This is a genomic window from Allobosea sp. BE125 (assembly GCF_031456075.1).
GTDB lineage: Bacteria > Pseudomonadota > Alphaproteobacteria > Rhizobiales > Beijerinckiaceae > Allobosea.
Genome location: NZ_JAVDTY010000005.1, coordinates 1 through 110,505, shown reverse-complemented (window position 1 = coordinate 110,505; position 110,505 = coordinate 1). Strand labels below are relative to the sequence as shown.

Below are 110,505 nucleotides of genomic sequence, written 5' to 3'. Positions count from 1 at the left end.
GGTCGACGAGGACGGCAACTTCCTCATCGAGGAATTCGAGAAGCTGATCACGCCGCGCACCAAGGTGGTCTCGCTGACGCATATCTCGAACGCTATCGGCACGATCGTGCCGATCGCGGAGGTCGCGGCGATCTGCCGGGCCTACAAGATCCCGCTGGTCGTCGACGGCAGCCAGGGTGCGGTGCATCTGCCGGTCGACGTGCAGGCGCTGGGCTGCGATTTCTACTGCTTCACCGGGCACAAGACCTATGGGCCGACCGGCTCCGGCGTGCTCTGGGGCAAGCGTGAATGGCTGGAGAAGCTGCCGCCCTATGAAGGCGGCGGCGAGATGATCGTCACCGTCAGCGAGGACGCGATCACCTATAACGATCCGCCGCATCGCTTCGAATCCGGCACGCCGGCGATCATCGAGGCGGTCGGGCTGGGCGCGGCGCTTGACTACATGATGGCGCTTGGCCGGGAGAACATCGCGGCGCATGAGGCGAGCCTGAACGACTACGCCATGCAGCGGCTCGGCGAGATGAACTCGATCCGCATCTTCGGCAAGGCTCGGCAGAAGGGGGCGATCATCGCCTTCGAGATGAAGGGCGCCCATGCCCATGACGTCGCGACCGTGATCGACCGGGCCGGTGTCGCGGTTCGGGCCGGCACCCATTGCGCCATGCCGCTTCTGGCCCGATATGGAGTGACATCGACCTGCCGCGCTTCATTTGGGCTCTACAACACGCTCGAGGAAGTCGATAAACTGGTTGAAGCCCTGCGGAAGGCCGAAGCGCTGTTTGCGTGACGGCCGCTCGCCTGAACTGGAATGAGCGATGACCGATACCGCCGAGGAACTGAAGCCGAATGCGCCGACCATGGGCGCGAGCTCCGGCCTGCCGCCCGAGGAGATCGATCGGCTCACCGACGACATCGTCGCCGCGCTGAAGACGGTCTACGATCCCGAAATCCCGTCCGACATCTACGAGCTTGGCCTGATCTACCGCGTCGACATCGCCGATGATCGCCAGGTCGCGATCGACATGACGCTGACTGCGCCGGGCTGTCCTGTCGCCGGCGAGATGCCGGGTTGGGTCGAGAACGCCGTCAGCACCGTGCCGGGCGTCTCGGGCGTGACCGTCAACATGACCTTCGATCCGCCCTGGGACCAGTCGCGCATGTCCGACGAGGCGAGAGTAGCACTCGATATGTGGTGATCTGGACGCTCTCCCACAGCGCATGCATGATGGCAGCATGCGCATGACGAAGTGGGATTACGTCGCTTTTCCGATCCTGGCGGCGCTGCTGCTTGGCGTTACCTATGGCGCCTTGCGGCTCGTCGGTTTTTTCGGCCTCGGCGTTCTGGGTCTGGTCATCGGCTTCATTGCGGTGCGGATGGATCTGGAGCGCGATGGGGCAAGCAGCGTCCTTGCCGAGCAGTTCAAGGCACGCGAGCGTATGTCCCGCGCTGAGCGCGCCGGCTTGCAGGCGGAGCAAGCCTTCCGGTTGAAGCCGCTTTTCGTGGCGCAGATCGTCGCGACCGGCTTCATCATTCTCGGTTTTGGGCTCCATTTCCTGCTCTGATCGATCGCATTCGCTTTGTTCATTTCTGCAAGCCGCGAAACGGTGGCATCTGAAGCCGGGGCGTGATCCTGCCCCCGCCGGAGCCAGCCATGCGCAAATTCGCCTATGAGACCGTCGACGTCTTCACCGAGACCCGTTTCGGAGGGAACCAGCTCGCCGTCTTCACCGATGCGCGCGGCCTCTCGGACGCCGAGATGCAGTCGCTTGCGGCGGAGATGAACTATAGCGAGACGACCTTCGTCCTGCCGCCGAGTGACCCCGCCAACGATGCCCGCGTGCGCATCTTCACGCGCAAGCATGAGATGCCCTTCGCTGGGCATCCTAATGTCGGCACCGCCTTCGTCCTGGCCCGTCATGGGCGGGATCGCGACGGCGTGCTGCGCTTCGAAGAGCTGGCCGGGCTGGTCGAGGTCAGGATCGCCAGCAACGCGCAAGGCGAGGTTCAGGGCGCCACCATCGCCGCCCCCCAGGCTCTCTCCACGGGGATCGAGCTGCCGGTCGCGGGCATCGCGGCGTGTGCCGGGCTCCAGCCCTCCGATGTCGTGGTCGCCAACCATCGCCCGATCCGCGCTTCAGTCGGAGTGCACTTCGTCCTTGCCGAGGTAGCGGCGGACGCCTTGTCGAAGGCTCTGCCGGACATCGCGGCCTTCCGGGCCCTGCGTGACGCGACGCCCGCGCTGGAGGGCCGGCTCTCGCTGTTCATCTATGCCCGTGACGGCGCCACGATCCGGGCGCGGATGTTCGCGCCGCTCAGCGATACCTGGGAGGATCCCGCAACCGGCAGCGCCAGCGCCACCACGGCTGCGCTCCTGCTATCCCTTCAGGGCGGCGAGTTGGCGGAGTTCACGCTGACGCAGGGCGTCGAGATGGGGCGGCCGAGCCTGCTCAAGCTCAAGGCCTGGCGCGCGCCCGACGGCATCCGCGCCACGGTCGGCGGTTCCTGCGTGCCGGTGCTGCGCGGCGAGGCGCTGCTTTAGGGGCTGTCTGGCGCGGATCAAGCCTCGAGGCCCAGCTCCGCGCGGACGCGTTTGCTCAGCTTGCTGGCGATCAGCCGGTGGCTCTCGCGTAGATAATCCAGCAAGACCTCATCGGGCATGCCCTCATCGGTTTGACGCTGGATCCAGCTCATGCCGCGTGAGGCGAGGTAAGGGGCAGGCCGCAGGCCCGGCTGCTCCTTCAGGATATCATAGCTCGCCCAGGAGCATTTGAAGGTCACGGCGAAAGCCTCGTCCGCGCTCTCCCTGGCGATGGCGAAGACCTTGCCACCGACTTGGCCGCCGACCTTCCAGACATGGGCGTCGCCCCATTGCACGACATGGCTCGTGGCGGGGAGGGTGGCGCAGAAGGCGTCGTATTCGGCGAGCATCATCGTCGTTGCGCCGCTCTGTTCAGTAGCTCTCGGCGTCGATGCCGAAGCGCTTCGCCGCCGCGCCGATCTGCGACCAGGTCTCGTCATCGAGCGGAATACCGGCCTTGGCCCGTTCGATCCGCGTCGCGCGCTCCTTGTCGCCTGGCGCGAGGACGGGATTGGCCTCGTCCTGCGGTTTGGCGGCGCGCACGAAGGCGAGATAGCTCTCGATACGGCTCTTGCGGAGCGAGGCGTCCGGCTCCAGCCGGGCAGGGTCGATCAGCACGCCGAAAAGCGAATTGATGATCCAGCTCTTCTGCGGTTTCTCGTCGATGCGGGCGGCGCCCATCAAACCGGCCGAGAGCAGTTCCGCGATCAGGGAGAGGCCTGCGCCCTTATGGTCGCCGAAAGGCAGCAGCGCGCCCAGCGGCAGGTCCGGGATGGCGTGCTGGAAGACGTGCTTGGGGTCGGTGGTCGGCCGGCCCTCGCCGTCGATGATGTAGCCCGGCGGCACCGGCACGCCTTTGTTCAGCGCGACACGGGCCTTGCCATGGGCCATGCGGCTGGTGGCGAAATCCAGGATGATCGGATCGCTCTCCGGCACCGGAATGCCGATTGCGTGCGGGTTGGTGCCGAAGCGCGCCTCCTTGGCGGCGAAGGGGGCGACGATCGGTGCGCGCCCGGCGACATTGACCCAGAACAGCGAGATCAGCCCAGCCTCGGCGGCGATCTCGGCATAATGGCCGATGCGGCCGATATGGTGGGAATCGAGCAGGTTCAGGATCGCGACACCGCCGGCCTTCGCCATTGCGCCGGCCTGCTCGACTGCGTTGCGGGCGGCGGGCTGGCCGAGTGCGACCTGCGCATCGACGATCAGGAAGGGAGCGGCGTCGAGCCGAGCATGAGGCTTGGATTGCGGCTTCAGGTTGCCGTCGGCCAGTGACTGGAAATAGAGCGGAATCATGCCGACGCCATGGCTGTCATGGCCGCTCAGATTGGCGAGGACGAGATGGTCGGCGGTCTCGCGCGCCTCGGCTGCCGTCCAGCCGGCCTTGGTGACCATGTCACGGACGAGGGCGCGAAGCGCTTCGGGGCGGTGCGTGCGGTAGGTCATCGTCTGTCGTCTTCGTCCCTTTGTCGAGGCGGCCACAGTGCATGAGCGGGCGCTCCACGCAATGCGCGCAGTGAAAGGGCGGCCGTGCGCTCCGGCATCTCGACGTTGCGCTCACCAATCCTTATGTTGTGGACTGCAATCTTGCTTCATCGGGCCTTGAACCCGATCGAGGAGGGACGACGAATGTTTTCGATTCCAGGCCTGAAGGTGGTCTCCCTGACAGATGCCGCCGCCTCGCGCATCCGCGAGATCATGGCGCAGTCGGCGCTCGACAATCCCGACGCTCCGGCGCTCGGCCTGCGGGTCGGCGTCAAGAAGGGCGGCTGCGCCGGCATGGAATACACTTTTGAAGTTGCCAGCGTGCTCGACAAAGGCGACGAGGTCGTTTCCGAGAAGGACGCGACCGTGATCGTCGACGCCAAGGCGGTGCTGTTCCTGCTCGGCACCGAGCTCGACTTCAAGACCGACCGCTTCTCCTCGACCTTCGTATTCAACAACCCGAACCAGGTCTCGGCCTGCGGCTGCGGCGAATCGGTCGAGATCAAGCCGCGCGCTGAGAGCGCGCTCGCGGCCCACTGAGCCTGCGCGATGGATGCCGAAGGCATCCGCGAACTCTTCGCAGATATCCTGCCGGTGCGGGTGCGCAGACTGTTCGGCGGTCTCGGCATCTATGACGGTGAGATGATCTTCGCTCTGGTCTTCAAGGGCGACATCTATCTCAAGACCTCGCCCGCGACGCTGGAGCGCTTCATTGCCGCCGGCTGCCGGCCCTTTACCTATGAAGCGCGCAGCCGGGAGCGCGCGCTCGGCTATTGGAGCCTGCCAGATGCCGCGCTGGATGACTTGGATACGTTGAGAATCTGGACGGATCTGGCGCGCGAGGCGGCGCGGCAGAAGGCTTCCCGCCTCAAGCCACGCGGCTCAAGGCTTCGAGCGCCTCTTCCGTGACGGTGCGGTTGCGGCCGTCGCGCTTGGCCTGCATCAGAGCCTGGTCGGCGCGGTCGACCAACGAGCCGGCGGTGTCGCCGCGACGATAGCCTGCGACGCCGAGCGAGATGGTGATGCGGCCGAGATTCTCGTTGGTCGAACGCTTCACCAATTCACGCGTCAGCAGGGCCTGCCGTACGGTCTCGGCACCGAACTTGCCGGCTACGAGATCGGACTCCGGCAGGATGATCGCGAATTCCTCGCCGCCGAAGCGGGTGATCACCGCCTTTTCCTTGAACTTGTCCTTCATGGTGCGGGCGACGAGGCGCAGCACCTGGTCGCCGGTGAGATGGCCGTGGGCGTCGTTGAACTTCTTGAAATAGTCGATGTCGGCCATGACCAGCGCGAAGGGCTCGCGGCGCAAAGTCGCTTGATCGATCGATTTCTGCAGCATTTCCTCGAAATGGCGGCGGTTGGCGAGGCCGGTCAGCGGATCGGTCAGAGCCTCAGCGCGGGTCATCTCCAGCGCCTCGCGGAGATTGCGGATCTCGTTGGAGCTGTTGCGAAGCTGGGCTTCGAGCTGGGTCTTGCGAGTGACCTCCTCGCGTGTCGACAGCACGAGCGCCTCGACCCATTCGCGCAGCCTCTGCCGGTCCGCCGCCGGCGGTACGTCCTCGGACATCGCGGAGAGGCGGCCATGATAGCGCTCACTGGACACCAGCGTCTTGTCGACCAGCGACATCAGCCCGTCGATCTCGCCCAGGACCTGGAGGCTCGTGCGCTCCGCCTGTTTGGCGAGCCGGTCATTGCCGATGAAGCGATCATAGAGATTGTCGATATCGGCGACGCCGACCTTGCCCTCGCTGCTGGCGAGGATCGCGTTCATCGCCATGCTCACAGCCGGCATCTCTCCGCTGAGATGGGCGTACCAAACCTCGAAAGCGCGCGGATAACCCGGGGAACCATGTTCGCGCATCGCCGCGACGACCTGATCGGCCAGATCACAGGATTGAGCGGAAATCTGCGCGTGGTCGCTCATCGCCAATAGCCCGGACATGAAGCCGGTTCATGGTTTTCAACCATGACAGCTTCGATTGCACATCGAAGCGGGACATCCTGTCCGTCACAACGGCGGCATGCGCCCGTTCATGGCCGCTGCGCTAGCAGCAGCCATTCAGGAAACATGACGCCTCTGAGTTAATGCCAGGTTATGCCCTAAGGTCAGATCCTAGAATTCAGCCGACCTTGACGGGACGCATCAAGAAGGCCGGCACGTGATCGCCGAGCCCCTTGACCTTCGGACCATCATCATCGTCGCGCCGACGCGGCTCGGCGGTACGCTCAGGCCTGGCAGCGCGCGGCTCGGGGCCGCGCTCCGGCTTGGCTGAACGAGGTTCCGGCGCCCGCTCCGGCTTGGCGGCCTGAGGAGCGGGGCTCTCGCCACGGATCTTGGTCTTCGTCGGCCCGTCCGCCTCGGGGCGACGACGGCGCGGCGCTGCCTCGTCGTCGGACGCGGGGCGCTCCACCCGGATCGGGCGCGGCGTCGTTTCTGGTTCGGCGCGGGGGCCGCGCTCGGGGCGGCCACGGCCACCGCCGCGCGCTGGGCGGCGATCATCGCCACGTCCGCCGCGACCGCCATGGCGCTCCTCGCGCGGAGCGCCGGGCGGCAAGGTATCGACGCCACCGCCTTCCCAGGCGATGGGCTGGCCCATCAACTTCTCGATCGCGGTGACGAGCTTTTCGTCATGACGCGTCACGATGGTGAAAGAGGCACCCTCGCGGCCGGCACGGCCGGTGCGGCCGATGCGGTGGACGTAGTCCTCGGCATGGGTCGGCACGTCGTAATTGAAGACATGGCTGACCGCGGGGATGTCGAGCCCGCGGGCCGCGACGTCGCTGGCGACCAGGATCGGGTTCTCGCCGATGCGGAAGGATTCCAGCGCCGCCATGCGGGCGTACTGATCCATGTCGCCATGAAGCGAGACGGCCGGGAAACCGTGCTTCTGCAAGGATTTATGCAGCGTTGCTACATCGCGCTTGCGGTTGCAGAACACGATCGCGTTCTGCAAGTCCTTGGCTTCCTTGATCAGCTTGCGCAAAGTTTCGCGCTTCTCGAAATCCTGCCCGTTCGAGGCGATCAGGCGTTGCGTGATCGTGGTGGCCGCGGTTGCGGGGCGCGAGGCCTCGATGCGCACCGGATTGTGCAGGAACTGCTCGCTGATGCGCGTGATCTCGGGCGGCATCGTCGCGGTGAAGAACAGCGTCTGGCGCGTGAAGGGCACAAGCTTGCAGACACGCTCGATGTCGGGAATGAACCCCATGTCGAGCATGCGGTCGGCCTCGTCGATGACGAGGAGCTCGACGCCGGTGAGCAGCAGCTTGCCACGCTCGACATGATCGAGCAGGCGGCCGGGCGTCGCAATCAGCACGTCGACGCCGCGGGTGATCTTGGCGTCCTGGTCGCCGAAGGAGACGCCGCCGATCAGCAGCGCGACCGACAGCTTTTGATTCACACCGTAGCGGGAGAAATTCTCCTCGACCTGGGCGGCGAGCTCGCGCGTCGGTTCCAGGATCAGGGTGCGCGGCATCCGGGCCCGGGCGCGGCCGGTTTCCAGGATGGTCAGCATCGGCAGTGTGAAGGCTGCCGTCTTGCCCGTGCCGGTCTGGGCGATGCCGAGAACGTCGCGGCGGGCGAGGACGTGGGGGATGGCCTGGGCTTGGATCGGGGTCGGCGTGGTGTAGCCTGCAGTTGTGACCGCAGTCAGAACCTTTTCACTCAGGCCGAGTTCGGCAAATGACATCGAATGTTGCGCTTCTTCAGGGTCGGTTACTCGAGGCGGGATGACCTATCAACCGCGACGGTGGCGCGACATCTCTTTCCAGCGCGCCTTCGGACTTCCGTGCAATGCAGAAAAAGTGCGGCGAAGTCAATAAACTAGAGAGCGATGTCCATAAATGCGACACGGCTTTAGGCCGACATCGCGCTTTGAATTTGGAAGGAGGCCAACACGGACATGATCGACGCCATGCAGGAACCGCTTGTTCTGATCCCGGGGCTGAGCTGCGACGCCTCCCTCTATGCGCCGCAATGGCCGGCTCTGGCCACTGGGGGCAGGCCTATCCTCGTCGCCGAGCATGCGCAGGACGAAACCCTGGACGCCATCGCGCGACGGTTGCTCGCTGCCGCCCCGCCGCGCTTCGCGCTCTGCGGCCTGTCCATGGGCGGCTATATCGCTTTCGAAGTGATGCGGCAGGCGCCGGGGCGCGTCACGCGCTTGGCGCTTCTCGACACCAGCGCCAAGCCGGCGACGCCGGAGACGAACACACCGCGCGAACAGATGATCGCTCTGGCGCAGAAGGGGGCCTTCGATAATGTCACGACCTTGCTCTGGCAGCGCTTGGTCGCGCCGGCGCGCCTTGTCGACGAGCCCTTGCGGTTGCTCGTCAGGCGGATGGCGGACGAGGTCGGCGCGGAAGGTTTTATCCGGCAGCAGCGCGCCATCATGACCCGGCCCGACTCGCGGCTCGGACTGGCGGCGATTGGCGTGCCGACGCTCGCATTGGTCGGCGAGGAGGATTTGATCACGCCACCGAGCGAGGCACAGGAGATCGCGGCCGGGATAGGTACCAATGCCAGGTTGGTTGTCGTGCCGGGCTGCGGTCACCTCTCGACGCTCGAGGCGCCGGATGCCGTGACCGGCGAGCTTCTGGCCTGGCTCGGCTAAAGCGTTTTCGAGCGAAGCGGATATCGGATCGCGTGAAGAAAACCCGTCAAAACAAAGGCTTGGAGCAGTTATCCGATCCAATCAGACCGGAATTGCTCTAAAGTCTCAGCGCGGGACCACGCAAGGGTCGAGACGGGTCTGGTTCGCCGTCTTCTGAAGCGAACCCGTGATCATCGGATCCACCGGCTTGCCTTTCGAGGCGGCTGAGGCGACCTGCGTCAGGCGTTCGGTGTCGAGCTTGGCGGTCTGAGTCGAGACGAAATTCACCGCGACGACCGACAGGAAGCCGATCGCGGCGGCGGCCTTGGCGACGTCGGCGACCATGGTGCCGCGGTCGTTCTTCCAGAAGAGTTCGATCAGCCGCATCTGGCCTGCTCCGCCCATTCGAGCGCCAAGGCACCCCTCGCCATGACGTTGCGCCATCAGCGGTAAAAAGACGGTTAGCAAATCCTTGCCGCGATCCGGCGTTATTCATGAAATCGCTAGAGCCGGATCAACGCGAAAAACCGGTTCCCACTTTTTCGCATCCTGCTCTATGGAAGCCGCGCGGTATCGAGATCCGGGGCAGGCTGGCCATTGAGCCTGGAGCGGTTGTTGCGAAACAGCTCCCGCAGAGCGCCTAGCACGGCAAGGACTGCGGGCCGCTGCCGCGAGACCTCATGCGAGACCAGGAATATCTCGTCGGACGTCTTGTCCGGCGGCGGCTGCAGCCGGACGAGAGTCTCATCGGCATCGCCCATGAAACAAGGGACCATGGAGACCGCGCCGGCTGAACGGACGCTTTCGTAGCGCGCCGCCGAATCGCCGACACGCGCCGCGACAGGGCGGCCCGCAGCCCATTCGAGGATGTGCTCCTCGATCCGCGACGACACGTCCCGGCTGACCGAGATGATCGGCGCCGTCGCAGGGTCGATATCCCGCCGGACGTAGAGCGCCTGCACGAGCCGCCCGATTTTCTGGGCAAAATAGCCTTGCTGTTCCGGCACCTTGCTCATGCGCAACGCGATGTCGGCATCGCCCCGCGCGAGGTCGAGCTTGTCGCGGGTGCTGATGATGACGATTTCGATCCCTCCGGCGGCGGCGGAAATCGTCGTCGCATGCATGGTCAGGAACAGGCTGATCGAGGTCGTGGCCGTGATCCTGACCGGGGCGCTATCCGAGGCGCGCGCTGCCCGCGCCCGGCTGGCGAAACGCTCAGTGGCGGCGGCGACCTCGCTTGCATCCTGCGCCAGGGACTGGCCGATCTCGGTCAGGATCAGGCGATTGGCGGCGCGCCGGAACAGTTGCAGCCCGAGCCTTGCCTCGAAAGCCTTCAGCCTCCGGGCGACGGTCGCTTCGCTCAGTCCAAGTCGCGCCGCCGCCACGGCCAGCGCCCCGCTCGTGGCGATGGTGTGGAAGATTCCGATATCGTCCCAGCCGGGGGAAACCAGATCGCCGTGGCGTCGAGCTTGAGAGGGAGGAGGCTGCCCCATGCGGTCACTGGCCAGGCTTGCGGGGAACGAGCGACATGGCTCGCGAAGACGTGACGGGGATCGCGGGAGGGCTTGTTCGACATGCCGGCAAGGTGCCGGCTCCGATCCGTCTTGGCAGCCCCGTAACCGTGACGGGCAGGCCTCCAAAAACGACGGGGTGCCAATGGCCTGGCCATGCTTGCCAGGCCCGACGCCTCACAGGTCGATCAGCTCGCCGGCGAAGGCCGCTCGCTCCTGGATGAAGATGAAGCGGGCTTCCGGCTTGTTGCCCATCAAGCGCTCGACGGTCTCCGAGGTCTCGTCGCGGGCCTCGTGCTCGACCATGACCTTGAGCAGGATGCGCTTGGCCGGGTCCATGGTGGTTTCCTTGAGCTGGGCCGGCATCATTTCGCCCAGGCCCTTGAAGCGGCTGATCTCCGGCTTCTTGCCCTTGAAGACGCTCTCGATCAGCTCGTCCTTATGGGCGTCATTGCGGGCATAGACCGACTTGCCACCATGCTGGAGCCGGTAGAGCGGCGGCACGGCGAGATAGAGATGGCCCTTTTCGATCAGGCGCGGCATCTGCCGCCAGAAGAAGGTCACCAGCAGCGAGGCGATATGGGCGCCGTCGACATCGGCGTCGGTCATCACGATGACCTTCTCATAGCGCAGGTCGTCCTCGCGGAACTGGAGGCCGATGCCGCAGCCCAGAGCCAGGATCAGATCGGCGAGCTGCTGATTGGCGTTGAGCTTGTCGCGCGTGGCATTCGCGACGTTCAGGATCTTGCCTCGCAACGGCAGAATGGCCTGCGTCGCACGGTTGCGCGCTTGCTTGGCCGAGCCGCCGGCGGAATCGCCCTCGACGATGAAGAGCTCCGAGCCGGCGGCGCCGGCACTCGAACAATCTGCAAGCTTGCCGGGCAGGCGCAGCTTACGGGTCGCGGTCTTGCGCGAGACTTCCTTTTCGAGACGACGGCGCAGGCGCTCCTCGGCGCGGTCGACCGACCAGTCGAGCAGGCGCAAGGCCTGCTGCGGCGCGGCGGCAAGCCAATGGTCGAAGGCGTCGCGCACCGCGTTCTCGACGATGCGGGCAGCCTCCAGCGTCGCCAGCTTGTCCTTGGTCTGGCCCTGGAACTCCGGCTCGCGAATGAAGACCGAAAGCATGGCGGCGCAGGTCGCCATCACGTCGTCGGAGGTGACCTGGGCCATGCGCTTGGACTGGCCGATGCGCTCGGCATGGTCACGCAGGCCGCGCAGCAACGCGACGCGCAGGCCTTGCTCATGCGTGCCGCCCTCCGGCGTCGGGATCGTGTTGCAATAGGAGGAGGAGAAGCCGTCCTCGCCGGTTGCGAGCCAGGCGATCGCCCATTCGAGCGAACCATGGCCACCATCTTTGGTGATCTTGCCGGAGAAGATCGGCTCGGCGACGAGATCCTTGCCCTCGATCTCGCGGCCAAGATAGTCGCGCAAGCCACCGGGGAAACGAAAGACGGCTTCTGCAGCGACATCGCCTTCCGGCTGCAACAGCGAGGGCGCGCAGCGCCAGCGGATCTCGACGCCGCCGAAGAGATAGGCCTTCGAGCGGGCCATGCGGAACAGGCGCGCGGGCACGAAATGCGCGCCCTCGCCAAAGATCTGCGCATCGGGGTGGAAGCGCACGCGGGTGCCGCGCCGGTTGGCGACCGGGCCGACCGTCTCCAACGGGCCCTGCGGCAAGCCGCGCGAGAAGTGCTGGCGGTAGAGCGTCTTGCCGCGCGCGACCTCGACCTCAAGCCGGTCGGACAGCGCATTGACCACGGAGACGCCGACGCCGTGCAGGCCGCCGGAGGTCTCATAGGCCTTGGAGTCGAATTTTCCGCCGGCATGCAGCGTCGTCATGATGACTTCGAGCGCCGACTTGCCCGGGAATTTCGGATGCGGATCGACGGGAATGCCGCGGCCGTTGTCGGTCACGGCGATCGAGCCGTCCTCCAGCACCTCGACATCGATGAAGCTGGCGTGTCCCGCCACGGCTTCGTCCATGGCGTTGTCGATCACCTCGGCGAAGAGGTGGTGCAGGGCGCGCTCATCCGTGCCGCCGATATACATGCCGGGCCGGCGCCGCACAGGCTCCAGCCCCTCGAGCACCTCGATCGCCGAGGCGTCATAGCCGGCTTCGGACAAGGTGCCGTTGCGCGGCGGCGCTGGGGCGGGAGAGGGTTTTACGGGATTGGCGGGTGCGGAAGCCACGGCGCGCGGCTCCGGCTTTGGCTGCGCCGGTGGCTGCCGGTCGCCATCCCCGCCAAAAAGATCGCCGTTCTCCGTCATGGTCGTGGTCGATTCCCTGATTCGCAACTGCGAATGATAGCGCAGGCGGATGTAAACCGCGCTGCGACACTGCCTATAGGCGCAAATGGTTTGAGGAAAAATGCGACAGGGCGCACCATACGACGTGGCGCTGTGGACAGAGTGTCGCGCACTCGTCACGAGGCTCGGTAAATGAGCCTGGAACCGGCCCTGTTCAGCCTGCGTTAACCACACCAGGGCGAGGATCATCAAATGGCTACCGGGGCTATGCGGATCGCCGCGAGGCGATAGGGTTCCGGATAGGGGAGGTTATCGTGACGTTGCGTCAGTCCGTACCGAACATCAGAGTCGTGGGTCTCGAACGGGCGGCCCGTATGGCCGGCGAGGCCTTCGGCCACGAGGATCTCGCCCCGCTTCCCCGATTTTCCTCCCAGGCGCCGCAGACCTCGCATCTTGTCTGGCTGCTTGCCGCGCTCGCGGCGGTCGCCGGTTTCGCGGCTCTCATCCTGCGCTGAGGCGGCGCGCCCGGCTTCCTCCGACGAAATATCAACCTTTCGCCGCGTAGGGTGCTCTTCGATCCCTTGGTTTCGGGAAGCCTTCAGGCTTTTCGTTTCGACGCGTTGTCGCACCGGCGGGGTCCGCTTCTCCCGGAGGATCATTCGGGCGAAGGTCGCGGGGGTGTCGGCATGCGCAGCGTGATCATCAGCGATTTCGGTTCGGTCAATGGCGGCGCCGCCAAGGTCGCGATCGAGAGCGCCCGAGGGCTGGCCGAGGCCGGCGTCGAGATCGTCTTCGCCTGCGCGATCGGCCCTGTCTCCGACCGGCTCGATCATCCGCGCATCCACGTCGAGATGTTCCGGGGCGAAGAGATCTGGAAGGTCGGCAGCAAGCTTGCCGCCGCGCGTCAGGGCATCTGGAATGCGCCGGCCCATGCCTTCCTGAGGGCGCTTTTGTCGCGCCAGCCGGCCGGGACGCTGGTGCATCTGCATCAATGGACCAAAGCCTTCAGCCCGGCCGCAATTGCGGCGGCAGGCGAGAGCGGGCTGCCGGTCGCAATCACCATGCACGACTATTTCTCGTTTTGCCCTGTTGGCGGCTATTTCGACTTCAAGGCCGGCACGCCCTGTACGCGCGAGCCGATGTCGGTCAGCTGCATCGCCAGCAATTGCGACCGCGCCTCTTACGTCCACAAGCTGGTGCGCGTCGCCCGGCAATGGCGCTCGGACGAGGCGATGCGCAGCCTCCGGGCGCCGCTTTTCATCCATGTCAGCGATTTCGCCCGGCGCTTCGCCGAGCCGTTCCTGCCGAAGACCGCGCGCCATGCAGTGGTCGAAAACATGATGGAAGCCGAGAGGCGCCCGCCGGCGGACGTCGCGAGCAACCGGCATGCGCTGTTTCTCGGGCGCTTCACGCAGGAGAAGGCCGGCGACATACTGGCGCGTGCGGCGCTGATCGCCGGCATGCCTGTGCGTTTCGTCGGCGAGGGGCCGCTGGCTCAGGAGATCGGGCGGGTCAATCCCGACGCCGAGATTCGCGGCTGGGTACCAGCCGAGCGCGTCTTCGACGAGATCGCCCAGGCGCGCTGCCTCGTTTTGCCCTCACTTTGGTACGAGCCGGGGCCTCTGGTGATCGCCGAGGCGCGCTCGCTTGGCGTGCCGGTCGTGCTGGCACGCACCACCGGGCCGGCGAGCTGGATCGTCGATGGCGAGGATGGGGTCCTGGTCGATGGTGGCGATGTCGAAGGGCTGGCGGGGGCGCTCGGCCGAATGAAAGACGACGCCCTGGCAGCCGCGATGGGGAAGGCTGCCTATCGCCGCTACTGGGCCGACCCGCTGACGACCGAGCGCCATGTGGCGCGCACGATCGACGCCTATCGCAGCCTCATCGGCGGACACGGCGCACGCGTGACCGCGGCCCGAGGTCAGCGTGGTTTGCCGAACCACGCTCCCGACCGAACCGCGGCCAAAAGCATTATGCCGTAGACCACGAGCGCCAGGCCCAGCGCTGCAAACAGCGCCTGAAGCGAACCGCTCAGGCGCAGCATGAGCCAACCACCGCCGAGCGCAATAGCGAAGCGGACGAAGCCCGCCGTCACGGGCCATAACAACCGGCCAGCGCCCTGCGACGCGAAATAGAGAACGAGACCCAACCCGAAGAAGCCGTAGGTCGGGCCGACATAGCGCAGATACTGGCTGCCCGTCTCGATCGCGGCCGGAGCCGTCGTGAACAGGCCGAGCCAGGCAGCGGGCCAGAGCGCCGCCGCCAGGCCGACCGCCTCGGTCATGGCGAAGGCGATGCCGCCGCCGATCATCGCGACCCGCATCGCCCGCCCGGGTTGGTCGGCGCCGATATTGGTGCCGACGAGGGCGACCAGCGGCGCGCCGAGGCCGAAGACGAGCGGGATCAGGAGATATTCCAGCCGCGCCGCGGTGCCGAAGCCTGCCACCGCATCGACCCCGGCATGGGCCGCGACCATCGCCGTGGACAGCGCAATGGTGACGTTTGTGAAGAGCGATGTGATGGAGCCGACGGCACCGATGCGCAGGATGTCGGCGAAGATCGCCCAGCGCAGGCGAATCCAGGCGAAGCGCACGACATTGCGGCCCGACAGGATATACCAGCCCAGTACAAGCGCGCCGCCGAGATAGAACAACACCAGCGCAGCCCCGCCGCCGGCGATGCCGAGCGCGGGAACCGGCCCATAGCCGAAGATCAGCAGTGGCGAGAGAGGCACCAGCAGCGCGACGCCGACGCAGATCACCAGCGCCGGAACCAGCATGTTGCCGGTGCCACGGATGACGCTGGCGAGGCCATTCATGATCCAGAGCAGGGCGGTGCCGGCAAAGACCACGTCGGAATAGGCTAGGGCCGCCTCGAGTTCGCCGCCCGTGCCGCCCAGCGCCTGATAGATCGGCCGGCCGAAGGCCAGCATCACGACCGAGAAGAACAGGCCGAGCGCGAGATTGATCAGGATCGCATGCAGAACGATGGCGTCAGCCTCGATGCGGCGGCCGGCGCCGAGCGCGCGCGCCACGGCGGATGAGATACCGCCCCCCATCGCGCCGGCGGAGATCATCTGCATCAGCATGACCGGAGGAAAGACCAGCGCCATGCCGGCGAGTGCATCGGTCCCGAGCCGCGAGATCCACCAGGTCTCGATCAGCCCGGTTGCCGATTGCGCCAGCATGATCAGGATATTCGGCCAGGCCATGCGCAGCAGCATCGGCAGGATCGGATCCTGGAGCAGCCGCAAGGTGCGCGCGCTATGGGCCGGTGGCATGACAGTCGTCGGAGCGTGAACCGAGCTCATGCGGTCGACTCCGCCGTGGCGGCGTAGCGCTGCTTGATTGCTGCCGTCGCGGCCGGACCGGGCGCGTTGCGGAAGACCGGGTCCGAGAGCCGCCGGCCGCTGACGCGATCAACCAGGATCGGCTCGGCCGCAGTGCCGGTTTCGCCGTTCAGAATGATGACGCTCGCACCTTCCGGCGCGAAATGACGGTTGCCCCAGCTCAGCAGCACCTGCAGCACGGGGCGGAAATCACGTCCTCGCTCGGTCAACACGTAGTCGAAGCGCTTCGGACGATCGCTATAGGGACGCTTTTCCAGCAGGCCGCTCTCGACGAGACCATTGAGCCGCCGCGTCAGCATGTTCGGCGCGATGCCGAGGCTGGCCTGGAAGCCGTCGAAGCGCGTGATGCCGGCGAGGGCGTCCCTCAGGATCAGGATGCTCCACCATTCCCCGACGCGCTCCAGGCTGCGCGCGACCGGGCAGGTCATCACGCCAAAATCCTTGCGTCGCATCAGACGACTCCCGTTCAGTGACTAGCAGTATGATAGCTTGCTTATGTTGACTTTCATCATGCAAGTTACGACTGGCACCCTTGCGCCCAGGCACAAAAAAACCGGGGCATTTCTGCCCCGGTTTCACAGGTGGACCGCGAGACGCGCGGTCGGGAGGAAGCGTGATTCCGCCTGAGCCTGATGGCTCAGTAGGAGTAGTACATCGCGAACTCGACAGGGTGCGGCGTCATCTCGAAGCGCATCACATCCTGCATCTTGAGCTCGATATAGCTTTCGATGAAGTCGTCGTTGAAGACGCCGCCGGCCTTAAGGAAGGCATTGTCCTTCTTCAGGCAATCGAGCGCTTCGCGCAGCGAGCCGCAGACGGTCGGGATCTTCTTCAACTCGCGCGGCGGCAGGTCGTAGAGGTCCTTGTCCATCGCCGGGCCCGGATCGATCTTGTTGATGATGCCGTCGAGGCCGGCCATCAGCATCGCGGCGAAGGCGAGATAGGGGTTCGCCATCGGATCGGGGAAGCGAACCTCGACGCGCTTGGCCTTGGGCGAGGTCGTCCACGGAATACGGCAGGAGGCCGAGCGGTTGCGCGCGGAATAGGCGAGCAGAACCGGGGCTTCATAGCCCGGGACGAGGCGCTTGTAGGAGTTGGTCGAGGGGTTGGTGAAGGCGTTCAGCGCCTTGGCGTGCTTGATGATGCCGCCAATGTACCAGAGGCACTCCTGCGACAGGTCGGCATACTTGTTGCCGGCCATGATGGGCTTGCCGCCCTTCCAGATCGACTGGTGGACGTGCATGCCCGAGCCGTTGTCGCCATAGATCGGCTTCGGCATGAATGTCGCGGTCTTGCCGTAGCTCTGCGCGACGTTGTGGATCGCGTACTTATAGACCTGCATGGTGTCGGCCATGTGGGTCAGGGTGTCGAACTTCAGGCCGAGTTCGTGCTGGGCCGAGGCGACCTCGTGGTGGTGCTTCTCGACCTTGGCGCCCATGGCCGCCATGGCTGCCAGCATCTCGCCGCGCATGTCCTGCGCCGAATCCTGCGGCGGGACGGGGAAGTAGCCGCCCTTGGTGGCGATGCGGTGGCCGAGATTGCCGCCTTCATAGTCGGTCATGCCGTTGATCGGCAGTTCGACGTTGTCGAGCTTGAAGCCCGTATTGTACGGGTCGGCGGAGATCTTGACGTCGTCGAAGACGAAGAACTCGGCCTCGGGGCCAACATAGATGGTGTCGCCGATGCCGGTCGACTTCAGATAGGCCTCGGCCTTCTTGGCGATGCCGCGCGGGTCGCGGTTATAGGGCTCGCCGGTGGCGGGCTCGAGCACGTCGCAGGTGATGACCATGGTCGCGGCGGAGAAGAACGGATCCATGACGGCCGTCGTCGGATCCGGCATCAGCAACATGTCGGACTCGTTGATGGCCTTCCAGCCAGCGATCGAGGACCCGTCGAACATCGTGCCCTCGGCGAAGATGTCCTCATCGATCATCGTGATGTCGAACGTCACATGCTGCCACTTGCCGCGCGGGTCGGTGAAGCGGAAGTCGACATACTTGACGTCGTTGTCCTTGATCGCCTTGAGGACATCCTTGGCGCTCTTCATCTCAGCATTCCTCTTGAAAGCAGTTTCTCAACATTGACTGATCCGCGGTGTGTCCAGACCACCGGGACGCAGAACCTTCGGGTTGGGATTGAAGCCCTTAGATCGCGTCCGCGCCGGTCTCCCCGGTGCGGATGCGGATCGCCCCCTCCACCGTCGATACAAAAATCTTGCCATCGCCGATGCGGCCCGTCTGGGCCGCCTTCTTGATGGCCTCGATGGCGGCCTCGACCATCTCGTCGGCGAGCACGATCTCGATCTTCACCTTGGGAAGAAAATCGACGACGTATTCGGCGCCGCGATAGAGTTCGGTATGGCCCTTCTGGCGCCCGAAGCCCTTGGCCTCCAAAACGGTGATGCCCTGCAGGCCGACCTCCTGAAGCGCCTCTTTCACCTCGTCCAATTTGAACGGCTTGATGATCGCCTCGATCTTCTTCATGCGCCGACCGGCCTCCCTCGCGCGTGATGAGACCTGGACTTCCCTCCAGGCTTGCGAACCGCCTGCTCGCCGCCGAAAACATCGAGGGCTCCGTCAGTCACGGCCCCAGCGTCTCGTCAGGCGAGCGAAACACCCGCTCATCTTGCTCATAGCATCGGCGTATGCCCCCCGCCACGTGGAAGAAAGCCTCCCGACGCCTGATGATAGGGCAAAAAATAGCACATAAATTGATCATTTGATTAATTTAAAAGCAATTGCCTCTATGCACTCCGTGCTTGCCGGAGATGCGCGGCTTCTGGATGATGGCTTCGTGGATAGAGTTGACAAAACCGGGCTGGTGCTGCTGAGCGTGGCCGATATGGCTGCGGCCGATCGCGCGGCGATCGCGGCCGGCACGCCGGGTCTCGCGCTGATGGAGCGGGCAGGGCGGGCCGTCGCCGATGCAGTCAGCCGGCGCGCGCGCCCAGGCGACGGCGTGCTCATTCTCTGCGGCCCGGGAAACAATGGCGGCGACGGTTTCGTCGCGGCGCGCTTGCTGCGCGAGCGCGGCTTTGGCGTCACCGTCGCGCTGGCCGGCGAGCCTTCGGTCCTGACGGGCGATGCCGCCGCCATGGCCGCGCGCTGGACCGGGGCGATCGAGCCGATCGCGACCGTCGTACCGCACGATCACGCCTTGATCGTCGACGCGCTTTATGGCGCGGGGCTCAACCGGCCCCTGGCCGGAGACGTTGCCGGGCTCGTCCTGGCGATCAATGCAGCGGACAGACCGGTGATCGCGATCGATGTGCCGAGCGGACTGTCGGGCGATAGCGGCCGGACTGAGGGGCAGGTCGTGCAGGCCGACGAGACCGTGACCTTCTTTCGGCTGAAACCCGGCCATCTGCTCGAGCCCGGGCGCGGGCTGTGCGGGGTCGTCACGCTCGCCCAGATTGGCCTGAGTCCCGAGACCGTCTTCGGCGCGGGCGGATTGCGGCCTGCCATGTTTCGCAACGGCCCCGCCTTGTGGCGCGAACTCTGGCCCAGACATCGACGCGATACCCATAAATACCGCCGCGGCGCCGTTCTCGTCGTGGCTGGCGGACTTTCCGGCGTCGGCGCCCCACGGCTCGGCGCGCGGGCGGCGCTGCGCATCGGCGCGGGTCTCGTCACGGTCGCCTGCCGCCCCGAAGCGTTGATGGCCCATGCGGCGCGCGGGCCCGATGCCTTGATGCAGAGGCCGATCACAACGGAGGCCGCGCTTCAGGACATGCTTGACGACGAGCGTCTTGGCGCCGTCCTGATCGGGCCGGCTCTGGGGCTCGATGCCGAGGCGAGAGCTGCCGTGATGGCTGTGCTGCGCGCCGATATTCCGGCGGTGTTCGATGCCGATGCGTTGACGCTGCTCGCCTCGCGGCCGGGATGGCTGCGCCGCCGGGCCAAGCCCTGTGTACTGACGCCGCATGAAGGCGAGTTCGCGCGCTTGTTAGGCGACGATGAGCGAATCGTCGCGCAGACGTCAAAGCTGGAACGGGCGAAGCTGGCCGCCGCCGCCACGGGCGCGGTCCTCGTGCTGAAGGGGCCCGATACCGTGATCGCCGATCCCGATGGCAGGACGGCGATCAACGCGACCGGCTCCTGGGCGCTGGCGACGGCAGGGGCGGGCGATGTGCTCGGCGGCCTCATCGCCGGATTGCTGGCGCAGGGCATGCCGGCCTTCGAGGCCGCCTGTGCCGCAGTCTGGCTGCACGGCAAGGCTGGCGAGGCGCTTGGGGCAGGCCTGATCGCCGATGATCTGCCGGAAGCGATCCCACCTCTCGTTGCGCCCGCCTTGGCGGATGATGCGAGCTGATGTGGCTGGTCGCGAATGGACCCGCCTTCCGGAGAAGGCGGGTCCAACGTTAAGCGGCGCGATAGAGCCTACATCCAGGTGATCAGCTTCCGCTGTAAGTCACCGCCGGAGCGGAGTGGAGCTGATCCTTGGTCATGCTGATCTTGCCGTGATCGGGATACATTGCGGGAGCCTTGGGGGCCGACGCGGTCGGGGTCGAAGCGATGCCGCCGCCCGAGGTGCCCGCGCCGCTGCCACCGCTCGGCGCGGGCGCAGGTGCAGGTGCAGCCGCAGCTATGGGCTGATCACTCCAGGTGACCTGCTCGAAGGGAATCGCGACGTCCTTCGCGCCAATGCCGAGGAAGCCGCCTACACCGACTGTCACCATCTCGATCTTGCCCGTCTTGTCGAACAGCACCTCCGTGATGTCGCCGACCTTTTTGTCGTCCGGGCCATAGATATCGACGCCCATCAATTTCGAGGCGCGCCATTTGCCCTGACCAGCGAGATTCTGATCTGGAGCCTTGGCGCTGCTGGTCGATGCGGTTGGCGCTGAGCTGGACGGCGCTGGCGCGGTCGGAGCGCTGGTCTGGGCGATAGCGGTCGTCGCAAGCATGGCGAGGCCGATGGATGTGAAGGTGATATGACGTTTGTGCATGTTATCCTCCAATATCCGCAAGAAGCGGCATGCAGGAACAACGCGTACTCAGCGCATTTGTTCACATCTCAGACGATCGAATCCGCTCTTCCCCGGCGAGATGAGGTTTCGACGCGAAGCCAATGCTCGCTATCCAGCGGATGGATCAGCTGCGAAACTGTGAGGCTATGACCCCATCGCCAATATTTTGCCTCAATCGCATTCCAGCGGGAAAAGCTATGCCATCTGGCATGCGACCTAGCTTTCCCAGCGGAGACCATGCGTTCCCAGCGCCCTCTCTAGGAGCGGCTGGCTCTGTAGCCTCAGTTGACCGGGTTACATTCCATACGTACCCGCTGGCCCGGCTGCGCGAATGTCTGGCAGGACACCGCGGTCGGCAGCGGCGCAGAGGTCTCCGCGGCTGAGGCCGGAATGAGTTTTGGCTGGGGCGCGGCTGGCCTTGGTGTGGCGAGGCGCGTTGGAGCAGGCTGTGGCTTGCTCGGCTGCAGACGTTTTATCGATGGTGTCGATGAAGCGGTTGTCGGCTGAGGCTCTGTCGCCGGCATCGTTTCCACGAGAGCGATCTGAGGCTGCTGCGGCCTCTCTTCCTCCTTGGGCCTCTCTGGCACCTTGGGTTCTTGCACCTTGGATTGCCAAGGCCGCCAGGCGCTCAATTGCGTGAAGGCCTCCATGGTCGGCTTGGTGATCGATTCCGCCGCCGGAATCGTTTGTCCCATGCATCCCGCGAGCGCCAAGCTCGTCAGGCACGCCGCAGTTGCGCGGCCATTGATGATCATCATCGTCGCCCCTTCCTGCTATTTCTCCCACCGCTGTAGCGAGCTGTCGTCGTAATCGACGACATGCGTGTGTAAATCTGTGGAATTCGGCATTCTGTGTCAAATTCACCGACTTGGTCCAGCGGATAAAAGCGCGGCAACTCTGATATCGCGAGGCGTTAGAGCGATTTCAGATCCAATTGGATCGTTCAATTACTCTAACTCTTTGTTCTAACGCGCTTCCTTCACGCGAACCGGTGCCCACTTCGTTCGAAAACGCTCGAGCGCGGCTGCCGCGAGTTTCTCAACCTTGGAAGCCTGCTTTCCCGGCGCCCAGGCAGGAGGGCGTCTATGTCTTCAATCACAACAATGTTGAAGACGCTGGTGAGCGGGGAGGGGATCGAACCCTCGACCACATGATTAAAAGTCACGTGCTCTACCACTGAGCTACCCGCCCTCACCGGTGCGCTGACATAGGCAGGCGCCGCGCGCGGGTCAACATTGTTCGTAAGGCTGCTTCTGTGGCAGAAGCGCGCCGGAGGTTTGCGATGTTCGCTTTGCCCAGGTCTGCTGCAGCGGGAGCCGCCGGTCTCGATGCCGTTCGGGATTGATACGACGATGACCGACTCGCCCGGGGCGCAACGCCGGATCTGGCCGGCGTGGGCGATGACGTTTCTGGTCTCGGCCCTCGTGCTGGGCGGGATGTTGTTCGGATTCGTCGTGGCCCTTGATCCGTTTGGGCTGCGGGTGCGGGCCGGCGTGCCGGCGCGGCCACTCATGGATCTCAACCAGCGCTATATGTACCCGCAGCTCGTGCGCTCGAATGCGTTCGATTCGGGGGTCTTCGGCACCTCGACCATGCGCTTGCTCGATCCTGCGATTCTGTCGCGCTCGATCGGTGGGCGCTTCGCCAATCTCGCGATGAATGCGGCCACGCCCTGGGAGCAGGTGCAGATGGCTGACCTGTTTGCGCGAACTGTTGCTGCGCCGAAAACCGTGATCTGGGGGCTCGACCTGACCTGGTGCGAAGGCGACGCGACCACGCCAGCCAAACGCTTGACGCCACGGCCGTTTCCGCCCTGGCTCTATGACGGCGCAAGCTGGGCCGACGCGCTGAGGCAACTGAACCTGACGACGCTCGAGATCTCGGCGCGGTTGCTCGCGCACAGGCTCGGTTACCTGCCTGCGCGTATCCGAGGCGATGGCTACGAGGTCTTCACGCCGCCCGAGGCCAGCTATGATCTGATGCGGGCGCGAAGCCATCTTTATGCCGACAATCATGGTGTCGCGCCGCATTTGACGCCGCTGTCGCCGCCTGCGCCCGTCAGTGAAGCCGAGCGCCTGGGTTGGCGCTTCCCGGCCCTGGCCTGGCTCGACGAGGCGTTGTCCGCGTTTCCCGCCGACACCTCCAAATTGATCGTGCTGCCGCCGACGCATGTCGCCGCGCAGCCGCGCGAAGGCTCTGTCGCTGCGCAGCGCTACAACGCTTGCAAGACTGCCTTGCGTGGGCTCGCCGCGCGCCAGGGCGCGACCATCATCGACTATGCGCATGGTTCGGCAGTGACCGAGGTCGACGAGAATTACTGGGACCCGCTGCATTTCAGGCTGCCTATCGCCCGGCGCGTCGAGGCTGATCTGGCGGCCGTCTCGCATGGCCAGGCGCTAGCGCCCGATGGCGTCGCCGGGGTCGCGCGCCCCTCGCGTTAACCCGCCGGAAACCAACCCGGCCTAGCCTGCCGGCATGGTTATTCGTCGCGGTGTCAGATCCGTCCTCATCACGCTCGCGCTCTACCTCGTCTCGGGCGCGGTGGTGAGCTATTTCCTGTTTCACGCCCAGCACGGCGCGCGCGGACTGGAGGCGCGCGACACCTTGCAGGGGACGTTGCGCGGGATGGAGGCGGAGCTCGCTGCGCTGACCGGCGAGCGCAAGAGCTGGGAGCAGCGCCTGTCGCTGGTGCGTGACGAGGCGGTCGATCGCGACCTGCTCGAGGAGATGGCGCGCAGCACGCTTGGCCGGGTTCACAAGAACGATGTCATCCTGATGGGGCGCTGAGCATCGCGGATGCCGGCAAATAGTCCCCGGCACATCGATTAACTGGATTCCGGTTATTTCTATAAATACCTGCAATTGCAATGATTTAGCAAATGCTGCAGTGCGAGATGGCTCCCTCGCCAAGGGTTTTGCGATCCTCTACAACCAAGGTCGAATGACCCTGGAGGACCGCTGATGGCCGTTGCCGCGCGTAAGACGAAAGCTCCCGCTCAATCCAAGGCCGCCGCGAAGACGGCGCCCAAGACGGGCTCCGCCAAGACTGGAGCCGACAAGGGGGCGTCCAAGGCGCTCAGCAACATGCCGACCTTCGACAAGGCGGAGGAGCTTCACGCCTATCGCGAGATGCTGCTGATCCGCCGCTTCGAGGAAAAGGCCGGCCAGATGTACGGCATGGGCCTGATCGGCGGCTTCTGCCACCTCTATATCGGGCAGGAAGCCGTCGTCATCGGCATGCAGATGGCCTCCAAGGACGGCGATCAGGTCATCACCGGCTATCGCGACCACGGCCATATGCTGGCTTGCGGCATGGAATCGCGCGGCGTGATGGCTGAGTTGACTGGACGCCAGGGCGGCTATTCCCGCGGCAAGGGCGGCTCGATGCACATGTTCTCCCGCGAAAAGAACTTTTATGGCGGCCACGGCATCGTCGGTGCGCAGGTCTCGCTCGGCACCGGCCTGGGCTTCGCCAACTGGTATCGCGATGACGGGCGGGTCTCGTTCGCTTATTTCGGCGATGGCGCGGCCAATCAGGGCCAGGTCTATGAGAGCTTCAACATGGCCCAGCTCTGGAAGCTGCCGGTCGTGTATGTGATCGAGAACAACCGTTACGCCATGGGCACCTCGGTCAACCGCGCCTCGGCGCAGACCGATTTCTCGCGGCGCGGCCTGTCCTTCGGCATTCCCGGCGAGCAGGTCGACGGCATGGATGTGCGCGCCGTGCGCGCAGCCGCCGAGCGCGCCATCGAGCATGCCCGTTCCGGCCAGGGGCCCTATATCCTGGAAATGCAGACCTATCGCTATCGCGGCCATTCGATGTCCGACCCGGCGAAGTACCGCTCCAAGGACGAGGTTCAGCGCATGCGCGAGGAGCACGATCCGATCGAGCAGGTAAGGGGGCGTCTGACCCGCGACTTCAAGGTGAGCGAGGACGAGCTCAAGGCGATCGACGCCAAGGTCCGCGAGATCGTCAACGACGCGGCCGAATTCGCGACGCACGATCCCGAGCCCGATGTCTCGGAGCTCTGGACCGACATCACGCTGGAGACGGCGCGCGCCTGAGGGGCTCGCCCGCTTCCGCAGGCCTTGCGGCCTTAATCCCAATCCCCGCGTCTTTCAGAAATCCGGGTGCGTTCATGCCGATCGACATTCTCATGCCTGCTCTTTCGCCGACGATGGAGCAGGGCAAGCTCTCCAAATGGCTGAAAGCCGAAGGCGATACGGTCAAGGCCGGCGACATCATCGCCGAGATCGAGACCGACAAGGCGACGATGGAGGTCGAGGCTGTCGATGAAGGCATCCTGGCCAAGATCCTCATCGCCGACGGCACCGACAATGTCGCGGTCAACACGCCCATCGGCGTGATCGCGGCCGAAGGCGAGGATGTCAGCGCGGCGAGCAAGCCGGCTGCCGCCAAGCCGGCAGAGAAGCCAGTCGAGCCGGAAGCCAAGGCCGAGTCCGCGCCAGTAGCCCCCGCATCACCAAGCGTACCGGCTCAGGCGAAGTCCTATGACGCCTCCTCCGAATTCCCGGCAGGTGCCGAGGTCGCGACCATGACGGTGCGCGAAGCCTTGCGCGATGCCATGGCCGAGGAAATGCGCCGCGACGGTGATGTCTTCGTCATGGGCGAGGAGGTCGCGGAATATCAGGGCGCCTACAAGGTCACCCAGGGGCTGCTGCAGGAATTCGGCGCCAAGCGCGTCATCGATACGCCGATCACCGAGCACGGCTTCGCCGGTATCGGTGTTGGTGCGGCGCTGACCGGCCTGAAGCCGATCGTCGAGTTCATGACCTTCAACTTCGCCATGCAGGCGATCGACCATATCATCAACTCTGCCGCCAAGACGCTCTACATGTCGGGCGGCCAGATGGGTTGCCCGATCGTCTTCCGCGGCCCCAACGGCGCAGCTGCCCGCGTCGGCGCCCAGCACAGCCACGATTATGCCGCCTGGTATTCGAACGTGCCCGGCCTCAAGGTGGTGATGCCCTATAGCGCCTCGGATGCGAAGGGTTTGCTCAAGAGCGCGATCCGCGACCCGAACCCGGTCATCTTTCTCGAGAACGAGATCCTCTACGGCCGGACCTTCGAGGTTCCCAAGAGCGATGATTTCCTGGTCCCGATCGGCAAGGCCAAGATCGTGCGCCCGGGCACAGACGTCACCATCGTCTCCTTCGGCATCGGCATGACCTATGCGCTGGGCGCGGCCGAAGCGCTCGCCAAGGAGGGCATCGAGGCCGAAGTCATCGATCTGCGCACGATCCGGCCGATGGACATCGAGACGGTCATCGCCTCCGTGCAGAAGACCAATCGCTGCGTCGCGGTCGAGGAGGGGTTCCCGCAGTCGGGCGTCACCGCCGAGATCGGCATGCGCATCATGGAGGCGGCGTTCGACTATCTCGACGCGCCGGTCGCCCGCGTCACCGGCAAGGACGTGCCGATGCCTTACGCGGCGAACCTCGAGAAGCTCGCCTTGCCGAATATCGGCGAGGTCGTCGCTGCGGCCAAAGCCGTTTGCTACCGCTGAGAAGGGGCTGACCGATGCCAACCAACATCCTGATGCCCGCGCTCTCTCCCACCATGGAGAAGGGCAATCTCGCCAAATGGCTCAAGAAGGAAGGCGACACGATCAAGTCCGGCGACATCATCGCCGAGATCGAGACCGACAAGGCGACCATGGAGGTCGAGGCCGTCGATGAAGGCATCCTGGCCAAGATCCTGGTGCCGGATGGTACGGCCGATGTCGCCGTCAACGAGATCATCGGCGTGATCGCGGCCGAAGGCGAGGATGTGAAGGCGGCAGCCGCTCCGGCCAAGGCCGAGGCTCCCAAGGCCGAGGCTGCGCCCAAGGCAGCGGCTCCAGCGCCGGCCACTGAGGCGCCCAAGGCGAGCGAGGCTCCCAAGGCCGCCGCTGCTCCGACAGCCTCCAGCGGCGAGCGCCCCTTCGCCTCGCCGCTCGCCAAGCGTCTCGCCAAGGAAGCGGGCCTCGATCTCGGTAAGATCCAGGGCTCGGGCCCGCATGGCCGCATCGTCGAGAAGGATATCGAGGCTGCGAAGGCCGGCGGAGCCGCCAAGGCCGCGCCGTCCGCTGCTCCCGTGGCGGCGCCCAAGCCGGCCGCAGCGCCACTGGCTGCTGGTATGTCCGACGAAGCGGTCAAGAAGCTGTTCGCGCCGGACTCCTACGAGGAAGTGCCGCATGACGGCATGCGCAAGACGATCGCGCGCCGCCTGCTCGAATCCAAGCAGACGATCCCGCATTTCTACCTGACGATCGATTGCGAGCTCGACGCGCTGCTCAAGCTGCGCGCGGAACTCAATGCCGCCGCGCCCGAGAAGGACGGCAAGCCGGCCTACAAGCTCTCGGTCAACGACCTCGTGATCAAGGCGTTGGCGCTTTCGCTGCGCGCGGTGCCCGAGGCCAATGTGAGCTGGACCGAGAACACCATGCTCAAGCACAAGCATGCCGATGTCGGCGTCGCGGTCTCGATCCCGGGCGGTCTGATCACGCCGGTGATCAGGGACGCCTGCCACAAGACGCTGAGCCAGATCTCCAACGAGATGAAGGACCTGGCTGCCCGCGCCAAGAACCGCAAGCTGAAGCCCGAGGAATATCAGGGCGGCACCACGGCGGTCAGCAATCTCGGCATGTTCGGCGTCAAGGACTTCGCGGCGATCGTCAATCCGCCGCATGCGACGATCCTGGCTGTCGGCGCCGGCGAGCAGCGTGCCGTCGTCAAGGGCGGACAGCTCGCGGTCGCGACCGTGATGTCGGTGACGCTCTCGACCGACCACCGTGCAGTGGACGGCGCACTCGGAGCCGAGCTGATGCAGGCCTTCAAGGGCTATATCGAGAAGCCTATGGCGATGCTGGTTTGATGGGAGCCTGACCATGGCTGACTATGACGTCATCATCATCGGCTCCGGCCCCGGCGGCTATGTCGCCGCCATCCGTGCGGCGCAGCTCGGCTTCAAGACGGCGATCGTCGAGCGCGAGCATCTTGCCGGCATTTGCTCGAACTGGGGTTGCATCCCGACCAAGGCGCTGCTGCGCTCGGCCGAGATCCTGCATTACGGCCAGCACGCCAAGGATTACGGCCTGAAGCTGGAAGGCACGTTCACGGCCGATCTCGCTGCCGTGGTGGCGCGTTCGCGCGGCATCGCTGCGCGCATGAACAACGGCGTCCAGTTCCTGATGAAGAAGAACAAGGTCGATGTGATCTGGGGCGAGGCGAAGCTCACCAAGCCCGGCACGATCACGGTCGCGCCGACCAAGAAGCCCGCCATGCAGCCGCAGGTGCCGCCGCCCAAGGGGGCCAAGGGCGAGGGCACCTATACCGCCGACCATATCGTCATCGCGACCGGTGCGCGGCCACGCGCGCTGCCGGGCATCGAGCCCGACGGCAAGCTGATCTGGACCTATTTCGAGTCGATGGTGCCGGCGAAAATGCCGAAATCGCTGCTCGTGATGGGCTCGGGTGCGATCGGCATCGAATTCGCCTCGTTCTACCGGACGATGGGCGTCGAGGTCACCGTCGTTGAGGTGATGCCGCAGGTCGTGCCGATCGAGGATGCCGAGATCGGCGCCTTCGCGCGCAAAGCCTTCGAGAAGCAGGGCATGAAGATCCTGACCGGCGCCAAGGTCACCAAGGTCGAGAAGGGTGCAGACAGCGTCACCGCCCATATCGAGGACGAGAAGGGCGGCAAGCAGACCATCACTGCCGACCGGATGATCTCGGCCGTCGGCGTGGTCGGCAATATCGAGAATCTCGGACTGGAGACGCTCGGCGTGAAGACCGATCGTGGCTGCATCGTCATCGACGATTTCTGCCGCACCAATGTGAAGGGCGTCTATGCGATCGGCGATGTCGCCGGGCCGCCGATGCTGGCGCACAAGGCCGAGCATGAGGCAGTGATCTGCGTCGAGGCGATCAAGGGGCTGCATCCGCACGCGATGGACAAGCTGATGATCCCGGGCTGCACCTATTGCCACCCGCAGATCGCCAGCGTCGGCCTGACCGAGGCCAAGGCGAAGGCAGCCGGCTACGAGCTCAAGGTCGGGCGCTTCCCCTTCGTCGCCAACGGCAAGGCGGTGGCGCTGGGTGAGGATAGCGGTCTGGTCAAGACGATCTTCGACGCCAAGACCGGAAAGCTCCTCGGTGCCCATATGGTCGGCGCAGAAGTGACCGAACTGATCCAGGGTTTTGTCGTGGCCATGAACCTCGAGACCACCGAGGAAGAATTGATGCACAGCATCTTCCCGCATCCGACGATCTCGGAGACGATGAAGGAAAGCGTGCTCGACGCTTATGGCAAAGTGCTGAACGCCTGACCGAATTGAAGATCGAATTGCGCGTTCACGCGTCTTGTGGAGATGCCGGCCAATAACGGACCGGTAGGGGCAGGAAACTCGTCATGGACACGCGTTCGATCATCGTCGCTATCGTCATCGGTCTTGTCGCAGGCTGGCTCGCCAGCATCGTCGTCGGCGGTGGCGGGTTGATCCGCTATATCATCACCGGCCTGATCGGCGCCTTTGTCGGCAGCTTCCTGCTCTCGGCTCTGGGCATCAATCTCGGCATCGGCAATCCGCTCGTCTCGCAGATCATCACGGCGACGATCGGCGCGATCGTCGTGGTTTTGCTAGCCCGGCTGATCGCCTGATATCAGGCTCGATTCCGCAATCCGCTCGACACGGGACGGCCTATCGCAGCGATGACCGCACGTAGCCGCAAACCCCGTGGTCCCGAACGGATCGTCCCTGACGACAAGGTCGAGATTCTGCCGCCCGGCGGCGGCTTGATGCTCGACTGGCGCGTGCTGGCGCCAACGATCGCGTTGGGTACCGTCACAGGTTTCGTAGCGAGCCTGATCGTGGGCGGTGGCGGGCTGGTCCGCCACGCCGTCGTCGGCGTGCTCGGCATGCTGGTCGGGCAGGGGCTGGTGCGGTTGACCGGCTGGCGCCTGCGCACCGGCCATGGTTTTCTCGACGAGATGGCCATGGCTGTATTGGGCGCAATTCTTGTGGTTCTTCTGGCGCGCTTTATCGCGTGACTGCAGATAATTGCGTAGGTTGGTTCCGTTTCCGCCCCGTTTCACAATGAGCTGAAAGGTCAAGGACGATGGACTCCATCAATGCCGCCATGTCGGCGCAGCCCGGCTACGGCTTCTTTGCGACGATCTTTATCGGTCTTCTTGCCGGCTGGATTGCGGAGCGCATCACGTCTTCCAACCATGGCATCCTGACCAATATGCTGGTCGGTGTCGCCGGCTCGTTCCTTGGCAGCCGGCTGGCGGAATTGCTTGATATCCCGATCTTCGGCTTCTTTCGCACCCTCGTCGCCGCGATCGCGGGCGCGGTCATCGTCATCGTGGTCTGGAACGCCTTCCGCAAGCCTGTAGCCTGACGCGGCATCGGCGCCTGTTGTCGTCCGCCTCAAGGCGGATTAGCTAGAGGGCAGGCGGGGGCGTTAGCCCCAGCCCGCCACATATATGGAAGTTTTTGAGCATGGCGCTCGTTCTCGATCTGCTGAACCGCGATCCGCGACCCAATATCGGCAATCCCAAGGCGGAAGCCCCGGCGCCGGCCGCGGAGTTGCGCCATCCCGAGAAGCAGAAGCGTGCCGAGAATCCGATCCTGCGCAAGCCGGACTGGATCAGGGTCAAGGCGCCGGGCTCGCCGAAATGGGCCGAGACCCAGAAGATCGTCAAGGAGAACAAGCTCGTCACGGTCTGCGAGGAGGCCGGCTGCCCCAATATCGGCGAGTGCTGGGAGAAGAAGCACGCCACCTTCATGATCATGGGCGACACCTGCACGCGGGCCTGCGCCTTCTGCAACGTCAAGACCGGCGTGCCGCAGCCTCTCGACCAGGACGAGCCGCATAAGGTAGCGCAAGCCGTCGCCAAGCTCGGGCTGGAGCATGTCGTCATCACGTCGGTCGACCGCGACGATCTCAAGGATGGCGGCGCCGAGCATTTCGCCCGCGTCATCCGCGCGATCCGCGAGGCTTCCCCGGGTACGACGATCGAAATCCTGACGCCCGATTTCCTGCGCAAGCCCGGCGCGCTGGAGGTCGTCGTCGCGGCCAAGCCCGATGTCTTCAACCACAATCTCGAGACGGTGCCCGGCAAATACCTGACCGTGCGGCCCGGCGCGCGCTATTTCCATTCACTGCGCCTGCTCCAGCGGGTGAAGGAGCTCGACCCGACGATCTTCACCAAATCCGGCATCATGGTCGGCCTGGGTGAAGAGCGGAACGAGATCCTCCAGCTGATGGATGATCTGCGCTCGGCCGATGTCGATTTCATCACCATCGGCCAGTATCTCGCGCCGTCGCGCAAGCACCATGCGGTGATCCGTTTCGTCACGCCCGAGGAGTTCAAGGGGTTTGAGGCGATCGCCTATGTGAAGGGGTTCCTGATGGTGTCCTCGACGCCGCTGACGCGCTCCTCGCATCATGCCGGCGAGGATTTCGCCAAGTTGCGCGCCGCACGCTCCGCGAAGCTCGGCTGAGGACGCGCGCGCCACCATGCCGATGTTCAACAACGCCCGCCGGGTGAAGCACTCGCCCGAGCAGATGTTCGCGCTCGTCGCCGATGTCGAGAAATACCCGGAGTTCCTGCCGCTCTGCGAGGGGCTGACGGTGCGCAAGCGGACGCCGCGTGAGGGCGGCGGCGAGGTTCTGCTCGCCGATATGAGCGTCGGCTACAAGGCGATCCGCGAAACCTTCACCAGCAGGGTGACGCTCGACCCGATCAATCTCAAGATCCTGGTCGAATATGTCGACGGGCCGTTCCGCTATCTGGAGAACCGCTGGACCTTCAAGCCAGGCGAGGGCGGCTGCGAGGTCGGCTTCTTCATCTCCTACGAATTTGCCAGCCGCATGCTCGGCCTGCTGATGGGCGCGATGTTCGACAAAGCCTTCCGCAAATTTGCCGAAGCCTTTGAGCGCCGGGCCGACGTCGTCTATGGGCGCGGCAGGACCGCGGCAGCGATCATCGGGCCTTAAACAGTTTGCGGCATTGTTTCCCTGGGTTGCTAGGGGAGCTGTCATGGACGCGCCACAGATACAGGCCGGGAGCCAAATAGAAGCTCGCCGCCTGGCAACGACCCTGCCGGTCTATCTGGGAACGATCTTCTTCTCCGCCTTCCTGCTCTTCGGCATCCAGCCGATGTTTGCCAAGATGGTATTGCCGCGACTAGGCGGCTCTCCAGGCGTCTGGTCTGTCGCCATGGTGTTCTTTCAGACGGTGCTGCTTGCCGGCTATGGCTATGCGCATTGGCTCGTCAGCCGTTTCACTGTCCGCCAGGCTGCGCTGATCCACATCAGCCTCATGGTTGTCGTGTTGCTGTTCGCGTTACCCATTGGCGTCGCGCCGGGCTTCGATCGGCCGCCTTCGGATGGCGAAATTCCCTGGCTCCTTGCGTTGTTCGGTATGTCCGTTGGCCTGCCTTTCTTCGCCGTCTCGGCCAATGGCCCACTATTGCAGGCTTGGTTTGCCCGTACGGGACACGCTCATGCAAAAGATCCGTATTTTCTTTACGCGGCCTCGAATGTCGGCAGTTTCCTCGCTCTGATCGCCTATCCCTTTGCTATCGAGCCCTTCCTCGCCTTGTCCGGTCAGGCTTCGTCATGGGCCTGGGGATTTGGGCTGCTGCTTGCCGGTATCGCAGCCTGCGCAGGGTTGGGTCTCGGTCAGTCTGCCGCCGAGACCGCAGGTATCCAAGTAAAGCTGCCGCAAACGGCGATTGCTATGCGGGAGAAGTTGGTTTGGGCCGTATTGGCGTTCGTGCCATCCGGGCTGCTCGTTGCCGTGACGGCGCATGTTTCGACCGATGTCGCCGCTGCTCCGCTGCTCTGGGTGGTGCCGCTCGCACTCTTCCTGCTGACTTTCGTCATCGTTTTCCAGCGCAAACCAATCCTGCCTCACGCTTGGATGCTCAATGCCCAACTTGTGCTGGCGGCGGTATTTGTCGTGTCGGTCGCGTTCAACCCGGATCTGGGTTGGGGGTTCTACCTCGCATTGCATCTCGGCCTGTTTTTCCTGACGGCGATGGTGGCGCATGGCGAATTGGCCAAACGCCGGCCGGACGCAGCCAACCTCACGCAATTCTATTTCTGGATGTCGATTGGTGGTGTGTTCGGCGGGCTGTTCAGTGGCTTGCTTGCGCCGATCATTTTCAACTCCATCATCGAATACCCAGTGCTGGTCATCGCCGGTTTGCTCTGCCGCCCCGGCTTCACGTCGATCAAGCTGACCGGCTGGATGCGCGGCGCAATCGCTGCCGTCGTCGCGATAGGCTTTGTCGGGATCGTGTTGCGCGAACAGCAGCGCACCGATTCCGTGCGGTCCTTCTTCGGCGTGAATCGCATCTTCTATAGCGATGATGGCCGCTTCCGCATGCTGTTCCACGGCAGCACGATGCATGGAGCGCAGAAACTGCGTGAGCCGGATGGAGCCATGGTCATCGGCAAGCCTGAGCCGCTGACATATTATTTCAGCGGCGGCGCCATTGCGGACGGAATCGACTCCGTGCGTCAGGCGCGTGGCGGAACACTCGCCAAGGTTTCGGTCATCGGGGTGGGAACAGGGTCTCTCGCCTGCCAAATCCACTCTGGAGAAGACTGGAATTTCTACGAGATCGATGCCCATGTCGTGCGGATCGCGACCGACCCCACGCGCTTCAGTTTCTTCAGCGCCTGCGCACCGGCGACCGCCTTCGTCCTCGGCGATGCGCGGTTGACGCTCGGGGACGCTCCGAACGGCTTGCTCGACTTGCTCGTGGTCGATGCCTTTTCTTCCGATGCCATTCCCGTCCATTTGCTGACGAGGGAGGCGATCGCGCTATATTTGACCAAGCTGAAGCCAAACGGGGTCGTGCTGTTCCACACCTCTAATCGCAATATGGAACTGGGCCCTGTGGTGACGGCGACAGCGCGCGTGCAAGGACTGACGACCTGGATTCGCGAACCAGGGCAGACAGCTGAGATGTTTGCGCAAATGAAGATTTCGCCGCAGGTCGCTATCGTTGCGCGCCAACAAGCGGATGTCGGCCCGCTTGCCAGCGACAAGGCTTGGATCAAGCAGAATGGTCCCGATACGGCTCGGCCTTGGCGCGACGACTACGCCGATATCGTCAGTGCGATCTGGCGCAAGTTCTCGCATTGAGCAGGCCTGACGATCGCGTCAGACCGCATCGCGCGCGGCTTCACGCAGCATGTCGAGTGCCGTGACGACCGTCAGACGGCGAATCTCGTCGCGTGACAGAGGTCCGAAACGCTGTTCGCGATGCATGGTCACGTGGCCCCCTGCACAAGCGAAATGCACCAACCCCACGGGCTTTTCCGCGCTGCCGCCACCGGGGCCGGCCACGCCCGTGACGGCGATGGCGAGGCTGGCGGCAAGCCGCATCCAGCCGCCCTCGGCCATGGCGCGCGCAACCGGCTCGCTGACCGCACCATGGACTTCGATCAATTCGGCCGGCACGCCGGCGAGCGCGCTCTTGGCTGCGTTTGAATAGGTCACCAGCCCGCCATTGACGACATCGGAAGAACCGGGGATCGCGGTCAGCGCGCCGGCGATGAGGCCGCCCGTGCAGGATTCGACGGTCGCGACGGTGAGCCCAGCCTTGCGGCAGGCATCGAGCACCTCGGTTGCCAGCTTGGTGATCTCGGTGTCGAACATGGCTTTACTCCGGTTCCGGCAAGCGGATCGTGGCGGTCGCCAGGGCGGCCAGGCCTTCTCCGCGCCCGGTGAAGCCCATACGCTCGGAGGTGGTCGCCTTGATGGCGACCTGATCGATGCGAATCTCGGCGGCGACGGCGATCGCGGCGCGGATCGCTTCGCGATGCGGGCCGACCTTGGGCGCCTCGCAGACGATAGTGAGATCAAGGAAATCGATGCGCCCGCCGCGCTGCCTGACGCGCTCTGACGCGAAGGCCAGGAACTGCGCGGAGGCAGCCCCCTTCCATTGCGGATCGCTGGGCGGGAAATGCGTGCCGATATCGCCCTCGGCCAGCGCGCCGAGAAGCGCATCCGTCAAGGCATGCAGCGCGACATCGCCATCGGAATGCGCCAGCACGCCGCGATCATGCGCGATGCGGACGCCGCCGAGCCAGACATGGTCGCCATCGCCGAAGGCGTGGACGTCATAGCCGGTGGCAACGCGCACATGAAGAGGCGCGCCCTGGGAGCGATCGAAATCCTGCGGATGGGTGAGCTTCACGTTGGCTGGGTCTCCGGGAAAGGTTTTCACAGGATGTCCTGCCCATTCCATCAGAGCCGCATCGTCGGTGAAGCCCGACAGGCCGGCGGCGACAGCGGCTTCATGAGCCGCGAGCAAGGCCTTGAAGTGGAACCCCTGGGGCGTCTGCACGCTGACGAGCGTATCGCGGGGCGGTGTCTCGGCGACGCGACCATCGCCATCGAGGCGCTTGATCGTGTCAGTCACCGGCAAAGCGGGGATGGCCGCGATCTCGCTTTGGAGCGCGTCGACCGCACGGCGCATGAGCGCAGTGGTGACGAAGGGGCGGGCGGCGTCATGGACCAGCACGATGCCGTCAAAGCCGGTGGCGGCAAGGGCTTGCAGGCCCAGGCGCACGGAATCCTGCCGTGTTGCGCCGCCTTGCGCTGGTGAGAGCAGTTTTCCAGCAGGCAGGTCGGCGACGGCATGGGCATAGCGTGCATCGTCGCCTGATCCGATGACGACCACGACATGATCGATCGCAGCGTCAGCCAAAAAAGGCGTCAGCGCCTGCGCAAGAACTGGCCGGCCCGCAAGGGCGCGATATTGCTTGGGCAGGTCTCCGCCGGCGCGCAGCCCGCGCCCGGCGGCGACGACCAAGGCGGCGACGGCTGCGTGGCGGCTGCTTGTTTTTGTGAGCACGGGCAATGGTCCAGCAGGGGCAATAGTCCAGCAGGGATTGGGTGATAGTGGCACGGCGCGCGATCGCCAAGTCCGCAGGCGAGATGCTTGGCAAGCCATGCGGCAAGGGTGCGGCGATGATGCACTGCAATATGTTCCGAGACCTCTTGCGCTCTCGCAGCAATGTCCAATAAATATGCATAATGGAAGTTGCCTCAAATTCGAGCGCCGACGTAGCGATCCTGCCGGACGTCGCTCCCGTTTCGCGCGCTTTCCTGGCGCCGATGTCGGGTGTCACCGACATCGTGATGCGTCGGATCGCGGCGCGCCATGGTGCAGGCCTCGTCGTCTCCGAGATGGTCGCCTCCGACGAGTTCGTCAGGGGCAGCGAGGAGGCGCGCATCCGCGCCGAGGGGGCCGGCGTCTCTCCCCATGTCGTCCAGCTTGCCGGCTGCGATCCGCATTGGCTGGGCGAGGCGGCGCGACTGGCTGAGGCCAATGGCGCGGCGATCGTCGACATCAACATGGGCTGCCCGGCCAAGAAGGTCACGGGTGGCTGGGCGGGCTCGGCTCTGATGCGCGATCTCGACCATGCGATCGGGCTCGTCGAGGCCGCGGTCAAGGCCGTGAGCGTGCCCGTCACCGTCAAGATGCGGCTGGGCTGGGACGATGCCTCGCGCAATGCGCCGGAGCTGGCGCGCCGCGCCGTCGCCTCGGGCGCGTCGATGATCACGGTGCATGGCCGGACCCGGCAGCAATTTTACAAGGGCGTCGCCGATTGGGGCGCGATCCGGGCGGTGCGCGAGCAGGGTGATTTTCCGCTCGTCGCCAATGGCGACATCCATGACGAGGATGATGCGCGCAACTGCCTTGCCCAATCGGGGGCCGATTTCGTGATGGTCGGCCGTGCCGCGCTCGGCAGACCATGGCTGGTCGGCGAGATCGGCGCTGCGCTTGCCGGGCGGGCGTCCCCGCAGCTCGGCCTTGGCCAGAAATTCGCCATCGCGCGCGACCATTATGAGGGGCTGCTCAGCCTGATGGGCATTGCCCATGGCGTGCGCCATGCCCGCAAGCATCTGGCGGCCTATGCCGACGAGGCCGTGGCGAGCGGCGGCATGCCCGACCCCGAGCAGCGGCGCGCGCTGCTGACTTCTGACGATCCGCATCTGGTGCTCGGCGCATTGACGCGACTGTTTTCTCCGGAGCTCAGCCGCGCTGCGGCCTGACCGAAAGGTGTTGCGTATGGCAATGGCGTTTTTCGATGGCGGCGGACGGGGCAGGGACGATTTCCTGCTCGATCCGATCGAGATGCAGGCCCTCAACGTGCTGCCAATGCCGGTCGTCGTGATCGGCGAGGGCCATGGCATCCTCTACGCCAACACGGCCGCGGAGGACTTCTTCCAGTCCAGCGCCGTCGTGTTGAAGCGGCAGCGCATCGACGATCTGATCGCCTTTGGCTCGCCGGTGCTGGCGCTGGTGGAGGAGGTGCAGCGGCGCGGAGCGAGCGTCAGCGAATATCGGCTCGACCTCGGCTCACCCCGTCTCGGCGTCGATCGCGTGGTCGATGTCTTTGCCTCTCCTTTGTCCAGCCAGAGCGATGCCGTCGTTCTTATGCTGCAAGAACGGACAATTGCTGAAAAAATGGACAGACAGCTGACCCATAGAGGGGCAGCGCGTTCCATCACAGCGCTGGGGGCCATGCTGGCCCATGAGATCAAGAACCCGCTATCGGGCATTCGCGGCGCGGCGCAGCTGCTTGAGGCTTCTGTCCCCGACAGCGAACGCATGCTGACGCAGTTGATCTGCGACGAGACCGACCGGATCGTGAAGCTCGTGGAACGGGTCGAGCTCTTCGGCGACGAGCGCCCGAGCGAGCGCGATGCCGTCAATGTGCATGACGTGCTCGACCATGTGAAACGGCTGGCGCAATCGGGCTTTGCGCGCCACATCCGCTTCAACGAGGTCTACGATCCGTCGTTGCCGCCGGTGGCCGGCAATCGCGACCAGCTCGTTCAGGTCTTGCTGAACTTGATGAAGAACGCGGCTGAAGCCATTGGAACGCAATCGATCGATGGCGAGATCACGCTGACGACCGCTTACCGGCCAGGCATCCGCATGCAGCTCGCCGGCTCGCCAGGCCGGATCGCCCTGCCGCTCGAGATCGGCATTCGCGACAACGGGCCGGGCGTGCCCTCGGACCTGCTGCCGCATCTGTTCGATCCCTTCGTCACCACCAAGGCGCAAGGCAGTGGCCTTGGACTTGCACTCGTTGCCAAGGTGATCGGCGATCACGGCGGAATCGTCGAATGCGAATCCGTTCCTCGCCGTACGACGTTTCGAATTCTGCTGCCTCTGCACCAGCCCCGGGCGCGGCAGACAGTTTAAGGCCTACAGGACCATAGTGAATGCCGACCGGTAACATTCTCGTCGCGGACGACGACGCCGCGATCCGCACCGTCCTCAATCAAGCCCTTGCCCGGGCCGGATATGAGGTGCGGACCACCGGCCAGGCGGCAACGCTCTGGACCTGGGCCGCGCAGGGCCTCGGCGACCTCATCATCACCGATGTGGTGATGCCCGACGGCAACGCCTTCGACCTGCTGCCGCGCATCAAGCGGGTGCGCCCCGAACTGCCGATCATCGTGATGAGCGCGCAGAATACCTTCATGACGGCGATCAAGGCCTCCGAGCGCGGCGCCTACGAGTATCTGCCCAAGCCTTTCGACCTGAAGGAGCTCGTCGCCATCGTCGGACGCGCCTTGTCGCGGCCGCGCGGCGATGGTGGCAGGGCCAATGCGGCCGAGCCTGACGATATTCCGTTGATCGGCCGCTCGCCGGCGATGCAGGATGTCTACCGCGCGCTCGCCCGGCTGATGCCGATCGATCTCACCGTGATGATCAACGGCGAGTCCGGCACCGGCAAGGAGCTGGTCGCGCGGGCGCTGCACGACTACGGCAAGCGCAAGAACGGTCCATTCGTGGCGATCAACATGGCCGCGATCCCGAAGGACCTGATCGAATCCGAGCTGTTCGGCCATGAGAAGGGCGCCTTCACCGGCGCGCTGACGCGGTCGTCGGGCCGCTTCGAGCAGGCCGAGGGCGGCACGCTCTTCCTCGACGAGATCGGTGACATGCCGATGGAAGCTCAGACGCGCCTGCTGCGCGTGCTGCAGCAGGGCGAATACACCACCGTCGGCGGCCGGACGCCGATCAAGACCAATGTCCGCATCGTAGCCGCGACCAACAAGGATCTGCGCATCTCTATCGCGCAGGGGTTGTTCCGCGAGGATCTGTTCTTCCGGCTCAACGTGGTGCCGATCCGCCTGCCGCCTTTGCGCGAGCGCGTCGAGGACATTCCGGATCTGGCGCGCCATTTCTTCTCCCTGGTCGAGAAGGAGGGGCTGCCGCACAAGCAGATCGATTCGGAAGCGATGGACGTGATGCGGCGCTATCGCTGGCCCGGTAACGTCCGCGAGCTTGAGAATCTCGTCCGCAGGCTTGCCGCGCTCTATCCGCAGGAGACGATCACGGCGCCGATCGTCGATGCGGAGCTCCAGCCGGCTTCGCCGACGACGAGCTTCTCGGGCGGAACGGCGCCCGAGCGGGCCGAGACGCTGTCAGGCTCGGTCGAGCGCCATCTCAACCAGTATTTCGGTGGCTTCGGCGATAATATCCCGCCGCCCGGCCTGTATCACCGTATTCTGCGCGAGGTCGAACCGCCTTTGATTGCCGCAGCCTTGGCCGCGACGCGGGGCAATCAGATCCGCGCCGCCGAATTGCTCGGCCTGAATCGCAACACGCTGCGCAAGAAGATTCGTGAATTGGACATGCAGGTCGTGCGCTCGCCGCGCTGAGACTTCTGCAGGGGCGGCCACGCCGCCTTTCATATGTCGCATTTTGACAACACCGTTGCGGCGGCGCATCTATGCCGCCCGCAAGCTTGGATGTCCGTCCGCGCTTGCTGCACCGGAGTTGTCGAAGAACCGTGTCAGCCTCGATCAGCGATGTCAGAATCATGCCGCGTGGGGAGGATCCGCCACGTCGTGTGTCGGGCTGGCTCGGCGCGGTCGTCGTCGTTTTCGCGCTTGTCTCGGCACTCGTCACCTTCCTGGTGCTCTCGGGCGTCACGCCGATCGCCCCGGTCCATGAGGTGGTCGTCGGCGTTTTCATCCTCAACGCCCTGCTGATCCTGCTGCTGCTCGTCATCGTCGCCTTCGAGACGGCGGTGTTGATCAGGGCGCGGCGAGCCGGCGCCGCTGCAGCCGGCCTTCACGTCAGAATCGTTGGTCTTTTCAGCATCATCGCGACATTGCCTGCGATTCTCGTCGCGGTGATCGCGACCGTGACCATCGAGCGCGGGCTGGAGCCCTGGTTCTCCGACCGGATGCGCGACGCGATCTTCAAATCGGTCGAGGTCGCCGATGCCTATGCCGCGGGACAGTGCAAGTCGCTCGGGCGCGAGATCCGGATCTTCGCTGACGATCTGGCACGCGCGAAGCCTGCCTTCGATGTCGACCGCAAATGGTTCGAGAACTTCCTGACAGCGCGCGCAACAGCTCTCGGCGTGCCGGTGGCGGCGATCATGAGCCCGCCCGACAAGGTGCTGGTGCGGGCGAATATCGATGTTCTGCGCGATGCGCCCAAGCCGGACCAGGCGGCGTTCGATGACGCGCAATCGGCCCCGGAGCCGATCTGCGTCGTGCCCGAAACCAGCCGGATCTTTGGCGCTCTCGTCAAACTGCCGACCTATGACAACGGCTTTCTTTACATCGCTCGGGAGGTTGATCCGCTCGCAGTCGAGTTTCCCGCCGTCGCGCGCGGAGCGGCGGTCGAATATCTCGCCATCGACGCCCGGCGAAAGGGCGTGCAGATCGCCTTCGCCTCGATGTACGGGCTGATCGCGGTGATCCTGCTGCTCTCGGCGATCTGGCTCGGTCTCAGCTTCGCCAACGGCCTCGTCGCGCCGATCCGGCGGATGATCCATGCGACCGACCAGGTCTCCAGCGGCAATTTCTATGTCCAGGTGCCGATCCGACGATCGGAGGGGGATCTTGCCCATCTCGGCGAGACCTTCAACAAGATGACGGCGGAGCTACGCCGGCAGCGCGATGGCTTGGTGACCGCGAGCGAGGTGATCGACCGACGACGGCGTTTTACCGAGACGGTTCTGTCGGGCGTCTCTTCGGGCGTCGTTGGTCTCGATGGCGACGGCCATATCACCATCATCAACCGCTCCGCCGAGGGGCTGCTCGGCACTGGCGGACGGGTCTTCGGCGAGCCGATCGCACAGGTCGCTCCCGAGATCGCCGCCTTCGTCGGCGATGCGCTGCATGGGCGCCAGCGGCAGAGCGCCGGCCAGGTCGCGATCACCCGCGCCGGGCGCGACCGCATGGTCAATGTCCGCGCAGTCCGCGAAGGTGAGGGGGCGGGCGCCGGGCTCGTGGTGACGCTCGACGACATCACCGATCTGGTCTCCGCGCAGCGCACGGCCGCCTGGGCCGATGTCGCGCGCCGTATCGCCCATGAAATCAAGAACCCGCTGACGCCGATCCAGCTCTCGGCCGAGCGCATCCGTCGCAAGTTCGGCCGCGTCATCGTCGAGGACAAGGAGATCTTCGATCAGTGCACCGCCACCATTGTCCGCCAGGTCGAGGATATCCGGCGGATGGTCGATGAATTCTCCTCTTTCGCCCGCATGCCCAAACCGTCGCTGTCTCGCGACGACATCGTCGAGACGGTGCGCCAGATCGTCTTCCTGATGCGGGTCGGCAACCCCGAGCTGACAATCTCGGAGAACTTGCCGGCGGCGCCAGTGTTGGCCCAGTTCGACCGTCGATTGATCTCGCAGGCACTGACCAATGTGATCAAGAACGCGACGGAGGCGATCGAGGCCGTGCCGATGGAGACGCGTGGCCCAGGCCAGATCGAGGTCGCGTTCGCGCGTTATGAGGATGGTCGGATCGTCATCGACGTGATCGACAACGGCAAGGGCCTGCCGGCCGACCAGCGCCAGAAGCTGCTGGAGCCCTATATGACGACGCGCGAGGGCGGCACCGGGCTGGGACTGGCGATCGTCGGGAAGATTCTGGAGGACCATGGCGGCGGGATCGAGCTTCTCGACCGACCCGACGCTGCGGAGGGGCGGCGCGGGGCGCGGGTCCGGCTCTGGTTCCCCGAAACCGGCCCCACTGACGATCCGGACAACGAGACTGCGAATGGCCGCGATACGAGCGCGTCCGACGCCCGAGACAAGCGAAATGGAATTGCCGTATGAGCGCCGATATTCTGGTTGTTGACGACGAAGTCGATATTCGCGAGCTGGTGGCCGGCCTGCTGGAGGATGAGGGTTACCGCACGCGCAAGGCGGGCTCCGCCGATGAGGCGCTCGCGGCGATCGCTGCACGCCGGCCCAACCTCGTCTTCCTCGACATCTGGCTGCAGGGCAGCCGGCTCGACGGTCTGCAGGTGCTCGAACTGATCAAGGAGAGCCATCCCGATCTCGCGGTGGTGATGATCTCGGGCCACGGCAACATCGAGACGGCTGTCTCGGCGATCAAGAGCGGCGCCTATGACTTCATCGAGAAGCCGTTCAAGGCTGACCGCCTCGTGCTGGTGGCCGAGCGGGCGCTGGAGGCTTCGCGGCTCAGGCGCGAGGTCCGCGAGCTGAAAAAGGGCTCGGTGCAGGCGAGCCGCATCGTCGGCCGCTCGACCGTGGTCAATCAGTTGCGCCAGACGATCGAACGCGTCGCCCCCACCAATGCCCGCGTGCTGATCAGCGGCGAGCCGGGCTGTGGCAAGGAATTGACGGCGCGCACGCTGCACGAGGCGTCCAGCCGCTCTTCGGCGCCCTTCATCGTCATCAATGCGGCGACGATCACGCCCGATACGATGGAAGAGGAGCTGTTCGGCGTCGAGGGCGGAGAGGGCCGCACGCGCCGCGTCGGCGCGCTTGAGGAAGCGCATGGCGGCTCGCTCTATATCGACGAGATCGGCGACATGCCGCGCGAGACGCAAAACCGCATCCTGCGCGTGCTGGTCGACCAGAATTTCCAGCGTGTCGGCGGTGCGACGCGCGTGCATGTCGATGTGCGGATCATTTCGTCGACCAGCCGCGATCTGGCGCAGCTGATCAGCGAGGGGCAGTTCCGCGAGGATCTCTATCACCGCCTCAGCGTCGTGCCGGTCAAGGTGCCGGCGCTGTCGGAGCGGCGCGAGGACGTGCCGGAATTGATCGAGTTCTTCATGGACCAGATCTCGGTCGCCACCGGCCTGCCGAAGCGGCGCATCGGCTCGGACGCGATGGCGGTGCTGCAGTCGCATGAATGGCCCGGCAACGTCCGCGAGCTGCGCAACAATGTCGAGCGATTGATGATCCTGACCAAGGGCGACCCGACGGCGGACGTCACGGTCGAGATGCTGCCGGCAGAGGTCGGCGCCATGGTGCCGACGACGCCGTCCGGTTCGGGCGGCGAACGGTTGATGAGCCTGCCGCTGCGCGACGCGCGTGAGATCTTCGAGCGCGAATATCTGATCGCCCAGATCGCACGCTTTTCAGGCAATATCTCGCGAACCGCCGAGTTCATCGGGATGGAGCGCTCGGCCTTGCATCGCAAGCTGAAGTCGCTCGGGGTCGGTTGAGCGGCGGCTAGGCGCTGATTGCATATCCGTCTGCACGATACGCAGGCGTCATGCGCAAATAGGATGCGGCATCACACTTGCTTTGTCATAGAACACGACGATCTAATGCAGGATCGGTGTTTCGAAGCGGTGCGCTCAGTGTGAGACCCCGAACGAAACGAAATGGATCGCGGGTGCAACCCGATGAGCGATCCCAACAATAGGGGCTACCCATGGCCGCAGAGCGGGCACAAAACCTTCAGGACACTTTCCTCAATCACGTTCGCAAGCAGAAGATTCCTCTGACGATCTTCCTCGTCAACGGCGTGAAGCTGCAGGGCGTCGTTACCTGGTTCGACAATTTCTGCGTGCTGCTGCGGCGCGACGGGCATTCGCAACTCGTCTACAAGCATGCGATCTCGACGATCATGCCGGGCCATCCCGTGCAGCTGTTCGAGCCCGAGGAAGTGGACAAGGCCTGAGCCTCATGGCCGGTCGCGACGGGGCAGACGAGACCGAGACGACCGTCAAGCCGCTCGACGAGATCGAACGCGATATCGCGGCCAATACCCGCGCCTATGTCGTGGGGCCTTATTCGCAGCGCCGCGGCGGCGCGGGCAGCGCTGACACGAATCAGCGCTCCTTCGCGGCACGGCTCGATGAGGCTGTCGGCCTCGCCGCCGCCATCGACCTGACCGTCATCGAGCCGATCCAGGTTCTGCTCACGGCGTTTCGCCCCGCGACCTATCTCGGCAAGGGCAAGGTCGAGGAGCTGGCGGAGCGCATCAAGATCGAGGAAATCGGCCTCGTCGTGATGGATTGCGCGTTGTCGCCGGTGCAGCAGCGCAATCTCGAGAAAGCTTTCGGCTGCAAGGTGATCGACCGCACCGGCCTGATCCTCGAGATCTTCGGTCGGCGGGCGCGCACGCGCGAAGGCACGCTGCAGGTCGAGCTTGCCCATCTCAACTACCAGAAGAGCCGGCTGGTGCGGTCCTGGACCCATCTCGAGCGCCAGCGCGGCGGCTTCGGCTTCCTCGGCGGCCCCGGCGAGACGCAGATCGAGGCGGACCGGCGCATCATCCAGGAGCGCATGACCAAGATCGAGCGCGATCTCGAGAGCGTGAAGCGGACCCGTTCACTCCATCGCGTCAGCCGTAAACGCGTGCCTTATCCCGTGGTTGCGCTGGTTGGTTATACCAATGCCGGAAAATCGACGCTGTTCAACCGGCTGACCTCGGCCGAGGTGCTGGCGCAGGACATGCTGTTTGCCACGCTCGATCCGACCGCACGCGCAATCAAGCTGCCGCATGGCGCGCGGATCATGCTCTCGGACACGGTCGGCTTCATCTCGGACCTGCCGACGCAGCTCGTCGCGGCGTTTCGCGCGACGCTGGAGGACGCGATCGAGGCCGATGTGCTGCTGCATGTCCGCGACGTGGCGCATGAGGACACCCAGGCCCAGGCAGCCGACGTCCAAGGCATCCTGCGCGATCTCGGCATCGATCCCGATGACGGCCAGCGCGTGGTCGAGGTCTGGAACAAGTCGGACCTGCTCGATGGGCCGGAACGCGAGCGCCAGCTCGGCCTCGTCGCGCTGAAGCCCGAGGCCTCGCGGCCGGTGCTGGTCTCGGCCTTGACCGGCGACGGCATCGCCCGGCTGACGGACGCGATCGAGACGCGCATCGCCAGGAGCCGGCCGGTCTACCGGCTGGTGCTGGCGCCCGGCGACGGTAAATCGCTTGCCTGGCTGCACGCCAATGGCGAAATCCTGGAGCGGGCGGATGCAGAGGACGGAGCATTGAGCCTCGTCGTGCGGCTGCCTCCTGAGCGGGAAGGGGCCTTTGGCGCGCGGTTCCCGGAGGCGGAGCGGAAAAATTGAGATGACAGGTCGCGCCTGCCGATTCTTCTCTTCGATGCGCAGGCTTGATCGAGGCTAGGGTAATGCTCGGACTCAAGCACAATGTGAACGTCCTGGTCGACTACGACTCTGATTGGGAAATCGCATTTCGCGAGGAGCGCAAGCGGATCGAGGATGCCCTCGGCGACACGGCCAAGGGCATCGAACACTATGGTTCGACATCGATCATCGGGATGCGGGCCAAACCCATTCTGGATATTCTCGTCGGCGTCGCGCCGTTCGACGATTGGGCGAAGTGCCGGGCTCCGCTGGAACAGCTCGGCTACGACTATGCGCCGAATGCGGGCGTTCCCGGAAACCACATGTTTGGCCGTGGCCGGGATTTAACCGAGCGAACGCATCTCGTCCATGTGGTCGAGTATCTCGGCGAACACTGGAGCCCGAACCTTGCCTTCAGGGATGCGCTCCGGACGGATTCTGCGTTGCGTTTGACCTATCTCGCCGAGAAGGAGCGCGCCATCGCGGCGGCGCCGGAAGGGCGGGCAAAGTACAACGCGCTGAAGCACGCATTCATTGCGCAGATCAAGGCAGGTTTGGCGTCCTAGCTGTGGATGCTCAATGGGTTGTTCTGGTCGAGGAGCACATCGCATGATTGGCGCGGGTGAAACGGTTGTCGTGATTGGCGGCTCTTCCGGGATTGGCCTGGCCGTTGCGCGGCTGGCGGCCTCGCAAGGCGCGCGCGTCGTCATCATTGGACGCGACAAGACGAAGCTGGAGGCCGCAGTCTCCACGATCGGACCGTCAGCGCGTGGCGAAATCGTCGACGCCCAGGATCGCACGGCTTTGGCAGCGTTCTTTCAGAGGCTTGGGCCTTTCAACCACCTGATCTTGGCGGCTTCCGGCGGTCGCGGGGCCGGAGCGTTTCGCGAACTCGACGGCGACGGGCTGCGCGCCGGCTTCGAAGCCAAGTTCTGGGCGCAATGGAACGCAGCCCAGGCGGCGCTTCCGACGCTTCAACCCGCCGGCTCCATGGTCTTCATCACGGCGGCTTCGTCGCGGCTGGCAAATCCCGGAACCTCGGGGCTCGCAGCCGTCAACGGCGCGCTCGAGCGCATGGTCGTGACTCTCGCCCGGGAGTTGGCGCCAATCCGCATCAATGCGGTATCGCCGGGCGTGATCGATACGGGCTGGTGGGACGACAAGGCGGCCGGCCTGTTTGAAGCGTCCTATGGCAAGGCGCCGCTCGCCCGCCCCGGCCAGCCCGATGAGGTCGCCGATGCGGTGCTCTTCCTGATGGCAAACGCCTTCGTCACCGGGGTGATTCTCGATGTCGATGGCGGCCTGCATCTGACATAGCGGCCTGAATCTGACATAGCGAGTGGCCAGGGCCGGCCTCGCGCCTCAGCCTGTGCCGGGCGGCGATGCCTTCTCCGCGCGCTTGACCTGTTGCCAGAGCGCTTCCAGCTCTTCGAGACTGGCGTCCTTTGCGTGGCGGCCCTGAGCCTCCAGCGCAGCCTCGATGCCCTTGAAGCGGCGCTCGAACTTGGCGTTGGCGGCGTGGAGGCAGCCTTCCGGGTCGGCATCGACATGGCGGGCGAGATTGGCGACGACGAAGAGCAGATCGCCGATTTCCTCGCGGATCGCCGCCTTGTCGCCCAGTGCGAGCGCCTCCTCGATCTCGGTGGTCTCTTCCCGGACCTTGTCGAGCACGAGCCTGGCGTCGTTCCAATCGAAACCGACGGTCGAGGCCTTGGCCTGGAGTTTCCAGGCCCGGCTGAGGGCAGGCAGGCCCTGCGTGACACCTGCCAGCACGCCCTTGTCCTCGACCTGCTGGGGCAGGCCGGCTGCTTGCCTTGCTGCGGCCTTCTCGGCCTTTTCCTGCGCCTTGATGCTGTGCCAGAGCGCCTTGACCTCGGCGGGAGACAGATCGCGCGCATCGCCGAAGACATGCGGATGCCGGCGGATCATCTTGGTGGTGACGGCCTCGACCACGTCGGGAAAAGCGAAAGCGCCTTCCTCCTCCGCCATCTGCGCGTGGTAGACCACCTGCAGCAGCAGATCGCCGAGCTCGTCCTTGAGGTCGAGCCTGTCGCCGCGCGTGATCGCATCGGCGACCTCATAGGCCTCCTCGACCGTATAGGGCGCGATCGAGGCGAAGTCCTGCTCCAGATCCCAGGGGCAGCCTGTGCCGGGCGTGCGGAGCGCCGCCATGATCTCGATCAGGCGGGCGATGTCGCGGGAAGGCTTCAACGCTGCAAATCTCCGTGAAGTGAGATAGCCTCGTCCCATGATTCAAGTGACCCCGTCCATCGCCATCGACGAGAGCGAGCTCGAGGAAAGCTTCGTGCGCGCCTCTGGCCCAGGCGGCCAGCACGTCAACAAGGTGTCGAGTGCGGTCCAGCTCAAATTCGACATCCGGCGCTCGCCCTCGCTGCCCAACGACGTCGCGGTGCGCCTGATGAAGCTCGCCGGCAGCCGGCTGACGCAGGATGGCGTCATCGTCATCGTGGCGCAGGCGCAGCGCAGCCAGAAACGCAATCGCGAGGAGGCGCGCGAACGCCTGCTCGAGCTGATCCGGGCGGCGGCGGTCCGCCCGCAGACGCGCCGGCCGACGAAGCCGACCAAGGCCTCGAAGGAGAGGCGGCTGGTCTCCAAGGACAAGCGCGCCTCGATCAAGGCGGGGCGGACGAAGCCAGGGGCGGATTGATGCTCGTGGCGAAGAAATGGCGCTGCGAGATCTGCCGGTTGGTTCTGGAGCAGGCCTGTTATGTATTGAAGCGGCAAGGGCGGGCCGATGCGCTCCATCGCGCTCAAGGCAAAAATAACGCACAGCGCAACTATTCCCTTCAACCGAGATATCAGCCGCCGATCATTGACGCGGAAAGCTCCGACCACCTGGAGGCTGATCTTGCTGCATCGCCTGATTTCGTACGGGCCTTGCAGGACGATGCTTTTGCCGCCTTGGCGTTCGGGCGCCTGACCGGGCCGGCCTGGTATAAGATCGGTGACCGCAACGCCCAGCATGCCAGCTCCGGCGACAGTGTCGCGGCGATGATCGCAGGCCTGCGTGCACGCGGCGAAACGCATTTCGACATCATGTATTTTCGGTACTACCTGTCGCCATGGCAGCGCTGGGCGCTCGACAGGAATGCTGGGCGTCAAATCTCGCGATTCGATCGCATGCTTTCGGATATCGGGTGGCGCACGCCAAGTGATGCGCAATTGCAAGCCGAGACAAAAGCTGAAGCGCAAGGCCGACTAGCGCAACGTGTAGTGGTGCTGCGACGAGTTCGAGAAATGGAGACCCGCCCCGCCGCCTGGTGCGTTCCGTTGATCATCGATAGCGATAAGCGGCTGATCCTCCCGGTTGTGGTGCGCGATCGCGATGATCCTCTTTGGCAACGAGAATGGAGCGATGAGCAGAGGGAAGCCGCGTCAGCCGATTTGGCGGTGCGGTTTTACGCGCTCGCAGATTCCGGCCGCATGAGCAAAGCCGAGTTCATGGAATTGCAACCAGGATTACACGCCGGGCTGAAACTGCTGCAGCTTCTACGATGATTGACATGGCCCATGGCGACAAGCGGCAGGCGCGCAAGCCGCCACGTCGCATCACGCCCGACTATCTGCAACGCGCCGCCATGCATTATCTCGAACGCTATGCGGCGCCCGCGGCGCAGCTTCGCCGCGTGCTGGAGCGCAAGGTCGTGCTGAGCTGCCGCCACCATGGCGACGAGCCCGGCCGGTTCTCAAGCTTGCTCGACGAAGTGGTGGCGCGCTGCGTCGCCTCGGGGCTGGTCGATGACCGTCGTTTCGCCGAGGCGCGCGCGGCGAGCTTGCGCCGGCGAGGCCAGTCCGCGCGAGCCGTGGCGGCAAAGCTCGCGGCCAAGGGCGTGACGCGCGATCTCGCAGCCGAGGCTAGCGCGGCTGAACCAGATGACGAATTGGCCGCGGCGCGCATCGCCGCGAAACGCAAGCGGCTCGGGCGCTGGGGAAGGGGCAACCCCGCCGCCAGCCGTCAGAAGGATCTGGCGGCGCTGGCACGCGCTGGCTTCAGCATGGCGATCGCCCGCACCGTGATCGACGAGGTGGGCGATGAAGATGAGCCATGAGGCGTTGTGCCAGGGCATGGCTCTTGGAGCGAAGGCAGGGCTCTTGGTGCCCCACCTATCGCGGCTCATTCGAGCCGGATATTCGCTTCGTTGACGACCTTGCCCCAGCGGACGACCTCGGCAGAGACGAATTTGGCGAAATCCGGCCCATAAAGCGCTGGGATGGCTGATCCGTTCTTCTTCCAGGCTTCCACGATCATCGGTGCCTTCAGGGCCTTTTGAAGCTCCTCGCTCACACGGGCGACGATCGGCGCCGGCGTGCCTTTGGTCGCCCAGATCGCATACCAGGTTGCAACCTCGTAGCCCTCGAGCCCGGCCTCCTTGGCGGTCGGGACTGAGGCGATCACCTCGGAGCGGGCCGGCGCGGCAACGGCCAGCGCACGCAGCGCACCGCCAGAGATTTGCGGCGCGGAGGAGCCGAGCCCATCGAACATGACGTCGACCTGGCCGGCGACGAGGTCCTGCATGGCGGGACCGGCGCCGCGATAGGGAACATGGGTGAGCGGCGCCTTCGCCAGCAGCTTGAACAGCTCGCCGGCGAGGTGATGCGTCGTGCCGTTGCCGGCCGAGGCATAGTTCAGCTTGTCTGGGTTGGCCTTGGCGAAGGCGATCAGCTCGGCGAGGGTCTTGGCCTCGACCTTCTTGGGATTGACGACGATGACCTGCGGCGGCTGAGCGATCACGCCGACGGGGATGAAATCCTTCTCGATGTCATAGTCGAGCTTCGGATAGAGCGCGGGCGCGATGGTGTGATGGGCGGCCCCGACGAAGAAGGTGTAGCCGTCGGGCGCGGCTTTCGAGGCAGCCGAGGCGCCGACCGTGCCGCCGGCGCCGCCGCGGTTATCGATGATGATGCGCTGGCCGAGCTGCTGCTCCAACTGCGCCGCGATCGGCCGGGCGAAGGCATCCGTGCCGCCACCGGCCGGGAAAGGCACGATGAAGGTGATCGACTTCGTCGGCCAGGTCTGCGCGACGGTTGGAGCCGTTGCTGTCATTGCGAGCCCGGCCGCGGTGAGCAACAGCAGGATTCGGCGTGAGATGAACATGATGAGAGACCTCCCGTGAATTGTGAAATCAGGCTCTTTTCGACCGTTTCTGATGGAAAGCGGCACAATCACGTCCGCAATCTCGCGGGATTAGGCCATTGGACTGTTGCTTTAGCAAGCACATGGCTGTGAGCGGGGGCCTCGGGTGATTGACTTCCTTCGCCTTGCCACCGATCAGGGACGTCATGAGCCGTCTCGACAGTTTCATCCGCCGTCTCGAGGCCCAGCGCCGGGTTCTGGACTGGGCTGCCGCCGCCATCACGGCTCGGGACGGGCTCGTGCTCGAGCTCGGCCTCGGCAATGGCCGGACTTACGACCATTTGCGCGAGACCCTGCCGGAGCGTGCGATCTACGCCTTCGATCGCGAGGCCAGGGCCAATCCGCGTTCACTGCCACCGCCCGAGGCGCTGGTACTGGGCGACATGGAGCAGACGCTGCCGACCTTCGCCGCAGCGCATGGTCGCTGCGCGGTTCTGCTCCATGTCGACGCCACGACCGGTGTGCCCGAGCGCGACGCCGTGGCATTGGCCTGGCTGCCGAGGCATGTCGCCGCGCTCGCCGCGGACGACGCGCTCGTGATCAGCGGATCGGAATTGATCGACGAGGCGCTGCTGGCGACGCCGTTGCCCGAAGGCGTGCCGCTCGGACGCTACTTCGCCTACCGGCGCAGGTCGAAGGCCTGAGCAGCCCGTTTTCGGCGGCAGTTGGCATACAGCGGTGTGCCCAGCCGCTCAGCCGGTGCCGAGACCTTACAGTCCAAGGCGGTCCATGACCCGGCCGTGGATGACGACGCTGCGCACCGCCAGGGGCCAGAGGCCATGAAAGCGGATGGGTTTCTGGGAGACGATGGGCAGGTCCAGCTCGGCCGCCGCGCCTTTGATCAACCGCGCCGCCAATTGTTCGGCGATCGCCGTGCCCAGGCCGACGCCGCGACCATTGCAGCCGAGATAGATCAGCGCGTTCTCCGCCGGCTCATGCAGATGCGGCGAGTGATCCTGCGTCATGGCGAGCCGGCTGTTCCAGCCATGGGTCCAGGGCTGCCCGGCGAGCTCGGGCCAGAGACGCTGGGCGTAGTCGGTGAGATAGGTGATGTCGCCCGGATGCGAGATCGGACGCATCGGGCCGCGCCCGCCGATCAGGAGACGGTCACGGGCATCGACCCGATAATAGACGGTGATGCGCCCGCTCTCATAGACGGATGAGCGCGCAGGCAGGATACGACGCGCCAGTTCGCTCGGGAGCGGAGCGCTTGCGGCGATGGCGCTGAACACCGGGACGATCGTCCGCTTCAGCCCGCTCCAGAGATCGTCCGTAAAGCCGTTCGTCGCGATCAGGATCTTCTCGGCCTGAGCGGTGCCTTGGTCAGTCCGGAGCGCCCAACCGGCATGTGTTCGCTCGAGAGCCCGCACGGGGGTGCGTCCGTGGATCTTCGCGCCGGCAGCCAGTGCCGCTTTGGCCAGGCCACGGACGTAAGCTAGCGGGTTCACATCACCGCCGCGACCGTCACGCATGGCGGCGAGATAGCGATCCGTGCCGGTGGCCTCGGCGACCTTGTCTCGATCGAGCATCGTCACCGGCATGCCCCGCGCAATGCATTGGCGCGCGGTCGCCTCGACTCCGGCGACCGCGCGCTCGCTATAGGCCACGCGCAGGGTTCCGTTCTGGCGTGCGTCGCAGGCGATGCCGAGGCGCTTGATCAGAGCCAGCGTGCGGTTGGGCGTGTCATAGGCGAAGGCGACCATGCGCGCGCCGAGATCAGGCCCATAGCTGGCCTCGATCGTATCGGGATCGAATTTCAGGCCGGGATTGAGCTGTCCGCCATTGTTGCCCGAGGCGCCCCAGCCGGGTTCCTGGGCTTCGAGCACCGTCACATCGACGCCGGCTTCTGCCAGATGCAGGGCGGTCGTCAGCCCGACGATCCCGCCGCCGACAATGGCGACCGAGGTCCGCAGCGAGCCCGCGAGGGACGGGGTGTCGGGAGCCGCCGGCGCGTCGAGCTGATAGACGTTTGGCGGCAATGGTTTCGATGTAGGATCGGGCTTCGATGTCGGCTCGGTCATGACATGTTCCAACGGCCTTGGCGGCGCATGTCCCTGTCTTGGGAACGCTTGTCGCATGCGGGCGCCGGGTGCTCATAGCATCCAGCGATCGGTATCAGTCCCCGCCGGCTTCGAGGAAGATCTTTCCAGGGTTCATCAGTCCGGCCGGGTCGAGCAGCTGCTTGATGCCCTTCATCAAGGCGAGTTCGGCGCTGCTCTTCGTCCGTGCCAGGCGCTTGCGGTAGCTCGTGCCGACGCCGTGCTCGGCCGTGATGCTGCCGCCCATCGCCACCGCAATATCGTCGACGATGATGTCGATGGCGTCGGAAGCGTCCTCATAGGCTTGGGCGTCGGCGAAACGCTCATGCGGGAACAGCACGACGACATGGATGTTGCCGTCGCCGATATGGCCCACCATCATCACATTCGCGTCCGGATAAGCCGCGAGGATTCCGGCTTCGATGCGGGCCGTGAATTCCGGCTGCTGCGCGACCGGGACCGAACTGTCATGCGACATGGTCTTGCCCGCGAGCTTGAACTCGCCGGTCACGCCATGGCGCAGCTTCCAGATCGCCTCTTCCTGCGCGAGGCTGGCGGCGATGATCGCGTCGCGGACCAGGCCGGCCTCGAAGGCCTCGGCCAGCAAGCTTTCCATGGACTGGCCGATATCGGAATCCGGCAATGCGTCGCCGGCTTCAAGCAGGAGGTACCACGGCGCCTTCTGGGCGAAGGGCATTGTCGTGCCCTGGACATAGCGCAGCACGAAATCCATGTAGGACGAGCCGATGATCTCGAAGCTCGAAATCTGCTCGCCGAAAACCTTGCGCGCCCGCTCAAACATCGCGAGCGCATCCTCGACACTGGCGAGCTGCATCAATGCGATCGAACGGGTGCGGACAGCCGGGAACAGCTTCAGCACCGCAGCGGTGACGATGCCGAGCGTGCCTTCCGCGCCGATGAAGAGCTGCTTCAGGTCATAGCCGGCATTGTCCTTGCGCAGCCGGCGCAGACTGTCGAGCACGGTTCCATCGGGCAGGACGACCTCAAGGCCGAGCACGAGCTGACGCGTATTGCCGTAGCGCAGCACGGAGATGCCGCCGGCATTGGTCCCGATATTGCCGCCGATCTGGCAGCTGCCCTCGGCGCCGAGGCTCAGGGGAAAGAGCAGGCCTTCGCGCGCGGCTGCGGCCTGGATCTCGGCGAGGATGCAGCCGGCCTCGACCGTGATCGTCTCCTCCGCGACCGAGAAGGCCCGGATTCGGTTCATGCGATCGAGACGCAGGACGATGCCGGGCTTGCCCGAAAGCGGCGTCGCGCCGCCGCACAGGCCCGTATTGCCGCCCTGCGGCACGATGGCGACACCAGCCTGCGCGCAGGCGGCGACGACACGCGAGACCTCGTCTGTATTCGCCGGCTTCACCACCGCCAGCGCTTCGCCGTGATAGCGAGTGCGGTGGTCCATGACGAAGGGGGCGACATCACCGGGCTGGGTGACGACGTAGCGCTCCCCGACGATGGTCCTGAGATCCGCGAGGAGAGCTTCGTGCGTCATGGCGTTCTTGAGGCGCTGGAGAGCGGGAGCCGCTCCGGAAGGGCCCGGAGCGGCATGGTTGCAAGAGGGTTTGAGCTCAGCTCAGCATCCACTCGGCATAGCGCTTCTGGGCGGCGGTATAGTTCGCGCTCCACCATTCCGCGTTGACGATGACGTTCTTGCCGTTCGTCAGGTCGGGGAGATAGGCCTTCGCCGGCGAAGCCTTGACCTGCTCCACCGCTGCGACGGTGTTGGGCAGGTAGTAGCCGCGGATCGCCCATTCGACCTGGCGATCGGGCCGGAGGCAGAAATTGATGAAGCGCATCGCCGCTTCCTTGTTCTGCGAGCCCTTCGGCACGGCGAGATAATCCAGCGAGTTGACCGTCTGCTCGAAGGAGAAGTCGAGCGGCGATCCGGCCTTCTGCGCCGCCTTCACCCGGTTGAAATAGCTGTAGGAGAAGTCGCCTTCGTTCTGGACCACCGAATTGACCTGCTCGGGGGTGGTGCTGGTCCATTTGGTGACATGCGGCTTGATCCGGTCGAGGGCGCGGAAGGCGCGGTCGACGTCGAGCGGGTAAAGATCCTTCGGCGCGACGCCATCGGCCACCAGCGCGACTTCGAGCGTTTCGGAGGCGAGAGCGCGCATCACGCGTCGCCCAGGATATTTCTTGACGTCGTAGAAGCCGGCGAAATCGACCGGGTGCTTGCCGTCGGGATGGCGCTTGGCGTCCCAGAGCAGCCCGCCGCTATAGAGATAGATCGGCATGTAATTGGGAGCGCCGGCCTGCACGACGTCGCCGGGCTTGATGATCGACATATCGAGCGGCTCCCAGAGATCGTCCTTCGCGCCTGAGGTCGCGAAGGCGGCGGGAGCGTCGATGACGTCCCACTGCACGGCCTTGCTCAGAACCTGGGCCTTGACCTTGGCCATGTCGCCATTGTCGACGAGCGTGACCGGGATGCCGGTTTCCTTGGTGAAGGGATCGGCAAAAACCTCGCGCACCGACTTGTTGTAGTCGCCGCCCCATGAGGTCACGGTCAGCGTCTTGTCGGCCGCTTGCGCGCGTCCGGTGAAGATGGCGGGCGCCGCGATCAGGCCGGCAAGGCCGGCGGCTCCGCCACGCAGCAGGCCGCGGCGCGAGGTCGAGAATGTCTTGTCAGTCATGGTCACCGTTCTCCCCTATTGATGTCGTTGATCGAAGGCAGGCATCGGCTTTCAGTGGGGTGCGGAGGGCGGCAGCAGGCGCGCATGCGCCGGCGGCCAGCCGGCCCGGACCTCGTCACCGCGCTTCGCGATCGGGCGGTCGGGCTGGTTCAGTTCCTGGACGATGATCGTCGACTGATCCTCGCAGCGGACGAAGTGCCTGACGACGCCGCCAAGCAGGATCGAATCGTCGATCCTGCCGCTGACGCTTGTCACCTCTGGGCCGCCGGTCAGCGTCATGTTCTCGGGGCGCACGAGAAGCATGGCCTTGTCCCCGGTCGAGACGGCGAAATCGGCGGCGGGCACCGGGAATGTCCCGATCGCGGTGCGCAGCGAAAGGCCGCCGGGTCCGCCGGCCTCCACGATGCCGGGAATGAGGTTCGAGCTGCCGATGAATTCGGCCGAGAACACGGTCGCGGGCTTGAAATAGAGTTCGTCGGGCTGGCCCTGCTGCTCGATCTTGCCGCCATTCATCAGCACGATGCGGTCCGACATCGTCAGCGCTTCGTCCTGATCATGGGTGACGTAGAGCATGGTGATGCCGAGATCGGCATGCAGGCGCTTGATCTCAAGCTGCATCTGTTCGCGCAGGTTCTTGTCGAGGGCGCCGAGCGGCTCGTCCATCAGGATCAGCGCGGGATTGTAGACGATGCAGCGGGCGAGCGAGATGCGCTGCTGCTGGCCGCCTGAGAGCTCGCGCGGACGCCGGCCGGCGACATGACCGAGTTGGATCAGATCGAGCACCTGCTCGACCTTCCGTTTGATCTCGTCCTTCGGCAGATGCCTGACCTGCAGCGGGAAGGCGATGTTCTCGAAGACGGTCATATGCGGCATCAGGGCGTAGTTCTGGAAGACCATGCCGAGACCACGCTGGTTCGTCGGCAATGTCGTGGCGTCGCGCCCGTCGATGACGATGCGGCCGGAACTGGGCGTGATCATGCCCGCGATCAGGTTGAGCAAAGTCGATTTGCCCGAGCCGCTGGGGCCGAGCAGCGTGACGAACTCGCCCTTGCGGATCGTCAAGTCGACACGCTTGAGGGCATCGACCTCGCCATAGCGCTTGGTGACGCCGTGAAGTTCGACCATCGCCCGATCGCCTTCGGCGACCGGAGTGCTGGCCGGCGCGGGCGTGACAGTCAGGGGCGTGACAGTCATGGAGTGACCTCGGTCTTGCGCTGCAGGGCGATGATGCCCAATGCGATCAGCAGCGACAGCAAAGTGAGCAGGGTAGAGACAGCCGCGAGGACCGGCGTGAGCTCCCATCGGATCGAGCTGTACATCTTCACCGGCAGGGTCATGGCCTTGGTTCCGGTGAGGAAATAGGCGACGACGACCTCGTCCAGCGACATCAGGAAAGCGAAGAGCGACCCGACCGCGATCGACGCCTTCAACTGGGGCAGCACGACGCGGAAGAAAATGACCGGCCGCGAGGCGCCCATGATCGAGGCGACCGTCTCCAGCGAGACATCCGAGTGCTGCAGGCCCGATATCACCGACACCATGATGAAGGGCGTCGTCAGCATGATGTGCGAGAGAACGAGACCGGTCGTCGTATCGAGCAGGCCCCAATTCGAGAACTGCAGGTAAAGCCCGAGCCCCAGCACGATGACGGGCACCAGCATCGGCATCATGAACAAGCCGCGCAGCAGGTTGCGTCCCGGCAGCCGCGAGCGCACCAGCGCATAGGCGGCGGGCACGGCCAGGATCAGCGTCAGCACGGTGGTCACGGTCGCCACGAGAAGGCTCTGCACCATCGAGCCCCACCAGGCCGGATCGGTGAAGAACTGCTGATAGAGCGCGAGCGTAAACTGACGCGGCGGGAACTCGATCTGGCCTGGATTGCCGAACGAGATCGGGATGACGATCAGGCTCGGGAGCAGCAGGAAGACGTAGCAGAGCCAGGCCGCGGTCGCGATCAGGTTGCGGCTGAGCCGGCTCGAACCGAAGAGCGCGTTCATGCGGCTGCTCCCGAGAGCCCGGAGGCGCCGCGCACCTTGCCGAGCAGCGCGACCAGCAGGCCGGAAATCAGGAGCAATACCACCGCCGTCGCCGACGCGGCCGTCCAGTCCAGCGTCTGGCGCGTGTAGAAATCGACGAGATTGGCCACCATCATGTCCTGCCGCCCGCCGAGCAGGGCAGGGGTGATGTACATGCCGATGGACAGGGTGATGTTGATCAGCACGCCGGCGATCACGCCGGGCAGGCTGAGCGGCAGCGTGATCTTCCAGAAGATCCGCAACGGCTTGGCGCCCATGGTCTCTGCCGCCAGGATCAAGGTGCGGTCCTGGGCCAGCAGGCTGCCGAGGATCGACAGGATCATGAAGGGCAACAGGAAATTGATCATGCCGAGGATGACGCCGACGCGGTTGAACATCATAGGCAGGTTGATCTGGCCGCCGCTGACGAAGCCGAGCAGCTGATTGACGAGGCCCTGATTGCCGAACACGGCGGTGAGCGCGAAGCTTTTCACCAGGATGCTGGTCCAGAACGGCAGCATGACCATGATGAGATAAGCGGTGCGCCGGCTCGGCGGCTGCGCCGCCAGATGCATCGCCACGGGATAGCCGACGAGCAGGCTGACGAGCGTGCCGGACAAGCTGATCTCGAAGGTGTTCTTCAGCACCTTGAGGAACAGCGTGCTGCTCAGCAGCTCCGTATAGGCCTGAAGCGAAAACTGGCCGGGATAGACGCTGGTCCAGACGGTGAGCGCCAGCGGATAGACCAGGATCGCCAGCATCAGCAGGGTCAGCGGTGCCAGCAGCATCAGCGCCGAGGGCAGACTGAGTTCCGATGCCGTGCCTGATTGGGCCACCTGCGGCGCTTCCTTCGATCCGGCAGGCGCAGCGGCGCCCTGCAAGCTCACCGGGAGCGGCGAGCGCCGGAACTATGGCAGTCGATTTTCAGGAGCGCAATTAAGATTTTCAAAATTCTGAAAATCTGAGCCGCATCAGATGTCGGCGTTGACCCAGAAGACCGAGGCGGGCCGCGCCGTGACATTCGCGAAGTGATGCGGCTTGGAGCTCGAGAAGGCGAAGCAGTCGCCTTCGTTCAGGCTGTAGGTCTCGCCATCGATCTGGAGCTCCAGCGTCCCGGACAGGAGAAACCCGATCTCCTCACCCTTATGCGTGTAGGGCTGCGCCCCGGAGCTGCAGCCGGGCTGGATGACCATGAAGAAGCCCCTGAGCCTTTCGCTGGCGGCCGGCGAGGCGATGTCCTTGCGGATGCCATCGATGTCGAGCAACCGCGAGCGCTGACCGGCGCGGACGATATACTGGCTTTCGGTGCCTTTTGAGGTGTTTTGCGAGGGATCTATCAGCCAGGCCGGCATGACGCCGAGCGCATTCGCGACCGTGTAGACGGTCCGGACAGTCGGCGAGACCAAGCCACGCTCGAGCTGCGACAGGGTGCCGATGGAGACGCTTGTCGCCTTCGACAACTCCGTCAGCGTCATGCCTGCCTTCGATCTCAGATCGCGGATGCGCCGCCCCAGCTTCTGCGTCTCGTCATCGGGATCGGTCGTGCTGGGCGCTGCGCGCGAGGCACTGTCGTCGACGATCTTGATCTGCGGCATTGACGGGACGCATCCATGGCTCGGCCGCTGCTGCTCCGGTAGCAGTGGCGGGGTCTCACACGCTATACGGATAACGGCATATCATGAAGATGCCAAACCAATTTTCAGAAAACGAAAAATTTGTACTAGAGCGGGCCGAGGAAACTTCCTATCGTCGGGCTCCGCCGGCCGATTGGCTGGGCCCTTTCCGGAAAGATATCCATGTCCGCTTCGATCGACTGGCACGCCCGCGCCGCGGCGCTCTCCATCAATGGCCAGGCCTTCATCGGCGGTCGCTATGTCGCGTCGCTGTCGGAGCGGACCTTCGATTGCGTCAATCCTGCAACGGGCAAGGCGCTGGCGCGGGTGGCGGCCTGTGAGGCGGACGATGTCGATCGCGCGGTCGCTATAGCCCGCAAGGCTTTCGAGTCGGGGGTCTGGTCGCGCATGGCGCCGCGCGAGCGCAAGACACGGCTTGCCGCCTTCGCCGATCTGATTTCCGCGCATACCGAGGAGCTCGCGCTGCTTGAGACCCTCGACATGGGCAAGCCGATCCGCGACAGCCTGGCCGTCGACCTGCCGCTCTCGGCCCAATGCATCCGCTGGTATGCCGAAGCGATCGACAAGATCTATGACGAGATCGCGCCCACGGCGCGCAGCGCGGTCTCGCTGATCAGGCGCGAGCCGCTTGGCGTGGTCGCTGCGGTCGTGCCGTGGAACTTCCCGCTCTTGATGGCGGCCTGGAAGATCGGCCCGATCCTGGCGGCGGGCAACTCCCTTATCCTCAAGCCGGCCGAGCAGTCGTCGCTGACGGCGATCAAGCTGGCGGAGCTGGCTGCGCGGGCAGGCATCCCCGATGGCGTCTTCAATGTCCTGCCCGGCTATGGCGAGAAGGCGGGGCGGGCGCTTGGCCTGCATATGGACGTCGATGCCGTCGCTTTCACCGGCTCGACCGAGGTCGGGAAATATTTCCTGCAGTATTCCGGCCAGTCCAACATGAAGCGCGTCGGGTTGGAATGCGGCGGCAAGAGCCCCAACATCATCCTGGCCGATGCGCCCGACCTCGATGCGGCGGCAACCGCCGCAGCCTGGGGCATCTTCTATAATCAGGGCGAGGTCTGTAATGCCGGCTCGCGCTTGATCATCGAGCAGAGCGTCAAGGAGCAGGTCATCGAGAAGGTCATGGCGGTCGGCGCGGCGATCAAGGTCGGCGACCCGCTCGATCCGGCGACGGAGATGGGCGCGATGGTCGATGCCGGCCAGACCGAGCGCGTCATGGCCTATATCGAGAAGGGCAGGGCGGAGGGCGCCAGATTGCGCCTCGGCGGCAAGCGGCTCGCCGGCGATGGCTGCTTCATCGAAGCGACGCTGTTCGATGATGTGACCAGCGGCATGACGATTGCCCAGGAGGAGATCTTCGGCCCGGTGCTCGCCACCATCGCAGCCAAGGATCTCGATGAGGCTGTCGCGATCGGCAACGACACGATCTACGGGCTGGCGGCCGCCGTCTGGACCCGCGACATCAACAAGGCCTTCAAGGCGTCCTCGGCGCTGCGCGCCGGCGTGGTCTGGGTCAATTGCTTCGATCACGGCGACATCTCGTCCCCCTTCGGCGGCTTCAAGCAGTCCGGCTTCGGCCGCGACAAATCCCTGCACGCGCTCGAAAAATACACCGAGCTGAAGGCCACCTGGATCCATCTCGGCAATTGAGATTCCGGCAACTGAGAACGACAGCGAGCACATGATGGCTGATCTGATGTTCCGCGGCCTGATCCCCGCTTTTCCCACGCCCTTGAAGGCTGACGGTTCGATCGACGAGAACGGGCTGGAGCGCATCGTCGCCTATCAGATCGAGAAGGGCGCATCAGGCCTCGTGCCGCTTGGCGGCACCGGCGAAGCGACGGCGCTGACGGCAGCTGCGCGCAAGCGCGTGCTGGAGGTCACCGTATCCGCTGCTGCCAAGCGCGTGCCGATCATCGCCGGCGTGCTCGATCCGGGCTTGGGTGGTGCGCTCGATACCGGGCGGCTTTACCGCGAGGCCGGTGCCGACGGCCTCATGGTGATCCCGCCTTATTATACGCGGGCTGATCAGGAGGGCGTGCTGCGCTATTTCAGGGCGCTGGCGCCTGAGCTCAAGCTGCCGATCATCTTCTACGACAATCCCTATCGTGCGCACATCGTCACGGCGCCTGCGACGATCGCGCGGATGGAGGAGGAGCGTCTCATCATCGGCATGAAGGCCTCCAACACCGATCTCTACCATCTCGACCAGCTGTCGAAGCTGGTCAGCGATACGTTCTGCCTGCTGAGCGGCCAGGACACTTTGTTCGTCCAGCAGGTAATCCTGGGCGCGAAGGGCGGCATCCTGACCTCCGCATCGCTGCTTCCGGACTATTGGGCGAATGTCCAGATGCTTGCCGAGACCGGGCGCGTCAGCGAAGCGCTGGCGGCCCAGGGGCGGTTGAACCCGCTGATGGACGCCTTGTTCTCGGAGCAGTTCCCGGAAGCGGTGCGCCGCGCCTTTGCGATGCTCGGGCTGCCGATCGGCCGGTCCTTGCCGCCGGTGGGGGAATTGTCCGCGGGAGGAGAGGCGAAGCTGCAGGATGCAGTGAACAAGCTCATCGCCGCTGGAGCGTTGCGGAAGATCAGCTGATCGCCTTCATTCGCTGGCTATAGATCATTCGGCAAGTGCTTCCTTGCGCGTTTTCAGGATTGCCGGAGACAGGAGAGCGAGCAGAAGGACAGCGACGACAGCAAGCAATACGGCGCTGATCGGCCGCGACAGGAACACCGAGAAATCTCCCTCCGACAACAGCATGGCGCGGCGGAAATTCTCCTCGAGCTGCGGGCCCAGCACCAGGCCCAGCAGCAGCGGCGCCGGCTCGACCCCGACCTTGATGAAGAAGTATCCGATGCCCGCGCAAGCCAGCATCAGCCAGACATTGAACAGGCTGTTGGCGATGCCATAGGTGCCGATGCAGCAGAACAGCACGATCGCCGGGAAGAGCAGGCGATAGGGGATCTTCAGCATCGAGACCCAGAGGCCGACCAACGGCAGGTTGATCACCAGCAGCATCAGATTGCCGACCCACATCGAAGCGATGACGCCCCAGACGAGTTTGGGCTGTTCGGTCATGATCTGCGGCCCGGGCTGGATGCCTTGCATCATCAGCGCGCCGATCATCAGCGCCATCAGCGCATTGGCGGGAATGCCGAGCGTCAGCAATGGGATGAAGCTCGTCTGCGCGCCGGCGTTGTTGGCGGCTTCGGGCCCGGCGACGCCCTCGATGGCGCCCTTGCCGAAGCGAGAGGGATCCTTGGCGAGCTTCTTCTCCAGCGCATAGGAGGAGAAGGGTGGCAACGCCGCGCCACCGCCCGGCAATACGCCCAGCACCGAGCCCAGCAGCGTGCCGCGCACCATGGCCGGAAAAGCCGCCCGCAGATCGGCTCGACTCGGGATCAGGTCGCGGATCGACTGGCTGACGACGCGGCGCTCGGACGGTCTTTCCAGATTGGCGATGATCTCGCCGAGGCCGAACAGCCCCATGGCGACCGGCACGAAATCGATTCCATCAGACAATTCGGCGACGCCGAAGGTCATGCGCGCAGCGCCCGACGAGACATCGATGCCGATGAGACCGAGCAGGAGGCCGAGCAGCACCATTGCCAGCGATTTGGCGACCGAGCCATGCGCCAGCACGACGGCGGCGATCAGCCCGAGCACGAGCAGGCTGAAATACTCGACCGCGGTGAATTTCAGCGCCAGCACCGAGAGCGGAACGCTCAGCACCGCGATGATGATGGTCGCCACCGTACCGGCGAAGAAGGAAGCGATCGCCGCAATGGCGAGCGCCGTGCCGGCCTTGCCCTGCTTGGCCATCTCGTGGCCGTCGATGCAGGTCACCACGGAGGAGGTCTCGCCCGGCACATTGACCAGGATGGCGGTGGTCGAGCCGCCATATTGCGCACCGTAATAGATGCCGGCCAGCATGATCATCGAGCCGGCCGGGGTCAGCCCGAACGTGAAGGGCAGGAGCAACGCGATCGTCGGAATCGGCCCGATGCCGGGCAGCACGCCGATTGCCGTTCCGATCACCACCCCGATCAGGCACAAGCCGAGATTATTGAGCTCGAGCGCCGTCGAGAGCCCCATCAGCAGATTGTCGAAGAGTTCCATCGGTCGATGAGCCTTCAGCGCGGCCAGAGCGGAACCGGCAACGCCAGAACCTTGATGAAGAGGATGGCCGCCACGCAGGAGAGCAGCAGCGCAAAGGGGACCGTCTCGCGAAGGCGTCCTTCGCGCGTGGCGAAGCCGGCGAGGATCACGGTGACGACCGAGGCAATGGCGAGCCCCAGCCGCTCCGCCGTCAGCGCGAAGATGCCAACCGCGCCGAGCACCGCGAGCAGCGAGCGGATCTGCACGGGCGGGATCGCCGGGCCCGCCCGCCTCGCGCCGCGAACGCAGAAGAACAGGCCGAAGCCGAGCAGCCCCAATGAGACCACGCGCGGCATGTAGCCCGGCCCCATATCCGCGGCATTGCCGACCACGAGGTGGCGGGTCGCGATCAGCGCAGCCGCCGCCACTGCGACGAGGAACAGGCCGAAGAGCAGATCCTGCCAGTCGATCCGGGAACGGGTCATCGGCCAGGCTCCAGCTCAGCTACCTTTGATGCCGGCTTCACGGATGATGCCGCCCCAGCGGGTGGTCGCATCCTTCAGCCAGGCGGAGAAATCGGCAGGCGAGCCGGCCCGGACGACGCCGCCCTGTTCGGCGATCCTGGCTTTGATGTCGGGCGTCTCGAGGATCTTGCCGATCTCCGCGTTGAGGCGCGCGATCATCGCGGGCGGGGTGCCGGCCGTGGTCAGGATGCCTTGCCAGGTGCCGGCGTCGCCGCCTGGCAGCCCGGCCTCCTTGAAGGTCGGCAGTCCCGCAACGCGCTCCTCGCCGGTGACGGCGAGGCCGACAAGCTGCTTGTTGGCGACGAAGGGCAGTGTCGCGGTCGAGCCGTTGATGATGACGCCGCTCTCGCCGGAGACCACGGCGCGCGAGGCCGCAGCCCCACCCTTATAGGGCACGTTCTTCCACTGGATGCCGAGCTCCTTCGCCATCGAGACGGCGGTAATGTGGTTGGCCGCGCCCACACCTGAATTTGCGACGGCGAGCTTGTTTGGATTGGCCTTGGCGTAGGCGATCAGCTCCTGCGCCGTCTTCGCCGGAATCGATTCATGCACTGCCAGGACATAAGGGCCGAACATCACCATCGAGACCGGCGCCAGATCCTTGTTGGGATCATAGGTCAGGTCGGAGAACAGGCTCGGCGCCGTCGCAAGCGAACCGACATCCATCAGCAGCAGGGTGTGGCCGTCGGGCGGTGCCTTGGCGACGGCGTCGGCGCCGAGATTGCCGGCGGCGCCGGGCTTGTTCTCGATCACCACGGTTTGGCCGATCGCGGCCGAGAGCTTGGGGCCGATCAGGCGCGCCAGGATGTCCGAGGTTCCGCCCGGCGCGAAGGGCACGATGAGGCGGACGGGGCGCTCGAATTTCTGGGCCACGGCCGGTTGGCTCGCGAATGCGACGCCGGCAAGAGCCGCGAGGGCCAGGCCTTTTGCAGCGATCGCGGACAGGCGGGAAGATGATCTGAATATGGCTCTGGACATGGACATGATTTCCTCCGGTGGGGTGCAGGCCGGCCCGGACCAGCCGGGCAGCGAGCGTGCAGGCAGTCTTGAGAGCTGCCTTGTCAGCCCGGAGGATAGGTCAGGCACGATGCGCCAATGAGTTAGATTGGCAATGGAACGATATCTTTTTTGGATCGCATGATAGCGCGAACGGACTTGCGAGCCCTTCGACCTCGCCTACTCTCGGGAACAGACGGCAAAAAAGCCGCGAGGCCTGTCCTGGGAGGGAATGATGAAGCGATCGATCACGCGCCGGACGGCGCTCAGCCTGGTTGGCGGCGCATTCGCCGCGCCCCTCATCGCACGTGGCGGCTGGGCGCAGGCCTATCCCACGAAACCCGTGACGGTGATCATCCCCTTCGGCGCCGGCGGCACCACCGATCTGATCGGGCGCATCATCTGCGAGAGGCTGTCGCAGCGCATGGGCAAGTCCTTCGTCATCGAGAACCGGGCCGGGGCCGGTGGCAACACCGGCGTCGCGGCTCTCGCCCATGCCGCGCCCGACGGCTACACGATCGGCATGACGACGGTGGCCACGCACGGCATCAATCCGAACCTCTTCAAGGACAAGCTGCCCTTCAAGGCGCTCGAGGATTTCGAGTTCCTGTCGCTGGCCTCCTCACAGCCGAATTTCATGTGCTGCCACCCCTCTCTGCCTGCGCAGAGCGTCGCGGAGTTCATCGCCTATCTGAAGGCCAATCCCGGCAAGGAGACATTCGCCTCCTCGGGGCTGGGCACCTCCATCCATCTCTGCGGCGAGCTGTTCATGCAGCTCGCGGGCGTGAAGATGCAGCACGTCACCTATCGATCCTCCGGCGCCTTGATGCAGGATGTCATCGCCGGCAACGTCAAGATCACCTTCGACAATTTCACCTCGCCCTATCCGCACTACAAGGCCGGCGCCGTGCGCGGGCTCGCCGTCACCACGACACAGCGCGCCAAGATCGCGCCCGAGATTCCGGCCCTCTCCGAGACGCTGCCGGGTTTCGACATCGCCTCCTGGAACGGCTTTCTTGCTCCGAAAGGAACGCCCAAGGAGATCTGCGACAGGCTCGTCGCCGAGCTGCAAGCCGTGCTGAAAGACCCCTCCGTGGCCTCGCGCTTCGAAGAGCTCGGCGCCGCGGCAACGCCTTCCAGTGGAGAAGAGGCCAGGGCGAAATCGACCGCCGAGATCGCCAAGTTCAGGGACATCATTGAAAAGGCCGGGATTAGCATCCAGAACTGACGCCGAGCCTCGCCCGGGATGCGGCATGGGCAGCCCTGGGAGAGGCGGAGCATGTTCGAGCTGAGCCAGCTGCGTTGCTTCGTCGCCGTCGCGGAGGAGCTGCATTTCGGCCGCGCCGCCGTGCGGCTGAACATGACGCAGCCGCCGCTCAGCCGCCAGATCCAGATCCTCGAGCGGGTGCTCGACGTCGTGCTGCTTGAGCGCAGCAACCGCACGGTGAAGCTGACGCCGGCGGGCCAGAGCTTCCTGGCCGAGGCGCGTCGCCTGCTCAAGCTCGCCGAGAGCGCGGCTCTGCTCGCAAAGCGCGTCGCCAACGGCAAGGCCGGCTCCATCAATATCGGCTTCACCGCGACCTCGGCTTATTCCTATGTGCCCGAACTCGTGGCGGCGTGCCGGCGCGAATTGCCCGATGTCGAGGTCTCGCTCAAGGAGATGGTCAGCGGCGATCAGCTCAAGCGGCTCGATTCCGGCGAGATCGACATCGGCCTGCTGCGCCCACCGATTCCGCGCAACGGCCTGCGGGCCTTCCGGGTCACAGCCGAGCCATTGATCGCGGCTGTGCCGGCGGGGCATGCACTGGCTCGCGCCGAGACGGTTGTGCTCGACGACCTCGTGCGCGAGCCCTTCATCATGTACGCGCCCTATGAGGCGCGCTATTTTCACGATCTCCTGGTCGAGCTGTTTTCCCGCACCGGACTGGTGCCGAACTATGTCCAGCATCTCGCTCAGATCCACTCGATCCTGGCCATGGTCCATTCCGGCGTCGGCGTCGCGCTCGTGCCGGAAACGGCAATGAACCTGCATTTCAGCGGCGTCGCGCTGCGCCGGATCGAATTGCCGCGGCAGCGGCCGGCCGAGCTCTTCTTCGTCAGCCGCGACGACAACGACAATCCGCTGCTGCCGATCATCGCCGCGTTGGCGAAGGGGCTCGCGCAAGATCTGCCAAGGACCGGCTGAACGATCCAATCAATGGATCGACCGATACAGTGATTGGTCTCCATCGGCATCGTTCTTGATCTACTCCTTCGTCTGATTTCAGCGAAGGACGCGACCATGAGCAAGATGACCCCGCAGGAGATGGCAAGGCATATCGGCAACGGCCTGCTGTCCTTTCCCGTCACGCCCTTCACGGTCGGCAATGTCTTCGACGAGGCGCGCTACCGCTCCAATCTCGACTGGCTCTGCGGCTACGATGTCGCCGGGCTGTTCGCGGCGGGCGGCACGGGCGAGTTCTTCTCGCTCTCTCCCGCCGAGGTCGTGAAGGTCGTGGCGACGGCTGTGGCCGAGACCAAGGGCCGGGTGCCGGTGCTTGCCGGCGTCGGCTATGGCACGCAGATCGCCACGGAACTCGCCGCCGGCGTTGAGCAGGCGGGCGCCGACGGCATCCTGCTGCTGCCGCCCTATCTCGTCTTCTCCGAGCAGGAGGGACTGGCTGCCCATATCGATGCGGTCTGCAAGGCGACGAAGCTCGGCGTCATCGTCTACAACCGCGACAACGCCATCGTCAGCGAGGAGACGCTGGCGAAGCTCTGCGAGCGCAATCCGAACCTGGTCGGCTACAAGGATGGCATCGGCGATATCGAGCTGATGACCCGCATCCATCTGCGCATGGGCGACCGACTGACCTATATCGGCGGCCTGCCCACGGCAGAAACCTTCGCGCTGCCTTATCTCGAAATGGGCGTCACCACCTATTCCTCGGCGGTGTTCAACTTCGTCCCGCATTTCTCGACCAAGTTCTATGCCGCCGTGCGCCGCCGCGACCGCGAAACCGTGCAGGCGGGCCTGCGCGACTTCATCCTGCCGCTGATCGCGATCCGCAATCGCAAGCGCGGCTATGCGGTCTCGATCATCAAGGCGGGCATGAAGGTGATCGGCCGCGATTCAGGCCCGGTGCGCAGCCCGCTGACAGATCTGAGCGAGAGCGAGACGGCGGAACTTGCAGCGCTCGTCGCTCGGCTCGACCAAGGCGAATTCGCGGCGCGCGAGCTCGCGGCCGCCTGATCGTCCTCCGCTATCGGTAGGCCCCACCGCCACGCTCCTTTGAGCGTGGCGGTGATGCGTTGCGACGGCTTCACCGCCCGAAGCGGAGAGGTGGAGCGGTATCTGCAGAGGCGCGCTATGTGCGCTCCTCTGCAGGCAGGGAGCTGAGCTCCAGCCAGTCGAGTTCCCCCTCGACGCGTCGATAGGCGTCGTCGCCGATGGTTCCGGCGTTGCGGAGCGTGTCGAGCGCATCGCGCGCCACGGCCACCACACGGCGTCGCCAATCATTCTCCGGCGTGTCGAGTGGGTCGTGTCCGCGCTGGGCGCGGTTCAACGCCTCGCCACACTCGATGGAGAGGCGCTGGGCGGCCGGCGAGGTCGCACTCCTTGCGTGCGCCTGCGAGGCCATCGCTGAAGGAAGGCGCTGCGGCGGGCACAACTGTTTCCGTGCCGGTTGCCGTGGGCGCCTGGTCCATCGATCCGGCGCGTGCTTCCCAGCCGATCAGAGCTCCAGGGAATGCGGCAACAGGATATCGTCCGGCATCGTGCCGCCCCAGAGCGCGGTGAGCTGCTCGACGACCTTTGCGCCGAAATCGGGGTAGGGGATATGGACCGAGGTCAGCCAGGGCGCGATCCAGGCGTTGAGCGGGTTGGCGTCGATGCCGATGAGGAGACAGGCTTCGGGGATGGCGACACCACGCTCGACGGCCAATCTGTAGGCGCCATAGGCCATCATGTCGCTGACGCAGAGCAGGCCTTTCGGCCAGCCCTCGGCGCTTGCCGAGACGAGGGCACGCGCCGCGTCATAGCCGACCTGAAGATGCGACAATCCAGGCGCCGAAGCGCGCCGGATACGTTCGGCCTCGACACCGCGCGCGATCAATCGCTCGACGAAACCGGCGACGCGCTCGGCCGTCGATGACGAGCCCTGCGCAGGAAAGATCACGGCTGGTTCGGTGATCGCGCGCGCCAGGCAATAATCGGCGGCGGCAGCGCCAGCGGCGTGGTTGTCGATGCCGACATAGGCGCCGCCCTCGGGATTGCGGCGACTGACGAAGACGATCGGCTCGCCGCGTGCGAGCGCCTCGCTGAGCGCCGGGCTCGTGACGGCGCTCACCAGGACATAGCCCTGCACGCGCTGCGAGCGCATGGCCTGCAGATATTCGTCCTGCAGATCGGCGCGGTCATGCGTGTCGCACAGGATCATGACATAGCCGGCCGCACGCAGCGCCGCCTCCGTCGAAACCGCGATGGCCGCCATGGCCGGGTTGTCGAGATTGGGGGCGAGCATCGCGATGACGCGGCTCTGGCGCCGACGCAGCGCACGCCCGACATGGTTGGGCTGGTAGCCAAGCGCGACGACCGCAGCCTGCACGCGCATCACCGTCTGAGCCGAGGCCCGCCGTGTCTCGCCATTCACGATCCGCGAGACGGTGGCGACCGAAACCCCTGCCTCGGCGGCAACCGTCGCAAGCGAAACCTGGGCGGCAGAAACGGGTCTTTGCATCGGCTCCAATCGATTCTCATGCCGGCGAGATGCGCCGAAACGAGCATGTGCCAGTCTCACGCTATCATCGAGACCTGCCTTTCAATGCCTCGTCACGCCGCCGTTGACAAGTTAGGCAAACGTTTGCCTAATAGCCGCAAGGCATCCAGCTGAGATGCCAGGAACGATCCCGGGATGGAACGCAGATGACAATGAGAGCGTGGGTTTCGGCCTTGGCCGTCGTGACAGGGCTTCTGGTGGTCGATGTCGCTCAGGCGCAGACCACCGTGCGCATGAGCTGGTATTCCGACGGCAATGAAGGCGAGGTCGTTGCCGATCTCCTCAAGCGCTTCGAGGCCCAGAACAAGGACATCAAGATCGTCCTCGATCAGGTGCCCTACAAGGCGATCAACGAGAATCTGCCGGTCCAGCTCGCCTCGGGGCAGGGGCCGGACATCGCCCGCGTCGTCGATCTCGGCGGCATCGCCCGCTATGCGCTCGACCTGCGGCCCTATCTGAAGGACGCCGCTTATTGGGACACCAATTTCGGCCCGTTCCTGGAGTGGATGCGTCCGCAGGGCGACACCAACTCCATTCCCGGCTTCATGACGCAGCTCACCGTCACCGGACCGTTCGTCAACAAGACATTGTTTGAGCAGGCCGGCATCGCGATGCCCGGTGCCAAGGCGACATGGGAAGACTGGGCCAAGGCGACGAAGGATGTCGCCGCCAAGGTGCAGGCGCCGTTCCCCATCGCCATGGACCGTTCGGGCCACCGCTTCTTCGGTCTGGCGATCTCGGAAGGCGCAAAGCTGTTCGACGCCAAGGGCGAGCCCGCGGTGATCGATGACGGGCTCAAGCGCGCGGCGCAGCTCGTCTATGACTGGCACAAGAGCGGCGTGATGGCCAAGGAGCTTTGGGGCTCGGTCTCGGGGGCGGCCTATCGCGGCGCCAATGACGAGTTCAAGAATGCCCAGGTCGTGATGTACATGTCCGGCTCCTGGCAGATTGCCCAGTTCGACAAGACGGTCGGCAATGCTTTCGATTGGGTCGCGGTGCCGACGCCATGCGGCCCCGCCGGATGCACGGCGATGCCGGGCGGCGCCGGGCTGGTCGCCATCAAGACGACGAAGAACCCCGCAGCCGTCGCCAGGGTGATGGAATATCTCGCCAGCGAACCGGTGCTGAGCGAGTTCTACAGCCGCTCGCTCTTCGTTCCCGGCCATATCGGCATCGCGGCGAAGGGGCTCGACTACAAGGATGCGAGCCCACTGGCGAAGGCCTCGCTCAAGGTCTTTTCCGACCAGGTCGCGGGCCTGTCGCCGGTTGCCTACAAGCTGCAGGGCTATGCCAATAACCGCATCATCTTCAATGCGGTGATCAGCCGTGTCGGCCAGGCGATCTCGGGCGAAACCACGCTGGACGAGGCCTATAAGCGGATCGCCTCCGATGTCGAGCAGCAGATCGCCGAGCGCAACAAGAAGTAATCCGGTGACGCCTCCGCTTTCCCTCCGCCGCAGCACCGCACGCTGGCTCGGCCTGTTCGTTGCGGTGCTGATGCGGCTGATCGATTGGCCGATGCGGGGGCTGCAGAGGCTGCTTGGCGAGCGCCGGATGGCCTATGTTTTCCTGCTGCCGAACCTGGTGTTCTTCTCGCTCTTCGTCTTCCTGCCGCTCATCATCAATGTCGTCTTCTCGATGACGGGCGGGGCGGCCCTGTTCCCGTCGGAGCGGCCCTATGTCGGGGGCGGGCAGTACGCCTATCTCTTCGACTGCGACAGCTTCCTCGATCCCGGCTCGTGCCGCGAGGACCATTTCTGGCGCGGCGTCGCCAATACGCTGCGCTTCACGACGTTCCAGGTCGTCGCCATGGTGCTGTTCTCGCTGGTCACCGCGGTGGTGCTCAACATGCGCATCCGCGGCCGCGGCTTCTTTCGCGCCGTCTATTTCTTCCCGGTCCTGCTCTCGCCCGTCGTGGTGGCGCTGATCTGGAAGTGGATCCTGCAGCGTGACGGCTTGCTCAATGCCGGCCTGACCGCGCTCGGCGGCCAGAAGATCCTGTTCTTCATCGATCCCGGCTGGGCGATGTTCTGGGCGGTCTTCGTCTCGATCTGGGCCCATATGGGCTTCTACACGCTGATCCTGCTTGCCGGCCTCCAGGCGATTCCCGCCGATCTCTACGAGGCGGCGGAAATGGATGCGACGCCGCGCTGGCGCGCCTTCTGGCGCATCACCTTGCCGCTGCTCTGGCCCAATCTCGTCGTCGTCATCGTGCTGGCGCTGATCCGCGGCGTGCAGACCTTCGACGAGGTCTTCGTGCTGACGGGAGGCGGGCCCGGCACGGCGACGCTGATGGTCGTGCAGTACATCTATGAGACGGCCTTCTCCAATCAGGTGCAGAATTTCGGGTTGGCTGCGGCAGCCTCGGTGGTGCTCGGCATCCTGCTGTTCGGGCTGACGCTGGCGCAATTGGCGGCGAGCCGCAGGAGGTCGGCATGAATCGTATCGCGCGCCTCCTGCAGATCCGGCGCAAATCCGGGCGCTGGCATTGGACCGATATCGCCGCCTATAGCTATCTGGCGCTCGGCGTCGTGCTGATGTTCGGGCCCGTGCTCTGGCTCGTGCTGTCCTCCTTCAAGACGCAGGCCGGCCTGCTGGAATTCCCACCCTCGCTGCTGCCGATGTCGCAGCGCGAGGTCATGGTACAGGGCTTTCCGCAGCCTTTGCCGCTCTTCAGCGCGACGCTCGATGACGGCTCGACCCGGATTCTGGCCCAGGTCCGGCGCATCGGCATCGTCGCGCAGATGGTCGATCCGGAGAGCCCGGCCCAACAGTTCCGGATACCGATCGACAAGCGCACACCGGTGCGCGAATTCAAGCTGGCGACGGAGAACTATACCGAGCCGCTCGAACGCTTCGCCTTCGCGCGCTTCCTCGGCAATTCGGTCTTCGTCACGGTGGTGGCGACGCTGATCACACTGCTGATCAACTCGATGGCCGCCTATGCCCTCTCGATCTACGAGTTCAAGGGCAAGAACGCCGCGATGCTGATGGTGGTCGGCACGCTGATGATCCCGATCACCATCATCCTGGTGCCGGTCTATCTGGTGATCACCGAACTCGGCCTGGTCAATTCGCTCTGGGCCGTGATCCTGCCGGGCGCTGCGACACCGACCGGCGTCTTCCTGCTGCGTCAATACATGCTGACCTTGCCGCGCGACCTGATCGAAGCCGCGCGCATGGACAAGGCCTCGGAGTGGCAGATCTATTGGCGCATCGTGATGCCGCTCGCCATGCCGGCGCTCGCCGTGCTCGCGATCTTCTCGATCATGTGGCGCTGGAACGAGTTCCTCTGGCCGCTCGCGGTCTTGACCAAGACTGAGGTCCATACGCTGCAGATCGGCCTCAACGCCTTCCAGGGCGAGCTGCAGACGCAATGGCACTATTTGCTCGCCATGACGGTGGCGACGCTGGCGCCTGTCGCGCTCGTCTTCGTCTTCCTGCAGCGCTTCATCACCACCGGCATCGCCAATACGGGAATGAAATGACCAGAACAGGTTCTCCATGGCTGAACTGACGCTCAGCGGCATCACCAAATCCTTCGGCGCGACCACCGTGATCCATGCCGTCGACCTGCATGTCGGCGATGGCGAATTCGTTGTCTTCGTCGGCCCGTCCGGCTGCGGCAAGTCGACCTTGCTGCGCATCATCGCCGGGCTGGAGGAGGTCACCACGGGCTCGATCGCAATCGATGGCTCCGACGTCACCGGGCGACCGGCCTCCGAGCGCGGGCTTGCGATGGTGTTCCAATCCTATGCGCTCTATCCGCATATGAGCGTCTACAAGAACATGGCCTTCGCGCTCGAAAACATGGGCCTGAAGGCGCCCGAGATCGACGCCAGGGTGCGCCGCGCCGCGACCATGCTGCGCCTCACCGACTATCTCGAGCGCAAGCCCAAGGCGCTCTCGGGCGGGCAGCGCCAGCGCGTCGCCATCGGCCGCGCCATCGTGCGCGATCCCAAAATCTTCCTGTTCGACGAGCCCTTGTCGAATCTCGACGCCGAATTGCGCGTCGCCACGCGCAAGGAGCTCGCCGGGCTGCATGCCGAACTCGGCGGCACGATGATCTATGTCACGCATGATCAGGTTGAGGCGATGACGCTGGCCGACCGTATCGTGGTGCTCCAAAGCGGGCGCATCGAGCAGATCGGCACCCCGCTCGAGCTCTACAACAGACCCGACAACCTCTTCGTCGCAGGCTTCATCGGCTCGCCGCGCATGAACCTGCTGCCGGCGCGCGCCGCGGGGCAGGGAGCCGTCGCGGTGGGCGAAGCGGGGCAAGTGGTGGAGCTGGGCCGTGAAACCGCGCTCACGGCTGGAACCTCCGTAACCCTGGGCATCAGGCCGGAGCACATCGCTCTTGCCGGGGAAGGCGAGGCGGGTCTCGCCATGACGGTCGACCTCGTCGAACGGCTTGGCGGGGAGAGCTATCTCTACGGCTCCGCTCCCGGGCTGCCGCAGATCACCGTGCGGCTGGACGGGCAGACGAGCCATGGTCGCGGCGACCACGTCGCCCTGCGTTTCCAGCCGGCGCATCTGCATCTGTTCGACGCGGCCGGCAAGGCCCTGCGGCCCGACCGCGCCTGAACGCCGCCACGCAAACCTTCATTCTCTTATCTGTCCTGCTGGAGCCCCGTGATGAAAGCCCTGACGCAAGGCCGCTATATCGGCCGCGATGGCGAAGCCGCCCTGTTCGATGTCGGGCTCGGCAACACCATCGCCGTTCGCATTCTCGAAGGCGATATCGGCCGGGTCACATTGAAGCCGCAGGACGGCTATCGGCTCGACCGCGGCTGGTCGATCGCACCCGGCGGGCTGGAGCCGTCCTATGAAGGGCGTCAACGCGACGATCTGTCGGGCTTCGCGAATCCGAAGGCCAGCGTCACGGAGAGTACGGGCAGGGTGGTGCTGTCAGTCGGCGGCCTTTCCGCCGAGATCACGCTCGAACCCTTCGGCATCGCCTGGCGCCGCAAGGGCGAGGAGGCCCCGTTCCTGCGCGACCGGCCGACCCAGGCCTATCTCGCCTCACCTCGCACCGGCGCCGTCGCGCATCATATGGCGCGCGATTATCACGAGCGGCATTACGGCCTCGGCGACAAGGCAGGGCCGCTCGACCGCACCGGCCGGCGCTTCGCCATCGATGCCGTCGACCCTTGCGGCTTCGACGCCGAGCTCAGCGACCCCCTCTACAAGATGCTGCCCTTCTTCATCGTCGACGGTCCGCAGGGCGCCCATGGCGTGTTCTACGACAATCTCGCCACCGGTTCGGTCGATCTCGGCTGCACGCTCGACAATTATCACGGCCTGTTCCGCTCCTGGCGCGGCGACGATGGCGACCTCGACTATTACGTCCTGGCTGGCCCGACCGTGCCGGCCGTGACGCGCCGCTTCTCCTGGCTCACCGGCGGGCAGGCCTTTGCGCCGCGCTGGTCCTTCGGCTTCGGCGTGACGTCCATGGCGATCGCCGATGCACCTGATGCCGATGCCCGCATCAGCGATTTCATCGGCAAATGCGAAACGCACCGCATTCCCTGCGACAGCTTCCATTTCGGCTCGGGCTACACGCAGATCGGCCATCGCCGCTACGCCTTCAATTGGAACCGCGACAAGTTCCCCGATCCCGCCGCGACGATGGCGCGGCTGAAACAGGCGGGCCTGCAACCGGTCGCCAATCTGAAGCCCTGCCTGCTTGACGACCATCCACGGCTGCAGGAGGCGCTGGACCAGGGCATCCTGGTGAAGGACGGCAAGACCGGGGAGCCGGCGGTCGCGCAGTTCTGGGATGGCCTCGGCTTCCACATCGACTTCACCAATCCCGCTGGCCGTGCCTGGTGGCGCAGCGGCATCGAGACCGCGCTGCTCGACTACGGTTTCACCACCGTCTGGAACGACAATAACGAATACGAGATCTGGGATGAGGACGCGCTCTGCCATGGCGACGGCCGCCCATTCCGGCAGGCCCTGGCGCGCCCGGCCCATGCTCTGCTGATGACCAAGCTTTCCTATGAGGCGCAAGCCGCGCGCGCGCCTGGCAAGCGGCAATATGCGGTGACGCGCGGCGGCGGCGCCGGTATTGCGCGCTACAGCCAGACCTGGTCCGGCGACAACGAGACCGCCTGGAAGACGCTGCGCTACAACCTCACCCAAGGGCTCAATATGAGCCTGTCTGGCATGTTCAGCATTGGCCATGATGTCGGCGGCTTCCACGGGCCGACGCCCGGTCCCGAGCTCTTCGTGCGCTTCAACGAGTTCTGCGCGCTCTGGCCGCGCATGGTGATGAACTCCTGGAACGATGACGGCGTCGTCAACCTGCCCTGGATGTATCCGCAGGTGGTCCCGCAGGTGCGCGAGGCGATCGGCCTGCGCTACCGGCTGATGCCTTATCTCTATACCCAGATGTGGCGCGCCAGCCGCGACAATGAGCCCGCCGTGCGCCCGCTCTTCTACGATTTCCCCGACGATCCGGCGGTGCGTGGCATCGATGACGCCTTCATGCTCGGCCCTGACATCCTGGTCGCGCCGGTGCTGGAGGAAGGCGCGACACGGCGCGAGGTCAGCCTGCCCAGCCATCCCGGCGGCTGGTATGACTGGCATGACGGCCGGCATTATCCCGGCGGCGGCGTGGTCAGCGTCGAAGCACCGCTTGGGCGCCTGCCGCTCTTCATCCGTGCCGGAGCCATCATCCCGGTCGGCGATGCGGCGGGAGTGAGCCCGGTGCGGGAGCTGCTTGCCTTCGGCGCGGATAAGGATGCACGCGGCGAGCTCTACGAGGATGATGGCGAGACCACCGGCTGGCGCGACGGCGGCGGCCTGCTCAGGAGCTTCTCGATCAAGGACGGCGTTCTCTCGGTCCGCAGCGAGGGGCAGTATCGCCCCGGCCTCGACACGATCCCGGTCCGGAGCATGGGCAAGGTACAGCCTTAGGCTGCTTGCCCCGCTGCTATAACCCTGCGGAATAATCCATCCCCGATTTCGACTTGGACAGCTTGGGATAGTCGCCCCCACTATTCCGTCCAAATAACGGAAAACCAGGGGATCGAACGATGAAGCCGTCTGTTTTGGGGCTCGCGAGCCTGATATGGCTCGCCTGCCTGCCGGTCGCGGGCTCGGCCCAGGAGAGCTTGCTGCGTGTCGCCGGCGATGGTGATGTCTCGACGCTCGACGCCCATCGCGCCAGCGCCACCAGCGACAAGACGCTGGTCGGCTGGATCTATAACGGCCTCGTCCGTTTCAAGCCGGGCAGCGCCGATCCCAAGGACCTCGAACCCGATCTCGCCGAACGCTGGGATACCTCCGCCGACGGAAAAACCTGGACCTTCCACCTGCGCCAGGGTGTGAAGTTCCAGGGCGACTGGGGCACACTCAGCGCCGACGACGTCGTCTATTCCTTGCAACGCTCGGCCGACCCCAAGCGCTCGACCTTTTCCTCGGATTTCTCGGCAGTCGAGAAGGTGGAGAAGGTCGACGATCTCACTGTTCGCATCACGCTGAAATATGCCGATGTCAATTTCCTCGGCCGCGTCTCCAACTATCACGGCGGCAACATCGTCAGCCGCAAGGCGGCGGAGGAGCTGGGCGACAAATTCGGCACTAAGCCCGTCGGCACCGGCCCCTTCGCCTTCGTCGAGCAGGTGACGCAGCAATATGTGAAGCTCACCGCTCATCCCGGCTATTTCCGCGGCAAGCCGAAGATCGACACGATCATGGTGCGCGTGATCCCTTCCGACAGCGCCCGCGAACTTGCCTTCACCTCCGGCGAAATCGACCTGATGTATGGCAAGCGCGAGCAGCGCTGGGTCGATGCCGCCCGCCGCCGGCCCGGCTTCAACGTCGAGATCTTCCGGCCCGGCGAGTACCGGCTCCTGCACATCAACCAGAGCATGCCGCCGCTCGACGATATCCGCGTACGCCGCGCCATCGCGGCCGCGATCAATGTCGACGACCTCGTGCGTTATGTCGGCAAGGATGTCGGTCCCAAGGGCTGTTCCGTCGTCCCGCCGGGCTATCTTGGGGAGGATTGCTCGGTGCGCTACAACTTCGATCTCGCCAAGGCTAAGGCGCTGCTGGCCGAGGCCGGCCACAAGGACGGCATCACGATCAAGGCCATCGTCTCCAATATCTCGGCGCAGCAGCCCTTCATGGAGATCATGCAGGCGCAGCTCGCCAAGGCCGGGATCAAGCTCGAGATGCAGGTCGTCGACCACCCGACCTATCAGAGCCAGACCCGCAAGGATCTGAGCGCTCTGGTCTTCTACGGCGCGGCGCGCTTCCCCATAGCCGACACCTATCTCAGCGAGTTCTTCCATTCGCGCGCCACCGTGGGCACGCCGACCGCGGCGACGAATTTCTCGCATTGCGCAGTCGCAGACAAGGAGATCGAACAGGCTCGTACCGCGCCCGACGCCGAAGCCCAGAAGGCTCTCTGGAAGGAGGCGCAGCAGAAGATCATGGACAATGTCTGCGCCATCCCCCTGTTCGAACTGCGTCAGGTCTGGGCTCGCAGCGACCGGCTCGATTTCGGCTACGAGCTGAAGGGGGCGCTGAACCTCGCGCCGCCGATCACCGAGGCCACGACGCTGAAGCCGCGCTGAGGGCAGCAGTGACGGATAGGGCACTCGCCATGGCGACATCGCGCCAACTCGCGGACTACGTCGCTGCTGCCAGCGGGCAGGGGCTGACGGATGATCTGCGCGAGGCCGCCAGCCGCTGCGTCCTCGACCTCGTCATTGCCGCCGCTGCCGGAATCGCAGCACCCGGACCGCGAGCGGTTCGCCAGGTGGCGCGGATGACGATGGCGGGCGGGGCGCTGCCGGTCTGGTTCTCCGGGCAGACAGCCGGCCTCGCCGCAGCTGTCTGGTGCAATGCCTCCGCCGCGGCCGCTCTCGATCTCGATGACGGCCACCGCTTGGCGCGCGGCCATCCCGGCGCGGCCGTCATCCCGGCGGCCTTGGCCGCCGCGCAGGAGGAGGGCTCGTCAACGGAGGACCTGCTGCAGGCGATCGTCATCGGCTACGAGGTCGGCGTCGCAGTCGGGGCCGCGCGGCGCTTCTATGCCAATACCGGCATGTGGTCGGGCTATGGCGTGGTTGCGGCGCTCGGATGTCTCAGGCGCACGCCCCCGGAACAACTGGCCCATGCCTTCGCCGTCGCCGGCATGAGCGCTCCCAACCAGCTCCATGCCGGAGCCGGGCCGGCCTTTCGCGCGCAGGAAGGCAGCGACGTCAAGGAAGGCGTACCCTGGTCGAGCCTGACGGCGGTCCATGCGCTCCTGCTCGCCGAGGTCGGTCATACCGGGCCGCTCGGCTTGCTCGACAATGAGGAGCATTTCCGCCTGGAGGGGCTGGCCGATAGCCTTGGCGGGCAGGGCTATGTCGCCCGCACCTACATGAAGTTCCATGCCTGCTGCCGGCATGTCCATGCGCCGGTCGAAGCGTTGCTGGGCGTGCTCGCCCGGCACAATATCGACCCGCGAGCAATCGAAGGGATCGAGGTCGCGACCTATAGCGGCGCCCTGCGCCTCGCCAACCGGCCACGTCCCCAGGGCTTCACCGATATCCAGTTCTCGATTCCCTATTGCCTCGGCCTGGTCGCGATAGATGGACCGGGCGCCTTGCTGCCGCTGACGAAAGCCGCCCTCGACCGATCCGACGTCGTCGCTCTCGCAGCGAAGGTCTCGCTGCGCCTCGATCCCGAGCTCGACGCCCGTTTTCCGGCCGAGACGCTGTCGCGTGTTGCGATCCGCGTCGGCCGGCGCGAATTCGTCTCGCCCGTCACCGCACCGCGCGGCGAGGCATCCGCGCCGCCGTCATGGCTCGATCTCGAAGACAAGCTCCGGAAAGCCAGCCGCTTCGTCGCGACGCCCGCGCAGCAGGATCGGTTGCTCGCCGCCTCCAGCCAGCTGCGAGCTGGCGACCACGCTCCGCTGCTGGATGCCTTCGCGACGATCAGGCTCAGCCTGGAGTGAGGATCGTTCGTGAAATCTCGGCCGCGGCTTCCCGCGCACCGTCCAGGAAGGCGTCGACGAGCCGGGCATTGCGGCTGTCACGGATGCGGCAGAGCTGGAAGTCGAGCTGAACGGCCGGCTCGAAGCCTCGTATCGCCACCTTGCCGCGCAACCCCCCGACGGCCGATGGGTGAACCAAGGATACTCCCATGCCGGCGGCCACGAACTCGCATAGCGTCGGCGAAATGCTCACGACCATGACGATCTCGGGGGCTACTCCGTGAGCGTCGAAAACCTGCCCGATGCGCCGGCTCGTAAAACTCTCCGGATCGAATGAGATGAAGGCGGTTCCGTCGAGATCATGGGGGGTGATTACGCTCTTTTCCGTCAGCGGATGGTCCAGCGGCAGGATGCAGACGAGTGGATGCGCCATCAACGGCTCGGAGACGATGTATGGATTGTCGATCGGTGAGACAGTGAATCCGACGTCGAGCTTTCGGGTCACGAGCCCGTCGGCGATCCATTGTGAGCTGCGCGACTGCACCGAGCAGAACACGCCCGGCTGGCGGGCGAGAAAGCGCGTGGTCGCCTCCCTTATGAAGGCGCCCGACAGCGCCGGCATGACGCCGATCAGCAGGCGGCTCTGCTCGTCGCGACGGATCGCCTCGACGGCATTCTCGACCTGGCGCACGCCGGCGAAGATCCGGTCGATCTCCTCGTAGAGCCGCATCCCGCGCCGGGTCAGCACGAGCCGTCCCTTGACGCGGTCGAACAGCTGTAGAGCCGTATCCTCCTCCAGATGGGCGATCAGCTTGCTCATGGCCGGCTGCGAGATGTTCATCATCTCGGCCGCGCGGCTGACCGTGCCGTATTCGATCACCGCCTTGAAGGCCTCGACCTGCCGAAGATTGAGTCGTCGCGCCATTGCATAACCCTGGAGAATAGCATCGAGAGAAAAACGACTTTGACGAAATACAATAAGGCTTCCTAACGTCAAAGCCGGCAAGGGAAATTCACATGCGGCCGGACATCATCGTCATCGGAGGGGGCACGGTCGGCGCGGCGATTGCGTATGGCCTGGCGAAGCAGCGACAGCAGGTTCTGCTGCTCGATGGCGATGATGGCGACTTCCGCGCGGCCCGCGCGAATTTCGGGCTCGTCTGGCTGCAGGGCAAGGGGCTCGGCATGCCGGCCTATCAGGCCCTGACCCGTGACAGCATCGCATTGTGGCGCGGCTTCACCAACGAAATCGAGGCCGAAACGAAGATCGACCTCGCATATGAGCAGAATGGCGGCCTCGCTTTCTGCCTGGGTGAGGAGGGCTTCGAGCAGCGACGGCACGACCTGATGCGACTGCACAACCAGCGCGGCGAGGGCGCGCCGGATTGGGAGATGCTCGATCGTTCGGCGCTGGAGCGTTTGCTGCCGAAGGTCACCCTCGGCCCTAAGGTGACGGGAGCGAGCTTCGGTCGACACGATGGACACGCCAATCCGTTGCGGCTGCTGGCGGCTCTGCACGGAGCGCTCCTGCGCCATGGCGGCGGCATCCGCCATCGGGCGCGCGTCGAACGGATCGAGCCGGCGGGTCGCGATTTTCGCCTGATCCTCGACGGCGAGACGTGGGTCGCGCCCCGCATCGTCATTGCCGCCGGGCTCGGCTCCCCCGCATTGGCCCGGCAGGTCGGGCTCGAGGTGCCCCTGCATCCCGAACGCGGACAGGTGCTCGTCACCGAGCGGCTCGAGCCGTTCCTGCCGCTGCCGGCAAGCGGGCTGCGCCAGACCGGCGAAGGCACGGTTATGATCGGCGCGACCAAGGATCGCCCAGGCTTCGATGTTTCGACGACGGCTGAAGCCGCCGCCGGGCTGAGCCGCAAGACGATCGAGATCGTCCCTGCGCTGGCCCAAATCCGCCTCGTCAGGCAATGGGCCGGCCTCAGGATCATGACGCCCGACGGCTATCCGATCTATGCGCAGTCGCAGAGCCATCCCGGCGCCTTCGTCGCGCTCTGCCATTCCGGTGTGACGCTCGCGGCCATCCATGCCGAGACACTGGCGGGAGCCATCGCCGCCGGCGTTCTGCCCGAAAACCTTTCTCCCTTTCACCAGAGACGCTTCGATGTTCCGCAAGCTGCATGATCCAGGGGCGCAAACTGTCACGATCTTCATCGACGGGCGCCCCGTGCCCGCCGAGGCCGGTGAAAGCGTTGCCGCGGTGCTGCTGCGTCAGCCCGAAGCCTGGTGCCGCACGACGCCGATCTCGGAGAGTCCGCGCGCGCCCTATTGCATGACGGGCGTCTGTTTCGAATGCCTCGTCGAGGTCGACGGGCTCGCCTCCGTGCAAGGCTGCCTGACGCCGGTTCGAAACGGCATGCGCGTCGCCCGTCAGCAGGGCCCCAGGAGCCTGTCGGCATGAGCACGAGCGAGACCGATCTCCTGATCGTCGGCGCAGGGCCCGCGGGCATGGCCGCCGCCGTCACCGCCCGCCGCCAAGGCCTCTCCGTGCGTGTCGTCGACGATCAGCCGGCGCCCGGCGGCCAGATCTGGCGCGCGATCGAAACGGTCGCAGCGACGCCGCGCATCGCGCGGCTCGGCGAGGCATACCGGGCCGGAGCAGACCGCGCCGCAGCCTTCCGCGCCTGCGGCGCGCTCTATGAACCGGACAGCCAGCTCTGGCAGATCGAGCCCGGTTTTCGCGCCTTCCTGACACAGCAAGGCCAGGCGCGCAGCGTGACCGCGCGAGCCGTCATCCTCGCCACCGGTGCACAGGAGCGCCCAGTGCCGTTTCCCGGCTGGACGCTGCCGGGGGTGCTGACGGTCGGCGCCGCTCAGATCCTGCTGAAGACGGCTGACTCCGTGCCGACGAGCCCCGTCTGGATCGCAGGCTGCGGGCCGCTGCCATTGCTTTACATGACGCAGTTGCTCGCGGCCGGGGGCCAGATCGCCGGCTTTCTCGACACCACGCCGCGCGGGCGTCTCGGAGCGGCACTACGTCATCTGCCACAAGGCCTCGGCCGCCTCGGTGATCTCGCCAAGGGCCTGTCCTGGTCGCTTGCGCTCAAGCGGGCCGGGTTTCCGATCATCCCCCATGTCGCGGAGCTTCGCGCCAAGGGGGAAGGGCGCCTCGAAAGCCTGCATTACCGGACGCAGGACGGCCGCGAAGGCGAGGTCGCGGCCGAGGTGCTGCTCGTCCATGAGGGCGTGGTGCCGAATATCCATGCCCCGCTCGCACTCGGCTGTGCCGTGAGCTGGCATGCCGGCCAGCACTGCTATGTCCCCGAGTTGGACAGCTGGGGCGAGACCTCACAAGCGAATGTCTTCGTCGCGGGCGACGGCGCTGGTATAGGCGGCGCCGAAGCAGCCGAGCCGCGTGGGGGGATCGCCGCACTGCGCGTCGCCGCCCGGCTCGGGAAACTCGGCGAAGGCGCCGCCGAATCCGCCGCCCGGCCGGAGCGGAGCAGGCTTGCCCGCGCGCTCGCCTTGCGGCCCTTCCTCGATGCGCTCTATGCGCCGCGTCCGCAGGTCTTCGCCCCAGCCGACGAAACGCTCGTCTGCCGCTGCGAGGAGGTCACGGCCGGCGAATTGCGCGCCCGCGCGGTGCAGGGGCGGCCTGGCCCGAACCAGATCAAGGCCTTCACCCGTGCCGGCATGGGCCCCTGCCAGGGCCGGCAATGCGGCTACACCATGGCCCATATCGTCGCGGCCGCGCAGAATCGGCCGGTCGAGGAGGTCGGGTTCTATCGTATCCGCCCACCGCTGAAGCCGGTGACGCTTGGCGAGTTGGCAAGTCTTGGCGAATTGGCAAGCCTCGACGAGCGGGAGCCGACGGCATGAGTACTGAGGCATTCGACGTCGCGGTCGTGGGCGGCGGCTTGCACGGCCTGTCGGCGGCGCTGCACCTGGCCCGCGCCGGCCAGCGCGTGGCGGTGATCGAGCGCCGCTGGACCGGGCGGCACGCCTCCGGCGCCACCGCAGCCGGCGTGCGCACGCTGGGCCGCGACATCGCCGAGATCCCGATCTCGCTCGAAGCGATGGCGATGTGGCACAGGATCGCGGACATCGTCGGTGATCCTTGCGGCTTTCATGCCCACGGCCAGCTCCGCGTTGCGGAGACCGAGGAGCACATGCCGGCCTTGTTCCAGCGCGAGGCGAAAATCCGCGCGCTGGGCTACACGCATGAGGAGATCATCGATGCCGCGGAGCTGCGTCGCCTCGTGCCGGCCTTGAGCCCACATTGCGTCGGCGCTCTGGTGGCGCGGGGCGACGGCGCCGCCGATCCACACCGCACCATCCTCGCCTTCCGCCGCGCTTGCGAAGGAGCGGGTGTCGCCATCGTCGAGGACTGCGGCGTCGAGGCGGTCGACCGGCAGGGAGATAACTGGCTGCTCGTTTGCGGCCAGCGCCGCTTCCGCGCGCCTATCGTCGTCAATGCGGCCGGTGCCTGGGCCGCCCGGCTCGCAGCCCTGTTCGGCGACGAGATCGCGCTCGGCGTCAGGGCCTCGATGATGATCGTGACGGAGCGCCTTGCGCCGCTGCTCGCCCCCGTCGTCAGCGTCGTCGGCCGGGCGCTCTCCTTCAAGCAGTCGGACCAGGGTACTCTGGTGATCGGCGGCGGCTTGCAGGGCGCGGCCGATCTCGACCGGGAGCGCAGCAGCGTCAACTTCGCCGAGCTCGCCAAGGGCGCGCGGGCCGCGAGCGACCTCTTCCCGGCAGTGCGCGGCGTGCGCATCGCCCGCTGCTGGACCGGGATCGAAGCACAAACGCATGACCATCTGCCGGTCATCGGCGCCTCGCCGAATGCGCCCGGCCTGTTCCATGCCTTCGGTTTCTCCGGCCACGGCTTTCAGCTCGTCCCTGTCGTCGGGGCGATCCTGACGGATCTCGTCGTTGAGGGAACGACGCGGCGCGAGATCGCCGCCTTCGCGCCGCGGCGCCTGATGCAGGAAAGGGTCGCGGCATGATGAGCTACGTCTTCAGGCGCGTGCTTCTCGCCGTGCCGACGCTGTTCCTGATGCTGACGGCGATCTTCGTGCTGGTCCGACTCGTGCCGGGCGATGCCGCCTCCGTGATCCTTGGCGACCAGGCGAGCGCAGCCTCGCTCGCCGCCCTCAGGGAAAAGCTCGGGCTCGACCAGCCCGTCCATGCCCAATATCTCGCCTTCCTCGGCAAGGTCCTGACAGGCGATCTCGGCCAGTCCTTGAGCAGCGGCCGCAGCGTCATCCAGGAGGTGCTGCTGGTGCTGCCCTCGACGATCGAGCTCACCATTGCGGCGGTCGCGATCGGCCTCGTCTTCGGACTGCCGCTCGGCGTCGCCGCCGCGCTCAGCCGCAATGGCTGGGTCGATTATGTCTCGCGCGTCGTCTCGCTGGTCGGCCTGTCCTTCCCGGCCTTCGTCTCCGGCATCCTGATGCTGATCGTCTTCTCGATCCAGCTCGGCTGGTTCCCGGTGCTGGGCAACACCAGCGGTACCGGGAACCTGGTTGAGCGGCTGCGGTCTCTGGCGCTGCCGGCGTTCAATCTCGGCATCATCATGACGGCCTATGTGATGCGCGTGACCCGCGCCGCGATGCTCGGCGTCCTGACCGAGGACTATATCCGCACCGCTCGCGCCAAGGGCGTGGGGCCTGGCCAGCTCGTCGTGACGCATGCGCTGCGCAACAGCCTGATCCCGATCATCACCGTGGTCGGGCTCTATTTCGGCACGCTGATCGGCAATTCGGTGCTGACCGAGATCATCTTCAACCGCCCGGGCCTGGGCAAGCTGATCATCGGCGCGCTCAACGCACGCGACTACACGCTGCTGCAGGGGCTGATGATCATCTTCGCCATCTGCGTGATCATCGTGAACACATTGACCGACCTGGCCTACGGCCTCGTCGATCCTAGGGTGAAATACACATGAGCGCTATTGCCACCACGACCGTCGAAATGCGGCCGGGCGGCCTCTGGCTCGCCTTCACGCAGAACAAGCTCGCCTGGGTCGGCCTCGTCCTGCTCACCCTCATCGTTTTCGTCGCGGTCTTTGCGCCATGGCTCGCACCTTATGATCCGCTGGAGCAGAACATCGTCGTACGGCTCGAGCCGCCCTCCGCGGAGTTCTGGCTCGGCACCGACAGTTATGGCCGCGATGTGCTCTCGCGATTGATCTATGGCGCACGGATTTCGCTCTTCGTCGGCTTCGTCGCCATCCTGATCGCCATGCTGGTCGGCACGACGATCGGCGTGCTGGCCGGTTATATCGGCGGAATCTTCGACCAGATCGTCATGAGCTTCCTCGACGTGCTGCTCGCCTTCCCAACGCTGCTGCTTGGCTTGATGATCGCCGCCATGCTTGGAGCCAGCCTGGAAAACCTTATCATCGCGATCGCGGTGACGGAGATCGCGCCCTTCGCCCGCGTCGCGCGTGCTCCGACGATCACGCTGCGCCAGCGCGATTTCGTCGAGGCGAGCCGCTCTTACGGCTGCGGGCCGTTCCGTATCATGACGCGCCACATCCTGCCCAACATGATTTCGGATGTGGTGGTGATGAGCTCGCTCTGGCTCGCTTCCGCGATCCGTACCGAAGCCTCGCTCAGCTTCATCGGCCTCGGCGTGCCGCCGCCGGCTGCGACCTGGGGCGGCATGATCCGCGAGGGTTTCGAGAACATCCTCGATGCCTGGTGGCTCGCCGTTTTCCCGAGCCTCGCGATCCTGGCGACGGTGCTTGCGCTCAACCTCCTCGGCGACGCCCTACGCGACGCATCCGATCCCCGCAGCCGCTCAAGGTGAGAACAGCCGCCCATTCGAGCGCACCGTGTCCAGGCGAGCGTCCGTGTGCATCTGACTGCGCCAGTTCACCATGGAATTCGGCACCTCGGCATCGAACTGGCGCCGGCCGAGCAGCGCATTGGCGATCACCGCGCCGCGCCAGGCCATCAGGCTGAGCTGAGGTTCGGCGATGCCATGGCTGATGAGGCCCGCATTCAGGGCAAAGATCCGGTTCGCGCTTGGGCCATCCCAGGCGATGGCGAAGTCCGCGTCAGGCACGGGGCGGCCCGTGCGGTCGATGACGATGCGCCCAGTCAACGGGGCGAGACAGTCGGGCAGCTCGTAGCGGTAGCCGGTCGCGAGAATGACGATCTCCGCGTGGCCGATCTCCATCATCCCGTCCATGCCATTGCGCATGATGAGCTGGTAGCCGCCCTCTCTCGGCTCGGCGTTGACGACATCGCGATGCGGCAGGAGCTCGACCTCCAGGCCGGATGGCTCCAGATGCCGCAGGACATAGAGACGGCGATAGATGGCGGTGAGCGTCTCGCTCGACACCCCGTCACCCGCGAGCTTCTCGCGCTCCACGGTGGCATGGCGACGCGGCTCCGGGAGATCGCGGAAGCTTGCGACATAAGGCGGTGTGAAGAGCTCGTTGGTGAAGGGCGTCTCGTCGAGCGGCAGGAAATTGGGACGCTGGCTGATCCAGGCGAGATGGCTCGGCCCATTGTCTGTCTGGTTCAGCAAGTGCAGCAGGATTTCGGCGCCGCTCTGGCCGCCGCCGATGACCGCCACGCGCTTGCCGGCACAGGCCCCCAGCCGGAACCGCGCCTGTGAGGAATGGAAATGGTCATCCTCCCTCAGCCGGCTTGCGAAGGCCGGCAAGGCCGGCTTCAGCCCGACACCGAGTGCGATATTTCGAGCGCGCTGTTTCCGGTTGCCGCTGCGCAGGACGAAGGTGCGGCCATCGAAATCGACCTCGTCGATGCCGGCGCCGAAACGCAGGGTCGGCAGCCCCTGCGCCGCCCAGCTGAGATATTGCGCGAATTCGCGCCGGGGAATCGCAGCGAAATCCGCGTTCATGAAATCGTAGAAGCGCTTCTTCGCCACCAGGAAGGAGAGGAAGCTCCAGGGGCTCGATGGATGGGTGGCGCTCACCAGATCCTTGAGGAAGGAGGTCTGCAGCGTCACGTCCGGCAGCATCATGCCGGGGTGCCAGTCGAACGCGTCGCGGCGTTCGAAGAACAGCGCCTCGACCCCTTCGACCGCGTCGAGATGCGCCGCGAGGCTGAGGTTGAACGGCCCGATGCCGATGCCGGCCAGGTCGAGCGGGTGGTTTGTCATCATGGCTTGGCTCCGACGAGGCTGCGCGGCTGCTCCGTTTCGGAGCGCTCGGCGAGATGAAGGGGGTTGTCGAGATTGCTGCCGAGGCTCGGGACCGGGCGGCGATTGGCGTCGCCATAGCCGATGGCCAGCCGCACGCGGTTGATGCAGATGCGCGGTACCTTGGCAGTGAACAGGTCGAACAGGGCGAAGCGCTCGGCCAATTCCGGATGAGCCGCCTGATAGCGCCGCAGGCTGCGGGCGAGGCAGGCATAGAAGCGCAACTCCGGAAAACCGTCATGCGTCTCCAGCGCATCGGAGAGGAAGCGCAGGACGCTGGTGAAATGGCCGGTCTGGAGATGCTGCTGCAGATGGGCGGCGGGCCGGCGCTGCAGAACCGCCTTGATCTCCGGGCCGAGGTCGTCCGCCTCCGGAAAATCCTGATCGACGAGGTCGGCGTCGCCCTGCAGATCCTTGAGCGCGACACCCCTGGGCGCGAATTGCTCCAGCACCAGCGTGACGTTCTGGCCATGGGCGATGAAGCCGACACCGTAGCGGCACAGGAAGTGGTAGAGCGGCACGGCGACCGCATCGAAGAAGTGCTCCAGCCAGGCCTCGTGCGACAGGCCGGAGCGGGCGATCAGCGCGCTCATGATCGGTCGCCCCGCCGAGGTCAGCTTGGTGAGCGCGCCGAGCATCATGGCGTTCTGGCCGGGTTCCAGATGGGTCTCGACCGATTCGCGCCAGATCGCGCCGAGCATCTCGCGGAACTGGTAGGGCACGCCCTCGATCCGCTCGTAGAGCGGGTGTGGATAGAAGGCGCCGGCCGGCTCGCGCAACACCCTGGCAGGCGCGAGCGCCGGGTCCGTCGCCGCCTTCTCCGCAAGCCAGGCCGAGAAGGCCGGCCCGATCGCCATGTACTTCCCCGGCACGCCGCGCCAGGCCGAGGTGTTGAGGATGCTGAGCGAGAGCTTGAGGTGCAGCGCCCGCGGAACGGCGGCATTGGCGAGCGTCCGCAAGGATTGCTGCGGCAGGTAGCCGCTACCGAAGGAACCGAGCGGCAGGAGCCGGCCGGCCGCGATCTCGCCGGCGAATTGCAGCGCGACCATATTGTCCCACTGCCAGGGATGCACGGGCATGAACAGGTAGCGGGAGCGGTCCAGGCCAAGCTTCTGGCAGGCCTCGAGGCAGGTCTCTTCCAGCCGGCGCCGCTCGGCAGGATCGAGCGAGGCGGCGAGGAGGTCCTCTTCCAAGATCGCGGGATCATGCGAGAGCTGGCAGGCATCGCGTGCGGCTGCGACCCAGAAGAGCTGCAGCTCGGCCTGGAATTCCGGCGCATAGGCCTCGGCATCGCCGAGCCCCCAGCCGATGCGCCCCTTGGCGGCGGGCGCCTTCGGATGCCCCTCGAGATATTGCTGCAGCAGATGATCTGGCAGGGTGATCAGCTCGTCCTCGCCGATCGCGGCGTTGATGGCCGCGACCCTGGCGTCCGAGGACAATGTGCTCGACAATTCCCGGATGTAGATGGCGAGCGTGTCGGGCTCGATCTCCAGCACCGCCCTGGCATCGATCATGAAGCCGGCGACATCGTCCGCCGGGGCCGCGAGCGCGCCGTCATGACGCGACAGGCTCCGAGGCTCGATCGCGAGATTGCCCCAGATCCGCCGCTTCGCCTTGAAGCGGTAGCTCACCGTCTCGCTGAGCCGCAACGTCCAAAGCTCGTGCTGCTGGTCCAGCGGTTCAGGCTTCAGCCCTTCTTCGAAGGTGAGCTCGCTGATCGCCCGGGCGATGAGGGCCTGGTTGAGCTCGCGCCACAGCCGGGCCTCGACAGGCCGGCCGCCGGGGAGGGGCCCGGGATTCACAGTGCGATCTCCCGGAAGAAGCGCTCGCGCTCGCAGCAGACGAGAGCCGCGCGCTTATGCGGGAAGTCGAACTCCTTGACCTTGTCATAGGCTACATCAGCGCAATAGCTCAGCATCTTGTGATGCGAGGCGCGAGGCTCTCCGACGATGCGCTGGGTGCGCGGCTCGTCGAGGAAGAGATAATGCGTGAGCGAGCGGAACCAGGCCAGCGTCTTGGCGCGACCGAGATGACGCGGATTGCCGATCAGGCCGTGCCAGCCCCTGTCGAAATCCTCCGCCTCGTAGTGCGGGCCGAGCCGGTCTTCCTTGGCCCAGTAGAACTCGAAATAGCCGACAGGCTCGTCGTCGAAGCTGCCGATCACACCGAAGAGATGCGGATCCGCCTCCTGCTCGGCGAGGTAGCGGTCGAGCTCCTCGCGCGATTGCGCCAGCTCCCAGAAGAAGGCGACGCGCGGCTGGTTCATCCAGTGATGGAACAGGTCGAGGTCGCGGCGGCGGTCGATGGTGCGCAGCGAGAGCGTCATGCCCAGATGCGGCATCCAGCGGCGGTAGATCACCCCGTTCGGCTGTGCCGGCCGCAGCACCGGCAGCCGATCCGCCGGCCCGAGCGAGGAGCGGATCGCCGGATAGCCTGCATGCGCGCCGGCCTGCCGCCAGAGCAGCGGCAGCTGCTGGAAGACGCTGCGGGTGATCACCGCGCAGTCCACGCCGTCCGCCGTCCGGCCGGTCTCGACGCAGAGCCCCACGATCGCGGGCTTGCGGGCATAGCCGGGCAGCTCCAGCCGCGACAGCGACGGGGTGCTCTGGAAAGCCGCTTCGATCAGGGCTGCGAGCACATCCGCATCGGTGGGATGGTCGCCGTCGGGCCGGGTCACATCGAGGCGGCCGCTCGCTGCGTCCACCGCAGCCGTGAGCCGCGCCGCGATCCCGCACTCTGCGCCCCCAGTGAACAGCACGCCGTCAGCGCTGTCGCTGGCCTCGATGACGAGCGCGGTCTCGCCGCGCGCCGGGAAGTGCCGGCTGGTCGCCCGCTTCGTCAACGGGGTCACGGCGGCGGTGTCGATCCTGGGAGCGATGGTCATGACCGCGCTCCCGCAATCGGATTGGGCAGCTCGACATAGCCGGCGAGCGGGTCCGTCACATCGGTGTTCTCGTTGATGTTGCGGAAACAGATCATGAAATTCCCCTTGCTGAGGAGGGTTGGCGAGGTGAGGAGGTAGTCGAGGCAGGTCCTGTCGCGCAGCGGCTGCGCGGCGAGTGCCGACAGCGCCGTGCGCAGCGCTGTGAGCAGGCGCTCTTCGCTGGCAAGACCGGCGAGAGCGAGCGCGCCGATGACCGAGAAGACGCTGTTCACGATGAGGTAGTAGCCGGCGAGCCTGGCCGCATAGGCGCTGTCGAAGACATGTCCGGCTTCGAGCCGCACCTCCGGCGCCTGCGCTGCGAGCTCCGGCAGGAATTCGCGGACATAGCCGGTGCCCTGGCAGTCGCGGAAATGCAGCGTGACGGGCCAGCCATCATCGAGGCCGACCACGATGTTCTGCTGATGGGCGCCGAAGAGCAGGCCGTGATCCGCCTGGATGCCGAGCAGGGGGATGGCGATGTTGTGCAGGAAGCGTTCGAACCAGGCCAGCGCCGTTGCGGCAGCTGCGCTGCCCTGGCGCGCCGCGATGCGTCCGATGGTGGTCGAAAGCGCGCTGCTACGCCGGTCCGGGCCGATCTCGCAGAGCGCCGCCAGCACCGCCGCGGGGCTGTGCTGGCGATCGCCGTCGAACGGGTTGTCGCGGAAGACGACGATGGTCGAGCGCAGCGTCGCACCGGTCTCGTCGCGCAAAGCGAGATAGCCTGGCTCCCCCATGACCCGGAAGCTCGGAAACCGCGCAGCGATCCGCTGTCCCACGGGTCCTGCCAGGAGCTTGTCGATCTCGAGCCCGCGCTCGCATTCATAGGGTTCGATGACGCGCTGCGAATTGGTCAATCGCAGGTTCAGCGACATCTTCAGCATCCAGGCGGCATGCGGCGCATGGATGCTGCGCAAGGACGAGGTGGCGTGCCAGTTCGAGCCGGCCGGGCCGAGAGCACGGATGTCGCCGGCCGTCATCAGGCGCGTGATCGCGGGATCGAGCATGAGCTGCGAGGCCTGCCAGGGATGCATCGGCAGCAGCACGCGCCCCTCTTCCACCTGTCGGCGAATGGCAGGCTCCATGGCGGCATCGTCGATGGCGAGGCCGGCGGCCATCTCCGAGGCAGCCTGTCCGCGTGAGCTGCCCTGGAGCACGATCCGCGGCAAGACGGACCACCAGTGCAGCGCGAAGCCCCGGCCATATTCGGGCGAGAAGCGGCGCGTATCCTCCAGCGTGAACTGGTCGCGGCTGCGTGGCGTCGGGTGCACGTTGTGGCCGAAGCGCAGGGCCTGCTCGGCCTCGATGAAGCTTGGGTCGCGTTCGACGAAAACCGCTTCATCGAGGCAGGGATGGCGCAAGGCGTCTTCGATCGTGGCGAGGCTGTCGAGCGCACGACGCAGGAAGACGAGCCCTCGTGCCTCGGAATCCGCGCCTGCGATGCCAGGTTCCGCCGTGATCAGGTTCAACAGCTCGGGGAGGGGGACGACACGCATCGCGCCTTCAGGCCCGATCTCGTAGAAGGGCGGGCGCAGACCATGGGCACCGACCTCGGAGAGATGGGTGAGCGCGACATGGATATCGCGCCCGGCCAGCGGCAGCTTGAGAACCTGGCGCGGAGGGGAAGCCGTGGCGGATGCGCCGTCCCCGTTCTCGATGGACCAGCCTTGCCATTCCCGCATCAGGCTCAGGAGAAGTGCGCGCGCCGAGATGCGGCTGGCGAGCTCCAGGGTTTTGGGTTTGGTTTCGATCATGGTTCGACCTTCATTGTCGAGGTATACGGCTAGATAGCGCTGATAAATTCTTAGATTAAAACTCATCTATACTGTATATTTCATTTTGATATCGAAGATATTGCATGTATCGACGTGATTTGGATTGATTGCTTCGAGGGATTTGCAATGGCGGCCGGGGATGTGACTCGACTTTCGCTCATGGCGGCGACCGTCGGCTTCGGCCAGTCGGCGCTGCTGGCGCTGGTGCCGGTCATCTCGGGAGCGACGGGACTCGATGCACCGGCGATCGGCGCGATCGGCTTTCTCGGCGCGCTCGCCTTCCTTGCAGCCGCACCGGCCTGGGGTTACCGCGAAGGCGGGCTGCGCAGCCGGTTCCGGCTGCTGGCCTGGCTGATGGTCGGGGCGCAGCTCGTGTTCCTGGGCGTGCTGAGCGCCGGGTCGATGCCCGCCATGCTCGCCTTCGCGCTGCTGGCCGGTTCGCGCATCCTCTACAGCGCCGCGGCCGCAGGCGTGATGCCGCAGGCGCAGGCCGCGATCGTGCGGATGAGCAGCCCGGAGAAGCGCCATGCCGCCCTGGCGCGATTGAGCGCTGGTTTGTCCGTCGGCCGTGTTCTCGGTCCGCTCGTCACCTTGCCTGGTGCGGCGGGCCTGCTGCCGTCGCTCGCGGTCATGACGGTCATGCCACTCGCCTTGCTGGCCGGCCCGGACATCGCGCCCGCCGAGCGGCAGCAGGAGCGGCAAGTGGAGCGGGCTCCCAGCCGCTGGGATGTAGCACGCGCAATCTTGCCCTTGCTGGGGGTCGGCTTCGCCCTGACTCTCGGCCTCGGCCAGATTCAGATCACGCTCGGTCTCTTCGTGCAGGCGCGCTTCGGACTGGACGCCCATGCCGCCGCCCGCTGGAGCGGCGTGACCTTCATGCTGGTCGCCGCGGCGATGATCGCGGTGCAGCTTGCCCTGGTGCCGCGCCTCAGGGGCGGGCTCGTTGGCAGCCTGCGCATCGGCCTGATCGTCTTCGCTCTCGGCAGCGCCACAGCAGGGCTCGCCCCTTCGGCGTTCGTCGTCATGCTCGGCGCCATGATTGCCGGCGGCGGAATTGCGCTTGCGACGCCCGCCTATACGGCCTGGCTCGTCGGCAGGATCGCGCCGCAGGAGCAGGCCGCTGCCGCGGGCTGGCTCGCCAGCGTGCATGTGCTGGGGCAGGGCGGGGGCGCGCTGAGTGGCGGGCTCGCCTTCGCGCTGTCGCCGCTCGCGCCCTTTCTCATCTGCGCGGGGCTCGGAGCGGCAATCGCCCTGGCGCTCGCTTATATCGAGCCGCCGCGCGATCATCGCGAGGCTCCATAAGGTCGCGCGCCTGCGGCGGCTCCCGCTTCGCTGGAACGCTCCAATGCAAAAAGGCAATGATGAATTGCTGCGGAAGGCATATCGCATCCCAATTTCTCTAAATTCAGCGAAAACATCGGTCGTTGAGCGGATTAGTCTCAGATATTTTGGTGTTTATACTTCTAGGTATTCGCTAGTTTTAAATTAGAATAAACAGGAAATGGCTGCATATTTGACTTCTGTGGCTTTCGTAACAATTGAATTCTGTAGCTTTTGTTTGCATGCTGGCGGAAATGAATTCTTGGACTGGTGCGAAATGCCTAGCGGACTGAAACGCAGTGCTCAGGAGGCGGCTCCTGTGTCCGGGCGAGGGCGGCGCTCTTCCCTGGTGGAGGAGCCTGGCCCGCTCTGGCTGCTCTCCAGCGAGATGCCGCAATCCGAGATCGACCTTCATCTCGGGGCGAGGGCGGAGCGGCGTTTCGTTTTCGATGGGGCGAGCCCGGCTCCGTTCGGCGCCAGAGCCATGCTGCGGCTGGCGCCCGATATCGGCCTGATGTCGTTGTTCGCGCCGAGTGCGGCGGTTTCATTGCCCGCGCGAGATCTGGGCGCCGAGGGAGAGGCTCTGCTGCTGCGCCCGGCCGATGGCGCGCTGATCGTGACCTGTGGCGCACGCCGGGCCGTGGTCGGCGGCCGCGAGGCCATTCTCCTGATGGCGCCAGCCCAGGCGACGCTGCTGCCGACGCAGATCTCGCGTCTCGATTGCCTGACCATCCCGACTGACGCGGTCAGCGAGCGGGCGCGTGTCTCGGCGCAAGAACTGCGCGTCTTCGGGGCCGACGACGACGCCTTGCAGATGCTCGGCAACTATGGCGCGGCGTTGCTGCGCGGGATGATACCGATCAGGACGCCGGAGCTGCGCGAACTCGCCAGGCATTTCATGTTCGATCTCGTCAACATCATGTCCCCGGAGAGCCTGCCGGGGCGCGAGCCTCGGCATCGGCCGGACGAGCGGATGAACGCGATCAAATCCGATATCGAGGCGAGGCTTGAGGACCGCAGGCTGACCGCGCGCGAGATCGCCGAGCGGCATGGCATCAGCCTGCGCTATCTCCAGAAGCTGTTCGAGGACGAACGAACGACCTTCTCGGAATTCGTGCTGCAGCGCAGGCTGGACAGGGCCTTGCGCCTTCTGCAATCGGCCGGTTCCTGGGAGACCAGCATCACCGAGATCGCCTTCGGCGTCGGCTTCGGCGATCTCTCCTATTTCAACCGCACCTTCCGGCGCCGCTTCGGGGCCGCGCCGCGCGACATCAGGGCAAACCAGCGCGCCATCGTCACGGTGCGGGCTTAGAGCCGAAGCAATCAGATGCTGCCGAGGCCCTGCTGCTCAGGCGCCCGCGCTTTTCGACCGCCGCAACAGCATCAGCATGCGCAGCGTGGCCAGGACGGCGACGGCCGACAGCGCGGTTGCGATCGAGAAGAGCCAGCCATAGCCGAGCGCGTCGGCGAGCTTGCCGGCGAGCATCGAGCCGACGAGATAGACGAGCAGCTGCGCGCAGGCGAGGATGGTGAAATCCGTGCCGGGCTGGTCGGAGGTCGTCACCGCCATGAACAGCGAATAGAGCGCGACGATCTCCATATAGCGGATCAGCGTCTGGAAGCCGGCAGCGCCGAACAGGGGCCAGGAGCCGTTGACGACGCCGATCGCGTGGCAGGTGAAGAGAAGGAAGCACAGCGTCCTCATGCCGCCGAGCAGGCCAAGCACGAAGGAGAGGCCGCGCCGCTTCACCAGCCAGGCGGCGATGAAGGAGCCCGCGAGACCCGCCGTGGTCGCCGAGAGGCCGGAAAGGTAGCCGATCTGGTCGAGCGGGATGCCGGCGTCGACGAGATAGGCGCCTTCCATCGCCTTCACCAGGCCCTCACTCGCCCGGTAGATCAGCGCGATCCAGAGGATCTGGCGCGCTTCAGGACGGCGCAGGAAGGCGCGCAATGAGGGCTTCTGCAGCGCCGGCGCAGCGGCGTCGCTTTCGCGCATCAGTGCGGCGGCCGCCAGCGGCAGCAGCGACACGGCGGCGATGACGAGAAGCATGCCGGTCCAGCCGATGCGGTGATAGAGCACGAGGCCGAGCGTGCCGCCGATGACGACGCCGAAGGCGATCGCGCCGCCCTGGATCGCATTGCCCATCGCACGGTCGGCCTCCGGCAGGTATTTCGCGGCATAGCCGTCCGTGGCGATGTCCTGCGTCGAGACCAGCAGCGAAGCGATGAAGCCGACCGCGACGATGCCGACGATGTTCGTGGGGCCGATCGGGATCAGGGCGAGGATGGCGAGGATCGTCGCGCTCTGCGTGATCAACACCCAGCCGGCCCGGTGCGCCCGCGCGAAGGGCCTGACGCGATCGACCCAGGGCGCCCAGAACAGCTTGATGACGAGCGGCAGGAGCAGGATGCTCATATAGCCGATAGCGGTTCGCGACACGCCGGCTTCGCGCAGGATCGGCGGGATTGCCGCGACGAACAGATAGGACGGGATCGACTGAGCGAGATAGAGCCCGGCGAGAACGCCGAACAGGCGGTAGCGCCCGATGGGCTCACGCCTATCGAAGCCGCTGGTGCCAGCTGGAGAGGTCACGGTCACGGCACTGCCGCCAAATGCTGGAGCAGGAAGGCCCGGCCGGCCTCCTCCTCGCGCTCCGCAATGATCGGGAAGGGCCAGAGCCGGCGGAAGATCTCTGCTGTCTTCTCGTCCGCGTCGGGCCGGATAATCGCGCAGGCCTGGCAGAACTGGCTCAGGCGTGCCTTCGTCGCCTTGAACCAGAGTGCCTGCTCGCGGTCACCCGCCTGCGAAAGCGCCCGCCTACCGCCGAAGATCGTCAGCAGGACATAGGGCTCGGCGCGCTCGCCGATCCTGGCGAGCGCGTCGAGATAGGCGCGCTCGTCGCTGTCGAGATAGGGCGGCAGGTAGCGCAATGTCAGGATCGCGTCGGCGCCGATGTCGAGGCTGACCATGATGCGTCAAAAGGTTTTGCGGAAGCCGACCGTCACGGTGCGACCCCAGGCATAATTGGCGAGGTTGCGCACCGAGGTCGCGGTCGGGTTCTGATAGGCCCGGTCGAACAGGTTGTTGACCGCGACATAGGCCTCGCCCTCCCAGACCGGCGCGGTGAAGGCGGCGTTCATCGTCACCGCGCCCTTCAGCTTGTAGCGGGTGCCCGTGAGGTCGATGGCGACGTCGCGATCCGAGAAGCCTTCGCCCTCGAGGCGCAGCTGCATGCCGTTCACGAAACGATAGCTGCCATAGAGCATGCCGCGCCACGGCGAGCCGATGCGGTTATTGGGCAGATAGCTGTCGAGCTTGCCATCCTTGTTCGTGTCGTAGCGGCCCTCGCGATAGGACACGACCGAGCCCATGGTGAACTGCTCGGTGAAGGCATAATCAGCCGTCGCCTCCGCGCCCCAGATGCGCTCCTTCTGCTGCGAGAGCGTGTTGGTGGCGGCATCGAAGGTCACGCCGTCGTCCGAGGTGCTGATATAGCCGGTCAGCGATCCCTTGAAGGCGCCGTAGCTGCCGCGCACCCCGAGCTCGTAGTTGTTGACGATCTGCGCCTCGGGCGCGATCGAGGCAAAGCTGATCGAGCGGCGACTGGCCGGCAGGCAGTTGATGTTGGCCAATGTGCAGGCATAGGCGGTCGAGAGGCCGGCGCGCCGGGTGAAGGCGCCGACATCGGGCAGCGCAAAGCCCTGCGACCAGCCGCCGAAGACTTCGCTCGTGTCAGACAGCTTGACCGTCGCGCCGAGATTGCCGGTCAGCGCCGAATAGTCGAAATTTCCGCCCGTCACATTGAGGGCGGGCAGGACGAAGCTCTGATAGCCGAGCGCATTGTTCGCAGCCACGGCCGCATAGGCCGCCGGGCGGACATAGTCGCTGACCGAGAGCGCGAAATGCTCGTAACGCAAGCCGCCGCGCAGCACGATCCGCTCCCCGACCGGGATCTGCAACTGGCCGAAGCCCGCGGTGGTCGTCTGCTTCAATGGCGTGAAGACGTCCTGGCCGTTGGTCAGCGTCTGCCAGGTGCGGTCCTGGATCAGGTCGCCGCCCCAGGTCAGCTTCGCGCCGGGTAGCAGCCGGTCGAGCGAGGTGTCGATCGTCACGTTCACGCCGCCGCGCTGGGAGTAGAGCGTCGTCTGGTTGTCCGGGCTCGTCGGCGAGAGCGGGTTGAACGAGTAGTAGACCTGCGTGTTGTAAGGGTATGCAAAGGTAGAATAATTGAAGCGTTTCTTGATGTCGTTGTAGTAGCCGAGCACGCTCAGGCTGCCGAGCGCGAAATCCTTGTCGGTGTAGCGCAGCGAGAGCGACTTGGTGTCCTCGATGACGTTCTGGCCGGGATAAAGCCGCGTCCGGTCCGGGCGGGCGTAGGGGGCGGCGTAGTTCGTCAGATATTTGGGATCCTGGTCGAAGGCGATCAGCGAGCCGTTGATCTCGATGCGCTTGCTCGTGTCGAAATCATAGCCGAGCTTGGCCAGCAGATTGCCGGCCTTGTAGCGGTCGCCGCCACCCTGGCCGAGCAGGCCGTCCGAGGGCAATTCACGGCCGGCGCCGTCATAGGTGCGGCCGGCGCCGCGGCCGCTGGCCGTGACCAGGTAGTCGAACCCGTTGGGGACCTTGCCGGAAACCGTGACGGAGGCCTCCGGAGCGAGCGAGCGGCCGATATTCTGCGTGAAGGCGCGCATCGCGGTGTTGACCGTGACGGTCGGCTTGCCTTCCGCCGCCTTCTTGGTGATGAAATTGACCGTGCCGCCGGTCGCGCCGGCGCCGTAGAGGCTCGAAGCGCCGGCCACGACCTCGATGCGCTCGACCGAATTGAGATCGATCATCGACAAGATGCGCGAGACGTCGCGCAGCGGCGTGGTCATCGGTACGCCGTCGACCAGCACGAGCAGATCGCGCCCGCGATAGTTTTCCGAGGCGCTGGACACCGTCTGCGTGGACATCGAATAGCCGGGCACCAGCTTGCCGAGAGCCGCGGCGGCGCTCGGGCTGAACTTGAGCTGCTCCTCGATCTGGGCCCGGTCAAGGACCTGGACCGATTGCGGTGTCTCCGCGGTGCTGCGCTCGGTGCGCGCCGCCGTGACGGTGATCGTATCGAGATTGATGACGGGGCTTGGATTGGCTTGGCCGAAGGCGGCGGTGGCCGCTGACAGGGCGGCGAGGCTTACCGTGAACGAAAGAAGCTTTGTCATCGTGATGCCCGTCAATCTCTTTTAGAAAGCCGCTGGAAGCGGAAAGCAATGTCGGAGTCATTCTCCGGGTGGAGGTCTTGTCTTCAGTTTTGAATCAAAATAAACTGGACGTAGTCTTCTTCTGTTTCCGCATTTCCGTCATATTCCCCAACGGCTCTCTATGGTGTCCGCAGGTGATAGACTTGGACTTGAGCGAACGCCGAATGGGACAGAAACGAACGGACACGCCGGCGGCGACCGCTGTGTCGTCGCTGCAACGCGGTTGCGCCGGGCTGTGACGGCCTGTCCGCGCTATCGGCTGGTTTCGTCGGAAGAGGGGGAGGGCCGGGCGATCCTGCGCATTCCGGCCGACGACCTGGCGTTGCCATGCTGGCGAGGGAGCGCAGCTTCACCGAGGCCGGCGCCAAGCGAGGCATGTCGCAGCCGGCATTGAGCCAGACCATCAAGGGTTCGAGGAGCGCCTCAAGCTGCGCCTGCTCACCCGCGCGGAGGTGTAGCGTCGCGCCGACTGAGGCTGGCATCCAATTGCTGGAGACGGTCTGCCCGCGTTTCGAGGAGATCGAGGCCGAGATCGCAGCGCCAGGTGAATTACGGGCAGGTGAATTGCGGGGTAGGGCGCCTGGCACGATCCGCGTCATTTCCGGGCATCGGATGGGTGCCGGAAACCGGATCTTGGCGTGGCGATGATGTCAGAAGGGCTCGGTCAGAGCCTCGACGTCAAAAACGCCACGACATCATCCAAAACCGGCGCGCGCCATTGCAGCAGCCCCGAGAACGCGGCGACCGTCCCGACATGGCCGAGACCCGGATAGATCTTGAGCGAGACCGACTTCGCGCCGGCGGTCTTCAGCGCTGCGGCGAGCCGTTCGCTGTTGCGCGGCAGGACCGTTGTATCGTCTGACCCGGTCGCCAGAAAAATCGGCGGCGCGTCGCTGCGGGCAAAATTGATCGGTTGCGTCTGCGCCGGGTCGCGGGCGCGTCCGAACGCTGCCTTGGTCACATCGAGGTCGAATGGCAGGAAATCATAGGGGCCGGAGAGCCCGACGGCGGAGCGGATATCGTTCGAACGCAGCCCGGCAGCGGCGAGATAGCGCTTGTCCAGCGTCAGCATCATGGCGTTATAGGCGCCAGCGGAATGTCCCATAACGTGAAGCATGCGCGGTGAGCCGCCGAAGCGGGCGATATTGTCGCGCACGAAGCGCAGAGCCAGTGCGCCGTCCTCGATGAATGTCGGAAAGCGCACCTCGGGAACGAGACGATAATTTGCAATCACCGTGACGAAGCCGCGCGAGGCGAACGCTTCCCCGACGAATGCATAGGTCTCCTTGGCGCCGTTGGCCCAGGAGCCGCCATAGATGAAGAAGACGACCGGTCTGTCGGTACCGCCATTTTGCGGGACGTAAATGTCCATTCGCTGCCGCGGGAGGTGGCCATACGCGACGTCGCTGGCGCCATTGGTCAACACGCCAGGGGGTAGCGCGGCGCAGCCGGGAAGGGCTCCCGCAGCGAGCAGGGAAACGATCGCGCGGCGGGAGATTTCAGTCGTCATTGTCGCCATCAGCTCCAGGGGCTTGGCTCTATACGCTTGGTCCGACGGAATGGATTTGCGCCTTGGGCGTTTCGAAGAGGCACCCGGACGTGAACCGGGGCGGCGTGCCCTGCGTATCTGCAGGCATAGCCCCGGAGGTCATCATGCGCTTCGTCGTCGGTTACATCGCGTTTCTCGTCGCCTTCGGCATCTGCGATGCCATCTGGCTCGGCACGATGACGGCCAAACTCTACAGGCCTGCGCTGGGCGACCTGATCGTCGAGCAGGTGCGCCACTGGCCAGCAGCGCTGTTCTATTTCGGCTTTCCGCTCGGTGTGCTGCATTTCGCGATCATGCCCGCTCTGCGAGATGAAAACGCCGGCGCAGCGCTGGTGAATGGCGCCCTGATCGGCTTGTTCGCCTATGCGACCTATGACCTGACGAACTACGCCACGCTACGCTCCTGGACGCTGACGATCACTGTCGCCGATATGGTCTACGGCACCGTCGCCGTCGGCTTCTGCAGCTGGATCGCCTATGAGGTCGTGCGTCGCGCCAGCGGTTGGGGCTGGGTCTGACCGTTCGATCTCCTCGGCGAAGCCATCAAGCGGGCCGCAGCCGATAGTGATTGACGCCCCAGGCTTCGCCGCCGGCATGACCGAACAACCCGCTCGTGGCCAGAAAAAACAGGCGCCAGCGGCGCCGCCACAGCGACGCGTCCTCGCCATAGACCGCGCTCATGACTGGATCGATGGTCGGCAGGTTCCGGTCAAAGTTCGACAGCCAATCCTCAGCCGTGCGCTGGTAGTGTTCGCCGCTCCAGCGCCATTCGGCCTCGACGGCGAAGAGATCGGGAAATTGATGCGCCAGAGCCGCGCTCGGCATGATGCCGCCTGTAAAAAAATGCTGCGCGATCCAGTCGCCGCCATCGCCGATATCGAAACGGTAACAGCCCAGCGCATGGGCAAAAACATGGATGAACAGCCTCCCGTCCGGCTTGAGCCAACCGTGGACGCGGCCGAGAAGCGCGCGCCAGTTCGCCATGTGCTCGAACATCTCGACCGAGACGACGCGGTCGAAGCGCTCATCCGATGCGAAATCGTTCATGTCGGCGGTGACGATGCGGAGGTTGCCGAGGCCGTATTGGCGCGCCCGTTCCTCGATGAAGGCGCGTTGCGAGGCGGAATTGGAAACCGACACGATCCGGGCCGCCGGATAGCGCCTGGCCATCCACAGCGACAGCGAACCCCAGCCGCAGCCGAGCTCGAGGATATCCTGGCCATCGGCTAGATTCGCGTGCTCCGCCGTCAGCATCAGCGCAGTCTCTTCCGCCGTCGCGAGACTATCGCTGGCATCGGCGTAGTAGCAGGAGGAATATTTGCGCTGCGGTCCAAGCACCTTGTCGAAGAAGGCGGCCGGCACCTCATAGTGCTGGGCGTTGGCGATGTCGGTATGGAGTGCGATCGGAAACTCCGCCATCTCGCGGGCGAAGGCGGCAGTGTCGGCCGATTGCGTGGCCAGCGAGCGCCCGGTGCGACCGACCAGAGAGGCGATCACCATGCGGCTGACGGCGTCGGGCACGGGCAGCCCTTCGCCCCAGTTCGAGAGCCTCTGCATGAAGGTCATGGCGTCGCTCCTTTGGGCGGCTTCGGGATCAGCGCGCTGGTTCGATTCTGATAGGCGCGATAGGCCGCGCCGTGCTTGGCGAGCAGGTGCTCCTCCAGAGGCGGGATACCGGAGATGCGTGTGAGCAGCAGCGTGATGCAGGCCGGCGCCAACAGAGCAAGCCAGCCCCAGGAATAGGACATTCCGGGTGCGACGATCGCGTAGGAGCCCCAGAGCACGCATTCGAAGAAGTAGTTCGGATGCCGTGACCAGCGCCACAATCCGCAATCGCAGATGCCACCCGTTCCCGAGCGGGCGAAGGCACGCAGTTGCCCATCCGCAACGGCACCGCCTGCGAGGCCGGCGACGAAGACAGAAGCACCGATGAAGTCCTGCCAGCCCAGCGCGGGTGCCGGGTTATGCGCCGCCAGAACGATGCCCAGCGCCAGCGGAATGCTGACCAGAGCCTGCATCTGAAGCAGCCGAACCATCTGTCGAGGCGCGTCGCTGCCCCAGTCGCGCTTGAGCTTCGCGTAGCGCGGATCCTCGGTGATATTGCTCGTACGCTGTGCGATGTGCTGCCCGAGCCTCAGCGCCCAGGCAAGCGCGAGCCCCGCCACCAACAAGCGTCGCGACAGCGGCCCGGCGCCGAAGGGCAAGAGCGCGCCGGCAAAGCCGGTCGCGCCAAGCCCCAAGGTCCAGATCACATCGATCCAGCCGGAATTGCCGGTGCGGCGTTCGATCAGCGCTGCCAGCGCCATGAAGGCAGACATCGCCACGCCCGTGAAAACGGCGGCCATGGCGAAGGAAGCGACGGTCACAGCCGAACCAGCGGCTGCAGCAGCCGTCCGAGCCAGCCCTGGAACAGCACATTCCCGGTCATGGCGACGATGCAGGTACAACCTTCGATCGGGTCGACGCGCGGCGTGTGATCATGATCGGAATCGGCTTCGTCGAAATCCCCGGCCGCATAGCGCCCGTATTCGTGCTCATAGGCTCCCGACAGGATCGTGGTCCATTCGAGGCCACTATGCTTGTGGTGCGGCAATGCGATGCCTGGCCCGGCGCGCAGCATGAACACGCGTGCTTCCGCGCCGGGAACCTCGATGCGCCGCAGGGCGATCCGGATACCGATCGGCCGCCACGGGCCCAAGGCGTAGGGACGCAGAACCCCGGGCAACCCCGGTTCGCCCCTCGGCGAAGCAGTGTCGACGCCTGGCATGTCGGGCTCGACCAGCCGCGCATAGGACGGCCCCGCATCCATCGAGACGGGCTCGATTGCATCGAGGAGGGCACCCTGCACGGCCTGCAGTTCCTGCACGCGCCGCCAGCTCTCGTAGTCCATCTCGACATGGGCCGCGACGACCACCGCGAGACCTTCGTCGAGTTGCCCCGCAGCGAAGGACGCCAGCATTTCGTCGGTCGGACGATGCGGGGCGCTCATCGCAGATCCTCCAGCTTGCCGCGCAGATGCGACAGTGCCAGTCGCAGCCGCGACTTCACCGTCCCGAGCGGAATGGCGAGACGGTGAGCGACGTCCTGGTGGCTGAAGCCTTCGAGGAACGCCAGTTCGACGACGCGATGCTGATCGGGCGAGAGCTGCGTCATTGCAGCCCGAACCCGCACATCACGTTCCGCTCCGGAGAGTGTCTCGTCAGGCCGTTCAGGTCTTTCTTCATCCAGGATCTCGTAAACTTGGGACAATCGCGACCGTGTCTCCCGGCGAGCGATGTCGATGCGCAGGTTGCGCGCTATTGTCGCGATCCAGGTCGATGCGCTGGCTTTCGAAGGGTCAAACAACGCCGCCTTGCGCCAGACAGCCAGCAAGGTCTCCTGCGCGACCTCCTCCGCCAGTTCGGCTGGCGTGCCGCCACGCATGAGCAGGCCCTTCACGCGTGGCGCGAAGTGGTCGAAAAGAGCAGCGAATGCGGCCCGGTCACCCGAGCGCGCAATCTCAGCAATCAATGTGTTGGGGTCGAACAAGACGAAGAACCGACCTCCTTGCGCTGCAGCTCCCGCCTTGCGCATGCCATCGACAGTCAGGGCGAGTGTGGCAACCATAGGCGAGATACGCTTTGCCCATGGCGCTGGATCACCCGTTGCCGGCCTCGGCAAAGCTCGGTCGCATTACTGAGCGGCCTTCCAGGTCACATCCCGACAGATCAGGCGCCCGACGATGCAGCCGCGCGTGGTCAAGCCACCGGCCGCCGTCGTGATCGTCATCGCATAGCTCCAGTCGCGCTTGGGATCATAGGCGTTTCCCGAAAAGCTGCCATCCGCCTGACGCGCCAGGGTCATGATCAGCTTATCGCCAACGGCCTCACCTGTGCTGGTGTCGCCAATCCAGAGATTGGTCGCACAGATCTTGTCGCCGCATGGCGCGATGCGCACGCGCGCATTGCCATCGTCGCGCAACCACGTGCCGTCGAGATCCGCGGCGGTCGCGCTCGCCACGGTCAATGATGAAAAGGTGAGGGCGAGCAGAAGACGGTTCATGGCGATGTCCCTTTCCGCGAATGCCTCTCTTCTACGCTCAGCCACCGTGATCGGTTTCATCGGGGCGCGAAATCGTGCCGAGGCGTCCGGCGAAGAGCCAGCCGATCAACACGGTCAGGGATGCGGCGCTTAGGAAATTCAGGCGCTGCAGGGCCGCATATTCGCCCGGGTCGTAGAGGTGAAGCGGCGCGCCCAGAAGCGCAGCCGGCGGCAGATAGACGATGAAGGCCAGCGCCGCGAAGCCCAATGCAAAGGCGCGTTCGCAATGTCGAAACAGCAGCAGCGCCAGCATCAGGCACGGAAACAGGAAAACCTCGACCCCTGAGCCGGGACCGAAAGCAACGCGGCAGAGCAGGGTGTTGCCGATGCCGGCGACGAGCAGCAGCGCACGTCCGAAAAGCGGGCTGCGCCGCATCGCGGCCGGAACGGCGGCAAAGAAGGGCGTCGACAGGAAGGTGAGGTAGGACGGCGAGATGACCGGCGAGACCGCCCAATAGATATAAAGCGGATAAAAAGGCTGGTTCGAGACGATAACGAGCGCGACGGTGTTGGCGATCGCGGCGCGCGGATCGGGATGCGCGGCATAGGCACCGACCGCCGCGATCACCTGCTTCAGACCTGTCCTCGACATAGGCGATCTCTCCCGGACGTCCGCACCTGTTGGCAGCTTACGCAGCAGGACCGGCCATGGGTCACAGGGCCGGCGTGTTTTTCAGTGCCTTGCGACAAATCCAGACCGGCACGTGCTGCGTATACCCGTCATGAAAAGCGGAGAGGCGGGGATGGAAAGGGCGCTGGTCCGGTCGAAGAGGATCGCGGTGATCGGCGCCGGCATCTCCGGCCTGTCCTGCGCGTGGCTGCTCGGACAAGCGCATGACGTCGTGCTGTTTGAGGAGGCGCCTCGCCTTGGCGGGCACGCCAACACGGTTCGCATCACCGGACAAGGCAGCGAGACTGCGGTCGATACCGGTTTCATCGTCTACAACGAGGCGACCTATCCCAATTTCATAGCTCTGATGGCGCATCTTCGCGTCGCGACACAGCCCACCGAGATGTCCTTCGCCGTCTCCCTCGATGGCGGCCGGCTCGAATACAGCGGCACTAGTATCGCCGGCTTGTTCGCGCAGCGGCGCAATCTGGTCAGTCCGCGCTTCTGGACGATGCTGCAGGACGTCAATCGCTTCTACCGAAATGCTTCGAGGGATGTGCGCGCTGGCAATGCGGCGGGCATTTCGCTCGGCGATTATCTCACTGCCGGCGGATATGGAGCCGCCTTCCGCGACGATCATCTCCTCCCTATGGCCGCGGCGATCTGGTCGGCACCGTGTGCCGAGATCCTGTCCTACCCAGCTGCGGCATTCCTTCGCTTCCATCATAATCATGGGCTGTTGCAGCTCACCGACCGGCCGGTGTGGCGCACCGTGACCGGTGGCAGCAGCGTTTATGTCGAGACGTTGCGCAGCGCCTTTTCGGGCCAGGTCAGGATCGGCTCGCCAGTGCGGCAGGTTCGACGGGCGCCCAACGAGGTCGTGGTCCTGGGTCATGGCTGGAGCGAGCGCTTCGACGAGGTGGTCTTCGCCACTCATGCCGACCAGACGCTCGCGATGCTGGCCGATCCCGGCACGGAGGAGGCGGAAACGCTCGGCGCCTTCCGCTACAGCCGCAACCGCGTGGTGCTGCACAACGACACGAGCCTAATGCCGCGGCGCCGGCGAGCCTGGGCGAGTTGGAACCATATCGGCGATCGCAGCCGGCCCGAGGCTGCCTGCGCCGTCACCTACTGGATGAACCGGCTTCAAGGCTTGCCGGAAAAGCAGCCGCTCTTCGTCACGCTCAACCCACCGGACGGGCTGCGCGAGGACGCCATTCTCCATGAGGAATCCTACGAACATCCGCTGTTCGATGCCGCTGCGCTCGACGCGCAGGCGCGGCTCTGGTCGCTGCAGGGCGCGCAGCGCAGCTGGTTCTGCGGCGCCTATTTCGGGTCGGGATTCCACGAGGATGGGCTGCAAGCCGGGCTCGCGGTCGCCGAGGCGCTCGGGGGCTGCCGCCGGCCCTGGCGTGTCCCCAACGAATCGGGACGCATCCCGCTGCCCGAGCAACGGGAGCAGGCGGCATGAGCTGGAACTCTGCTCTCTATGTCGGGCGGGTGCGGCACCATCGGTTTCGGCCGAAGCCGCATGCCTTGGCCTATCGCGTCTTCTGGATGCTGCTGGACCTCGACGAAATCGATCGGCTCGCGGCCAATCTGCGCAGCTTCTCGCGCAATCGATTCAATCTCTATGCCTTTCGCGACGCCGACTATGGCGACCGCAGCGGGCGGCCGCTGCGGGTGCAGGTCGGCGAAGCTCTGGCCAGCGCGGGTATCGCTTGGGACGACGCCTCCATCCGATTGCTGACCATGCCGCGCATCCTCGGCTACGCCTTCAACCCATTCAGCGCCTATTTCTGCTATCGCCGCGACGGCAGCCTCTGCGCCACCGTCTATGAGGTGCACAACACCTTCGGCGAGACCCACAGCTACGTCGCGCCGGCGACTGCCACGGGAGAGCAGCTGCGGCAGGAGGCCCGCAAGGTCTTCCACGTCTCGCCCTTCATGGGGCTTGCGATGCACTATGCCTTCCAGGTCATGGCCCCTGGGGAGCATGTCTCGATCGCGATCGACGGTCACGACGCCGCAGGGCGCCTGATCGCCGCGACGATGAGCGGCAAACGCGCCGAGATCAGCGATGCAACGCTGCTGCGTCTGCTCGCGACCCATCCGCTGCTTACGCTGAAAGTCACCGCCGCCATCTACTGGCACGCGCTGCGGCTGCTAGCGAAAGGAATCCCCTGGCGGCGGCATCCTGCGCCGCCGGAGCAACCATTCAGCCCCGGCAGCGCCGTGACGCGGCATGCGAAAGGACCGATCCAGCCATGAGCCAACAGGAGACCGAACGGCATCTCCCGATGACCGAGCCGTCGCTCGCGCTGCCGCGCGGCATTGGCCTCTCGCGCTGGTTCCTGCGCCGCTTGCTTTCTCGCATCACCATTGGCCGCCTGACCGTCGTCACGCCCGAGGGCGAGCGCCTCCACAGCGGGAACGGCGCGCCAGGACCCCACGCCACGCTGATCCTGAAAAATTGGCGCGCGATGCGGCGCGTGCTGCTCGACGGCGATATCGGGTTGGCCGAAGCCTATCGGGACGGCGAGGTGGACACGCCCGATCTCACAGCGCTGATCGAACTCGGCGCGCGCAATGACGCGACGCTACGACGGCTGGTGTCGGGCGCGTGGCCGGCGCGCCTGTACAATCGTTTTCGGCATGTGCTGAACGCCAATACCCGCGCGGGCAGTCGCCGCAACATCATGGCCCATTACGACCTCGGCAATGATTTCTACGGCCAGTGGCTCGACGCCAGCATGATGTACTCCTCGGCGCTCTACGAAACGCCGACGGAGACACTGGAAGCGGCGCAGCAGCGCAGGCTCGACAGGATCGTTGCCATGCTGGGTCTTTCGGGCGGCGAACATGTCCTCGAGATTGGCTGCGGCTGGGGAGCCCTGGCCGAACGGTTGGCCCTCGAAGGCTGCCGCGTGACCGCAATCACGCTGTCGCCGGCGCAGTTGGAGACAGCGCGGCAACGCGTCGCCAAGGCCGGCCTGGCAGACCGCGTCAGCCTGCACCTGCAGGATTATCGCGACATCTCCGGCGAATTCGACCGCATCGTTTCGATCGAGATGATCGAGGCGGTCGGGCATGCCTATTGGCCATCCTATTTCGCGACGCTGCAGCGTTCGCTGCGGCCCGGCGGTTGTGCCGTGCTGCAAGCGATCACGATCGACGACACTGTGTTCGAGGCCTACCGGCAGGGCACCGATTTCATCCAGCGCTACATCTTTCCCGGCGGCTGCCTGCCATCCGTCCCCGCATTGGCACACCAAGCCGAAGGAGCGGGCCTCACCGTGTTCGAGCAACTCGACTTCGGCGAGAGCTACGCCTTGACCCTGAACGAGTGGCGCCGGCGCTTCCTGGAACGCTGGACCACCGTCGCGCAGCTCGGCTTCGACGAGCCGTTTCGCAGGCTGTGGGAATTCTATCTCTGCTATTGCGAAGCCGGTTTCCGGGCGCGAACCATCGATGTCAGCCTGATCGCGTTGCGCGGTCGCTAACTTGCGTGCCATTCCGCAAATGCTGAAAGCGAAGGACGTGCTTCCTCGACACGATGGCTGCGACCAAGGATTCAGGCAAAGTCGACCCGGCGACCAGGCGGGCAGGGCGCCTGGATGAGGAAATTGCGATCGAAAGGCCGGATGTTCCGACGCCAGCGCGAATTTTCCGCCGCCACATCGGTTCGGACATCCTCCTGGCGGATCGATTGACCCGACAGGAGAGGCCGAGACTGGACCGTCCGCTTGCCGGCGGATTTCCCGGAAAGCGGGATGATCTCCGGAGCGCCTCTTGCTGCTTGTGTTACTTCGTTGGCTGAGAGCGTGCGGTGAGCTTGTTTCCGTCCGGATCGCGAAGATAGGCGACGAAGGCTCCGTTCGGGCGCTGGGCTCTCGATCGCCGTCCCGCCATGCGTGGTGCCGGCCTCATGCCACGCGAGAACGTGGTCACGGCTCGCGGCGGCGATACCGATGGTGCCACCATTGGCCGCGGTCGCCGGATTGCCGTCGATCGGCTTCGTGATCATCAGCCGACCGCCCTTGTGGGCATAGATCAGCCTGCCTCTGGCATCCATCTCGCCAGCTTCGCCTCCCAACGCCGCGAATGTGGCGTCGTAGAAATCTCGCGCCCGCTCCAGGTCGTTGCTGCCGATCATGACGTGAGTGAACATGCTTCTATCTCCAAGGAGGGCCTGCGCGAGATAATCGAACGCGGAGACGAGCGGCTGACCATGTCAGACTCCCGCCCATCTTCCGGGGGAGTGTGACATTCCCAGTCTGCCACGGTGAGACATTCCAACTTCGCTCTGTTGATGTGATTCGCATAAGACATATTATGGAACTTAAATTGATCCCAAGCCCTGGCTCGCTCAGCCTCGATTGCAGCGGCATCGCTCTTGGTAGCACCAATTTGCCAATGGCTTGCAGGCAATCTCTCATCTGCTTTCTTTGACAACCGGCCCGGCGAACATGATGTCTCCCGCTGCGCCGTCGATGATGTGCGGCAGCATGGCTTTCCAGGATTCGATCATCTCGCGGTAGTAGCCGGGCTCCGGGCGCAGCACGGTCTGCACGCCCATGCCGCGCATCAGGCAGACGGTCAGATTGAGGATGATGCGCGCCTGGCGCGGCGCGCGGCGCTGCGGATCGCAGAAGGCCAGCCAGATCTCGTCCAGCGCGTCGTGGAAGCGTTTCACCACCGGGATCATGCGCTCGCGCAGGCTTGCGTCGTTGCGCGCCTCGGTGATCATCTCCAGCGACAGATAGAAGAAGCGTCCGGAGAACAGCCGCCACAGGAACTCGACGAAATCGCCGAGCGAGACCTTGCCGTCCTGCAACTCACCGGCGACCGCCTTGATCTGCCTGGTGCCGTCCTCAAGCAAGGCCTCCATCGCGGCGAGCACGATGTCGGCCCGCATCGGGAAGTGATGCAGCAGCGCGCCGCGCGAGACGCTGGCGCGGACAGCGATCTCCTGCGTGGTCGCGGCGTGGTAGCCGACCTCGAAAATCTCGTCGAGCGTGGCCTGGATCAGCCTGTCCCGCGTCAGGACGCTGCGCAATTGCTGTTGTCTCGACGATTTCGCCATGACGCCATCCGACTCTGATAACCGGCCGCGCATAATGCGCATGGCGACAGGATACCGCGTTTCCTTAAAAAAACAATCTTGTTTGATTTTTTAAAGCGAGGAAGGATGGCGCGAGACCACCCTCCTATCCCATGAAGGAGCCAGATGATGTCGGATGACTATGCAAATCGCAGCTATGGCGAGATTCCCGTCGGCTTCGGCAAGAAGCCTGGCATCGTCGTCGTCGATTTCCAGCTCGGCTTCACCGACCCGCAATACCCGCTTGGCGGCGCGCCTCTGGTGATGCGGGCGCTCGAGAACACCGAACGGCTGCTCAAGGTGGCGCGGCGCTACAATGTGCCCGTCGCGGTCTGCAATACGGCCTATCTGAACGAACGCGAGATGCCCTACTGGAAGATCACGGCGGTGCGCGAGACCTTCCGCCACGACCATCCCAGCGCCGCGCTCGACCCACGGATCCATGATCCGGCCTATGATTTGACGGTGTGCAAGAAAGGCCCGTCGATCTTCTTCAACACCGGTGTCAGCGACTATTTCACCAAGGAACGCGTCGACACGGTCATCGTCACCGGCTGCAACACCAGCGGCTGCATCCGCGCGAGCTCGATCGACAGCTTCAGCTACCGCTATCGCACCATCGTGCCGGAGGATTGCGTCGGCGATATCGAGGAGCAGCCGCACAAGGACAATCTGCGCGATCTCGGCCGCCGCTATGTCGACGTGTCGGATCTCGCAACCGTGCTGGCGCAGCTCGAGGATTGGCATCGGCAGAACGCCGACTAGATGTGAGCTCTCAATAGGTTGTCCATCCGGTCCCGAGCGAGGAAGCTGAGTTTGCGAAGCTTCAGAGCCCTCGGGGAGGAACCGGATG

106 protein-coding genes, 1 tRNA gene and 2 pseudogenes (1 of these 109 only partly in view) are annotated in these 110,505 nt (G+C 65.2%); 60 read left to right on the top strand and 49 right to left on the bottom strand.

Going from position 1 to position 110,505, the window contains the following annotated elements:
* The 4 genes from J2Y55_RS13445 to J2Y55_RS13430 form a co-directional block, all read left to right on the top strand.
* Window positions 1-787, top strand: partial view of a cysteine desulfurase gene (locus tag J2Y55_RS13445; protein WP_310153671.1) — the 3' portion only. It extends 452 nt beyond the left edge of the window; the window shows 787 of its 1,239 coding nt (coding positions 453-1,239); its start codon lies off the left edge, out of view; its stop codon occupies window positions 785-787.
* A 70-nt stretch (window positions 788-857) separates the two neighbouring features.
* Window positions 858-1,196 (top strand): SUF system Fe-S cluster assembly protein, encoded by a 339-nt coding sequence (locus tag J2Y55_RS13440; RefSeq protein ID WP_244548537.1) that lies wholly within the window; start codon window positions 858-860, stop codon window positions 1,194-1,196.
* Window positions 1,197-1,233: 37 nt separating this feature from the next.
* On the top strand, window positions 1,234-1,563 hold the full coding sequence (locus J2Y55_RS13435; RefSeq protein ID WP_310153669.1) for a hypothetical protein: 330 nt from the start codon (window positions 1,234-1,236) through the stop codon (window positions 1,561-1,563).
* A gap of 89 nt (window positions 1,564-1,652) precedes the next feature.
* Entirely contained in the window at window positions 1,653-2,540 is an 888-nt protein-coding gene (locus J2Y55_RS13430) for a PhzF family phenazine biosynthesis protein (RefSeq protein ID WP_310153667.1), read from the top strand.
* 17 nt (window positions 2,541-2,557) lie between these two features.
* Here the strand turns inward: J2Y55_RS13430 and J2Y55_RS13425 are convergent, their stop codons facing one another.
* Together J2Y55_RS13425 and J2Y55_RS13420 are read right to left on the bottom strand one after the other, a co-directional pair.
* Window positions 2,558-2,932 (bottom strand): MmcQ/YjbR family DNA-binding protein, encoded by a 375-nt coding sequence (locus tag J2Y55_RS13425; protein WP_310153666.1) that lies wholly within the window; start codon window positions 2,930-2,932, stop codon window positions 2,558-2,560.
* Window positions 2,933-2,951: 19 nt separating this feature from the next.
* Window positions 2,952-4,025 (bottom strand): malate/lactate/ureidoglycolate dehydrogenase, encoded by a 1,074-nt coding sequence (locus J2Y55_RS13420; protein WP_310153663.1) that lies wholly within the window; start codon window positions 4,023-4,025, stop codon window positions 2,952-2,954.
* Between the two features lie 183 nt (window positions 4,026-4,208).
* On the opposite strand from J2Y55_RS13420, the gene J2Y55_RS13415 reads away from it, so the two are divergent.
* Together J2Y55_RS13415 and J2Y55_RS13410 are read left to right on the top strand one after the other, a co-directional pair.
* Entirely contained in the window at window positions 4,209-4,604 is a 396-nt protein-coding gene (locus tag J2Y55_RS13415) for a HesB/IscA family protein (RefSeq protein ID WP_310153657.1), read from the top strand.
* 9 nt (window positions 4,605-4,613) lie between these two features.
* Window positions 4,614-4,973, top strand: a complete 360-nt coding sequence (locus J2Y55_RS13410; RefSeq protein ID WP_310153654.1) for a TfoX/Sxy family protein — start codon at window positions 4,614-4,616, stop codon at window positions 4,971-4,973.
* Here J2Y55_RS13410 and J2Y55_RS13405 read toward each other — a convergent pair.
* Both J2Y55_RS13405 and J2Y55_RS13400 read right to left on the bottom strand, forming a co-directional pair.
* Window positions 4,933-6,009, bottom strand: coding sequence for a GGDEF domain-containing protein (locus tag J2Y55_RS13405; RefSeq protein ID WP_310153651.1), 1,077 nt, complete (start codon window positions 6,007-6,009; stop codon window positions 4,933-4,935). The two genes, J2Y55_RS13410 and J2Y55_RS13405, sit on opposite strands and share 41 nt — an antisense overlap.
* 178 nt (window positions 6,010-6,187) lie before the next feature.
* Complete coding sequence (locus J2Y55_RS13400; RefSeq protein ID WP_310153647.1) at window positions 6,188-7,753, bottom strand: DEAD/DEAH box helicase; 1,566 nt, start codon at window positions 7,751-7,753, stop codon at window positions 6,188-6,190.
* 213 nt (window positions 7,754-7,966) lie between these two features.
* On the opposite strand from J2Y55_RS13400, the gene J2Y55_RS13395 reads away from it, so the two are divergent.
* The gene (locus tag J2Y55_RS13395) at window positions 7,967-8,677 is read left to right on the top strand and encodes an alpha/beta fold hydrolase (RefSeq protein WP_310153644.1); all 711 of its coding nucleotides are present in this window, start codon (window positions 7,967-7,969) and stop codon (window positions 8,675-8,677) included.
* A gap of 105 nt (window positions 8,678-8,782) precedes the next feature.
* Here the strand turns inward: J2Y55_RS13395 and J2Y55_RS13390 are convergent, their stop codons facing one another.
* The 4 genes from J2Y55_RS13390 to J2Y55_RS13375 form a co-directional block, all read right to left on the bottom strand.
* Window positions 8,783-9,043 carry a hypothetical protein gene (locus J2Y55_RS13390; protein WP_310153641.1) on the bottom strand — a complete coding sequence of 87 codons (261 nt, stop codon included), beginning with the start codon at window positions 9,041-9,043 and terminating at the stop codon, window positions 8,783-8,785.
* Window positions 9,044-9,210: 167 nt separating this feature from the next.
* A complete protein-coding gene (locus J2Y55_RS13385) occupies window positions 9,211-10,149 on the bottom strand; it encodes a LysR family transcriptional regulator (protein ID WP_310153639.1) in 939 nt (312 codons plus the stop codon).
* 195 nt (window positions 10,150-10,344) lie between these two features.
* Window positions 10,345-12,435, bottom strand: coding sequence for a DNA topoisomerase IV subunit B (gene parE, locus J2Y55_RS13380; protein ID WP_310153636.1), 2,091 nt, complete (start codon window positions 12,433-12,435; stop codon window positions 10,345-10,347).
* A 227-nt stretch (window positions 12,436-12,662) separates the two neighbouring features.
* Entirely contained in the window at window positions 12,663-13,043 is a 381-nt protein-coding gene (locus J2Y55_RS13375; RefSeq protein ID WP_310153633.1) for a hypothetical protein, read from the bottom strand.
* Between the two features lie 57 nt (window positions 13,044-13,100).
* Between J2Y55_RS13375 and J2Y55_RS13370 the strand changes: the two genes are divergently transcribed.
* Window positions 13,101-14,396, top strand: a complete 1,296-nt coding sequence (locus J2Y55_RS13370) for a glycosyltransferase family 4 protein (RefSeq protein WP_310153632.1) — start codon at window positions 13,101-13,103, stop codon at window positions 14,394-14,396.
* Here the strand turns inward: J2Y55_RS13370 and J2Y55_RS13365 are convergent.
* The 4 genes from J2Y55_RS13365 to J2Y55_RS13350 all read right to left on the bottom strand — a co-directional run bounded on the left by J2Y55_RS13365 (window position 14,336) and on the right by J2Y55_RS13350 (window position 18,246).
* Complete coding sequence (locus J2Y55_RS13365; RefSeq protein WP_310153627.1) at window positions 14,336-15,724, bottom strand: MATE family efflux transporter; 1,389 nt, start codon at window positions 15,722-15,724, stop codon at window positions 14,336-14,338. The genes J2Y55_RS13370 and J2Y55_RS13365 overlap by 61 nt on opposite strands.
* A complete protein-coding gene (locus tag J2Y55_RS13360; protein ID WP_310153623.1) occupies window positions 15,721-16,215 on the bottom strand; it encodes a winged helix-turn-helix transcriptional regulator in 495 nt (164 codons plus the stop codon). Before J2Y55_RS13360 ends, J2Y55_RS13365 begins: the two co-directional genes overlap by 4 nt.
* A 185-nt stretch (window positions 16,216-16,400) precedes the next feature.
* A complete protein-coding gene (gene glnA / locus J2Y55_RS13355) occupies window positions 16,401-17,810 on the bottom strand; it encodes a type I glutamate--ammonia ligase (protein ID WP_310153620.1) in 1,410 nt (469 codons plus the stop codon).
* A gap of 97 nt (window positions 17,811-17,907) precedes the next feature.
* Window positions 17,908-18,246 carry a P-II family nitrogen regulator gene (locus J2Y55_RS13350; RefSeq protein WP_066620066.1) on the bottom strand — a complete coding sequence of 113 codons (339 nt, stop codon included), beginning with the start codon at window positions 18,244-18,246 and terminating at the stop codon, window positions 17,908-17,910.
* A gap of 310 nt (window positions 18,247-18,556) precedes the next feature.
* Here J2Y55_RS13350 and J2Y55_RS13345 point away from each other — a divergent pair, with 310 nt between their 5' ends.
* Window positions 18,557-20,074, top strand: coding sequence for an NAD(P)H-hydrate dehydratase (locus J2Y55_RS13345; protein WP_310153608.1), 1,518 nt, complete (start codon window positions 18,557-18,559; stop codon window positions 20,072-20,074).
* A gap of 82 nt (window positions 20,075-20,156) precedes the next feature.
* On the opposite strand, the gene J2Y55_RS13340 is transcribed toward J2Y55_RS13345, so the two are convergent.
* The 3 genes from J2Y55_RS13340 to J2Y55_RS13330 form a co-directional block, all read right to left on the bottom strand.
* Complete coding sequence (locus J2Y55_RS13340) at window positions 20,157-20,732, bottom strand: PRC-barrel domain-containing protein (RefSeq protein ID WP_310153604.1); 576 nt, start codon at window positions 20,730-20,732, stop codon at window positions 20,157-20,159.
* Window positions 20,733-21,013: 281 nt separating this feature from the next.
* Window positions 21,014-21,490, bottom strand: a complete 477-nt coding sequence (locus J2Y55_RS13335; RefSeq protein WP_310153601.1) for a hypothetical protein — start codon at window positions 21,488-21,490, stop codon at window positions 21,014-21,016.
* Between the two features lie 358 nt (window positions 21,491-21,848).
* A tRNA-Lys gene (locus J2Y55_RS13330) sits at window positions 21,849-21,923 on the bottom strand.
* Between the two features lie 161 nt (window positions 21,924-22,084).
* On the opposite strand from J2Y55_RS13330, the gene J2Y55_RS13325 reads away from it, so the two are divergent.
* The 12 genes from J2Y55_RS13325 to J2Y55_RS13270 all read left to right on the top strand — a co-directional run bounded on the left by J2Y55_RS13325 (window position 22,085) and on the right by J2Y55_RS13270 (window position 33,900).
* Window positions 22,085-23,173 carry a hypothetical protein gene (locus tag J2Y55_RS13325; protein WP_310153598.1) on the top strand — a complete coding sequence of 363 codons (1,089 nt, stop codon included), beginning with the start codon at window positions 22,085-22,087 and terminating at the stop codon, window positions 23,171-23,173.
* A 34-nt stretch (window positions 23,174-23,207) separates the two neighbouring features.
* Complete coding sequence (locus J2Y55_RS13320; protein ID WP_310153595.1) at window positions 23,208-23,519, top strand: FtsB family cell division protein; 312 nt, start codon at window positions 23,208-23,210, stop codon at window positions 23,517-23,519.
* 297 nt (window positions 23,520-23,816) lie between these two features.
* Window positions 23,817-24,797: a pyruvate dehydrogenase (acetyl-transferring) E1 component subunit alpha gene (gene pdhA / locus J2Y55_RS13315; RefSeq protein ID WP_310154345.1), complete on the top strand. Its 981-nt coding sequence runs from the start codon at window positions 23,817-23,819 to the stop codon at window positions 24,795-24,797.
* A 74-nt stretch (window positions 24,798-24,871) separates the two neighbouring features.
* Complete coding sequence (locus tag J2Y55_RS13310) at window positions 24,872-26,260, top strand: pyruvate dehydrogenase complex E1 component subunit beta (RefSeq protein WP_310153593.1); 1,389 nt, start codon at window positions 24,872-24,874, stop codon at window positions 26,258-26,260.
* Between the two features lie 14 nt (window positions 26,261-26,274).
* The gene (locus tag J2Y55_RS13305) at window positions 26,275-27,609 is read left to right on the top strand and encodes a pyruvate dehydrogenase complex dihydrolipoamide acetyltransferase (protein ID WP_310153590.1); all 1,335 of its coding nucleotides are present in this window, start codon (window positions 26,275-26,277) and stop codon (window positions 27,607-27,609) included.
* A gap of 13 nt (window positions 27,610-27,622) precedes the next feature.
* Window positions 27,623-29,062 (top strand): dihydrolipoyl dehydrogenase, encoded by a 1,440-nt coding sequence (gene lpdA / locus J2Y55_RS13300; RefSeq protein ID WP_310153585.1) that lies wholly within the window; start codon window positions 27,623-27,625, stop codon window positions 29,060-29,062.
* An 83-nt stretch (window positions 29,063-29,145) separates the two neighbouring features.
* A complete protein-coding gene (locus tag J2Y55_RS13295; protein WP_069691545.1) occupies window positions 29,146-29,394 on the top strand; it encodes a GlsB/YeaQ/YmgE family stress response membrane protein in 249 nt (82 codons plus the stop codon).
* Window positions 29,395-29,445: 51 nt separating this feature from the next.
* On the top strand, window positions 29,446-29,784 hold the full coding sequence (locus J2Y55_RS13290) for a GlsB/YeaQ/YmgE family stress response membrane protein (protein ID WP_310153582.1): 339 nt from the start codon (window positions 29,446-29,448) through the stop codon (window positions 29,782-29,784).
* 68 nt (window positions 29,785-29,852) lie between these two features.
* Window positions 29,853-30,137, top strand: coding sequence for a GlsB/YeaQ/YmgE family stress response membrane protein (locus tag J2Y55_RS13285; RefSeq protein WP_310153578.1), 285 nt, complete (start codon window positions 29,853-29,855; stop codon window positions 30,135-30,137).
* Between the two features lie 101 nt (window positions 30,138-30,238).
* Window positions 30,239-31,243: a lipoyl synthase gene (gene lipA / locus J2Y55_RS13280; RefSeq protein ID WP_310153575.1), complete on the top strand. Its 1,005-nt coding sequence runs from the start codon at window positions 30,239-30,241 to the stop codon at window positions 31,241-31,243.
* A gap of 16 nt (window positions 31,244-31,259) precedes the next feature.
* Window positions 31,260-31,739: a type II toxin-antitoxin system RatA family toxin gene (locus tag J2Y55_RS13275; protein ID WP_310153573.1), complete on the top strand. Its 480-nt coding sequence runs from the start codon at window positions 31,260-31,262 to the stop codon at window positions 31,737-31,739.
* 43 nt (window positions 31,740-31,782) lie between these two features.
* A complete protein-coding gene (locus tag J2Y55_RS13270) occupies window positions 31,783-33,900 on the top strand; it encodes a fused MFS/spermidine synthase (RefSeq protein ID WP_310153571.1) in 2,118 nt (705 codons plus the stop codon).
* Between the two features lie 18 nt (window positions 33,901-33,918).
* Here J2Y55_RS13270 and J2Y55_RS13265 read toward each other — a convergent pair whose 3' ends face one another.
* On the bottom strand, window positions 33,919-34,416 hold the full coding sequence (locus tag J2Y55_RS13265; RefSeq protein WP_310153568.1) for a CinA family protein: 498 nt from the start codon (window positions 34,414-34,416) through the stop codon (window positions 33,919-33,921).
* A 4-nt stretch (window positions 34,417-34,420) separates the two neighbouring features.
* On the bottom strand, window positions 34,421-35,617 hold the full coding sequence (locus J2Y55_RS13260; protein WP_310153566.1) for a bifunctional 2-C-methyl-D-erythritol 4-phosphate cytidylyltransferase/2-C-methyl-D-erythritol 2,4-cyclodiphosphate synthase: 1,197 nt from the start codon (window positions 35,615-35,617) through the stop codon (window positions 34,421-34,423).
* 182 nt (window positions 35,618-35,799) lie between these two features.
* Between J2Y55_RS13260 and dusB the strand changes: the two genes are divergently transcribed.
* Window positions 35,800-36,822, top strand: a complete 1,023-nt coding sequence (gene dusB / locus J2Y55_RS13255; protein WP_310153562.1) for a tRNA dihydrouridine synthase DusB — start codon at window positions 35,800-35,802, stop codon at window positions 36,820-36,822.
* Here dusB and J2Y55_RS13250 read toward each other — a convergent pair.
* Window positions 36,803-36,958 (bottom strand): hypothetical protein, encoded by a 156-nt coding sequence (locus J2Y55_RS13250; RefSeq protein WP_310154386.1) that lies wholly within the window; start codon window positions 36,956-36,958, stop codon window positions 36,803-36,805. The two genes, dusB and J2Y55_RS13250, sit on opposite strands and share 20 nt — an antisense overlap.
* Between J2Y55_RS13250 and J2Y55_RS13245 the strand changes: the two genes are divergently transcribed.
* From J2Y55_RS13245 to J2Y55_RS13210, 8 genes are all read left to right on the top strand, one after another.
* Window positions 36,905-37,981: a two-component system sensor histidine kinase NtrB gene (locus tag J2Y55_RS13245; protein ID WP_310154343.1), complete on the top strand. Its 1,077-nt coding sequence runs from the start codon at window positions 36,905-36,907 to the stop codon at window positions 37,979-37,981. The genes J2Y55_RS13250 and J2Y55_RS13245 overlap by 54 nt on opposite strands.
* A gap of 20 nt (window positions 37,982-38,001) precedes the next feature.
* Window positions 38,002-39,450 carry a nitrogen regulation protein NR(I) gene (gene ntrC / locus J2Y55_RS13240; RefSeq protein ID WP_103716763.1) on the top strand — a complete coding sequence of 483 codons (1,449 nt, stop codon included), beginning with the start codon at window positions 38,002-38,004 and terminating at the stop codon, window positions 39,448-39,450.
* A gap of 161 nt (window positions 39,451-39,611) precedes the next feature.
* Window positions 39,612-41,870: a sensor histidine kinase NtrY-like gene (locus J2Y55_RS13235; RefSeq protein WP_310153555.1), complete on the top strand. Its 2,259-nt coding sequence runs from the start codon at window positions 39,612-39,614 to the stop codon at window positions 41,868-41,870.
* The gene (gene ntrX / locus J2Y55_RS13230) at window positions 41,867-43,234 is read left to right on the top strand and encodes a nitrogen assimilation response regulator NtrX (RefSeq protein WP_310153553.1); all 1,368 of its coding nucleotides are present in this window, start codon (window positions 41,867-41,869) and stop codon (window positions 43,232-43,234) included. Before J2Y55_RS13235 ends, ntrX begins: the two co-directional genes overlap by 4 nt.
* A gap of 212 nt (window positions 43,235-43,446) precedes the next feature.
* Complete coding sequence (gene hfq, locus J2Y55_RS13225) at window positions 43,447-43,695, top strand: RNA chaperone Hfq (protein WP_069691554.1); 249 nt, start codon at window positions 43,447-43,449, stop codon at window positions 43,693-43,695.
* A 5-nt stretch (window positions 43,696-43,700) separates the two neighbouring features.
* Window positions 43,701-45,092 carry a GTPase HflX gene (gene hflX, locus J2Y55_RS13220; RefSeq protein ID WP_310153549.1) on the top strand — a complete coding sequence of 464 codons (1,392 nt, stop codon included), beginning with the start codon at window positions 43,701-43,703 and terminating at the stop codon, window positions 45,090-45,092.
* Window positions 45,093-45,154: 62 nt separating this feature from the next.
* Window positions 45,155-45,676: a GrpB family protein gene (locus J2Y55_RS13215; protein ID WP_310153544.1), complete on the top strand. Its 522-nt coding sequence runs from the start codon at window positions 45,155-45,157 to the stop codon at window positions 45,674-45,676.
* Between the two features lie 43 nt (window positions 45,677-45,719).
* Window positions 45,720-46,427, top strand: coding sequence for an SDR family oxidoreductase (locus J2Y55_RS13210; RefSeq protein ID WP_310153541.1), 708 nt, complete (start codon window positions 45,720-45,722; stop codon window positions 46,425-46,427).
* A 45-nt stretch (window positions 46,428-46,472) separates the two neighbouring features.
* Here J2Y55_RS13210 and mazG read toward each other — a convergent pair whose 3' ends face one another.
* On the bottom strand, window positions 46,473-47,321 hold the full coding sequence (gene mazG, locus J2Y55_RS13205) for a nucleoside triphosphate pyrophosphohydrolase (protein ID WP_310153538.1): 849 nt from the start codon (window positions 47,319-47,321) through the stop codon (window positions 46,473-46,475).
* Between the two features lie 37 nt (window positions 47,322-47,358).
* Between mazG and arfB the strand changes: the two genes are divergently transcribed.
* Genes arfB through J2Y55_RS13190 form a run of 3 tightly spaced genes read left to right on the top strand, consistent with a single transcriptional unit; the run spans window position 47,359 to window position 49,180 of the window.
* A complete protein-coding gene (arfB, locus tag J2Y55_RS13200; protein WP_310153535.1) occupies window positions 47,359-47,778 on the top strand; it encodes an alternative ribosome rescue aminoacyl-tRNA hydrolase ArfB in 420 nt (139 codons plus the stop codon).
* Window positions 47,778-48,629, top strand: a complete 852-nt coding sequence (locus J2Y55_RS13195; RefSeq protein ID WP_310153532.1) for a hypothetical protein — start codon at window positions 47,778-47,780, stop codon at window positions 48,627-48,629. Before arfB ends, J2Y55_RS13195 begins: the two co-directional genes overlap by 1 nt.
* 5 nt (window positions 48,630-48,634) lie before the next feature.
* Window positions 48,635-49,180, top strand: coding sequence for a regulatory protein RecX (locus J2Y55_RS13190; protein WP_310153530.1), 546 nt, complete (start codon window positions 48,635-48,637; stop codon window positions 49,178-49,180).
* Between the two features lie 65 nt (window positions 49,181-49,245).
* Here J2Y55_RS13190 and J2Y55_RS13185 read toward each other — a convergent pair whose 3' ends face one another.
* A complete protein-coding gene (locus tag J2Y55_RS13185; RefSeq protein ID WP_310153527.1) occupies window positions 49,246-50,226 on the bottom strand; it encodes a Bug family tripartite tricarboxylate transporter substrate binding protein in 981 nt (326 codons plus the stop codon).
* 185 nt (window positions 50,227-50,411) lie between these two features.
* Here J2Y55_RS13185 and J2Y55_RS13180 point away from each other — a divergent pair, with 185 nt between their 5' ends.
* Complete coding sequence (locus tag J2Y55_RS13180) at window positions 50,412-50,909, top strand: class I SAM-dependent methyltransferase (protein ID WP_310153523.1); 498 nt, start codon at window positions 50,412-50,414, stop codon at window positions 50,907-50,909.
* A 66-nt stretch (window positions 50,910-50,975) separates the two neighbouring features.
* Here J2Y55_RS13180 and J2Y55_RS13175 read toward each other — a convergent pair whose 3' ends face one another.
* The 7 genes from J2Y55_RS13175 to J2Y55_RS13145 form a co-directional block, all read right to left on the bottom strand.
* Window positions 50,976-52,286, bottom strand: a complete 1,311-nt coding sequence (locus tag J2Y55_RS13175) for an NAD(P)/FAD-dependent oxidoreductase (RefSeq protein ID WP_310153520.1) — start codon at window positions 52,284-52,286, stop codon at window positions 50,976-50,978.
* A 94-nt stretch (window positions 52,287-52,380) separates the two neighbouring features.
* The gene (locus tag J2Y55_RS13170; protein WP_310153517.1) at window positions 52,381-53,817 is read right to left on the bottom strand and encodes an FAD-binding oxidoreductase; all 1,437 of its coding nucleotides are present in this window, start codon (window positions 53,815-53,817) and stop codon (window positions 52,381-52,383) included.
* A gap of 76 nt (window positions 53,818-53,893) precedes the next feature.
* Window positions 53,894-54,961, bottom strand: a complete 1,068-nt coding sequence (locus J2Y55_RS13165; RefSeq protein WP_310153514.1) for a polyamine ABC transporter substrate-binding protein — start codon at window positions 54,959-54,961, stop codon at window positions 53,894-53,896.
* A gap of 51 nt (window positions 54,962-55,012) precedes the next feature.
* On the bottom strand, window positions 55,013-56,155 hold the full coding sequence (locus J2Y55_RS13160) for an ABC transporter ATP-binding protein (protein WP_310153510.1): 1,143 nt from the start codon (window positions 56,153-56,155) through the stop codon (window positions 55,013-55,015).
* Window positions 56,152-56,958, bottom strand: coding sequence for an ABC transporter permease (locus J2Y55_RS13155; protein ID WP_310153508.1), 807 nt, complete (start codon window positions 56,956-56,958; stop codon window positions 56,152-56,154). Before J2Y55_RS13155 ends, J2Y55_RS13160 begins: the two co-directional genes overlap by 4 nt.
* Window positions 56,955-57,812, bottom strand: coding sequence for an ABC transporter permease (locus J2Y55_RS13150; RefSeq protein ID WP_310153506.1), 858 nt, complete (start codon window positions 57,810-57,812; stop codon window positions 56,955-56,957). Before J2Y55_RS13150 ends, J2Y55_RS13155 begins: the two co-directional genes overlap by 4 nt.
* A 135-nt stretch (window positions 57,813-57,947) precedes the next feature.
* Window positions 57,948-58,571: a cupin domain-containing protein gene (locus J2Y55_RS13145; RefSeq protein ID WP_310153503.1), complete on the bottom strand. Its 624-nt coding sequence runs from the start codon at window positions 58,569-58,571 to the stop codon at window positions 57,948-57,950.
* Between the two features lie 201 nt (window positions 58,572-58,772).
* Here J2Y55_RS13145 and J2Y55_RS13140 point away from each other — a divergent pair, with 201 nt between their 5' ends.
* Both J2Y55_RS13140 and J2Y55_RS13135 read left to right on the top strand, forming a co-directional pair.
* Window positions 58,773-60,260 (top strand): aldehyde dehydrogenase, encoded by a 1,488-nt coding sequence (locus tag J2Y55_RS13140; RefSeq protein ID WP_310153499.1) that lies wholly within the window; start codon window positions 58,773-58,775, stop codon window positions 60,258-60,260.
* A gap of 34 nt (window positions 60,261-60,294) precedes the next feature.
* On the top strand, window positions 60,295-61,203 hold the full coding sequence (locus tag J2Y55_RS13135) for a dihydrodipicolinate synthase family protein (RefSeq protein WP_310153496.1): 909 nt from the start codon (window positions 60,295-60,297) through the stop codon (window positions 61,201-61,203).
* A gap of 24 nt (window positions 61,204-61,227) precedes the next feature.
* Here J2Y55_RS13135 and J2Y55_RS13130 read toward each other — a convergent pair whose 3' ends face one another.
* Genes J2Y55_RS13130 through J2Y55_RS13120 form a run of 3 tightly spaced genes read right to left on the bottom strand, consistent with a single transcriptional unit; the run spans window position 61,228 to window position 64,208 of the window.
* Window positions 61,228-62,727 carry a tripartite tricarboxylate transporter permease gene (locus J2Y55_RS13130; RefSeq protein WP_310153493.1) on the bottom strand — a complete coding sequence of 500 codons (1,500 nt, stop codon included), beginning with the start codon at window positions 62,725-62,727 and terminating at the stop codon, window positions 61,228-61,230.
* Between the two features lie 14 nt (window positions 62,728-62,741).
* The gene (locus J2Y55_RS13125) at window positions 62,742-63,191 is read right to left on the bottom strand and encodes a tripartite tricarboxylate transporter TctB family protein (RefSeq protein WP_310153490.1); all 450 of its coding nucleotides are present in this window, start codon (window positions 63,189-63,191) and stop codon (window positions 62,742-62,744) included.
* 15 nt (window positions 63,192-63,206) lie between these two features.
* Window positions 63,207-64,208: a Bug family tripartite tricarboxylate transporter substrate binding protein gene (locus J2Y55_RS13120; protein WP_310153487.1), complete on the bottom strand. Its 1,002-nt coding sequence runs from the start codon at window positions 64,206-64,208 to the stop codon at window positions 63,207-63,209.
* A gap of 253 nt (window positions 64,209-64,461) precedes the next feature.
* Between J2Y55_RS13120 and J2Y55_RS13115 the strand changes: the two genes are divergently transcribed.
* The 3 genes from J2Y55_RS13115 (at window position 64,462) to kdgD (ending at window position 67,458) form a co-directional block, all read left to right on the top strand.
* Window positions 64,462-65,454 carry a Bug family tripartite tricarboxylate transporter substrate binding protein gene (locus J2Y55_RS13115; protein WP_310153484.1) on the top strand — a complete coding sequence of 331 codons (993 nt, stop codon included), beginning with the start codon at window positions 64,462-64,464 and terminating at the stop codon, window positions 65,452-65,454.
* A gap of 51 nt (window positions 65,455-65,505) precedes the next feature.
* The gene (locus J2Y55_RS13110; protein ID WP_310153481.1) at window positions 65,506-66,411 is read left to right on the top strand and encodes a LysR family transcriptional regulator; all 906 of its coding nucleotides are present in this window, start codon (window positions 65,506-65,508) and stop codon (window positions 66,409-66,411) included.
* Between the two features lie 96 nt (window positions 66,412-66,507).
* The gene (gene kdgD / locus J2Y55_RS13105) at window positions 66,508-67,458 is read left to right on the top strand and encodes a 5-dehydro-4-deoxyglucarate dehydratase (protein ID WP_310153478.1); all 951 of its coding nucleotides are present in this window, start codon (window positions 66,508-66,510) and stop codon (window positions 67,456-67,458) included.
* 115 nt (window positions 67,459-67,573) lie between these two features.
* Here the strand turns inward: kdgD and J2Y55_RS13100 are convergent, their stop codons facing one another.
* Together J2Y55_RS13100 and J2Y55_RS13095 are read right to left on the bottom strand one after the other, a co-directional pair.
* Entirely contained in the window at window positions 67,574-67,771 is a 198-nt protein-coding gene (locus tag J2Y55_RS13100) for a hypothetical protein (protein WP_310153475.1), read from the bottom strand.
* Window positions 67,772-67,939: 168 nt separating this feature from the next.
* The gene (locus tag J2Y55_RS13095) at window positions 67,940-68,944 is read right to left on the bottom strand and encodes a LacI family DNA-binding transcriptional regulator (protein ID WP_310153473.1); all 1,005 of its coding nucleotides are present in this window, start codon (window positions 68,942-68,944) and stop codon (window positions 67,940-67,942) included.
* 185 nt (window positions 68,945-69,129) lie between these two features.
* Here J2Y55_RS13095 and J2Y55_RS13090 point away from each other — a divergent pair, with 185 nt between their 5' ends.
* The 7 genes from J2Y55_RS13090 to J2Y55_RS13060 all read left to right on the top strand — a co-directional run bounded on the left by J2Y55_RS13090 (window position 69,130) and on the right by J2Y55_RS13060 (window position 78,947).
* Window positions 69,130-70,410 carry an ABC transporter substrate-binding protein gene (locus J2Y55_RS13090; RefSeq protein ID WP_310153470.1) on the top strand — a complete coding sequence of 427 codons (1,281 nt, stop codon included), beginning with the start codon at window positions 69,130-69,132 and terminating at the stop codon, window positions 70,408-70,410.
* Window positions 70,411-70,480: 70 nt separating this feature from the next.
* On the top strand, window positions 70,481-71,422 hold the full coding sequence (locus J2Y55_RS13085; protein ID WP_310154341.1) for a carbohydrate ABC transporter permease: 942 nt from the start codon (window positions 70,481-70,483) through the stop codon (window positions 71,420-71,422).
* Window positions 71,419-72,471 (top strand): carbohydrate ABC transporter permease, encoded by a 1,053-nt coding sequence (locus J2Y55_RS13080; protein ID WP_310153466.1) that lies wholly within the window; start codon window positions 71,419-71,421, stop codon window positions 72,469-72,471. The genes J2Y55_RS13085 and J2Y55_RS13080 overlap by 4 nt, the downstream gene beginning before the upstream one ends.
* Window positions 72,472-72,487: 16 nt before the next feature.
* Window positions 72,488-73,570, top strand: a complete 1,083-nt coding sequence (locus tag J2Y55_RS13075; protein WP_310153463.1) for an ABC transporter ATP-binding protein — start codon at window positions 72,488-72,490, stop codon at window positions 73,568-73,570.
* Window positions 73,571-73,621: 51 nt separating this feature from the next.
* Window positions 73,622-75,907 (top strand): glycoside hydrolase family 31 protein, encoded by a 2,286-nt coding sequence (locus J2Y55_RS13070; protein ID WP_310153461.1) that lies wholly within the window; start codon window positions 73,622-73,624, stop codon window positions 75,905-75,907.
* Window positions 75,908-76,026: 119 nt separating this feature from the next.
* On the top strand, window positions 76,027-77,574 hold the full coding sequence (locus tag J2Y55_RS13065; RefSeq protein WP_310153458.1) for an ABC transporter substrate-binding protein: 1,548 nt from the start codon (window positions 76,027-76,029) through the stop codon (window positions 77,572-77,574).
* 29 nt (window positions 77,575-77,603) lie between these two features.
* A complete protein-coding gene (locus J2Y55_RS13060; protein WP_310153455.1) occupies window positions 77,604-78,947 on the top strand; it encodes an MmgE/PrpD family protein in 1,344 nt (447 codons plus the stop codon).
* Here the strand turns inward: J2Y55_RS13060 and J2Y55_RS13055 are convergent.
* The gene (locus J2Y55_RS13055; protein ID WP_310153451.1) at window positions 78,934-79,851 is read right to left on the bottom strand and encodes a LysR substrate-binding domain-containing protein; all 918 of its coding nucleotides are present in this window, start codon (window positions 79,849-79,851) and stop codon (window positions 78,934-78,936) included. The two genes, J2Y55_RS13060 and J2Y55_RS13055, sit on opposite strands and share 14 nt — an antisense overlap.
* Window positions 79,852-79,943: 92 nt before the next feature.
* On the opposite strand from J2Y55_RS13055, the gene J2Y55_RS13050 reads away from it, so the two are divergent.
* Genes J2Y55_RS13050 through J2Y55_RS13025 form a run of 6 tightly spaced genes read left to right on the top strand, consistent with a single transcriptional unit; the run spans window position 79,944 to window position 85,691 of the window.
* Window positions 79,944-81,062: an NAD(P)/FAD-dependent oxidoreductase gene (locus J2Y55_RS13050; RefSeq protein ID WP_310153448.1), complete on the top strand. Its 1,119-nt coding sequence runs from the start codon at window positions 79,944-79,946 to the stop codon at window positions 81,060-81,062.
* Window positions 81,043-81,339 carry a (2Fe-2S)-binding protein gene (locus J2Y55_RS13045; protein WP_310153445.1) on the top strand — a complete coding sequence of 99 codons (297 nt, stop codon included), beginning with the start codon at window positions 81,043-81,045 and terminating at the stop codon, window positions 81,337-81,339. The genes J2Y55_RS13050 and J2Y55_RS13045 overlap by 20 nt, the downstream gene beginning before the upstream one ends.
* Window positions 81,336-82,757: an FAD/NAD(P)-dependent oxidoreductase gene (locus J2Y55_RS13040; RefSeq protein ID WP_310153442.1), complete on the top strand. Its 1,422-nt coding sequence runs from the start codon at window positions 81,336-81,338 to the stop codon at window positions 82,755-82,757. Before J2Y55_RS13045 ends, J2Y55_RS13040 begins: the two co-directional genes overlap by 4 nt.
* Window positions 82,754-83,884 carry an NAD(P)/FAD-dependent oxidoreductase gene (locus J2Y55_RS13035; protein WP_310153440.1) on the top strand — a complete coding sequence of 377 codons (1,131 nt, stop codon included), beginning with the start codon at window positions 82,754-82,756 and terminating at the stop codon, window positions 83,882-83,884. The genes J2Y55_RS13040 and J2Y55_RS13035 overlap by 4 nt, the downstream gene beginning before the upstream one ends.
* The gene (locus J2Y55_RS13030; RefSeq protein WP_310153438.1) at window positions 83,881-84,825 is read left to right on the top strand and encodes an ABC transporter permease; all 945 of its coding nucleotides are present in this window, start codon (window positions 83,881-83,883) and stop codon (window positions 84,823-84,825) included. Before J2Y55_RS13035 ends, J2Y55_RS13030 begins: the two co-directional genes overlap by 4 nt.
* Window positions 84,822-85,691 (top strand): ABC transporter permease, encoded by an 870-nt coding sequence (locus J2Y55_RS13025; RefSeq protein WP_310153435.1) that lies wholly within the window; start codon window positions 84,822-84,824, stop codon window positions 85,689-85,691. The genes J2Y55_RS13030 and J2Y55_RS13025 overlap by 4 nt, the downstream gene beginning before the upstream one ends.
* Here the strand turns inward: J2Y55_RS13025 and J2Y55_RS13020 are convergent.
* Genes J2Y55_RS13020 through J2Y55_RS13005 form a run of 4 tightly spaced genes read right to left on the bottom strand, consistent with a single transcriptional unit; the run spans window position 85,683 to window position 91,727 of the window.
* Entirely contained in the window at window positions 85,683-87,014 is a 1,332-nt protein-coding gene (locus J2Y55_RS13020) for a lysine N(6)-hydroxylase/L-ornithine N(5)-oxygenase family protein (RefSeq protein WP_310154339.1), read from the bottom strand. The two genes, J2Y55_RS13025 and J2Y55_RS13020, sit on opposite strands and share 9 nt — an antisense overlap.
* Window positions 87,014-88,855 carry an IucA/IucC family protein gene (locus tag J2Y55_RS13015; RefSeq protein ID WP_310153432.1) on the bottom strand — a complete coding sequence of 614 codons (1,842 nt, stop codon included), beginning with the start codon at window positions 88,853-88,855 and terminating at the stop codon, window positions 87,014-87,016. Before J2Y55_RS13015 ends, J2Y55_RS13020 begins: the two co-directional genes overlap by 1 nt.
* Window positions 88,852-89,937: a GNAT family N-acetyltransferase gene (locus J2Y55_RS13010; protein WP_310153428.1), complete on the bottom strand. Its 1,086-nt coding sequence runs from the start codon at window positions 89,935-89,937 to the stop codon at window positions 88,852-88,854. The genes J2Y55_RS13015 and J2Y55_RS13010 overlap by 4 nt, the downstream gene beginning before the upstream one ends.
* Entirely contained in the window at window positions 89,934-91,727 is a 1,794-nt protein-coding gene (locus J2Y55_RS13005; RefSeq protein ID WP_310153424.1) for an IucA/IucC family protein, read from the bottom strand. Before J2Y55_RS13005 ends, J2Y55_RS13010 begins: the two co-directional genes overlap by 4 nt.
* Window positions 91,728-91,907: 180 nt before the next feature.
* On the opposite strand from J2Y55_RS13005, the gene J2Y55_RS13000 reads away from it, so the two are divergent.
* On the top strand, window positions 91,908-93,050 hold the full coding sequence (locus J2Y55_RS13000; RefSeq protein ID WP_310153421.1) for an MFS transporter: 1,143 nt from the start codon (window positions 91,908-91,910) through the stop codon (window positions 93,048-93,050).
* 337 nt (window positions 93,051-93,387) lie between these two features.
* Window positions 93,388-94,380, top strand: coding sequence for a helix-turn-helix transcriptional regulator (locus J2Y55_RS12995; protein WP_310153419.1), 993 nt, complete (start codon window positions 93,388-93,390; stop codon window positions 94,378-94,380).
* A 36-nt stretch (window positions 94,381-94,416) separates the two neighbouring features.
* Here the strand turns inward: J2Y55_RS12995 and J2Y55_RS12990 are convergent, their stop codons facing one another.
* Genes J2Y55_RS12990 through J2Y55_RS12980 form a run of 3 tightly spaced genes read right to left on the bottom strand, consistent with a single transcriptional unit; the run spans window position 94,417 to window position 98,270 of the window.
* Window positions 94,417-95,667, bottom strand: a complete 1,251-nt coding sequence (locus J2Y55_RS12990; protein ID WP_404978900.1) for an MFS transporter — start codon at window positions 95,665-95,667, stop codon at window positions 94,417-94,419.
* The gene (locus tag J2Y55_RS12985) at window positions 95,664-96,038 is read right to left on the bottom strand and encodes a hypothetical protein (RefSeq protein ID WP_310153416.1); all 375 of its coding nucleotides are present in this window, start codon (window positions 96,036-96,038) and stop codon (window positions 95,664-95,666) included. Before J2Y55_RS12985 ends, J2Y55_RS12990 begins: the two co-directional genes overlap by 4 nt.
* A 6-nt stretch (window positions 96,039-96,044) precedes the next feature.
* Window positions 96,045-98,270 carry a TonB-dependent receptor gene (locus J2Y55_RS12980; protein WP_310153413.1) on the bottom strand — a complete coding sequence of 742 codons (2,226 nt, stop codon included), beginning with the start codon at window positions 98,268-98,270 and terminating at the stop codon, window positions 96,045-96,047.
* Window positions 98,271-98,636: 366 nt separating this feature from the next.
* Between J2Y55_RS12980 and J2Y55_RS30090 the strand changes: the two are divergent.
* A pseudogene (locus J2Y55_RS30090) lies at window positions 98,637-98,915 on the top strand (LysR family transcriptional regulator); the annotation flags it as partial.
* 58 nt (window positions 98,916-98,973) lie between these two features.
* Here the strand turns inward: J2Y55_RS30090 and J2Y55_RS12975 are convergent.
* A complete protein-coding gene (locus tag J2Y55_RS12975) occupies window positions 98,974-99,681 on the bottom strand; it encodes an alpha/beta hydrolase (protein ID WP_310153410.1) in 708 nt (235 codons plus the stop codon).
* Window positions 99,682-99,962: 281 nt separating this feature from the next.
* On the opposite strand from J2Y55_RS12975, the gene J2Y55_RS12970 reads away from it, so the two are divergent.
* Window positions 99,963-100,376, top strand: coding sequence for a DUF2177 family protein (locus tag J2Y55_RS12970; RefSeq protein ID WP_310153406.1), 414 nt, complete (start codon window positions 99,963-99,965; stop codon window positions 100,374-100,376).
* A gap of 25 nt (window positions 100,377-100,401) precedes the next feature.
* Here the strand turns inward: J2Y55_RS12970 and J2Y55_RS12965 are convergent, their stop codons facing one another.
* The 6 genes from J2Y55_RS12965 to J2Y55_RS12940 all read right to left on the bottom strand — a co-directional run bounded on the left by J2Y55_RS12965 (window position 100,402) and on the right by J2Y55_RS12940 (window position 104,530).
* Window positions 100,402-101,424: an SAM-dependent methyltransferase gene (locus J2Y55_RS12965; RefSeq protein ID WP_310153403.1), complete on the bottom strand. Its 1,023-nt coding sequence runs from the start codon at window positions 101,422-101,424 to the stop codon at window positions 100,402-100,404.
* Window positions 101,421-102,203 (bottom strand): DUF1295 domain-containing protein, encoded by a 783-nt coding sequence (locus tag J2Y55_RS12960; protein ID WP_310153398.1) that lies wholly within the window; start codon window positions 102,201-102,203, stop codon window positions 101,421-101,423. Before J2Y55_RS12960 ends, J2Y55_RS12965 begins: the two co-directional genes overlap by 4 nt.
* Before the next feature lie 17 nt (window positions 102,204-102,220).
* Window positions 102,221-102,847, bottom strand: coding sequence for a ChrR family anti-sigma-E factor (locus J2Y55_RS12955; RefSeq protein ID WP_310153396.1), 627 nt, complete (start codon window positions 102,845-102,847; stop codon window positions 102,221-102,223).
* Window positions 102,844-103,386, bottom strand: a complete 543-nt coding sequence (locus tag J2Y55_RS12950; RefSeq protein WP_310153394.1) for a sigma-70 family RNA polymerase sigma factor — start codon at window positions 103,384-103,386, stop codon at window positions 102,844-102,846. The genes J2Y55_RS12955 and J2Y55_RS12950 overlap by 4 nt, the downstream gene beginning before the upstream one ends.
* A gap of 144 nt (window positions 103,387-103,530) precedes the next feature.
* Window positions 103,531-103,959: a DUF2147 domain-containing protein gene (locus J2Y55_RS12945; RefSeq protein ID WP_310153391.1), complete on the bottom strand. Its 429-nt coding sequence runs from the start codon at window positions 103,957-103,959 to the stop codon at window positions 103,531-103,533.
* A complete protein-coding gene (locus J2Y55_RS12940; protein WP_310153388.1) occupies window positions 103,937-104,530 on the bottom strand; it encodes a hypothetical protein in 594 nt (197 codons plus the stop codon). The genes J2Y55_RS12945 and J2Y55_RS12940 overlap by 23 nt, the downstream gene beginning before the upstream one ends.
* A gap of 151 nt (window positions 104,531-104,681) precedes the next feature.
* Here J2Y55_RS12940 and J2Y55_RS12935 point away from each other — a divergent pair, with 151 nt between their 5' ends.
* From J2Y55_RS12935 to J2Y55_RS12925, 3 genes are read left to right on the top strand one after another with little or no spacing between them, the layout of a single operon-like run.
* Complete coding sequence (locus tag J2Y55_RS12935; RefSeq protein ID WP_310153385.1) at window positions 104,682-106,019, top strand: NAD(P)/FAD-dependent oxidoreductase; 1,338 nt, start codon at window positions 104,682-104,684, stop codon at window positions 106,017-106,019.
* Window positions 106,016-106,819: a DUF1365 domain-containing protein gene (locus J2Y55_RS12930; protein WP_310153382.1), complete on the top strand. Its 804-nt coding sequence runs from the start codon at window positions 106,016-106,018 to the stop codon at window positions 106,817-106,819. Before J2Y55_RS12935 ends, J2Y55_RS12930 begins: the two co-directional genes overlap by 4 nt.
* Window positions 106,816-108,051, top strand: a complete 1,236-nt coding sequence (locus tag J2Y55_RS12925) for a class I SAM-dependent methyltransferase (protein WP_310153379.1) — start codon at window positions 106,816-106,818, stop codon at window positions 108,049-108,051. The genes J2Y55_RS12930 and J2Y55_RS12925 overlap by 4 nt, the downstream gene beginning before the upstream one ends.
* Before the next feature lie 301 nt (window positions 108,052-108,352).
* Here J2Y55_RS12925 and J2Y55_RS12920 read toward each other — a convergent pair.
* Together J2Y55_RS12920 and J2Y55_RS12915 are read right to left on the bottom strand one after the other, a co-directional pair.
* Window positions 108,353-108,719: pseudogene (locus J2Y55_RS12920) on the bottom strand (VOC family protein).
* Between the two features lie 264 nt (window positions 108,720-108,983).
* A complete protein-coding gene (locus J2Y55_RS12915; RefSeq protein ID WP_310153376.1) occupies window positions 108,984-109,634 on the bottom strand; it encodes a TetR/AcrR family transcriptional regulator in 651 nt (216 codons plus the stop codon).
* A gap of 147 nt (window positions 109,635-109,781) precedes the next feature.
* On the opposite strand from J2Y55_RS12915, the gene J2Y55_RS12910 reads away from it, so the two are divergent.
* Window positions 109,782-110,417, top strand: a complete 636-nt coding sequence (locus J2Y55_RS12910; RefSeq protein ID WP_310153372.1) for an isochorismatase family protein — start codon at window positions 109,782-109,784, stop codon at window positions 110,415-110,417.
* The last annotated feature ends 88 nt before the right edge of the window (window positions 110,418-110,505 follow it).

Bases quoted from the DNA above. Each gene is read 5' to 3' on its own strand.
- J2Y55_RS13440 (WP_244548537.1), top strand. From the start codon at position 858: ATGGGCGCGAGCTCCGGCCTGCCGCCCGAGGAGATCGATCGGCTCACC.
- J2Y55_RS13435 (WP_310153669.1), top strand. From the start codon at position 1,234: ATGCGCATGACGAAGTGGGATTACGTCGCTTTTCCGATCCTGGCGGCG.
- J2Y55_RS13430 (WP_310153667.1), top strand. From the start codon at position 1,653: ATGCGCAAATTCGCCTATGAGACCGTCGACGTCTTCACCGAGACCCGT.
- J2Y55_RS13425 (WP_310153666.1), bottom strand. From the start codon at position 2,932: ATGATGCTCGCCGAATACGACGCCTTCTGCGCCACCCTCCCCGCCACG.
- J2Y55_RS13420 (WP_310153663.1), bottom strand. From the start codon at position 4,025: ATGACCTACCGCACGCACCGCCCCGAAGCGCTTCGCGCCCTCGTCCGT.
- J2Y55_RS13415 (WP_310153657.1), top strand. From the start codon at position 4,209: ATGTTTTCGATTCCAGGCCTGAAGGTGGTCTCCCTGACAGATGCCGCC.
- J2Y55_RS13410 (WP_310153654.1), top strand. From the start codon at position 4,614: ATGGATGCCGAAGGCATCCGCGAACTCTTCGCAGATATCCTGCCGGTG.
- J2Y55_RS13405 (WP_310153651.1), bottom strand. From the start codon at position 6,009: ATGTCCGGGCTATTGGCGATGAGCGACCACGCGCAGATTTCCGCTCAA.
- J2Y55_RS13400 (WP_310153647.1), bottom strand. From the start codon at position 7,753: ATGTCATTTGCCGAACTCGGCCTGAGTGAAAAGGTTCTGACTGCGGTC.
- J2Y55_RS13395 (WP_310153644.1), top strand. From the start codon at position 7,967: ATGATCGACGCCATGCAGGAACCGCTTGTTCTGATCCCGGGGCTGAGC.
- J2Y55_RS13390 (WP_310153641.1), bottom strand. From the start codon at position 9,043: ATGCGGCTGATCGAACTCTTCTGGAAGAACGACCGCGGCACCATGGTC.
- J2Y55_RS13385 (WP_310153639.1), bottom strand. From the start codon at position 10,149: ATGGGGCAGCCTCCTCCCTCTCAAGCTCGACGCCACGGCGATCTGGTT.
- parE (WP_310153636.1), bottom strand. From the start codon at position 12,435: ATGACGGAGAACGGCGATCTTTTTGGCGGGGATGGCGACCGGCAGCCA.
- J2Y55_RS13370 (WP_310153632.1), top strand. From the start codon at position 13,101: ATGCGCAGCGTGATCATCAGCGATTTCGGTTCGGTCAATGGCGGCGCC.
- J2Y55_RS13365 (WP_310153627.1), bottom strand. From the start codon at position 15,724: ATGAGCTCGGTTCACGCTCCGACGACTGTCATGCCACCGGCCCATAGC.
- J2Y55_RS13360 (WP_310153623.1), bottom strand. From the start codon at position 16,215: ATGCGACGCAAGGATTTTGGCGTGATGACCTGCCCGGTCGCGCGCAGC.
- glnA (WP_310153620.1), bottom strand. From the start codon at position 17,810: ATGAAGAGCGCCAAGGATGTCCTCAAGGCGATCAAGGACAACGACGTC.
- J2Y55_RS13350 (WP_066620066.1), bottom strand. From the start codon at position 18,246: ATGAAGAAGATCGAGGCGATCATCAAGCCGTTCAAATTGGACGAGGTG.
- J2Y55_RS13335 (WP_310153601.1), bottom strand. From the start codon at position 21,490: ATGATGATCATCAATGGCCGCGCAACTGCGGCGTGCCTGACGAGCTTG.
- J2Y55_RS13325 (WP_310153598.1), top strand. From the start codon at position 22,085: ATGACCGACTCGCCCGGGGCGCAACGCCGGATCTGGCCGGCGTGGGCG.
- J2Y55_RS13320 (WP_310153595.1), top strand. From the start codon at position 23,208: ATGGTTATTCGTCGCGGTGTCAGATCCGTCCTCATCACGCTCGCGCTC.
- pdhA (WP_310154345.1), top strand. From the start codon at position 23,817: ATGCCGACCTTCGACAAGGCGGAGGAGCTTCACGCCTATCGCGAGATG.
- J2Y55_RS13310 (WP_310153593.1), top strand. From the start codon at position 24,872: ATGCCGATCGACATTCTCATGCCTGCTCTTTCGCCGACGATGGAGCAG.
- J2Y55_RS13305 (WP_310153590.1), top strand. From the start codon at position 26,275: ATGCCAACCAACATCCTGATGCCCGCGCTCTCTCCCACCATGGAGAAG.
- lpdA (WP_310153585.1), top strand. From the start codon at position 27,623: ATGGCTGACTATGACGTCATCATCATCGGCTCCGGCCCCGGCGGCTAT.
- J2Y55_RS13295 (WP_069691545.1), top strand. From the start codon at position 29,146: ATGGACACGCGTTCGATCATCGTCGCTATCGTCATCGGTCTTGTCGCA.
- J2Y55_RS13290 (WP_310153582.1), top strand. From the start codon at position 29,446: ATGACCGCACGTAGCCGCAAACCCCGTGGTCCCGAACGGATCGTCCCT.
- J2Y55_RS13285 (WP_310153578.1), top strand. From the start codon at position 29,853: ATGGACTCCATCAATGCCGCCATGTCGGCGCAGCCCGGCTACGGCTTC.
- lipA (WP_310153575.1), top strand. From the start codon at position 30,239: ATGGCGCTCGTTCTCGATCTGCTGAACCGCGATCCGCGACCCAATATC.
- J2Y55_RS13275 (WP_310153573.1), top strand. From the start codon at position 31,260: ATGCCGATGTTCAACAACGCCCGCCGGGTGAAGCACTCGCCCGAGCAG.
- J2Y55_RS13270 (WP_310153571.1), top strand. From the start codon at position 31,783: ATGGACGCGCCACAGATACAGGCCGGGAGCCAAATAGAAGCTCGCCGC.
- J2Y55_RS13265 (WP_310153568.1), bottom strand. From the start codon at position 34,416: ATGTTCGACACCGAGATCACCAAGCTGGCAACCGAGGTGCTCGATGCC.
- dusB (WP_310153562.1), top strand. From the start codon at position 35,800: ATGGAAGTTGCCTCAAATTCGAGCGCCGACGTAGCGATCCTGCCGGAC.
- J2Y55_RS13245 (WP_310154343.1), top strand. From the start codon at position 36,905: ATGCAGGCCCTCAACGTGCTGCCAATGCCGGTCGTCGTGATCGGCGAG.
- J2Y55_RS13250 (WP_310154386.1), bottom strand. From the start codon at position 36,958: ATGGCCCTCGCCGATCACGACGACCGGCATTGGCAGCACGTTGAGGGC.
- ntrC (WP_103716763.1), top strand. From the start codon at position 38,002: ATGCCGACCGGTAACATTCTCGTCGCGGACGACGACGCCGCGATCCGC.
- J2Y55_RS13235 (WP_310153555.1), top strand. From the start codon at position 39,612: ATGCCGCGTGGGGAGGATCCGCCACGTCGTGTGTCGGGCTGGCTCGGC.
- ntrX (WP_310153553.1), top strand. From the start codon at position 41,867: ATGAGCGCCGATATTCTGGTTGTTGACGACGAAGTCGATATTCGCGAG.
- hfq (WP_069691554.1), top strand. From the start codon at position 43,447: ATGGCCGCAGAGCGGGCACAAAACCTTCAGGACACTTTCCTCAATCAC.
- hflX (WP_310153549.1), top strand. From the start codon at position 43,701: ATGGCCGGTCGCGACGGGGCAGACGAGACCGAGACGACCGTCAAGCCG.
- J2Y55_RS13215 (WP_310153544.1), top strand. From the start codon at position 45,155: ATGCTCGGACTCAAGCACAATGTGAACGTCCTGGTCGACTACGACTCT.
- J2Y55_RS13210 (WP_310153541.1), top strand. From the start codon at position 45,720: ATGATTGGCGCGGGTGAAACGGTTGTCGTGATTGGCGGCTCTTCCGGG.
- arfB (WP_310153535.1), top strand. From the start codon at position 47,359: ATGATTCAAGTGACCCCGTCCATCGCCATCGACGAGAGCGAGCTCGAG.
- J2Y55_RS13195 (WP_310153532.1), top strand. From the start codon at position 47,778: ATGCTCGTGGCGAAGAAATGGCGCTGCGAGATCTGCCGGTTGGTTCTG.
- J2Y55_RS13190 (WP_310153530.1), top strand. From the start codon at position 48,635: ATGGCCCATGGCGACAAGCGGCAGGCGCGCAAGCCGCCACGTCGCATC.
- J2Y55_RS13185 (WP_310153527.1), bottom strand. From the start codon at position 50,226: ATGTTCATCTCACGCCGAATCCTGCTGTTGCTCACCGCGGCCGGGCTC.
- J2Y55_RS13180 (WP_310153523.1), top strand. From the start codon at position 50,412: ATGAGCCGTCTCGACAGTTTCATCCGCCGTCTCGAGGCCCAGCGCCGG.
- J2Y55_RS13175 (WP_310153520.1), bottom strand. From the start codon at position 52,286: ATGACCGAGCCGACATCGAAGCCCGATCCTACATCGAAACCATTGCCG.
- J2Y55_RS13170 (WP_310153517.1), bottom strand. From the start codon at position 53,817: ATGACGCACGAAGCTCTCCTCGCGGATCTCAGGACCATCGTCGGGGAG.
- J2Y55_RS13165 (WP_310153514.1), bottom strand. From the start codon at position 54,961: ATGACTGACAAGACATTCTCGACCTCGCGCCGCGGCCTGCTGCGTGGC.
- J2Y55_RS13160 (WP_310153510.1), bottom strand. From the start codon at position 56,155: ATGACTGTCACGCCCCTGACTGTCACGCCCGCGCCGGCCAGCACTCCG.
- J2Y55_RS13155 (WP_310153508.1), bottom strand. From the start codon at position 56,958: ATGAACGCGCTCTTCGGTTCGAGCCGGCTCAGCCGCAACCTGATCGCG.
- J2Y55_RS13145 (WP_310153503.1), bottom strand. From the start codon at position 58,571: ATGCCGCAGATCAAGATCGTCGACGACAGTGCCTCGCGCGCAGCGCCC.
- J2Y55_RS13140 (WP_310153499.1), top strand. From the start codon at position 58,773: ATGTCCGCTTCGATCGACTGGCACGCCCGCGCCGCGGCGCTCTCCATC.
- J2Y55_RS13135 (WP_310153496.1), top strand. From the start codon at position 60,295: ATGGCTGATCTGATGTTCCGCGGCCTGATCCCCGCTTTTCCCACGCCC.
- J2Y55_RS13130 (WP_310153493.1), bottom strand. From the start codon at position 62,727: ATGGAACTCTTCGACAATCTGCTGATGGGGCTCTCGACGGCGCTCGAG.
- J2Y55_RS13125 (WP_310153490.1), bottom strand. From the start codon at position 63,191: ATGACCCGTTCCCGGATCGACTGGCAGGATCTGCTCTTCGGCCTGTTC.
- J2Y55_RS13120 (WP_310153487.1), bottom strand. From the start codon at position 64,208: ATGTCCAGAGCCATATTCAGATCATCTTCCCGCCTGTCCGCGATCGCT.
- J2Y55_RS13115 (WP_310153484.1), top strand. From the start codon at position 64,462: ATGAAGCGATCGATCACGCGCCGGACGGCGCTCAGCCTGGTTGGCGGC.
- J2Y55_RS13110 (WP_310153481.1), top strand. From the start codon at position 65,506: ATGTTCGAGCTGAGCCAGCTGCGTTGCTTCGTCGCCGTCGCGGAGGAG.
- kdgD (WP_310153478.1), top strand. From the start codon at position 66,508: ATGAGCAAGATGACCCCGCAGGAGATGGCAAGGCATATCGGCAACGGC.
- J2Y55_RS13095 (WP_310153473.1), bottom strand. From the start codon at position 68,944: ATGCAAAGACCCGTTTCTGCCGCCCAGGTTTCGCTTGCGACGGTTGCC.
- J2Y55_RS13090 (WP_310153470.1), top strand. From the start codon at position 69,130: ATGACAATGAGAGCGTGGGTTTCGGCCTTGGCCGTCGTGACAGGGCTT.
- J2Y55_RS13085 (WP_310154341.1), top strand. From the start codon at position 70,481: ATGCGGCTGATCGATTGGCCGATGCGGGGGCTGCAGAGGCTGCTTGGC.
- J2Y55_RS13080 (WP_310153466.1), top strand. From the start codon at position 71,419: ATGAATCGTATCGCGCGCCTCCTGCAGATCCGGCGCAAATCCGGGCGC.
- J2Y55_RS13075 (WP_310153463.1), top strand. From the start codon at position 72,488: ATGGCTGAACTGACGCTCAGCGGCATCACCAAATCCTTCGGCGCGACC.
- J2Y55_RS13070 (WP_310153461.1), top strand. From the start codon at position 73,622: ATGAAAGCCCTGACGCAAGGCCGCTATATCGGCCGCGATGGCGAAGCC.
- J2Y55_RS13065 (WP_310153458.1), top strand. From the start codon at position 76,027: ATGAAGCCGTCTGTTTTGGGGCTCGCGAGCCTGATATGGCTCGCCTGC.
- J2Y55_RS13060 (WP_310153455.1), top strand. From the start codon at position 77,604: ATGGCGACATCGCGCCAACTCGCGGACTACGTCGCTGCTGCCAGCGGG.
- J2Y55_RS13055 (WP_310153451.1), bottom strand. From the start codon at position 79,851: ATGGCGCGACGACTCAATCTTCGGCAGGTCGAGGCCTTCAAGGCGGTG.
- J2Y55_RS13050 (WP_310153448.1), top strand. From the start codon at position 79,944: ATGCGGCCGGACATCATCGTCATCGGAGGGGGCACGGTCGGCGCGGCG.
- J2Y55_RS13045 (WP_310153445.1), top strand. From the start codon at position 81,043: ATGTTCCGCAAGCTGCATGATCCAGGGGCGCAAACTGTCACGATCTTC.
- J2Y55_RS13040 (WP_310153442.1), top strand. From the start codon at position 81,336: ATGAGCACGAGCGAGACCGATCTCCTGATCGTCGGCGCAGGGCCCGCG.
- J2Y55_RS13035 (WP_310153440.1), top strand. From the start codon at position 82,754: ATGAGTACTGAGGCATTCGACGTCGCGGTCGTGGGCGGCGGCTTGCAC.
- J2Y55_RS13030 (WP_310153438.1), top strand. From the start codon at position 83,881: ATGATGAGCTACGTCTTCAGGCGCGTGCTTCTCGCCGTGCCGACGCTG.
- J2Y55_RS13025 (WP_310153435.1), top strand. From the start codon at position 84,822: ATGAGCGCTATTGCCACCACGACCGTCGAAATGCGGCCGGGCGGCCTC.
- J2Y55_RS13020 (WP_310154339.1), bottom strand. From the start codon at position 87,014: ATGACAAACCACCCGCTCGACCTGGCCGGCATCGGCATCGGGCCGTTC.
- J2Y55_RS13010 (WP_310153428.1), bottom strand. From the start codon at position 89,937: ATGACCATCGCTCCCAGGATCGACACCGCCGCCGTGACCCCGTTGACG.
- J2Y55_RS13005 (WP_310153424.1), bottom strand. From the start codon at position 91,727: ATGATCGAAACCAAACCCAAAACCCTGGAGCTCGCCAGCCGCATCTCG.
- J2Y55_RS13000 (WP_310153421.1), top strand. From the start codon at position 91,908: ATGGCGGCGACCGTCGGCTTCGGCCAGTCGGCGCTGCTGGCGCTGGTG.
- J2Y55_RS12985 (WP_310153416.1), bottom strand. From the start codon at position 96,038: ATGGTCAGCCTCGACATCGGCGCCGACGCGATCCTGACATTGCGCTAC.
- J2Y55_RS12980 (WP_310153413.1), bottom strand. From the start codon at position 98,270: ATGACAAAGCTTCTTTCGTTCACGGTAAGCCTCGCCGCCCTGTCAGCG.
- J2Y55_RS12975 (WP_310153410.1), bottom strand. From the start codon at position 99,681: ATGGACATTTACGTCCCGCAAAATGGCGGTACCGACAGACCGGTCGTC.
- J2Y55_RS12970 (WP_310153406.1), top strand. From the start codon at position 99,963: ATGCGCTTCGTCGTCGGTTACATCGCGTTTCTCGTCGCCTTCGGCATC.
- J2Y55_RS12965 (WP_310153403.1), bottom strand. From the start codon at position 101,424: ATGACCTTCATGCAGAGGCTCTCGAACTGGGGCGAAGGGCTGCCCGTG.
- J2Y55_RS12960 (WP_310153398.1), bottom strand. From the start codon at position 102,203: ATGGCCGCCGTTTTCACGGGCGTGGCGATGTCTGCCTTCATGGCGCTG.
- J2Y55_RS12955 (WP_310153396.1), bottom strand. From the start codon at position 102,847: ATGAGCGCCCCGCATCGTCCGACCGACGAAATGCTGGCGTCCTTCGCT.
- J2Y55_RS12945 (WP_310153391.1), bottom strand. From the start codon at position 103,959: ATGAAACCGATCACGGTGGCTGAGCGTAGAAGAGAGGCATTCGCGGAA.
- J2Y55_RS12940 (WP_310153388.1), bottom strand. From the start codon at position 104,530: ATGTCGAGGACAGGTCTGAAGCAGGTGATCGCGGCGGTCGGTGCCTAT.
- J2Y55_RS12935 (WP_310153385.1), top strand. From the start codon at position 104,682: ATGGAAAGGGCGCTGGTCCGGTCGAAGAGGATCGCGGTGATCGGCGCC.
- J2Y55_RS12930 (WP_310153382.1), top strand. From the start codon at position 106,016: ATGAGCTGGAACTCTGCTCTCTATGTCGGGCGGGTGCGGCACCATCGG.
- J2Y55_RS12925 (WP_310153379.1), top strand. From the start codon at position 106,816: ATGAGCCAACAGGAGACCGAACGGCATCTCCCGATGACCGAGCCGTCG.
- J2Y55_RS12915 (WP_310153376.1), bottom strand. From the start codon at position 109,634: ATGGCGAAATCGTCGAGACAACAGCAATTGCGCAGCGTCCTGACGCGG.
- J2Y55_RS12910 (WP_310153372.1), top strand. From the start codon at position 109,782: ATGTCGGATGACTATGCAAATCGCAGCTATGGCGAGATTCCCGTCGGC.